The sequence below is a fragment of the Ruegeria sp. BB10 genome, from assembly GCF_056535725.1.
Genome location: NZ_JBQFIW010000004.1, coordinates 1 through 97412, shown reverse-complemented (window position 1 = coordinate 97412; position 97412 = coordinate 1). Strand labels below are relative to the sequence as shown.

The 97412-nt window shown below is 56.8% G+C and carries 83 protein-coding genes and 1 pseudogene; 36 read left to right on the top strand and 48 right to left on the bottom strand.

Annotated elements, in window-relative coordinates; translation table 11 throughout:
* Positions 1–253 precede the first annotated feature (253 nt).
* From ACR3EP_RS21770 to ACR3EP_RS21745, 6 genes are all read right to left on the bottom strand, one after another.
* Entirely contained in the window at positions 254–1780 is a 1527-nt protein-coding gene (locus ACR3EP_RS21770) for a PepSY-associated TM helix domain-containing protein (protein ID WP_480639438.1), read from the bottom strand.
* Positions 1777–3258 (bottom strand): polysaccharide pyruvyl transferase family protein, encoded by a 1482-nt coding sequence (locus ACR3EP_RS21765; RefSeq protein ID WP_480639437.1) that lies wholly within the window; start codon positions 3256–3258, stop codon positions 1777–1779. Before ACR3EP_RS21765 ends, ACR3EP_RS21770 begins: the two co-directional genes overlap by 4 nt.
* Positions 3218–3751, bottom strand: a complete 534-nt coding sequence (locus ACR3EP_RS21760; protein WP_480639436.1) for a hypothetical protein — start codon at positions 3749–3751, stop codon at positions 3218–3220. The genes ACR3EP_RS21765 and ACR3EP_RS21760 overlap by 41 nt, the downstream gene beginning before the upstream one ends.
* Before the next feature lie 59 nt (positions 3752–3810).
* Entirely contained in the window at positions 3811–4602 is a 792-nt protein-coding gene (locus tag ACR3EP_RS21755) for a hypothetical protein (RefSeq protein ID WP_480639435.1), read from the bottom strand.
* 133 nt (positions 4603–4735) lie between these two features.
* A complete protein-coding gene (locus tag ACR3EP_RS21750; protein ID WP_480639434.1) occupies positions 4736–5170 on the bottom strand; it encodes a glycosyltransferase family 2 protein in 435 nt (144 codons plus the stop codon).
* Positions 5171–5310: 140 nt separating this feature from the next.
* A complete protein-coding gene (locus ACR3EP_RS21745; RefSeq protein WP_480639433.1) occupies positions 5311–5625 on the bottom strand; it encodes a glycosyltransferase family 2 protein in 315 nt (104 codons plus the stop codon).
* 196 nt (positions 5626–5821) lie between these two features.
* On the opposite strand from ACR3EP_RS21745, the gene ACR3EP_RS21740 reads away from it, so the two are divergent.
* The gene (locus tag ACR3EP_RS21740; RefSeq protein ID WP_425082456.1) at positions 5822–6751 is read left to right on the top strand and encodes an NAD-dependent epimerase/dehydratase family protein; all 930 of its coding nucleotides are present in this window, start codon (positions 5822–5824) and stop codon (positions 6749–6751) included.
* Positions 6752–6808: 57 nt separating this feature from the next.
* Here ACR3EP_RS21740 and ACR3EP_RS21735 read toward each other — a convergent pair whose 3' ends face one another.
* The gene (locus ACR3EP_RS21735; protein ID WP_480639432.1) at positions 6809–8275 is read right to left on the bottom strand and encodes an oligosaccharide flippase family protein; all 1467 of its coding nucleotides are present in this window, start codon (positions 8273–8275) and stop codon (positions 6809–6811) included.
* 200 nt (positions 8276–8475) lie between these two features.
* Between ACR3EP_RS21735 and ACR3EP_RS21730 the strand changes: the two genes are divergently transcribed.
* Positions 8476–9684: a glycosyltransferase family 4 protein gene (locus ACR3EP_RS21730; protein WP_480639431.1), complete on the top strand. Its 1209-nt coding sequence runs from the start codon at positions 8476–8478 to the stop codon at positions 9682–9684.
* On the opposite strand, the gene ACR3EP_RS21725 is transcribed toward ACR3EP_RS21730, so the two are convergent.
* The 4 genes from ACR3EP_RS21725 to ACR3EP_RS21710 form a co-directional block, all read right to left on the bottom strand.
* Positions 9654–10607 (bottom strand): MBL fold metallo-hydrolase, encoded by a 954-nt coding sequence (locus ACR3EP_RS21725; RefSeq protein WP_480639430.1) that lies wholly within the window; start codon positions 10605–10607, stop codon positions 9654–9656. The two genes, ACR3EP_RS21730 and ACR3EP_RS21725, sit on opposite strands and share 31 nt — an antisense overlap.
* A 23-nt stretch (positions 10608–10630) precedes the next feature.
* A complete protein-coding gene (locus ACR3EP_RS21720; RefSeq protein ID WP_480639429.1) occupies positions 10631–11695 on the bottom strand; it encodes a Gfo/Idh/MocA family protein in 1065 nt (354 codons plus the stop codon).
* A gap of 42 nt (positions 11696–11737) precedes the next feature.
* On the bottom strand, positions 11738–13612 hold the full coding sequence (locus ACR3EP_RS21715) for a DUF6798 domain-containing protein (RefSeq protein ID WP_480639428.1): 1875 nt from the start codon (positions 13610–13612) through the stop codon (positions 11738–11740).
* A gap of 108 nt (positions 13613–13720) precedes the next feature.
* Positions 13721–15004: a glycosyltransferase family 4 protein gene (locus ACR3EP_RS21710; protein ID WP_480639427.1), complete on the bottom strand. Its 1284-nt coding sequence runs from the start codon at positions 15002–15004 to the stop codon at positions 13721–13723.
* 396 nt (positions 15005–15400) lie between these two features.
* Between ACR3EP_RS21710 and ACR3EP_RS21705 the strand changes: the two genes are divergently transcribed.
* The gene (locus tag ACR3EP_RS21705) at positions 15401–16732 is read left to right on the top strand and encodes a Rieske 2Fe-2S domain-containing protein (RefSeq protein WP_480639426.1); all 1332 of its coding nucleotides are present in this window, start codon (positions 15401–15403) and stop codon (positions 16730–16732) included.
* A 66-nt stretch (positions 16733–16798) separates the two neighbouring features.
* On the top strand, positions 16799–17782 hold the full coding sequence (locus ACR3EP_RS21700; RefSeq protein WP_480639425.1) for a glycosyltransferase family 2 protein: 984 nt from the start codon (positions 16799–16801) through the stop codon (positions 17780–17782).
* An 11-nt stretch (positions 17783–17793) separates the two neighbouring features.
* Here the strand turns inward: ACR3EP_RS21700 and ACR3EP_RS21695 are convergent, their stop codons facing one another.
* Genes ACR3EP_RS21695 through rfbF form a run of 5 tightly spaced genes read right to left on the bottom strand, consistent with a single transcriptional unit; the run spans position 17794 to position 22133 of the window.
* Positions 17794–18153 (bottom strand): GtrA family protein, encoded by a 360-nt coding sequence (locus ACR3EP_RS21695; RefSeq protein ID WP_480639440.1) that lies wholly within the window; start codon positions 18151–18153, stop codon positions 17794–17796.
* Between the two features lie 35 nt (positions 18154–18188).
* Positions 18189–19064: an NAD-dependent epimerase/dehydratase family protein gene (locus ACR3EP_RS21690; protein ID WP_480639424.1), complete on the bottom strand. Its 876-nt coding sequence runs from the start codon at positions 19062–19064 to the stop codon at positions 18189–18191.
* Positions 19064–20296: a methyltransferase domain-containing protein gene (locus ACR3EP_RS21685; RefSeq protein ID WP_480639423.1), complete on the bottom strand. Its 1233-nt coding sequence runs from the start codon at positions 20294–20296 to the stop codon at positions 19064–19066. The genes ACR3EP_RS21690 and ACR3EP_RS21685 overlap by 1 nt, the downstream gene beginning before the upstream one ends.
* Complete coding sequence (locus ACR3EP_RS21680; protein WP_480639422.1) at positions 20293–21378, bottom strand: NAD-dependent epimerase/dehydratase family protein; 1086 nt, start codon at positions 21376–21378, stop codon at positions 20293–20295. The genes ACR3EP_RS21685 and ACR3EP_RS21680 overlap by 4 nt, the downstream gene beginning before the upstream one ends.
* Positions 21360–22133 (bottom strand): glucose-1-phosphate cytidylyltransferase, encoded by a 774-nt coding sequence (gene rfbF, locus ACR3EP_RS21675; protein WP_480639421.1) that lies wholly within the window; start codon positions 22131–22133, stop codon positions 21360–21362. The genes ACR3EP_RS21680 and rfbF overlap by 19 nt, the downstream gene beginning before the upstream one ends.
* Positions 22134–22797: 664 nt before the next feature.
* Here rfbF and ACR3EP_RS21670 point away from each other — a divergent pair.
* The gene (locus ACR3EP_RS21670) at positions 22798–23775 is read left to right on the top strand and encodes an NAD(P)-binding protein (protein ID WP_480639420.1); all 978 of its coding nucleotides are present in this window, start codon (positions 22798–22800) and stop codon (positions 23773–23775) included.
* Positions 23729–24286: a hypothetical protein gene (locus ACR3EP_RS21665; protein ID WP_480639419.1), complete on the top strand. Its 558-nt coding sequence runs from the start codon at positions 23729–23731 to the stop codon at positions 24284–24286. Before ACR3EP_RS21670 ends, ACR3EP_RS21665 begins: the two co-directional genes overlap by 47 nt.
* Here ACR3EP_RS21665 and ACR3EP_RS21660 read toward each other — a convergent pair.
* The 3 genes from ACR3EP_RS21660 to ACR3EP_RS21650 are packed head-to-tail and all read right to left on the bottom strand — an operon-like array spanning position 24211 to position 27859.
* On the bottom strand, positions 24211–25359 hold the full coding sequence (locus ACR3EP_RS21660; protein WP_480639418.1) for a glycosyltransferase family 2 protein: 1149 nt from the start codon (positions 25357–25359) through the stop codon (positions 24211–24213). The genes ACR3EP_RS21665 and ACR3EP_RS21660 overlap by 76 nt on opposite strands.
* On the bottom strand, positions 25356–26840 hold the full coding sequence (locus ACR3EP_RS21655; protein WP_480639417.1) for a hypothetical protein: 1485 nt from the start codon (positions 26838–26840) through the stop codon (positions 25356–25358). Before ACR3EP_RS21655 ends, ACR3EP_RS21660 begins: the two co-directional genes overlap by 4 nt.
* Entirely contained in the window at positions 26837–27859 is a 1023-nt protein-coding gene (locus tag ACR3EP_RS21650; protein ID WP_480639416.1) for a UDP-glucuronic acid decarboxylase family protein, read from the bottom strand. The genes ACR3EP_RS21655 and ACR3EP_RS21650 overlap by 4 nt, the downstream gene beginning before the upstream one ends.
* A 669-nt stretch (positions 27860–28528) precedes the next feature.
* Between ACR3EP_RS21650 and ACR3EP_RS21645 the strand changes: the two genes are divergently transcribed.
* Positions 28529–29056 (top strand): VPLPA-CTERM sorting domain-containing protein, encoded by a 528-nt coding sequence (locus ACR3EP_RS21645; RefSeq protein ID WP_480639415.1) that lies wholly within the window; start codon positions 28529–28531, stop codon positions 29054–29056.
* 69 nt (positions 29057–29125) lie between these two features.
* On the opposite strand, the gene ACR3EP_RS21640 is transcribed toward ACR3EP_RS21645, so the two are convergent.
* From ACR3EP_RS21640 to ACR3EP_RS21625, 4 genes are read right to left on the bottom strand one after another with little or no spacing between them, the layout of a single operon-like run.
* On the bottom strand, positions 29126–30010 hold the full coding sequence (locus ACR3EP_RS21640; RefSeq protein WP_480639414.1) for a glycosyltransferase family 2 protein: 885 nt from the start codon (positions 30008–30010) through the stop codon (positions 29126–29128).
* Complete coding sequence (locus ACR3EP_RS21635; RefSeq protein WP_480639413.1) at positions 29994–30815, bottom strand: CpsD/CapB family tyrosine-protein kinase; 822 nt, start codon at positions 30813–30815, stop codon at positions 29994–29996. Before ACR3EP_RS21635 ends, ACR3EP_RS21640 begins: the two co-directional genes overlap by 17 nt.
* A gap of 40 nt (positions 30816–30855) precedes the next feature.
* Positions 30856–32397 carry a GumC family protein gene (locus ACR3EP_RS21630; RefSeq protein WP_480639412.1) on the bottom strand — a complete coding sequence of 514 codons (1542 nt, stop codon included), beginning with the start codon at positions 32395–32397 and terminating at the stop codon, positions 30856–30858.
* 1 nt (position 32398) lies between these two features.
* Positions 32399–33334, bottom strand: coding sequence for an ExeA family protein (locus ACR3EP_RS21625; protein ID WP_480639411.1), 936 nt, complete (start codon positions 33332–33334; stop codon positions 32399–32401).
* Between the two features lie 518 nt (positions 33335–33852).
* Here ACR3EP_RS21625 and ACR3EP_RS21620 point away from each other — a divergent pair.
* The 6 genes from ACR3EP_RS21620 (at position 33853) to ACR3EP_RS21595 (ending at position 42539) form a co-directional block, all read left to right on the top strand.
* On the top strand, positions 33853–34542 hold the full coding sequence (locus tag ACR3EP_RS21620; protein ID WP_480639410.1) for a sugar transferase: 690 nt from the start codon (positions 33853–33855) through the stop codon (positions 34540–34542).
* Positions 34543–34611: 69 nt separating this feature from the next.
* Positions 34612–37074: a tetratricopeptide repeat protein gene (locus tag ACR3EP_RS21615; protein WP_480639409.1), complete on the top strand. Its 2463-nt coding sequence runs from the start codon at positions 34612–34614 to the stop codon at positions 37072–37074.
* A 118-nt stretch (positions 37075–37192) separates the two neighbouring features.
* Entirely contained in the window at positions 37193–37801 is a 609-nt protein-coding gene (locus ACR3EP_RS21610; RefSeq protein ID WP_480639408.1) for a polysaccharide biosynthesis/export family protein, read from the top strand.
* Between the two features lie 10 nt (positions 37802–37811).
* Positions 37812–39458, top strand: coding sequence for a hypothetical protein (locus ACR3EP_RS21605; protein WP_480639407.1), 1647 nt, complete (start codon positions 37812–37814; stop codon positions 39456–39458).
* 149 nt (positions 39459–39607) lie between these two features.
* A complete protein-coding gene (gene xrtD / locus ACR3EP_RS21600) occupies positions 39608–41209 on the top strand; it encodes a VPLPA-CTERM-specific exosortase XrtD (protein ID WP_480639406.1) in 1602 nt (533 codons plus the stop codon).
* Between the two features lie 229 nt (positions 41210–41438).
* Positions 41439–42539 carry an acyltransferase family protein gene (locus ACR3EP_RS21595; RefSeq protein WP_480639405.1) on the top strand — a complete coding sequence of 367 codons (1101 nt, stop codon included), beginning with the start codon at positions 41439–41441 and terminating at the stop codon, positions 42537–42539.
* A 13-nt stretch (positions 42540–42552) separates the two neighbouring features.
* Here ACR3EP_RS21595 and ACR3EP_RS21590 read toward each other — a convergent pair whose 3' ends face one another.
* Positions 42553–43809, bottom strand: a complete 1257-nt coding sequence (locus tag ACR3EP_RS21590) for a glycosyltransferase family 4 protein (protein WP_480639404.1) — start codon at positions 43807–43809, stop codon at positions 42553–42555.
* Positions 43796–45058, bottom strand: a complete 1263-nt coding sequence (locus ACR3EP_RS21585) for a nucleotide sugar dehydrogenase (protein ID WP_480639403.1) — start codon at positions 45056–45058, stop codon at positions 43796–43798. The genes ACR3EP_RS21590 and ACR3EP_RS21585 overlap by 14 nt, the downstream gene beginning before the upstream one ends.
* A 319-nt stretch (positions 45059–45377) precedes the next feature.
* Here ACR3EP_RS21585 and ACR3EP_RS21580 point away from each other — a divergent pair, with 319 nt between their 5' ends.
* Entirely contained in the window at positions 45378–46940 is a 1563-nt protein-coding gene (locus ACR3EP_RS21580) for an oligosaccharide flippase family protein (RefSeq protein WP_480639402.1), read from the top strand.
* A 10-nt stretch (positions 46941–46950) separates the two neighbouring features.
* On the opposite strand, the gene ACR3EP_RS21575 is transcribed toward ACR3EP_RS21580, so the two are convergent.
* Together ACR3EP_RS21575 and ACR3EP_RS21570 are read right to left on the bottom strand one after the other, a co-directional pair.
* Complete coding sequence (locus ACR3EP_RS21575; RefSeq protein WP_480639401.1) at positions 46951–48180, bottom strand: DegT/DnrJ/EryC1/StrS family aminotransferase; 1230 nt, start codon at positions 48178–48180, stop codon at positions 46951–46953.
* A gap of 109 nt (positions 48181–48289) precedes the next feature.
* Positions 48290–49381 carry a GNAT family N-acetyltransferase gene (locus ACR3EP_RS21570; RefSeq protein WP_480639400.1) on the bottom strand — a complete coding sequence of 364 codons (1092 nt, stop codon included), beginning with the start codon at positions 49379–49381 and terminating at the stop codon, positions 48290–48292.
* 220 nt (positions 49382–49601) lie between these two features.
* Between ACR3EP_RS21570 and ACR3EP_RS21565 the strand changes: the two genes are divergently transcribed.
* Genes ACR3EP_RS21565 through ACR3EP_RS21550 form a run of 4 tightly spaced genes read left to right on the top strand, consistent with a single transcriptional unit; the run spans position 49602 to position 53513 of the window.
* Positions 49602–50573: a glycosyltransferase family 2 protein gene (locus ACR3EP_RS21565; RefSeq protein WP_480639399.1), complete on the top strand. Its 972-nt coding sequence runs from the start codon at positions 49602–49604 to the stop codon at positions 50571–50573.
* A complete protein-coding gene (locus ACR3EP_RS21560) occupies positions 50570–51793 on the top strand; it encodes a GNAT family N-acetyltransferase (RefSeq protein ID WP_480639398.1) in 1224 nt (407 codons plus the stop codon). The genes ACR3EP_RS21565 and ACR3EP_RS21560 overlap by 4 nt, the downstream gene beginning before the upstream one ends.
* Positions 51790–52833, top strand: a complete 1044-nt coding sequence (locus tag ACR3EP_RS21555; RefSeq protein WP_480639397.1) for a lipid II:glycine glycyltransferase FemX — start codon at positions 51790–51792, stop codon at positions 52831–52833. Before ACR3EP_RS21560 ends, ACR3EP_RS21555 begins: the two co-directional genes overlap by 4 nt.
* Positions 52833–53513: a polysaccharide deacetylase family protein gene (locus ACR3EP_RS21550; RefSeq protein WP_425082419.1), complete on the top strand. Its 681-nt coding sequence runs from the start codon at positions 52833–52835 to the stop codon at positions 53511–53513. The genes ACR3EP_RS21555 and ACR3EP_RS21550 overlap by 1 nt, the downstream gene beginning before the upstream one ends.
* Here the strand turns inward: ACR3EP_RS21550 and ACR3EP_RS21545 are convergent.
* Entirely contained in the window at positions 53448–54776 is a 1329-nt protein-coding gene (locus ACR3EP_RS21545) for an O-antigen ligase family protein (protein WP_480639396.1), read from the bottom strand. The genes ACR3EP_RS21550 and ACR3EP_RS21545 overlap by 66 nt on opposite strands.
* A gap of 188 nt (positions 54777–54964) precedes the next feature.
* On the bottom strand, positions 54965–56569 hold the full coding sequence (locus tag ACR3EP_RS21540) for a right-handed parallel beta-helix repeat-containing protein (protein ID WP_480639395.1): 1605 nt from the start codon (positions 56567–56569) through the stop codon (positions 54965–54967).
* Between the two features lie 102 nt (positions 56570–56671).
* Between ACR3EP_RS21540 and ACR3EP_RS21535 the strand changes: the two genes are divergently transcribed.
* The 3 genes from ACR3EP_RS21535 to ACR3EP_RS21525 all read left to right on the top strand — a co-directional run bounded on the left by ACR3EP_RS21535 (position 56672) and on the right by ACR3EP_RS21525 (position 61754).
* Entirely contained in the window at positions 56672–58795 is a 2124-nt protein-coding gene (locus ACR3EP_RS21535; protein WP_480639394.1) for a right-handed parallel beta-helix repeat-containing protein, read from the top strand.
* A gap of 304 nt (positions 58796–59099) precedes the next feature.
* Positions 59100–59813, top strand: a complete 714-nt coding sequence (locus ACR3EP_RS21530; protein ID WP_480639393.1) for a class I SAM-dependent methyltransferase — start codon at positions 59100–59102, stop codon at positions 59811–59813.
* 291 nt (positions 59814–60104) lie between these two features.
* Entirely contained in the window at positions 60105–61754 is a 1650-nt protein-coding gene (locus tag ACR3EP_RS21525; protein ID WP_480639392.1) for a hypothetical protein, read from the top strand.
* A 27-nt stretch (positions 61755–61781) separates the two neighbouring features.
* Here the strand turns inward: ACR3EP_RS21525 and ACR3EP_RS21520 are convergent, their stop codons facing one another.
* On the bottom strand, positions 61782–63698 hold the full coding sequence (locus ACR3EP_RS21520) for a hypothetical protein (RefSeq protein WP_480639391.1): 1917 nt from the start codon (positions 63696–63698) through the stop codon (positions 61782–61784).
* Between the two features lie 377 nt (positions 63699–64075).
* Here ACR3EP_RS21520 and ACR3EP_RS21515 point away from each other — a divergent pair, with 377 nt between their 5' ends.
* From ACR3EP_RS21515 to ACR3EP_RS21505, 3 genes are read left to right on the top strand one after another with little or no spacing between them, the layout of a single operon-like run.
* Complete coding sequence (locus ACR3EP_RS21515) at positions 64076–65119, top strand: glycosyltransferase family 2 protein (RefSeq protein WP_480639390.1); 1044 nt, start codon at positions 64076–64078, stop codon at positions 65117–65119.
* Complete coding sequence (locus ACR3EP_RS21510; protein ID WP_480639389.1) at positions 65116–65553, top strand: GtrA family protein; 438 nt, start codon at positions 65116–65118, stop codon at positions 65551–65553. The genes ACR3EP_RS21515 and ACR3EP_RS21510 overlap by 4 nt, the downstream gene beginning before the upstream one ends.
* Positions 65531–66871 (top strand): NAD(P)/FAD-dependent oxidoreductase, encoded by a 1341-nt coding sequence (locus tag ACR3EP_RS21505; RefSeq protein ID WP_480639388.1) that lies wholly within the window; start codon positions 65531–65533, stop codon positions 66869–66871. Before ACR3EP_RS21510 ends, ACR3EP_RS21505 begins: the two co-directional genes overlap by 23 nt.
* On the opposite strand, the gene ACR3EP_RS21500 is transcribed toward ACR3EP_RS21505, so the two are convergent.
* Both ACR3EP_RS21500 and ACR3EP_RS21495 read right to left on the bottom strand, forming a co-directional pair.
* A complete protein-coding gene (locus ACR3EP_RS21500; protein WP_480639387.1) occupies positions 66872–68344 on the bottom strand; it encodes a hypothetical protein in 1473 nt (490 codons plus the stop codon).
* A 320-nt stretch (positions 68345–68664) separates the two neighbouring features.
* Positions 68665–68967 (bottom strand): hypothetical protein, encoded by a 303-nt coding sequence (locus ACR3EP_RS21495; RefSeq protein WP_480639386.1) that lies wholly within the window; start codon positions 68965–68967, stop codon positions 68665–68667.
* A 182-nt stretch (positions 68968–69149) separates the two neighbouring features.
* Between ACR3EP_RS21495 and ACR3EP_RS21490 the strand changes: the two genes are divergently transcribed.
* The gene (locus tag ACR3EP_RS21490) at positions 69150–69785 is read left to right on the top strand and encodes a hypothetical protein (protein ID WP_480639385.1); all 636 of its coding nucleotides are present in this window, start codon (positions 69150–69152) and stop codon (positions 69783–69785) included.
* Positions 69786–70000: 215 nt separating this feature from the next.
* Here the strand turns inward: ACR3EP_RS21490 and ACR3EP_RS21485 are convergent, their stop codons facing one another.
* Positions 70001–70423 (bottom strand): carbamoyltransferase C-terminal domain-containing protein, encoded by a 423-nt coding sequence (locus ACR3EP_RS21485; RefSeq protein WP_480639384.1) that lies wholly within the window; start codon positions 70421–70423, stop codon positions 70001–70003.
* A 484-nt stretch (positions 70424–70907) separates the two neighbouring features.
* Between ACR3EP_RS21485 and ACR3EP_RS21480 the strand changes: the two genes are divergently transcribed.
* Positions 70908–71963 carry a tyrosine-type recombinase/integrase gene (locus tag ACR3EP_RS21480; protein WP_480639383.1) on the top strand — a complete coding sequence of 352 codons (1056 nt, stop codon included), beginning with the start codon at positions 70908–70910 and terminating at the stop codon, positions 71961–71963.
* 208 nt (positions 71964–72171) lie between these two features.
* Here the strand turns inward: ACR3EP_RS21480 and ACR3EP_RS21475 are convergent, their stop codons facing one another.
* Positions 72172–73503 (bottom strand): nucleotide sugar dehydrogenase, encoded by a 1332-nt coding sequence (locus ACR3EP_RS21475; protein ID WP_480639382.1) that lies wholly within the window; start codon positions 73501–73503, stop codon positions 72172–72174.
* 343 nt (positions 73504–73846) lie between these two features.
* Here ACR3EP_RS21475 and rfbC point away from each other — a divergent pair, with 343 nt between their 5' ends.
* From rfbC to rfbA, 4 genes are read left to right on the top strand one after another with little or no spacing between them, the layout of a single operon-like run.
* Positions 73847–74404 carry a dTDP-4-dehydrorhamnose 3,5-epimerase gene (rfbC, locus tag ACR3EP_RS21470; protein WP_480639439.1) on the top strand — a complete coding sequence of 186 codons (558 nt, stop codon included), beginning with the start codon at positions 73847–73849 and terminating at the stop codon, positions 74402–74404.
* Positions 74404–75441: a dTDP-glucose 4,6-dehydratase gene (gene rfbB / locus ACR3EP_RS21465; protein WP_480639381.1), complete on the top strand. Its 1038-nt coding sequence runs from the start codon at positions 74404–74406 to the stop codon at positions 75439–75441. The genes rfbC and rfbB overlap by 1 nt, the downstream gene beginning before the upstream one ends.
* On the top strand, positions 75438–76295 hold the full coding sequence (rfbD, locus tag ACR3EP_RS21460; RefSeq protein WP_480639380.1) for a dTDP-4-dehydrorhamnose reductase: 858 nt from the start codon (positions 75438–75440) through the stop codon (positions 76293–76295). Before rfbB ends, rfbD begins: the two co-directional genes overlap by 4 nt.
* Entirely contained in the window at positions 76292–77182 is an 891-nt protein-coding gene (gene rfbA / locus ACR3EP_RS21455; RefSeq protein ID WP_480639379.1) for a glucose-1-phosphate thymidylyltransferase RfbA, read from the top strand. Before rfbD ends, rfbA begins: the two co-directional genes overlap by 4 nt.
* 40 nt (positions 77183–77222) lie before the next feature.
* On the opposite strand, the gene ACR3EP_RS21450 is transcribed toward rfbA, so the two are convergent.
* Positions 77223–78227 carry a ParB/RepB/Spo0J family partition protein gene (locus tag ACR3EP_RS21450; RefSeq protein ID WP_480639378.1) on the bottom strand — a complete coding sequence of 335 codons (1005 nt, stop codon included), beginning with the start codon at positions 78225–78227 and terminating at the stop codon, positions 77223–77225.
* A gap of 72 nt (positions 78228–78299) precedes the next feature.
* On the bottom strand, positions 78300–79712 hold the full coding sequence (locus tag ACR3EP_RS21445; protein ID WP_480639377.1) for an AAA family ATPase: 1413 nt from the start codon (positions 79710–79712) through the stop codon (positions 78300–78302).
* 399 nt (positions 79713–80111) lie between these two features.
* On the opposite strand from ACR3EP_RS21445, the gene ACR3EP_RS21440 reads away from it, so the two are divergent.
* The gene (locus ACR3EP_RS21440; protein WP_480639376.1) at positions 80112–81113 is read left to right on the top strand and encodes a replication initiator protein A; all 1002 of its coding nucleotides are present in this window, start codon (positions 80112–80114) and stop codon (positions 81111–81113) included.
* A gap of 28 nt (positions 81114–81141) precedes the next feature.
* Here the strand turns inward: ACR3EP_RS21440 and ACR3EP_RS21435 are convergent, their stop codons facing one another.
* On the bottom strand, positions 81142–81348 hold the full coding sequence (locus ACR3EP_RS21435; RefSeq protein ID WP_480639375.1) for a hypothetical protein: 207 nt from the start codon (positions 81346–81348) through the stop codon (positions 81142–81144).
* 384 nt (positions 81349–81732) lie between these two features.
* Between ACR3EP_RS21435 and ACR3EP_RS21430 the strand changes: the two genes are divergently transcribed.
* From ACR3EP_RS21430 to asnB, 4 genes are all read left to right on the top strand, one after another.
* Positions 81733–82752: a glycosyltransferase gene (locus ACR3EP_RS21430; RefSeq protein WP_480639374.1), complete on the top strand. Its 1020-nt coding sequence runs from the start codon at positions 81733–81735 to the stop codon at positions 82750–82752.
* Entirely contained in the window at positions 82749–83690 is a 942-nt protein-coding gene (locus tag ACR3EP_RS21425; protein WP_480639373.1) for an NAD-dependent epimerase/dehydratase family protein, read from the top strand. The genes ACR3EP_RS21430 and ACR3EP_RS21425 overlap by 4 nt, the downstream gene beginning before the upstream one ends.
* A 286-nt stretch (positions 83691–83976) precedes the next feature.
* The gene (locus ACR3EP_RS21420) at positions 83977–85647 is read left to right on the top strand and encodes a glycosyltransferase family 39 protein (RefSeq protein ID WP_480639372.1); all 1671 of its coding nucleotides are present in this window, start codon (positions 83977–83979) and stop codon (positions 85645–85647) included.
* Between the two features lie 41 nt (positions 85648–85688).
* A complete protein-coding gene (gene asnB / locus ACR3EP_RS21415) occupies positions 85689–87593 on the top strand; it encodes an asparagine synthase (glutamine-hydrolyzing) (protein WP_480639371.1) in 1905 nt (634 codons plus the stop codon).
* Here the strand turns inward: asnB and ACR3EP_RS21410 are convergent.
* From ACR3EP_RS21410 to ACR3EP_RS21360, 11 genes are all read right to left on the bottom strand, one after another.
* Positions 87590–87994, bottom strand: coding sequence for a GtrA family protein (locus ACR3EP_RS21410; protein ID WP_425082464.1), 405 nt, complete (start codon positions 87992–87994; stop codon positions 87590–87592). The genes asnB and ACR3EP_RS21410 overlap by 4 nt on opposite strands.
* A 1-nt stretch (position 87995) precedes the next feature.
* Complete coding sequence (locus ACR3EP_RS21405; protein ID WP_480639370.1) at positions 87996–88742, bottom strand: polysaccharide deacetylase family protein; 747 nt, start codon at positions 88740–88742, stop codon at positions 87996–87998.
* Positions 88743–88745: 3 nt separating this feature from the next.
* The gene (locus tag ACR3EP_RS21400; RefSeq protein ID WP_480639369.1) at positions 88746–90194 is read right to left on the bottom strand and encodes a protoporphyrinogen/coproporphyrinogen oxidase; all 1449 of its coding nucleotides are present in this window, start codon (positions 90192–90194) and stop codon (positions 88746–88748) included.
* A 51-nt stretch (positions 90195–90245) separates the two neighbouring features.
* Positions 90246–91217, bottom strand: coding sequence for a glycosyltransferase family 2 protein (locus tag ACR3EP_RS21395; protein WP_480639368.1), 972 nt, complete (start codon positions 91215–91217; stop codon positions 90246–90248).
* A gap of 98 nt (positions 91218–91315) precedes the next feature.
* On the bottom strand, positions 91316–91825 hold the full coding sequence (locus ACR3EP_RS21390) for a hypothetical protein (protein ID WP_480639367.1): 510 nt from the start codon (positions 91823–91825) through the stop codon (positions 91316–91318).
* A gap of 413 nt (positions 91826–92238) precedes the next feature.
* The gene (locus ACR3EP_RS21385; protein ID WP_480639366.1) at positions 92239–92523 is read right to left on the bottom strand and encodes a PepSY-associated TM helix domain-containing protein; all 285 of its coding nucleotides are present in this window, start codon (positions 92521–92523) and stop codon (positions 92239–92241) included.
* Positions 92524–92605: 82 nt separating this feature from the next.
* Positions 92606–92833, bottom strand: coding sequence for a PepSY domain-containing protein (locus ACR3EP_RS21380; protein WP_480639365.1), 228 nt, complete (start codon positions 92831–92833; stop codon positions 92606–92608).
* 72 nt (positions 92834–92905) lie between these two features.
* Entirely contained in the window at positions 92906–93058 is a 153-nt protein-coding gene (locus tag ACR3EP_RS21375; protein ID WP_480639364.1) for a hypothetical protein, read from the bottom strand.
* On the bottom strand, positions 93046–94848 hold the full coding sequence (locus ACR3EP_RS21370) for a polysaccharide pyruvyl transferase family protein (RefSeq protein ID WP_480639363.1): 1803 nt from the start codon (positions 94846–94848) through the stop codon (positions 93046–93048). Before ACR3EP_RS21370 ends, ACR3EP_RS21375 begins: the two co-directional genes overlap by 13 nt.
* A gap of 21 nt (positions 94849–94869) precedes the next feature.
* The gene (locus ACR3EP_RS21365) at positions 94870–95799 is read right to left on the bottom strand and encodes a glycosyltransferase family 2 protein (protein WP_480639362.1); all 930 of its coding nucleotides are present in this window, start codon (positions 95797–95799) and stop codon (positions 94870–94872) included.
* Positions 95800–95824: 25 nt separating this feature from the next.
* A complete protein-coding gene (locus ACR3EP_RS21360; RefSeq protein ID WP_480639361.1) occupies positions 95825–96700 on the bottom strand; it encodes a glycosyltransferase family 2 protein in 876 nt (291 codons plus the stop codon).
* 195 nt (positions 96701–96895) lie between these two features.
* On the opposite strand from ACR3EP_RS21360, the pseudogene ACR3EP_RS21355 reads away from it, so the two are divergent.
* Positions 96896–97412 (top strand): annotated as a pseudogene (locus ACR3EP_RS21355) (NAD-dependent epimerase/dehydratase family protein); the annotation flags it as partial.

Genomic DNA, 97412 nt, shown 5'->3' with positions numbered 1-97412 from the left:
TTTCCTCGTTATAGGCGGGGATGACGACGCCAGCCCATACCGGCGGTGTCCTGGTGTTGGTTCACTGGCCGTTGGCTGGTCCGTTCAATCACTTTATTCATCGAGGTGAATTCCCCTTGCTTACCTAATTCCCCTGCGCCGATGTGGCTTTCCATTCGAGTTCACCCAAAAGCGTATGCTGAAGCTTAGTCGGTGATTTTGGCTCAATTCGACTCTTACAGCGTCAGGTTTCGTATCAATTCCCAATTTGTTGCTATAATACCGGTCGGCCCAGACGCCAGATCAGCCGGGTTCCTTCGGTTCCAAGGCCGGGGAGCGTCAGGATCACCCGATTTTCGGTATCATCGGCCCGCAGCTTTGCTGTTGTAACCAGCACGTCACCATCTGGCTCGAACCAGACAGTTTCGGCGGTGCTGTCACCAAGTTGAACGGTGGCCTGATGTGCTGTCGTCTGCTTTGAACTGAAAACGCATTTCGATTTCTTCCCCGGCCGCAATTTTCCGCGCGTCCAGAGCTGCGCTTCGTGGGGCTGAACCGGGACCCATTGGCGAACCCATTTCTCGTTTATCGGCCCAAAGCGATATACCCCGAGCGTCGCTGTGCCGATTATGAGCAGAACCATAAGCCATTTTACCGGCGACATACCTGTCCAGATCCGGCGGGTAACACCGGGTGACGGTGCTGCGCCTGACGGCGCAGGTGGCAGGACGCGGGATGCGTAAACGAGCGCGCCAAACAGGGCGGCACCAGTCGACAGCACACCGAAAATCAGCCACAGAACCCGGGATGTAAACCCGCCCCATTGGCCGAAATGCAGTGGGTGGATCATTGCAGTCACTCTGGGCCAGATACCGAGCTCCCCGGCTGAAAAGGCGCCAAGTACTTGAAACGTCATGGGGTCGACGGTCACCGAGTTTGCTTTTGCCTCTGCCACAAGCGCATCGGTTTGCCCCTGAAACTTAATGCCGTCGGTTGTCCGGTTCGGTAGTACTATCAGGGTAGCTTCTAGCTCGGGCACAGCAGCGGTTGCCGCGGCGGCGGCGCGATCCAGATCGGCCCCGCTGAACCCAGGAGGCAGCCGTCCGGCCCGTTCACTTGCTTCGGCCGCTTTGGGGTAGGCGCCTGCCGGTACCCCGACTGTGGTGATGAAATAGAAAAGCCCGGTCAGGGTAATGACGATCAGGAATGGCAGGGCCCAGAGAACCGTCAGCCGGTGCAGACCGCCCCACCAGCCTCGTGTGCCCATATGGCGCGGAGGGACCCGGAAATACCCGCGCCAGAAACGGCGATAGCTGATCAGCCCGGTGATGATCGAGATCAGCAAAAACACGGATGCGCTGCTGACAATTAGAACACCCAACCGATGCCCGGTCAGCAGGCTGTCGTGAATGCCGCGGATGATCGGGTTCAGCCCCGAAAGCCGGGGGGTAGAACCCAGTACTTCGGCCGTGACCGGATCTGTCCACACAAAGGCTTCTTCACCCCAGCGCGTGAAAACAACCGTGGCATCCCCAATCCATGAGGCCTTGTCCCGCTCGATCCAGCCGGTACTCACATCCGGATAAGCGGCCCGGACGCTGTCATAGATTTCACCGGGTGTCGCGCTGCGCTGTGTGACGGCAGAGGTGGCACGCATGCCTTTGTGCAGGAAGGCTTCAATCTCGGTGATGAATACCAGTGTCGTCCCCGTAGCCAGCATCAGCAACAACAGGATCGACAGGTTCAGTCCAATCCAAGCATGGAGCCGGAACAGAAAACTGCGCACCTTCCGCGATGTCATGTGACATTCTCCACGGTTCTGGCGGGGCAGATGGCCTGTAACCGCTCGGACAGCCAGTCGGCGCGCAGTTCATCAATCCTGCGGCAATTTTCTTCGATCCCGGCATCGGCGAGTACGGCGGCCACCTTGTCCCGCTTGCCGATCCGGTAGTCGATGCCGATCACCGGGCATCCCTGGCTGAGCGCGAAAATGGCTGCGTGGAACCGCATCGCGATCACCGTATCCATCCGGCGCAGAAGGGCGACAACCCCGTCAAGCGACGCGTCTGCCTGCCAGATCCGGAAGTCGGTTCCGGGTTCAAGATGTTGCATGATCCGCCAGGCGCTGCGCAGATCCGACATGCCGAACTGAACCGCATTCATTGGAAAGAACACGAAACACGGGTCAGTGCCGGTCTGACGGGCGTAGTCCATCAGCCCCTGCGCCAGTTCGCGTTCGCAGCGGTTTTCGACGGCGCGGGTGTGCGCGGCCGGGTCCCGACCCGGCTCGGCGGGTGTGAACAGGTGTCCGATGGGACGGATGTTGATGCCGATCACCGGTCGGCCTGCGGTGCCGTCCAGCAAGGTCGCAATCTGTGCTGGTTCATGGACCGGCAGACGTGTCAGTGTCTCACCCCGGGTTTCCAGGTAATCGAACGCCGGGTCACGGCCGATTTCAATGTCACATCCTTGGATGATCTCGCGGCGGGCGTCATCGCGCACCCGTATCGTGATCCTGTCGGCCAGTTTCACCAGTCGTCGGGCTGTGACTTCTGATGGTTTGCGGACAAAGGTGCCGGGCCCGATACCTTCCATAACAAACGGCAGACCCGCCGTTTGGCGGGTAGCGGTTTCCAGATGGCGTACCAGTTGCTTGGGCAGATCGGTCAGCGGACCGCCGGCAAATACGACGCCATCAACCGAAGACAGCGCAGCACGGATATTGGCGGGCGTATACCCTGAACTCGACATCGACCGGCACATCCAGCATGGGGATGAGATGACGGGGTGATACGGGCGCTGGGTCATCAAAATCGCCCGCGCAGTGCCATGGCGCTTGTGAATCCGGTACAGGACCCCGCCCAGAATGGCCGAATCACCGATATGTTCGCCCCCATATGCACCGATCAGCAACACATATGGCATTCTGGGGTCTTCCCTGCCGGGGCGGGCCTCGGGCGCAACACGCGCGCGCAAATGCGCGGGGACGCCGCAGCCCAGAACATCGGCTACGTCTGCAATCTTTGTCTTCAGCCCCTGCGCCGCAGCCGGGCCACGATGTTTGTCGAAGCTGGGCCGCAGCAAGGTCGCGCCAAGATTGCCCCGTGTGCGTAACTCTTCTGAATATCCGGCCTTGCTGTCTAGGATGCCCCAGGGTGCGTCGGCCTCGGGGGCGGGCATGTCCGACAACACGCTGCAGAGCCGCCGGAGCGCCGGAATGCGGTTGCGCGCAATCTGGTCAATTTCTTCGTCCAGCAGGCGATATGAAACGAAATCCACGCAAATAGCCGGTCATCGCCTTCCAGATCTGCCCCGTCACCGCCAAGCGCTGAAGCAGCAACACCGTGGTCACGCCGTTGATTGCTGCCAGAGAGCCCAGAAATTCAAGGTGATAGACTATGCCCGGCGTCAGCGGGACCAGCCAACGCACCGTGTGGCCAGCAGCGTGCAGGGCCGCTGCGGTCGTGGTGATCTGCCTGAGCCGTCCGGCCTCGCCCAGAACATGTCCCGGCACATCATCGGTGTCCTTCAGTATAAAATCTGTCGTGAAACAGATGCCCTGCGTCTGCGCGAAAAAAGCCAGCCCCGTGATGTCTTCGGCCGTCATCATGTGGTGGTCCAGGCGCAGCGTAATGCTGTCCAGATCGCGCTGGTCTGCCAGAACGGATATCAGCGCCTTGCTGTCGAAATTTGCATTGGGCAGGATATTCAGAGCCAGCGTGTCACCGGGGCGGACTGCCTGCAGCTGCGCTGCCGTGTCCTGGCTGTCCATCCGTCGTGAAGGATGAGGTCAATGGGAAACGGGGTCATCATGATCCTTCTAACACGGCTTCAACTAGCTTTCGGCCTAGTTTCAACATAGCCGATGAATTCACCAACCGACCAGCAAACCAACAGGAACAGCGTGAGGGGGCCGCCGATATACCTACCTACATGGCTGCCTTTCGCCACCTGACGCCGAAAGTGCCGGAGAAACAGGACAAAGGGCAAAAGTGGCATGGCCAGGCAGAGTTTAAGCCGCTGCCCGCGGGTGATTTCGCGCGCCCGCACCTGACCGAACATGCGCGCCCAGTGCAGCCGCTCGGCGGCCAGGCTGCCAATGCTGACCTTCGGTCGGAGCTGCTCGGTGATGGCTGCATCCGTCAGCATCAGACCAACCCCCGCGTCACGCAGCGCCCAATTGACCTGCGCTTCCTGATATTTGACCTCCCACAGAGTCCGGACCGACATTATCGCGTCTCTTTTGTAGACGATGTTCGTATCGGTCACGTATTCCGTTTTCTTCGGAAAGTGGCGGCTGGTATCGGCCAGTCGCAGAAGAAACGCCCAGTTCCAGAGCCGGTTCACACCATTGGTCACAGCACCGCCGATGACACCGTGCGGGTGTTCAACATGCAACCGGATCATCGTTTCGGCCCAGTGCGGGTCAGGGACGCCACGATCTTCGATAATGCCAATCAGCCGGCCGCGGGCCCGTTTCATGGCTTCGGCCCGCCGGGTGTCGTAGAATGCATGCATTTCCAGAGGATTCTTCGGCACGGTGCCATCCAGAATTTTACCCAGATCAATAAAGTCGAACTGTGGTAGCGCGGCCAGCTCTGGCCTCCTGCGACATGTGGTCATAAGGGATCAGGACTTCGAACTGGCATCACCTGTTGTGTGGACAGGCATCCAGACAGCGTGTCAGTACCGCTCCGCCATCGACAATCGTCATCACAATACTCAGATCGGGGGGCTGTGACATGCGTGACCCGTCCTATCTGACTTTGCTAAGCGCGTTGCCCGGGCCGAACCAGTATCCGGCAACTTCTCCGGCGCCCCACGACAGGCAAAATGGGACAAGCAGAGGCAGCGATTTGACGAGATGCCCCACATAGGTGCCTTTCGACAAGATGCGCTGAACTGTCCGATAGAACATCAGCGGGGGCAGGGCAAAAGCGGCCGTGCCCATAGCAAGGCGGCGTGGCAAAGGTGCGTCGCTTACCCGTGCACCCGCATAGGAGCGTGAATAGAGAAAGCGCTGTGAAAAATAGAGCCAGAACGTATAGTGCATCTTGTGGCCGACCACGATGTCGGGCCGCATGATCAGCGTGATCCCATCTGCCTTCATCGCATCATGCAGATGATTTTCCCATTTGTGCTGCGCGAGAATATCACCATAGCGGTCCAGTACTTCCTTGCGGTAAATCACATTGTTTCGGGCACCCGCCCGAAGGTCCTGCTGGCAGCGGTGGCAGCGAGGCGCTGTATTCGCAGAGGAATGCGGCCCAGTTCATCCGTGTTTCGGTCGCCGCGTTTTCGATGGCGCCGCCAACGACATCATGCCCTCCGCTAGGGCGTCCAGCATCCGGCGGCCCAGTCAGGCGGAACGATCACGTGATCTTCGATTACGGCAACAGCTGGTGCAGTCGCATTGGCGATACCGATCGCGCGCATCGCGGGGATCGTCGTGTCTGCAGCCACGGGCAGAATACGGGTATCGGGAAAATCGCGCTGCACCGCTTTGCGCACGGTCTCGCCCAGCCGATCCACAACAATCACTTCCGGAACCGCCGATTGTTGTGCAGAAAGCGCGGTCAGACAGTTTCTCAGATCGTCATAACTGTTCACCGATGGGATGATGACCGAGAGGTCTGGTGCTGGCATGCTGTACTCCTGCACTGGTAAAAATAGACACTAAAACAAACTGCTTCGGACATGGTCCGACCTTACCACCTTTATCTGTGTGCAGGCCGCACCATGAGCTGTCAAGGATGCTGTACCGGTCGATTTGGCCCCTTGGGTATGGCGCAGTTCCGCATTGTTGTTAGGGTATCGGTCAGGCGGGAAAGGACCTGAGCATATGGCGCGATATCTGGTCACTGGCGGTGCGGGCTTTATCGGCTCACACTTGGCCGATCATCTGGTCGAAGCGGGGCACGACGTCGTTGTGCTGGACAATCTGTCCACAGGCGCACGGTTTAACCTGCCGCCACAAGTTGATCTGATTCAGGGCGATATTGCTGACTTCGAAAACCTTCCGGCGCTGATCGCGCGGGTCGATGGATGTTTTCATCTGGCTGCCATCGCGTCGGTGCAGCAGTATCAGGACGGCTGGGCAAAGGCCGCCAAGGTGAATTTCTACGGTTCGGTTAGGGTGCTTGAAGCGGCGGCGCGGGCCAATGTACCCGTGGTCTATGCCTCTTCGGCTGCCATTTACGGAGACAATCCCCACCGGCCGCTGATCGAAACTGCAACGTCACACCCCATATCCGGCTATGGGGCTGACAAGCTGGCGATGGAACATCATGCAGAGGCTCTGAAAGCGGCAATTGGCCTCAGGGCCACAGGGCTTCGGTTCTTCAATGTCTATGGCCCGCGCCAGGTACCCGGCAGCCCGTATTCAGGCGTAATCAGTATTTTTCTCAACCGTCTGGCTTCTGGACAGCCGATAACTGTTTTCGGAGACGGGGAGCAGGCGCGTGACTTTGTCTATGTCTCTGATGTGGCCGGGGCGTTGATGCGGGCCATGTCCTGGACGGCCGCAGGGAATTGCGGCGTGTTCAATATTTGCCGTGGTGAGGCAACCACGCTCAATGATCTGATCCGCGTACTTGCCGGGGTGTTACAGTGCGCGCCGCAAATCCGATATGAAGAGCCCCGCACCGGAGATATCCGTATTTCGCTCGGTTCGTCTGTGGCCGCAGCAGAGATGCTGGGTTTCAGGGGAAATGTCGCTCTGGAAGAGGGGTTGAGGCATACAGCTGATTGGGTCAGAAAATCATCCCAATGAAGGGCCCATGGTGGGATTGTTTCCATCTTTTCCAGATGCCCGTCAGGCGGACTCGAATCAGCCTGGTATTTCCTTGGCATAGGCGATCCGTCGTAAATCGTTATAAAGCGGTGCGATCTGTGTCAGGCCAACGCCGACATAGATACTGCTGCAGATGAGGAGCTGCAGTGTCGGATCGGTGGTTACCCATTGTGACAGGACCAGCCCAGCCGAAGCTGCCGCCAGTGGCGGTGCCACGGATTTGATCAGTGCCATGGAACCAATCAATCGGCCCGCTGCGATCTGGGTCACTATTCCGCTTGCCAGCAAGCCAACGCATAACGCCAGTGCTGCGCCCGTGGCGCCCAATACCGGAATTGTGGCCACGCCTGCGCACACCAATACAACGGCGCCTGCGATTTCTGCCCACAACAGGTATTGCTGCCGGTTGCAGCCGATCAGGGACCATCGCGCATGGCCGGACAACATGCGGATTGGCACGGCCCAGGCCAGTACGGCCAGCACCGGCCCTGCGGCACGGAAATCCGCGCCGAATACCGATCCCATTATCGGTTTGCTCAAAAGGGTCAGCAGCAGGGCCAGCGCGATCCCGGCCCAGGCAACCAGATGAACCGAAGACCGCATTACACTGCTCCAGGTTTTGCGGTCGTGCTGCACGGTGCGGGTGATCACCGGGTACAAATTAAAGTGATAGACAAAACTCAGCGTCATCAGCGAGATGATGATCCGCTGTGCCGCGCCCAGCCAGGCCGGGCCGACGCCATCCGCCAGGCTGACAAGCAGGAATATCGGCGCATAGAGCATGAAGGCCCATAACATGTTGGCCAGGCCGACCGAAAAACCCTCTTTCAGGAAATACAGGGCAGCGCGCGGCGGCCAGCCGAAGCGATACGGTACTGTCCAGATGTATTGTGCAATAAGGTAGTAGACGGACACGATGGCGACAGCGGTCAGTTCGATCCAGCCAACCGTCAGTATGCTGCTGCCGGGGGCCATGAACAGAAAGACCCCACCTGCGAATACCGCGGTTCGGATCGGCTGCGCCAGGGCGGCAACGGTCATTTTCTCATACCCCTGCAATAGCCATTCCTGCTTGAGCGGAACCGCCAGCAGAGACAGGGCATAGATCCAGATAAGCAGCGTAACTTCGGGGTCCTGATTGGTGAAATATCCGGCAATCCCCACAACGGGGATCACGATCAGCGCCAGCATCAGCCGCGCCGCAGGCACCTGCGCGGCCAGATCCGGAGCGCGATCAGGGCTGCGGGCAAGCTCGCGCACGCCGATGGTTCCGGCGCCGCACTCGATGACGATAGCCGAGAATGCCGCGATCGAGATCGCCAATTCGACCGCCCCGTACTGCGTGGTATCCAGAACCCGCGCCAGATAGGCAAACGCGAGAAACCCGATCACCATACTGACCGACTGGCCGCTGACCAACGACACGAAATCCCGGAAGAGCTTGGGCCCCCGGTCAGACATGATATGCGCCAGCCGCTCACGTGCGGTGTCGATGATCGACATGTTTCAGCCTCTCTGTCGCGGAAGAGCGGGTCCCGCTGATCCAACTATATTTCTCTCAGTCCCTGAGGATGGCAAGGACGGATGACTTTGGGCGCATGCTGACGGCCAAGAGGTCGACAAGTGGCTATACATGCGTGGTCAGTTCGATAAAGTCCGATCAATTGCCGTTATCCAATCAGAAATTTCCAACAGGACATTAAATGCCAGGCCCGCCCCTCCACATCGGAATCGATGCCACAACTTGGTCGAATGATCGGGGCTTTGGCCGCTTTACCCGTGAATTTGTTACTGCCCTGGCCGCCCGGGAAAGCGGGCTTCGCTACACGCTGGTTTTCGATCAGCCGCCGACTGCGGACTGGCCGGTGCCGGACGGGGTCGACATTGTCACCGCCGCGACCGGAAAAGGGTTGAACGAGGCAGCGGTCGGCGACAATTCACGTTCGGCTGGGTATCTCTGGACGATGGGGAGGCTGGTCCGGCGCATGCAGTTCGATGTGTTCTATTTCCCGGCCGTTTATTCCTATTTTCCGCTGTTGTCGCGGGTGCCCTGCGTGACCTGTTTTCACGATACGACGGCCGAGCGGATTCCGCATCTGCTGTTTCCGACCAGAACCAATCACAGGCTGTGGCAACTCAAAACCTGGCTGGCCAAGCGGCAGATGACACGAGCGATGACCGTTTCCGAAACGTCGGCTAATGACATGGTGTCTTATCTCAACATTCCCCGTGAAAAGATCGACGTGGTCACCGAGGCTGCCGACCCGGTCTTCCGGCCCATCGAAGACAGGCACATAGCGCTGGCCGCCCGTGCAAAATACGGGATTCCTGAACAATCGGACCTGCTGGTTTACGTGGGTGGCATGAACGCACACAAGAACATTCTGGGCCTGCTCAGGGCGATGCCGCATATCGTACAAGAGCGCCCGGATGTGCACCTGGCCATTGTCGGCTCCACCTCGGGCAAGGGCTTTTGGGACAATGTCCCCGAGTTGATGGCCTTTGTCCGGGACAACCCGCCGCTCGAACAGCACGTAACCTTTACGGGATATGTCCCGGACGCAGAACTGGTCGAACTTTTTGCGTCTGCTGCCGCACTGGTTTTTCCCTCTTTGTGGGAAGGGTTCGGCCTACCTGCGGTCGAGGCGATGTCCTGTGGTATTCCGGTATTGTCATCCGACCGTGGCAGCCTGCCCGAAGTGGTGGGGGATGCAGGGCTTTATTTCGATCCCGAAGATCTGGGGGCGATCCGCGATACAATTCTGCGGTTTTTCAGCGATTCCGGGTTGCGCCGGACCGTGACAGCCGCCGCTCTGCCGCGCGCTTCCAAATTCAGCTGGGACCATGCCGCCAAGCTGGGTGAAGACAGCTTCCGGCGTTGTTATGGCGATGTGTCGGGCAGCGTGGCATAGATCATCCGGACCCAGAATTTCTCCCACCCCTGTCCTTTGCGTTTTTCGGCAGGCCAGGCGTAGAGCGGATGGAACAGCGGGACATACCGCGTCGATATATTGCGGGATTTCAGCCAGATCAGATAGTTGCGAATGTCCTGCAGCTTGTCATGTGTTTCCTTTAATTCGGTTGGTCCGACATTTACCTCTCCATTCCCCGGGATGAGTGTCGTCGCATCGTTCACATGGTGCATAAGTGTCCTTAACCCGGCCAGATGACTGTTCAGGCTTGCGCCGCCGCCGATACTGATGAAGGGCAGGCCGTTTGTTATCAGAACGTCACCTGCAGCGATGATATCCGCCTGTCTGAAATGCGCGATGATGTCACCGTTCGTGTGCGCCAATGGGATATGGGTCAGGGTGATGTCCTGTCCATTGAAAGTAAGGCTGTGATCTGTGTCGAATACAAAGTTTGGCAGGCTTTCAAATTCGAACGTGGTATAGGTGTCGGTCTTGATGTTTTCGTATGTCGCACGATGCGCAATAATCTCGGCCCCCATACGGCTGAATGTGGAGTTGCCGCCACGATGATCGCCATGAGAATGGGTATTGATGACTATGTCGACATTAGCAGCGTTAATGGTTTCAAGGGCTGCTAAAACGCTGGCGGTCATGTTCACATCTCCGGAATCGACCAATAGAGTCCCGTCATGTCCGGTTGAAACTAGGATATTCCCTCCAGCCCCTCTCAATACGAAGAAACCATCATGCAGCGCGATGACTTGCAGTTCGGGTGTATATTTATAGGTCTCTTTTGTTGGGGCTTCTGCAGGGTCACTGCCCCTTAGATAGACATGCCAAACCAGCCCCGCATAGCCTGCGATTACCAGGCACAAAGCCAAGGTGGCGAGAACTGCGAACTTCCGAATTGAAATGATTGCCATCCCCCCCTGAATGTCATGTCCGATTACCGGTTCTGTTCCTGCATATTACCAATATTTTCCAGCGCCACGACCTGTCCGCTGACAGTGCTTTCGCGAACCGCGGCAGCCACCTGCAACGCCCGCAGGCCCGCATGGCCATCGGCCAGTGGCACGTCAAAATGCCCTGCAACCATTCTTTGAAAATCGCGCAATTCGTCCTGAAATGAAAGCAGGCAGGTGGATTGCCAGGTTTTCAGTTTTTCGCGGATCATGATTTCGGGATAGAATTTGCGTTGCCTGGTTTCCGGCCCGTTCGTCGCCGGCTTGGAGATCAACAGATTTTGCATTGGCGCATACGCGCCCCGTACCATGCCTTTGTCTCCGTAAATCTCGACAAAAGATTTATAGCCTTTCCACTCGGCCCAGGTCGCGTGATAGGTGGCGGTGATCCCGTCGGGATTTCTGAAAACCGCCATGGCGTTGTCTTCTGACCCGTTCACGTGCCAGATGTTTTCAGTCATGACCCCGTAGACCGAGGTGATTTCACCTAGGAAATAGCGGGCCAGATCGGTCATATGGATGCCGATATCCATCATGGCGCCGCCGCCTGATTCCGGCATTTTGTATTCCCAGTCATGACCAAAGTTATGGAGCCCGTTATGGCCCCCATAGATGCGCACATGATCGATTTTGCCAATCTTTCCCATATCCACCGCTTCGCGCGCGAAGCGCACGAAGGGGTAGTAGCGCAGGTTGAATCCCACGGCGAGGATGCGATCCGCGTTCTTGGCGGCATCGACAATCCGTTGCCCGCCCGCAACCGTATTTGACAGCGGTTTTTCGCATAACACATGTAAACCACGGGCAAAGGCGGCCACACATGCGTCCTCATGCAGATGCGGAGGGATTGAAACGATCACGGCATCCATCCCGGCATCAAAAAACGCATTAAGATCCGAATATGCCGTGGCGGATGTGCCTTCGACGACCGCCTCTGCTGCCTGCAGGTTCACGTCAACAACAGCAGCCAGTTCAGCAGTAGGGTCCGCGATGATCGACTGCACCCGCAATTTGCCGATCTTGCCAGCACCTACAACGCCAATACGCATTCCGTTTCTCCTTGAACTCTAATCAAAAATTTATTGTCAGCCCTATTGCTCCGAACTGTCCAGCCTTATGGCCTTGAAGCTGTCATTTTCGAACAGAATGGGGCCGGGCCAGGGCGTCTCGGCATGAAGGACCGCATAGTCGGCGCCGTAACGCCGTGCGACCGCGCTCCAGTCGATTCCGTCCCGATAGACTTGTTTCATTGCACGCAGGGCGGTGAAGCCACCACCGTCCACCGGGCCATGAATGGCCTCCATGCGGGTTCGCCATTCACGCATTGCTGCGTCGTCGAATGGGATCGATGTGTGATCGACAACGATGGCCCGGCCCGAAATTATGCGGAAGGATTCGAAATCGGGCGGCACAAGCCAGATCGCATCGGGCGGGCTCAGATCAGATGCGGCGCGAGAGATTTCGAAATTGTCACCCTTCAGATCAGCCCAGATCAACTGGGTCCGCAGCGCGTCCAGACCTAAAAGCCCCCTGTCACGCGTCAACGCCGTTGCGGTCAGTGTCACCGCAACCAGAAGGGTTGCCAGAATGGTTCCTGCCGGTTTGCCCGGACGCGGTGCGACGATCAGAGCCAGTGCAGTCAGTGCCAGCAGGGCCCGCAAGCTTTGCTGTGTCAGACCATACCGGTATTGGGCGGCAAGGCTCAGCAGGATCAACACCGCAAGACCTGCCCAGCGTATCACGGCCCAGACAGACCCGCTGGTCCAGCGCGGCCCCATCACCAGCGCCCCTGCGGCAATCAGCACGAATAAGATCGCATAGGGCTGTGCGTCTGCTGTGGCCAGTGCCAGACAGCCTGCCATGATGACCCCCGCAAGGCGATCCCGACTAATCCAGTCTGCGACCAGCCAGCCAAAGGCAAGCAAACCAACCCACTTAACCACCATCAACATTCGGAAAACCTGCGCAGTGACCCAGAGCCGGCTTTGCATCATGTCGACAAACCAAAGGCTGGCAGCGCAAAGCACCAATACGATCAGAGCCGCCAGAGACAGGGCGAGAACCTCGCGACTGAGGCCGTGACGGAACTGGTGAAAGGCGAGAACGATCCCGGCGCAACCGACAAACGCCAGCGCCTGCATCCAGGACAGTTGCGGGAAGCTCAGCCCCAGATAATGATGCGGCGACCGGAACTGCGCCAGTGTTTCAAAAAACTCGGCATCGCTCATCCGAATGGTATTCGTGTCGGACATGGGCAAAATCCACGCCAGATACATGGCGATCGCGAAAAGAAGACCAGACGCGACAGCGGGCGCCAGGCTGCGCAGAATGCCTGCCTCGGGCGGGCGCAACAATATGGCAAGCCCGGTTGCGCAATAGGCGATCAACGCAATTTCCATGCCGATCAGCGGGTGGGCCAGAGCCGACAGGATCAGGGGTCCCAGGGCCCGAAACGGCCGCAATTTGACCAGCAGCACCATACCGATCAACGCCAGCGGAATAGCCGGGTTCGCGGGCTGGAAGCTTTCGAACCTCAGATAACCGGCCAGACCGAGGGAAAAGCTGCCATTGGTCACGACAAAAACCGCAGCCAGCAGACCACCCAGAGCATTGGTGTGCAGCAGGCGCGTCGCTGCGTAATAGGTCACCGAAGCCAGGGCAAAATTGCAAAGAACCGCAAGACCATGCGTGATCAGCGGCAAAGGAAGAATGTCCTGCATCCAGGCCAGGACATGTGCGTAATAAACCCGCGGGCCGAACTGGGCAGCACTGTTCACGTAGAAATCGCCCGCCAGAAAATCCGGATTGCGCAAGCGTTCGACGATCGGAAATTGTTCGGCCTGACTGCCGTAGCCGAACAGGGTGCCCATCAACGGCATCAGGGCAAGAAGCGCCAGAAAGAGGACGATGTCCGCAGGCGCAAGAGGGTCGGTTTGCCGGATATCTGTTGTCGCGGCGGCTCCCATCACGACCTTTCCGAAGTGCGCCCGGGCCTGACAGGCAGAACACCGGACGCGATGCTGGCTGGCCCGGTCAGGCCCGCGCAGCCCAGAGCTCTGGCGGGAGAGGACAGTTCAACCATTGACCAACTCATCGTTTGTGTCTGTGGCGAATTTGGCAGCACGCCGTGCGACGTCGTCAAGGCCCCGGTCGCGTGCCGCCGCTGCGATTTCGTGAAAATATTGCCCAATCACCACGTCTTCGCTCCAGAGTCTGTCAAAGGCTTTGCGACCGCGTTGCCCATCCGCCGCCGCAGCCGCCGGGTTTGTGATATAGTGCGTCAGCGCGCTCCGCAGATCCTCGGCCGTGGTAAACAACTGCCCGCCGCCGCTGGCCTCGATAATCTCGGGGTAGGGGCCCAATGCCCGGGCCACGATGGGGGTCGCCTCCTGAAAAGCTTCGAGGACCACCATGGGGAAGACTTCATAGCAACGTGACGGCGTGACTACTGCGACCGCGTCCCGATAAAGCTGCCGCAGTTCGTGCATGGGTTTGCGCCCCAGAAACCGCACCCTGGGATTGTCTTTTCCCAAGGCCCGTAACGTGCTTTCGTAATTTCCGCTGCCGGCAATCCACAGCTCTGCCGGCAGGTCGTTGAAGGCAGGGATGACGTCCTGAAGCCCCTTGATAATCTCAAGCCGCCCAACGAACAGAATGTAAGGGGGCGATTGGTCCGGCTCAGTGGTGTTTGCCGCGCTGCCCTCGGATTTGGGCAGAAAGGACGGAAAGACTGTCATCGGCGCTGCAAAGCCGAAACGGCGATGATTGTCCGCCGAGGATTGGCTGAGCATCAGGAACCGGTCGACGTGGCGCGCCTCGCGCGAAATGAGATTGGTGGCCCGCCACAATTGCGGGGGACGTCGGTGGCGCAGGATGCAACGCAGACAGCGCCGTTTGTCGCAAATCTCGCGATTGTCGCGCCACAGAATATGCGTGGGGCAGACCATCCAGTGTTCATGCGCGGTATGCAGTTTGACCCCGGTGCCATATTTCCAGATACCCGGCCCGCCGATGAGCGAGACATTGTGAAAGTGAATGACGTCGAAACGATCTGTCAGCAGGTCCCGCAACGCAGCCCGGTGCCGGGCCGGATGACCCAGTTGCTGTACGGCGAGGCTTGAGAGGACAGGTTGATTGCTGGCCAGCCGGTGGACCGGGATGCCGTTATCCGAAGCGGACGCTTCGGGGGTCGTTCCCGACAAGGCGCGGTATCCGTCGGTGTCATGGATAACCTCGACGTGGTGGCCGCGCGCCGCCAAAGCCCGGGCCAACCGCTGAACATAAACCCCGTCCCCGCCGAAATTGAACGGCGGGTAGAAGGTTGTCACCATGGCTATGCGCAGCCCAGATTCCGTCATGTGCCCCTCTTGCCAACCCGGCGGTGTGGCCAGGTTTGGTATGTGTTTCGGGTCCACTTCTGTTGAGAAGACTATGACCCCATCAAAGGCGTGCAACGCTTTTTAAGGCCCAGTGCCGCCAATCCTTGATTCGATAGCCTCGGAGCGGCATTCCGGCTGGAAACATTGTTTACAAAAAAACGAATAAAGTGCGGTTTTGGTCCTCTTTGTTTTTCTGTTTGCCGCAAGAACATGATTCTGTGCAGAATTGCGGCTACTATGTTCCGTGTCATGGTAAGGATCGTACCATGTGTGACATTGGCCTATGTCTTTTGAGCCACTTGATCTGTTCGGTTGCGGTGCGTTTTTTAAAGGCATGTGACGTTTGTTTAAGAGTGTGATTGTGTGGAGGAAACCATGTCTTACCACGATTTGAGATTTGACCAGGGCGAAGGCGCAGACCGAAACGGGCTGGCCGACCGGATACTCAGGGGCGAGGTTTTTGTTTTCCGCGAAGCACTGCAGGCCTTCGGTCTGCACGAGATGTGGCGTCAGGCAAGTTTGCGCGGCATTGAGAAAAGTGTAGACAAAGATGCGGCTGAGCGTGCGGACCGAGACGGGTTCCACCGCATTCACGAATGGGTTGCGGCTAAAGACATTCCGGCGATGACGGATGCTGTTTATGCTGAAATCGAACCCTCGGCGCATGAATTCTTAAATCGTTTCATGCATGGGGCCTTCCCTGGCATTTCCAGTTTCTATTTTGAACGGACACCCAATGTGCGTTTCCATATTCCCTATGATCTGACCCAGGAACACAAAAAGGCCTACAACGAATTTGCCAAGGATCACGGGCAAGGCAAGATTGCCGCGCATGGGCCGCATCGCGACAGCTGGCTTGATTGCCCGTCCAACGGCCTGAACCTGTGGTTTGCCATGGGCCGGATTCGACCGGGCAATGGTATGACGATCTATCCCGAGGATTATGAGGGCGAATATGTATTCCAGCGTTCAGGCAATCTGGCGGATGGGCAGAAACTGCACCAGAACTGGACCTTTGATCTTTATCCAGGTGACGTTTTGATGTTTCACACCGATCATGTGCATGGATCGGTCCTAAACCGTACCAACGAGACACGCTTTGCCATCTCGTGCCGTTTGTCGATCGACAAGCCGGTTTTCCCGCAACTGCACCACCATACCTACGTTCACTCAGGGTGGAACAACTCTTCGGTGTTGAAGCCGTTGTCCGAACTGCCCGCGATGATGCAACCCGGTTACGTTTCAAGCTTTGCCAAACGGGTCCGCGACAAGCTGGTGCCCGCACTTGCTCCGGGTGAACCCGATCCCTTGCCGCCAGAGATTATCGGAACAAAGGTGGGGGATACCTACCAAGTGCCATTGTCAGCGCTGGAGGTGGGCGGTGTTCACGGGGTTTCGGCGGCGCTTTGCGTCGCACGGCTTACCGAAGATACGGTGATCGCAATGACCCGACGCTGCCCGCATCAGGGGGGCGATTTGGCCAATGGCTGGATTGAGGATGGCAAGGTGGTTTGCCCCTGGCACAGCCTGCCCTTCGATCCGCATTCGGGGAAATCGGCCTGTAAGACGTTGCCCAGCCTCAAGCGGGTCGCCTGCGAGATTAAGGGCGATAAAGTGATCATCGACCCTAAAACAGTACTCAATGCGGAGGATGGCAGTGTCGGGGCGGCAGTCGCATCGGCAGCAAGCCGCCCCACTGCCCAATGATCTATCCGAGGGTTGGAAACGGTATCACTTCGTCCCAGCCTTACAGCCTCTATTCATGAGCAGCCCATGAAAACGATTTCCGTCGTATCGCCATGCTATAATGAAGAAGACAACGTCGCCATCTGCTATGAGACGGTCAAGGCGATGTTTGCCGAACAATTACCCGGATACAGGTGCGAACACATTTTTGTGGACAACGCATCAGAGGATGGGACGGTCAATGTTCTGCGTGAAATCGCTGCGAAAGACGCCAATGTAAAAGTCATCGTCAACGCCCGGAATTTCGGTGTTTTCCGGTCTACATTCAATGGGTTGCGCTATGTCAGCGGCGATGCGGTCGTGGTGATGCTACCGGTGGATTTACAGGACCCGCCCCGAATGATCCCCGAATTCGTTTCGCTTTGGGAAAGCGGTTATGACGTCGTAGCCGGAGCCCGGGACACCCGCGAGGAAGGCCTTATCCTGCGGACCGCCCGCAGCATCTTCTATGGTACGATCAACCGGCTTTCCGAAGTGGAACTCAGACCCAATGTCGGAGAGTTCCAGCTGATCGACCGGCGCGTGCTGGAGGCGGTGCTGGAGCATAACGACCATTACCCCTACATCCGGGGGATCATTGCCGCCTGCGGGTTCCGCCGGATCATCGTGCCTTATACATGGGAGGCCCGGGCCCGGGGCCTGTCCAAACACAGCCTGCTGGCAATGACAGATCAGGCGCTCAACGCCATTTTTGCCTTCAGCCGGGCGCCGATGCGTTTTTGCACACTCAGCGGCCTGGTCATCGCCACCATCTGTGTTCTGTTTTCGCTGATCTCGGTTGTCTTATACTTTCTTGAACCCAATCTGGCCCCGCGCGGGACAACAACGATCATCGTTTCGCTTTTCTTCCTGTCAGGGGTGCAACTTCTGTTCATTGGAATGCTCGGGGAATACATAACCGCGATTCACAATCAGGTCCGGGGCGGGCCGGTTGTGATCGAGCAGGAGCGGATTAATATCGAACCCGCTTCGGACAGTTCAAGTGTCACAGATCGCACTTCATCCGCGTAAAGGATGCGGGGTCATCCGGCTTTTCGCGACCACGGAAAATGCCCGGTCAGAACCCGGCCAATCAGAATATAAGCCAGGACAGCTGCGGGCAGCACCAGTATTCCCTGTGCAATAAAGGGTGACAGCCCGGCGCTCAGCAACGCCTGCAACCCAAGCGCATTCACCCCATAAAGCGACAGGTAGGCCAGGACATAGGTGGGTAATTGCGAAATACCGCGGGTACCAAAGACCAGCCGGGCATGAGTCATGTAGTTCCAGATCACACCCCCGAAATAGGCAATCGCCAGTGCCGGTTGCGGAGCCAGACCAAAGGTCAGAAGCAACGCGTAAAGCGCATAGCCGAAGATGGTATTCAGAACCCCGACCGCCAGAAAGCGGATGAATTCCCATATCTTTCTAGAATCGATTATGGCCGTTCCTCCGCTGCCAGAGTTGCTGCTATAGCAGAGATCAGATCATGGTGGGGCTGAAATCCCGCCTCGTCCCGCAATCGGGTCACGTCTGCCGCTAGCCGGTCAGGGTCGTCCGGCGCGCGCGCAATCGTACCCAGTCGGATCAGATCGGGGTGATGCATCTGGTTTGCGACCTCTTCAATCAGGGCCCGCACCGGGATTGCGGTGCCGCTGGCGACATTGACCGCGCCGGTGACGTCGGTTTCCAGCAGTCGTAACAGTGCGCGGGCCAGATCGTCCACATGCAGGAAGTCCCGCTCTTGCAGTCCATCGGTACAGTCTACCGACCGACCCGCCCAGAGGTTTGAAATCAGGTCGCCAAACAGCCGTCCCGGAGGCTCACCCGGCCCGTAAACAAAGAAGATACGCGCCCAGGCAAACGAAAGGTTCAGCGCATCCTGGCCCTTGCACAGTGCCATCCCGGTTCCGGCCTTGGCCGCCCCATACAAAGTGCGAGGGCGTAAGGGGCTAGTTTCGGTCAGTTCCGGTATCGACCAGTCATATTCGGCACAGCTGCCTGCGCAGACCGCGCGCTGGCCACCCGAGCGCGCGAATTCCCGAACCAGATGCAGCGTGGCCGCTATCCAGTCCAGATTGGCCTCAGAGGTCCAGCGGTCACGCGGTTCGTCATGCCAGGCTAGGTGAACCAGATGGCTGGCCCGGGCTGCTTCGAGGGCTTTGGTCGTCGCGTCGGGGTCCAGCAGATCGCAGGTTATGTCGCTGGCCGGATTCCGGCCCAGCCTGATCACCTCATGACCCGCGTTTGTCAGAGCCGGGGCCGTTGCCCGACCGATCAGGCCGGTGGCGCCGGTCAGCAGAACCCGGGCCATCAGCTGATCCGGACCTCGGGCACGGCGGTTGCGAACCGGGTGCCGCGGGCTTTGAGATCGGCCAGCTGATCAATGACTTCGTCGCGGATGTTCCAGGGCAGGATCAGAACGTAGTCGGGGGGTGTGTCGCGCAGCGCCTCGACCCCGTGCACGGGAATGTGGCTGCCGGGTAGCAGTGTGTTCTGCTTGGCCGGATTGCGATCGACGCAATATGAGATCAGCTCGGGACCGATCCCGGCATAGTTCAGCAATGTGTTGCCCTTGGCGGCCGCGCCATAGGCGGCGATGGTGTCACCGCGGGCTGTAGCCTCGCGCAGGAAGGCAAGCAGCCCGTCGCGCAGTGCCTCGACCTGAGTGGTGAAATTCATATAGCCCTCGGGGCGGTCGAACTGCGCCGCTGTCTCATCGGCGCGAACCTTGGCCAAACCGGCCCCTTCAGGGTGGCTGGCCCCTTCAAGACAGGCAAAAACCCGCAACGAACCGCCATGGGTGGGCAGTTCCTCAACATCAAAGACACGTAGGTCTGCTTTGGCGAAGATCTTTTCGACCGCGAACAGCGACAAATAGGAGTAATGTTCGTGATAGATCGTGTCGAACTGCACTTCGTTGATCAGGTTCAGCAGATGCGGAAACTCGACCGTATAGACCGCATCGCCTGACAAAAGGGTGGCGATCCCGGCGACGAAATCATTGATATCGGGCACATGCGCCAGAACATTGGCCGAGGCGATCAGCGCCGGAGGTTTCTCGGCCTCGGCAACCTTCTGGGCCAGTGTTTCACCGAAATAATCGACCAGCGTGCGTACACCTTTTTCTTCGGCAGCAGCGGCCACGCTGCCCGATGGCTCGATGCCCAGCACCGGGATGCCCTTTGCGACGAAATACTGCAGCAGATATCCGTCATTCGAGGCGATCTCGATCACCAGATCATCCGGACCCAGATCAAGGCGGTCGACCATCTTTTCAACATACGCTTTGGCATGGGCCAGCCAGCTGTCCGAATAGCTGGAGAAATAGGCGTAATCGGCATTGAAAATCTCATCCGCAGGCACCGCATCCTCGACCTGAACCAGATAGCAATCATTGCAGACCCAGGCATGCAGCGGATAGCGCGGGCAGGCTGTGTTCGCGCGTTCGGGCGGCACATAGGAATTGGCCAGTGGTGACAGCCCGAGATCGACCAGTGTCTGGCTCAGCGGCGCACCGCAGTGCCGGCAGGCAGGTTGTGTCATTGCGGCATCCTCCAGCGCAGGTCCTCGCTCAGCGTGCCATTGTGGATATGTTCTTCCAACGCTTTCAGCCGCATCAGCGGTGAGGATCGGAAATCGGGGTCTTTGAAATGGATTTCATTCAGCAAGTGCAGCAGATCAGTGATCGTACCCGCAAGCGTCTGAACGGGCTGATGGTCGGGCGCCAGTTGCTTATACAGCGAAAAGTCGACCTTGTACGAACGGCTGTCGGGCGAGGCATCGGGATTGATCGAATAACTGGCCCCCGGCACCGCTTCGGCCACGGCCTGCGCCAGATCGCGGATCTGGTAATTCCACACATCCGACCCGGCATTGACCGCCAGCCATTGGCCACCGGCGTCCTCGGTCCGGGTGATCGCCCAGTCGATGGCCCGCGCCATGTCGCGCACGTCAATCAGCGGTCGCCACGGGCTGCCGTCGCTCAGCACGGTGATCTTACCGGCGGTGACGGCGCAGGCTGCAAAATCGTTCAGCACCAGATCAAGCCGCAACCGGGGCGATGGCCCGCAGGCGGTGGCAAAGCGCAGGGCAGTGCGCAGCATTCCCGGCGTGTTCATGGCCTCCAGCGCCCGCTCGGTTCCGATCTTGCTGCGGGCATAGGCGGTCAATGGATTCAGAGGCGCATTCTCGGACCGCGCATCGCCCTCGGCAAATCCGTAGACGGAACAGCTGGAGGCAAAGACAAACCGCGATACCCCGGCTTCGGCGGCAAGGTGAGCCGCCTGAACAATGGCGTCCTGATTGATTTCCGTGGTGACGGTTTCAAACCGCGCGCCCATCGGATCGTTCGAAACCGCTGCCAGCGCAACAACCGCATCGGCCCCCTGAAACAGCGAGGCGTCGACGTCGCGGATGTCAGCAATGATCTGCTGGTTCAGAAACCGCTCGGGCCAGGCATCATGCGTGGTCAACCGATCCGAGAAAAAACCGGGATCAAGGCCGATCAGGTTGGCGTTGGGCCAGGATTTCCGCAAAGTGGCGGCGACCACCGGGCCGATATAGCCCAGATTGCCCAGCAGGATGATTTTCGGAGCGGCACCCAGTGTCATTCCCAAACCTTCCATGGGGCATTGTCTTCCTGCCAGCGTTCCTCAAGCTGGCGGCGGTCGCGGAGCGTATCCATCGGCTGCCAAAACCCCTTATGACGAAACGCCATCAGGTCGCCATCTGCAGCCAGTGTCTCAAGCGGAGCGCGCTCCCAGATCTCGTCATCGCCATGCAGCAGTTCAGCAACCGACGGATGCAAGACGAAGAACCCGCCATTGATAAACCCACCATCGCCCCCAGGCTTTTCAGCGAAACGGTCGATCCGGTCGCCGTCCAATTCCAGCGCGCCAAAGCGTCCGGGCGGCACCACCGCCGTCAACGTTGCGCGTTTGCCGTGGTTTTTGTGAAATGCGATCAGGGCGCTGATATCGACATTTCCGACCCCGTCCCCGTAGGTCATGCAAAAGGCTTCTTCATCCTTGAGCAGATGCATGACCCGGCGAAGCCGCCCTCCGGTCTGGCTGTCCTGACCGGTATTGACCAACGTCACGCGCCACGGTTCCGATTTGCTGCTTGCAACTTCAAAGCCCCCATTGGCCAGATCAATGGTGACGTCCGAACTGTGCAGAAAGAAGTTCGCAAAGTATTCCTTGATCACATACCCCTTGTAGCCAAGGCAGACGATGAAATCCGTGACCCCATGAGCGGCGTAGATTTTCATGATATGCCAGATGATCGGTTTGTCTCCGATCTCGACCATGGGTTTTGGTATCCTGACGGTTTCTTCGCTGAGCCGGGTTCCCAGACCACCGGCCAGAATAACGCATTTCATAAAATTGCTCCCTCGTTAACAACGAAGTCAGCCACTAATTAGTCGGCTTTAACCCGCCGCGGCACTGTCGTTCCAAAAACTCGTCAACAGTAGGACGGGAGGGTTGAGTCCTGTCAAGGTTCACAAGGGTACGAGTCGTGTCACCCCAAATTTCCTTACGCTCTGGTGTTGGTGAATACACAATACGTTCAGGTGAATAAGATTGTTGATTTGCCCGCGCGTATTGCAAGTGAGCCCGGTTCGCATCGAAAGCCGCATTCTGGACCGCGATAACAAAAGATCAAACACAAGGCATCAATCTCAAAGCCGCCTGAGGTTTGACAGCACCCTCCAGAAACCGCCGGAGCAATTCCGGGACTTTGAACTGTCATTACTATTCAACATGTTGAGGAGGAATTCCCACCCTCTGCCGGGGATTGCAGCTGCTTGGCTTGCAGGAAGTATCGGCCAGTTCCTGAAAGTGAACACCTCAATCTGCACACATCTTTATGCGCCCGGTTGCGCTGTAGACCTGACATAATGGCCATATGTTTTTTCACCGATCAGGTGGGTCTGGTTATGGCAAGCAAGGGTTCATTTCGGGGGCGTTAACATGATTTTGTTGTGAAAATGAGGTATCCTCCTGTAGCGTTACGGCAGTGGTATTAGTGCGGATGTTGGTGATTTGAAAAAAGATATTGTTCCCGTTGTTGTCATTGGTGGGGGTCCTGCGGGACTGACCGCAGCCTATGAACTTCAAAAGCTGAGCGACACGCATGTGCCCCAGGTCTTTGAGGCGTCGGACATGGTTGGCGGCATCTCACGAACCGAAACGCATAAAGGGTATCGCTTTGACATAGGAGGCCACCGGTTCTTCACCAAAGTCGGCGAAGTCGAAGACATGTGGCATGAGGTGATGGGCGATGATTTCATCACCGTGCAGCGCATGAGCCGCATCTTCTATCGCGGTGATTTCTACGATTATCCCCTGCGTATCTTCAACGCGCTGGGAAATATCGGCCCTTATGAAACCTACAAGATTATCGGCAGCTTCATCAAATGGAAGCTGCGCCCACGCCAGCAGGAAGAAACGTTCGAAGACTGGGTCGTGAACCGTTTCGGCGGCCGACTTTATATGCACTTTTTCTACAGCTACACGAAAAAGGTCTGGGGGATTTCGCCGTCTGAAATTCGGGCTGACTGGGCAGCGCAGAGGATCAAAAATCTGTCCCTGCCCAAAGCCGTCTGGAATGCCATCTCAGGTGCCAATGATACCGCCAGTCTGATCGAAGAGTTCCAATATCCGCGCCTCGGGCCGGGCATGATGTGGGAAAAGACCCGCGATCTGATCACAGAAAAGGGCGGCGCCGTTCAGATGCAGTCCGAGGTCGTGAAGGTCAATCGGGATGGCAACCGCGTCACGTCTATCGATGTGCGCCAGTGGGATAAGGAAAACGGTGCAAGCGAGAGAACCGAACGGGTCGAAGGCGAACATTTCATCAATTCAATGGCTGTCCGTGATCTGATCCATGCGTTCGATCCACCTCCGCCGCCCGAAGTTGTTGCGGCTGCTGACCGGCTGAAATACCGTGACTTCCTGATTGTCACTTCTGGTGTTGGACCACCCCGATCCCTTCCCGGACAATTGGATCTACATTCATAGTCCGACGGTGAAAGTCGGGCGTATTCAAAACTTCCGGGCCTGGTCCAAGGAAATGTTGCCCAATCAGGACACGGCATCGATCGGGATGGAATATTTCTGTCAAAAGGGCGACGGGTTGTGGTCCTCTTCGGATGAAGACCTGCGCAAGCTGGCCAGCGAAGAGCTTGAAAAGCTGAGCCTGGCCAAAGCCAAAGACGTGATCGACTATGCGATTATCCGTCAGCCCAAGGCCTATCCGGTTTACGACAGCGAATACAAAGAAGCGCTCGATACGATCAGCGACTGGCTCAAGACGCTTGAGAACTTCCAGACCGTCGGGCGCAACGGCCTGCACCGCTACAACAACCAGGATCACTCAATGCTGTCTGCGATGTATGCCGCACGCAATATCATGGGTGCTGATCTGGATGTGTGGGACGTCAATGTCGACCGCTCCTACCATGAGGAATTCGAAGCGGAGCCGAAAAAGAAACTCTTCAAGAGTGATCTCGGCAATCGAGCTGCGCTCTGATTAACCTGCGCTTTTGACGCCGGGCAGAATGACACGAAACACGTGCTAGTTCCGACGCACGTGCAACTTCTGTCTCTCTGACCCAACACATGGTACTCGAACAGGCACCAAGCATAGATGCTGGCCGAATAGATGTAATAGAACTGGTGATATAGCAGGCATTTGACCGCGAACCAAACGCCGCCATGGGCGGCCATTTCCCGAAGCAAGTCACGGTTGGCCCAAAACGCCAGCCCCAGCAGCAGCAGCGGCACAGGCCACCAGCCGGGCTGGATCAACAGCGCCAGTATCGACAAGAGCAACAACCCCGCCAACCCGGCCCGCACCCGCTCGGCACCAGAGGTATTCAGATCGTCGGTCAGCCCCTCGCGTGAGATCATCAGACGGGCCCAGGGCAGCGCGCGGCAAAAGATATCGGTACTCAGGCTGTTGCGCATCGTCCAGACTTTCAGGTGTTTTCCTTGAAGCCGGGGTTCCACGACGATCCGACGTCCCGTTTCGGCGATGCGGTAGCCCAGTTCGATGTCCTCGATTGACGGCACCTCATAGGTTTTGATGTCAAACCCGCCCACCTCGCGGAATACGTCAGCACGAATTGCGCCACAGCCGGCCCAGAAGGTGCACGCATCACGCTTGGCACGTTGATGGTGATAACGGTGCAGCAAGTTTTTATAGCGGGAAAACCATGCCTGCCCGTCCGGGGCATCATCATAGGACCCAAAGACTGCGGCTACGTTATCTTCGGACATCGCACTGCGGATATGTTCCGGCCCGTCAGGCCATGCAATCACATCCGAGTCGACAAACCACAAAACCTCTCCGACGGCATGTTCGGCTGCCAGATTGCGTGCCGCACCGGGGCCCCCGTTCACGGGTGTTGTCAGGACCTGGGCACCCATCTTCCTGGCCAAATCAGCGGTGCCATCGGGGGACTGGTCATCCACCACCAGAACCTCACTGACGTCCCCGGCCTCCAGCATCGCAATCAACGGCGGCAACACACGCGGCAACAGATGCTCGGCGTTATATGCGGGCATAACCACACTGATCGAAAGTGTCTGGTCCTGAGTCATGACTCCCCTCCGGAAACGGATTGCATTCGCAGGTGCGGTAAAGAAAGAACAAGGAAGGTGGCTGCAAAGGGCAAAAGCCACATCACCCGCGCACCATAGCGATCGGCGGGTTGTGAAACACCGCCGCAGACCAGAGCGTTCACCGCAATCCCGATCAGCAGAAACAGAGCGAACAGCTTCAGCTCGCCGGGCAGGCTGCGTGGCCAACCCAAAAGCAGGACAATGATCCCAAAAGAAATCAGGTAGATAATCCCATGTACCGTGTCGATCCGCTCGATCCAGGCCCGGCTTGTGGCCAGTCGCCCACCCTGCAGATCGTGCCGACCCTCATTCAACCCAGAGAGCTGACGGGCGTTATCCATCATTTGTTCGGTCGGGATCGTCATCTGGATGCTATAGCGCATCACTTGGTGAAAAGCGTTCTCGGCAAAGGCGAAAGAGGTTCCAAACGGTCGGGACATAAGAACACGGACAAAGAAATCGCGCTGCGCCAGGGCGACAAGCCGCTGATCCTCGGGTGTCATCAGACGAAATGACCCAAGCTGCGGGGACCGCTCGAAAATAATATGGGACACTGTCATGCGATAGGGATCATCAGACCAGGACAAGGCTTCGTGCAACGCGCAAGTCGGTTCCTTTTGATCCGGGCAGGTTGCGTTCAGATAGTCCAGTCCGGGGCCGTCCACAATCAGCCGGGCCGTGATATGCGGCGTGTAGGTGACCTCTTTGTTCGCGACGCTTTCCGCAGCGAATTCGAAAACCCTGCGTTCGGCCAAAGCGACAACAACAACCACGATCAACAAGATTGATGCGCGCCACCGGGCCGGGGTCCGCTGAAACAAGGCCGCAAAAAAAACGACAGGAACCATCAGACCCGCAATAGCCATGTGCGACGGGTGCACAACCACAGCCAAAGCTGCCAGAGCAAAGGCAAGCGCAAGTTCCGGGGCTGTCATTTTCCGGCCGAAGGCGGCCAGGGCCGCAATCGCAATCAACAGAACCGGAGCAAAAATATCCGGCATCACATAGGCGATATAAAACGGCAGAGAGGTCGCCGCAGCAGCCAGCAGCGGTACAGCCAGCAGCGCAACTGTGTTTGGCGGTGGGTCCAGATACCGCCGGGCGGCGCTGACCGCCACCCCAGCGGCGAGAAGGGTCATCACCAGGTGCAACACCGCTATGCCCGGTATAAACCCTGCCCGGACAAACAGGGCGACGATCACCCCGTATATTAAAGATCGCGATCCGCTGGTTGTGTCATCGTCGTCGGCGCCACTGTGTTCTGCATCGCCCCCTTCCGTGTCGGCAGGCGCAGGCAAAATCATATCCAGTGCCACATTCCCCTGAAAAATGTAGCTGCCGGTGTCGTAATAATAGAGAGGCCCGCGGTTGATCATCAGCACTGCCAGGCAAAGCATCGCGGTCATAACCAGCAGCAGAACCGGCCAGAGCCGTCCGCGGCGCGCGCTTGGCATAGTCATCCTATTTCCGCAGCACCCTGCGTTGCTGCGATGATCTTTCTGAAATAGGAGATCGTGGTTTCCAGCCCTTGTTCCAGCGGAACTTGCGGCGCCCAGCCCAGCAACTGTCCTGCCCGTGTGATATCGGGCTGGCGCTGGATCGGGTCGTCCTGCGGCAGGGGCTCAAACACCAGCTCCGAAGATGAGCCGGTCATTCGGATCACGGCCTCGGCCAGTTCGCGGATACGCAATTCAACCGGATTGCCCAGATTGATCGGGCCGGTCACATCTTCTGACGAACCCATGAGACGGATCAGGCCGTCGATCAGATCGGAAACGAAACAGAACGACCGGGTCTGGCTTCCGTCGCCATAGATTGTGATCGGCTTGCCGGCCAGCGCCTGCATGATGAAATTCGAAACCACGCGCCCGTCGTCGGGATGCATGTTCGGCCCATAGGTGTTGAAGATCCGCGCGACTTTGATCGGCAAATTGTGTTGCCGGTAATAGTCGAAGAACAACGTTTCGGCACAGCGCTTGCCTTCGTCATAGCAGGAACGGAAACCGATCGGATTGACATTCCCCCAGTAATCCTCGGTCTGAGGGTGCACGGTAGGATCACCGTAAACCTCGGATGTCGAAGCTTGTAAAATCTTCGCGTTGAGCCGCTTGGCCAGCCCCAGCATATTGATTGCACCATGCACCGAAGTCTTGGTGGTCTGCACCGGGTCGTGCTGATAGTGAAATGGTGAGGCCGGGCAAGCCAGATTGTAGATTTCGTCCACTTCGACGTAGAGCGGAAAAGTCACGTCATGCCGCAGGATTTCAAACCGCGGGTTGCTGAGCAAAGGGCGCAGGTTTGAGCGCCGTCCGGTAAAGAAATTGTCGACGCACAAAACCTCGTGGCCTTGCGCCAATAGGGCGGCACACAGATGCGAACCCAAAAAGCCGGCCCCACCTGTGACCAGAATGCGCTTTGCGCTCAGGTGCAACAGATCATCGGGATCATATCCATCTTGCGGAAAATCGGATGTGTTCATCGGTGCTCCCAGCGGGTTGTGGTCCGCCGGATATCCGGGGAAAACCGTTTCATAGTTCTAATTGCCCAAACATATCGTCAAAGTCGTCAATTGATGGCAGAATACCCCTCCACACCGGCACTCTAATCCACGTCATATTTCACTGGCTCAATCTACACAAAATTTCAGAAGCGACGAAGAACAATTGTGCCGGAATGTCCTGTGTCCCTTCATGCCGGGCCGTATATTCTGTGCGCTCAATACGATGTTGAACCGGATATATTCCGTCTTGCGGACATCTCTTTTCAGGCGATTCAATTTCGCATGACGCCTCCCTTCAATCCTATAGAAACAGTCAAAACATGTGCTGAGACGGGCCATCAGAACATGCAGTGATGGACCAGCCGGTGTTACCGCAAATGCCGCCATTCATGCAAAGCGGCTGCGCTCGGCTTTCGGCTTGTGCTGGATTTTATGCGCCTTTCCCATTGTTCGCAGTTCGGGCACAAAAGGGTGTTTTCATTCCCTTTGATCCAATTTGCCGCCTTGCGGCCCCAAATAGAGCACATTTCTGACAAAGTCTGCTTTGCACATTTTCCCGATTTCGGCTAACCTTATTGGATGTGTTCCAGGTCAGATTAGGGATCTGGTGTGGTGAAATGTGTATCTTGCCAGGTGGGTTGAGTTCGGATGATCAGGATTTTGAGAACAATTGTACCAGCGATTTTCGCTATGGTAATTATGACCGGTTCGGCCAGTGCGGTGACCTCTGTCGTCGCGGGTGGATCCTACGACATTACATCCGACACGCTGTTCACTGGGCAAGTCGATGCCACGGGTGGCCCTGGCTCTTATTTGGTGAATTTCACATCTCCGTCCAGCCCGGTCTTCAGTACGGCAAACGCAGCTATTACGGTCGGCATTTTGGGTACGTTTACCAACTTGACGGTCGCGTGGTACGATGCCGCAACAAACACTCTTTTGAATTCGACGCCTATGCTGGCGGGTATTACCACGCTGAATACCATCTTCCTGAGCAATCATGATCGTTTGGGTCAGGACCTGGTGTTTAATTGGGACAATTCGACTGCTTCAACGAATAACGGCCCGATCTCGTTCGTCTTTGATGTTGCACCGGTGCCGCTGCCTGCGGGCGGTTTTCTGTTGCTTACAGCGCTTGGTGGTTTGGTATTAGCGCGTCGGCGTAAGACCGCCTGATACAGATCCAACAAGGCGATCCCGATCATAGGAAAGAGGCCGATCACGGCCTCTTTTTTGTTGCGCGGGTCAGATTGACCTTCCCGACGCCTGACGCAACATCCAGGTCATCCGCAAACATCTGAGCCGGAACAGCGTCGCGATGGCCCGCATACGTTCGCCAGCCGAGGCCAGTTTGCCGCTTTTAAGGACCTTCGGAGTATGCACCACCGCGCTGGCCGGCATCGCCAATGCCCTGAGAGCCCATCTCAGGCGCCTGACCGGGCTGGTGCCGTTCAACTGAAAACCTTCGCGCGTGGTGCGGTGCCATTTTGCCCGCAAGGCGTTCCAATCCTGCCGCGACGGGTGGCTTACGCGCAGGCGATCCTCGTAGATCAGGTCGTACCCGTGCGCCACCGCACGCATCGTCCATTCCCGGTCTTCCGATACGCCATTGATGAAACCACCGATCTCTTCAAAAATATCACGCCGTGTCAGCAGATTACCCGAGCCGGAAAACCCCTGAACTTCGATATACTGGCGAAAATTGAAGGCAAAGACGGCTTCGAATGCTTCTGCACCGCTGCGCGGCGGGGGTGTTTCGTCAAAAACATCTACGCGGCCGCCAATCAAATCTGCCCTTGCGGCGATCTCGCGCCCGACAGTCAGCCAGTCCCGAGACGGAACACAATCGGCATCGATGAAAAACAGGCGCGGAGCCACCGTTTCAAACACCCCCCTGTTGCGCGCCGCCGCCGCGCCTTTCTCGTCTTCGACCACGAACCGGACGGTTGGAAACGCGTGGCGCAGCGCCTCAAGCGAAACCGGGGATTTGTTGTCGACGACGACGATCTCTGTATCCGTCAGATCATTCTGCATCAGTTCCCGCAGGCACCGCTCCAGACGCAGAAGGTCATTATAATGCGGGATAATAACGGCAATCGCGGGCGTCGGTTCCTTAATAGCCGTACTCATAACCAAAAACCCCGCTGGAATAGCGGCATTTATTCAGGACAATTCCCATCACGCTGGTCAATTCGGTCAGTTGCCGTTCCGCAAGATCGATACGATCAAGTGTGGTCTTCTCGGCTTCGACCAAAAGCAACGCGCAGTCGACGTTCTTCAAAAACCCGTGGCTGTCATCGCTGGACATCAACGGCGGTGTATCAAACAAGATGACATCCGGCTGATATACGGCTTCGATCTGTTCGAGCAGTTCGATAGCTTGGCTGCTTTGCAGAATTTCCGCCGGATTGCGTGTTGGGGCGTGGTTCAGCCCGAAAATCACATTCTCGCCATGCCGCACGGCGTGTTCGTGAAAAGGAACCGTGCCCTGGATCACATCCGCCATGTTGTATTGACCGGTCTGCTTCAGGATTTTTCCCAGCCCCATGCGGCGCAGATCAAAATCCAGCACGACTGTCCGCAGTTCTGATTGTCGACCCAGGCTGAACGCCAGATTGGCCGTCGATGTGCTCTTGCCGCTGTCGCTATAGGGCGAGGTCAACGCCACGCGCCGCCAGCCATTGGCCGTAACCTGCTGCAGAACCTTTGTGCGCAGCATGTCATAGGGCGCGGCGTCGACCCCGCCCGAATAGGACATCAGGCGCTGGCGCGCCACTGTCGTGCGGTCAAGTTTGATTTCGGGGAGCGAGGTCCAGACCTCATCGCTCGGGACCGGGACGGGCTGTGGGTCCGGGGCGGTATGATCAGGGATCTCTTGCTGGCGGCTGGCCCGCTCGACCCGCGCCTTTTTAATCGCCTGCTGAAGTCGGTCCATTACACACACTCCGAAACAAAACCGATGCAGATGGCCCGCATCACCAATACACCTCCAACTTGTCCATCACCCGCCCAACAAGCAGATCAAGCGGCTGATAATACGTATGGATCGCCCAGACCCCGGCGGGCACACCGACAAGGATTGCCAGCACCACAATGACCCAGATGGTCCGCCGTGTGATCACTTCGCCTTTCGACGGCACATAGGGGATGGTTGCGATCGGCCAGACCTCAAGCTTTTTGACCAGGTCTTCGGGACGGCGGGGGGCCCGGTTCAGCATCTCGAGCAAGAGAACCAGCCCAAGCCCCGCAGCGATGCCAAACAGAGTCCCGCCGCCTGCGATCATGACCCGGTCGGGCTTGGCCGGAGAGGGCGGAACGGTTGGCTGTTCAAGCACGGAAATACGCTGCCCCTGCGACGTTACCTCAATGCGCTCGCCGGTCGAAGCTGTCGCCAAACGGCCCACGGCTGAATTGTACTGCATCTGGATGTTGTCGTGGTCACGCTGCAACTCGGCCAGTGTGATGGCATTGGCGGGGGTCTGTTCGATCGTGAGGGTCAGTTTGGCCAACCGATCCTCAAGCCCGGCTTTCTGATCCTCCAGGGCTTCGATCTGACTGTCTATCTGCGCCAGTTGCAGATCCAGAGTAGAATTGCCCGTCTGGTTGGCCGCCTGACTTGCACTTGCGGCCTGCTCGGCCGAGACCACCTGTTCCAGCTTTTCGATCCGCGCGCGCAGCAACCGAATTCTCGGGTTGTTCTCGGAATAGATCACAGACTCGTTGTTAAGCTGCGTCTGCAGCTGATCCAACTGCCGCTGTGCCGGTGTCAGATTCTGTTGTGCAATCCCGACCACCTGTCCGGTCGAGCTGTAGATTGAAATCAGGTTTTCGCGTTGATTCCGAAGGGAAAAAATCTGCCGATCCGTTTGTTCCAGATTGGCTTGCAATGCCCCCTGCTGTGCCTGCCGGAATTGCAGACTGCCTGGCAGAGCATCTGCATTTTTCTCCTGAAACGCTAAGATACGGGTTGCGCGTGTATCCAGCTCATTGCTCAGACGATCGACTTCCTGTTCAAAGAACGCCAGTGTGTCGGTCGCTCGCCCTTTGCGGTAATCCACATCCAGTTTTAAAATTTCCGTCAGGTATTCATTCAATACACCCGCCGCAATCTGTCCGGTCCGGGCCTGAAAATTAACCGTCATCAGGCTGGCCTGATTGCGCCCGGCGCTGATCCAGATCCGCGTCTGATTGCGCAAGGCATTCACGATCTGATCGGGGCTTGCTTCGGATTGATCCGGCAGCACCTCGAATTTGCTGGCAATGTCCAGCAGCACGGGGCGCGTCAACAGGCGCTGTTCAACGATCTGAAGTTGTTCCTGTGCTGGCGTCGTCACCGTGCTTGAGGCCAGATTGGTCGGAATCTGGGGGGATTCCATGATCAGCCGCATCTGCGCCTCATATGTGGGGGGCAATGTCAGGGCGACGATGATCGACACGGCTGAAATGGCAGTGGCAACGATCAGGAAATAAGGCAGCCGTCTCAGGAAAATGGAAATGTAGAAACGCACTTCTCCCATGTCAGATTTTCATCCTCTTTTCCAGAGAATTGCCGCCAAAGAACACCCCGTCGTCAATCACCTGCTCAACAACCGCCTTTCCCACTTCATGCACATCATTTGTCCATGCATACAGCAGTGCAAAGTCACAGAACTGGTTCACCAGGCGCGGTACCCCTCGGGTCTGCTCATAAACCATCTGGCATGCAGCATCAGAAAATTCACTGCCTTTCCCACCGGCAGTCTTGAGCCTGTGAGAAATGTATTTCCTCACCATATCTTCATCCATGCGCTCAAGATGAAAACTCGCGGCGACCCGCTGGGTCAACTGCCGCATCTTGGGATCCAGGATCAAATCGCGCAGTTCGGGCTGTCCCACCAGGACCAACTGGATCAGCTCGTCGGTGTTGGCGTTGATGTTGGTCAGCATCCGCACCTCTTCGAGCCCTTCAAACGTCAGGTTCTGAGCCTCGTCGAAGATCAGGATCACACGGCGGCCCTGGGCGTATTCAGCCACCAGAAGATCTTGTAGCAGCCGGAACATTTTTACGTGGCTTGAGCCATCCTCGACTGCGACCCCCAAGGCATTCAGAACCCATTGCAGAAGTTCCCCGCGCCCACCTTGAGCATTCGAAATCAGGCCAACCGTAATGGTTTCTTCCAGCTCACTCAGAAGATGCTGAACAAGGGTTGTCTTGCCGGCTCCGATTTCACCAGTCAGAAGAGTGATCGGGGCGCAGGTCATGACACCAAACTGCAAAACCGAATAACCGCGCTTGTGCAAAGGCGACCAATACATAAAACCTGGATCCGGAAGAAGGGTGAATGGCCGCCGGTCAAACCCGAAAAAATCCAGGTAAAAGGAATCATTGGAGGCTATAGTGCCGTGGGAATCTTCCACCTTCTCAAATCCAGACTCGACTTGGCGGGGGTCGATGAAACTAGAACCCTGAACCACCGGTAAATCCTTACACTATGTAACTGACTTTGCAACGCAGGGATAATATCACAATTCTTTCCGACAACACGTCAACTCAAGCAGCACGATTGTCATTGTACGTGAAACTATTGTCACTTTTTCCAGCTTCAATGAAGTCCGTTACAGTTTTTTGTTTCGACCCACATCACAATGTAGCAATTGAGGGCCAACCGAACATAGTCCCCCCGCCCACGTAAAGAGTCGGCTTTCAACGCTGTGCTCAAACGATAGTCAAAAATACGGCGGGCTTAGAATTGTGCCCAAAATAGACACAAAAAGCAAGCGATTGAGCGGGAGAAACTGCAACCAAGGATAGAATGTCTCGCTTTAATAGCGACTTATACGGCCTCAGGGCAAACGGTCATATCATTATCATTTTGCGTTTCGAAAAGAGTTTGTTAACAATTAGGCGCTTTCCGGGCATTGCCGCATGGTTAGCCGCAAGATTGTTCTGAATTACCAAAAAGTAAATTTGTGTATGAGTGTGGGAGTTAACAGTGACAGTTCATTCGAAGGAGGTCGTCAACGCTAACGTTGGCTACTCTTCAAAGTCTGCAGTACCGGTGGTTTCCAGTTTTCCGACAGCATACAGGAGTTTTGGCAAACGGCTTGGCGACATTATTTTCGTTTTGCTGGCCGCCCCCATCGTCGTGCCGCTGACACTGATATTTGCGGTAATGCTGAAGTGCCAAGGCGTAACGCCTTTTTATCGCCAACCCCGCGTGGGCCAGGACGGTAAAATCTTTTATCTGCTCAAGTTGCGCACGATGGTCCACGATGCGGAGACGGTACTTGAACGCTATCTGTCGGACCATCCCGAAGCCCGCGAAGAATGGGAGCACAACCAGAAGCTCCGCCATGATCCCCGCATCATCAAAGGGGGGCAGTTTCTGCGCAAGTCTTCGATGGATGAGTTGCCACAATTCTGGAATGTCCTGATGGGCGACATGTCCCTGATCGGTCCTCGACCGATGATGATCGCCCAGCAAAAGCTCTATCCCAGCAACACCTACTACCGGATGCGCCCAGGTATTTCGGGCCTGTGGCAGGTTTCCAAGCGAAACAGCTCCACCTTTGCTGAACGGGCAATGCATGACAACGACTACTGGCGCAGCATGTCTTTCACCACAGATGTTATCATTCTGGTGCGCACCATATTCGTCGTCTTGCGCGGCACTGGTTGTTGACACACGCCGTTCAGCATCCTCTGATTGCATGAAAGACCTGAACGACCGTTCATCACGGAAGGGGTAGCATTGAGCCGGACCCGTTTTCTTCATCTCGTGCGGTGTATCGCATTTTCCCTGACGATCGCCGCCTTGGTGGCTGCCTGCGATTCAGCCGAGGAACGGGCCGAGGCGCATTTCCAAGCCGGTATGGCCCTGCTGAGCGAGGGCGATGTCGAACGGGCGATGATCGAGTTTCGCAATGTCTTCAAGTTGAATGGCAGCCACAAGCAAGCACGCCTGACTTACGCCAGACTGGAGCGGGAACGGGGCAATGTCTCGGCTTCTTATGGTCAGTATCTCCGCCTCATTGAACAATATCCGGACAATCTTGAAGGTCGGCGGGCGCTGGCCGAAATGGCTCTTGAAACCGGGAACTGGGAAGAGCTGCAGCGCCACGGAGATTTCGCCGCGAGTCTGGCACCGGAAGATTTGAGCATTCAGTCGCTCAACAATGCGCTGATCTATGCAAACTCGATCAGGTCTGCCGATCAGGTCGCCACGACAGCAGCCGTTCATGCCGCGCGCGATCTGATCGCCTCGGACCCGGAACTGATGACGGCCAGACAGGTGTTGGTTGACCATCTGGTCCGCAATGAAGAATGGGAAGACGCACTTGGCGCAGTCGACGCAGCACTGGCGGTCGATCCGGGTCAGACCCAGCTTTATGTCGTTCGCCTGGGCGTCCTGAACGAGCTGGACTGGCCAGCCGAAAAGGAAGCCCAGCTCAGGCAGATGGTCGATCTCTTCCCCGAAGATGAAGGCGTGCAGCAAATGCTGCTGCAACACTACATCGAGTATCGGGATTTGCAGGCCGCGGAAGAATTCCTGCGCGCAGCCCTGGCGCCCGATTCCGAAGACCCCATGCCGGTACAGCGGCTTGCCGCATTCCTGAACGACTATCGCGGCCCAGCCGCCTCGATTTCCGAAATGGACAGGATCATAGCCCAGGGCGGCCCGAATATGACCCGGTTCAGGGCAATACGTGCCGTCTTGAAGTTTCAGGCCGGAGAGACCGAAACAGCAATCGCTGAGATGCAGGCTCTGCTCGAAAGCTCGGAACGCAATGCAGATACCCGTGCAATTGAGGTGGAATTCGCCCGGATTCTGGTTCAGGCCGGAAATCCGGCGACCGCGCGTGCCCTGATCGAAACCATTCTGGCCGAGGACCCCACCCAGGTCGAAGCTCTGAAATTTAAAGGCGCATGGCTTATTGACGAAGATGAGATCGGCGAGGCCATCATCCAGCTGCGCGAGGCACTTGGGCAGGCCCCGCGCGATCCGCAATTGATGACTCTGATGGCCCGGGCGCACGAGCGCAACGGTGATCAGGAGCTGATGGGTGAGATGCTCGCACTGGCGGTTGAGGTCTCGCTCAAGGCGCCGGACGAAACCCTGCGTTACGTCCAGTATCTGGTCTCAAAAGGGGATCTGACGATTGCCGAAAGCGTTCTGGAAGAAGCCCGGCGCCTGGCACCCGGCAATCTGGAATTGCTGACGGCAATGGGGCAGCTCTATCTGCAAACGGAAAACTGGAGCGGGCTCGAAACGATCATCCGCATGGTCAGCGATTTCGAGGACCTGACCGCCCAGGGTACGGCCCACCAGTTACGGGCGGCAATGCTGAGCGCACAGCAACGTACAGACGACCTGACCGCCTTTCTGGCACAGCTGACGCGTGCCCCCGATTTCAGCCTGCCTGCCGAAATCGCACTGGTCCGCACAATGCTGAGCCGCAATGACATCGCCGGCGCAAACGCCCGCATTGACCAACTGCTTGCCGAGACACCCGGGTCGCTCCCCCTGCAGTTTGTCAAAGCCCACCTGCTGACCAGCAGCCAAAACTACGACGAAGCCGAAGTGCTCTATCGTTCAATATTGGAAAAACGCCCGGATCTGGCGACGGTCTGGATGGCCTTGCACAGCCTTCAGCTTAACCGTGGCACGCCTGAGGCGGCACAGGCCGTTTTGCAGGACGCCCTGATCGCTGTGCCGACCGACGGCAATCTGCTGATGCTACAGGCGGCAAGCTATGAACGCGCCGGGGATCTGGATGCAGCCATCGGCGTGTACGAAACGCTCTATGACGGCATCAGTCGCGCGCAGGTCGTGGCCAATAATCTGGCCAGCCTGCTGAGCACCCACCGCACCGATGACGAGAGCTTGCAGCGCGCTGTTGTTCTGGCCCGGCGTCTGCGCGGCACACGCGTGCCTGCCTTTCAGGATACCTATGGCTGGATTGCCTATCGGACCGGGAACTACAAAGAAGCCCTGCAATATCTAGAGTCAGCAGCGTCAGAAATGCCCAATCAACCGCTGGTACTGTATCATCTGGGTAAAACTTATGTCGCACTCGATCGTAAGCACGACGCCATGCGCGCTTATAAAGCCGCCCATGAGAACACCAAAAGCACCGCCATATCCCCGGAATTCGTCGCGGTCCTTTTGTCAGAAATCGAACAACTGGAGATGGCGCAGAATACAGGACAGTGACCTAATGAAAAACGCAAAACGCCCGCTGCAAAAGTGCCGCAGGTTATAAAAATCGGAAAAGCTGTGGATTGTTTTGCATATTTAAAGGCAACATAAATAAACGAAAGACGAGTTGGACATGCATACAGTGATCAAATCATTTCTTATTTTTGTGGCCGCTGTGGTCGCGGCAACAGGCGCTTTTGCGCAAAGCTCCTATAGAATTCAGCCAGGAGATGCGCTGCAGGTTGAAGTTCTGGAAGATGCCAGTCTCAACCGAACTGTCCTGGTATTGCCAGACGGTTCGTTCAGCTTCCCGCTTATAGGTTCGGTGCAGGCTTCGGGACGCACGACAAATACAGTGCAATCTGCTCTGTCCTCTTCTCTGGCCCCGAACTTCAACACACCACCGACCGTTTTTGTGTCGATTGCTTCGCTGTCACAGGGAACCGGGACAGGAACCTCAAGCCAACAGACAGTAGATGTCTTTGTCATGGGCGAGGTCGCCGCACCCGGTAAGATCGCGACAGAGCCAGGGACAACCATTCTTCAAATTCTGGCCGAGGCCGGCGGCTTCACCAGGTTCGCAGCTCAAAAACGCGTCGAGTTGCGCCGCACAGACAAGAAATCAGGCGCAGTAAACAAGTTTCTCTATAACTATAAAGGCACGGGCGGTGGCATAAATGGCAGTACAGTTCTCAAATCCGGGGACGTTATCATCGTACCAGCCCGCCGTTTGTTCGAATAGGAGCTAATCGGTGGGGAAAATCAGGGACAGGTTGGCCATCACTCTGGCAACCGGAACGGCGTTTGCCGTCTCACTTTCTGCGGCAACCGGACAAACAACGGCAACGCCGCAAACACCTGCCACACAAGCAGACGACGCGACAACCCCGACCCTGCAGGCACCGGCAGCGGACATTCCCGGATTGCCATCCCCGCAGACCCCTGCACAGCCCGCAACAACACAAGCTCCGTCGCAACCGGCACCGCAAACCACAGCTCAGCAACCGCCAAGTCAGCAGTTGATCACACAGCAAGCACAGCGGAACCCGGCAAGACGGATTGGGGTTCTGGGCCGCCGACAGACAGGGACGGGCCAAGGGCTGAGTGTCACGCTCGACTATCTGTCATCGCTCCGGCATGACGACAACCTCAGACTGACGGACCCATCTTTCGGCTCGACCACCTGGTGGGAAAACACCCTTGCACTTGGGATCGTGAACCAAACCGCTGACGCGACGCTGACCTTCGACCTTTCGGGGCTGTATCGGATTGCAAACGAACCGATCATCGGCACCGAGTCAGAATTCACCGACCCTTTCTCGCTGCTGACTTACCAACGCGTCCGCGCCAACAGTTCGCTAGACGGTTTGTTCGAGTATCGCGAACGGGACCTGGCTTTCAACCGCTCGCTTACAGATGTTAACCTGGACGGCGTCATCGACGCGGCAGACGTTACGGGCACAATCGGTGACCAGATCGACACCCGCGCCAATCTGGACTGGCGCGTGGGCATAAATGACCCCATAGGTTTCCGCTTTGTCTACAATCGCTGGGAACGAAGATACGAAGACACTCTTGACCCTGACCTGTTCGACAACACGTCTGACGATTTCGCGTTAACCACGTTCTTCCGCATCAACCCGGTGTTACAGACGAACCTGCGCCTTGCCTATATCGACTTCATTGCTGAGGATGCACCCCGGACCGACAGAAGAACAACGGTCGCAACCGCCGGAGCCACGTATAACGTGTCTCCAACAACGACCGTGAGCGGAAATTTCGGATACTCACAAGTCGATGAAAAGCAGCGCGCGTTTGGAACGGATACTCTGACCGAAGACTTTGTTGCCTCTCTCTCCTGGAACAAAGCGCTTAGTGACGGGTCGGCAGACATCTTTCTTGACCGAACTTTCGGGGTCAACGGGTCCCGGACAAATGCCACTTTTGGACGCAACTTCCAGCGGCCCAACGGTTCATTTATTTTCAATGTCGGGGTCACGCATGGTCCGTTCGGAGAAACCACGCCCATCGGCCAGATCGACTATGCCCACAGGCTCGGAAACTCTCGAATTGGCGCCAGAATTCAGCGCCGGGTTGGCACCAGTACTCAAAGTGTGGAAACCCGCGAAAACATCGGGTTCCTGACATATGATTATTTCATCAACCCGCTGTCTGCCTTGTCATTCACATATAACTTCATCGATCAGGAAGACGAAGGGCCGGGCCCTGCCAATTCCCGCACCCGTTCCGATTTCACCGTCGCATATTCCCGCGCAATTACAAATGATTGGGCTGTTACCATGGGATACCAATACGAGACGGATGAGCAGAACGCATTTGATGCGGATTCCAATTCCATCTATCTAACGCTTGGGCGCAGGTTCCTGCTTAAACCCTGACAGGGTCGGATTTGTGATCTGGTCTGAACAATCCCCATGTCGGGCCGATATATTGCAGCCCGGGCTCCGAAAGGCCCTGGCATATTTCTGTCTTTGGAAAGACACGGCTATCATGCCGGATAGTAAATGGTGTTCGGGGTCGATTCGACATGTACAGCGAAGGCAAGGCGCTTGAAGCCGCACGGAATACCCTGCCGGCCGTAAACGCCTCGGGGTTGTTCTGGTTCGTCCTGTTGCTGGCCGGGTCCGTTCCGATCTTCTGGATCGGCATTGTCTCATTGGGTGCCGCCTGGAGCACCCCGGAATACAGCCATGGGCCTCTCATTCCGGTTATCTCACTGTTTCTTTTCCTGCGAGAGCTGCGCTACTACCCTCCTCCAAAGCCTGTTGTGCATGACCGTTGGCCGGGCCTGATCGTGATCGCGCTGGCGCTTGTGGTCGCTGTTCTGGGCAATCTGACGCGGATCCCGGACATCGTCACCTATGCCATGATCATCTGGACAAGCGGCGTGATGCTGACCGTGTTTGGCTGGAAACGGGGCAAGCTTCATCAGTTGCCCGTGTTCCATCTGGTCTTTATGTTGCCGCTCCCGCAGTTCCTTTATTGGAAGCTCACGATCCTGCTGCAGGGGATATCCTCGGTGATAGGTGTCTGGTTTGTTCAGCAAGCGGGCGTCGCCGTTTTTCTTGAGGGCAATATCATTGATCTCGGCGTCTACAAGCTACAGGTGGCCGAAGCGTGTTCAGGTCTCAGATATCTGTTCCCGATCCTGAGCTTTTCCTATCTCTTTGCCATTCTTTATCGCGGACCTCTCTGGCACAAACTGTTCTTGCTGCTGCTGGCCGCGCCCTTGACGGTCCTGATGAACTCGATCCGCATTGGGGTGATCGGCGTTCTTGTCGACCGCCACGGGATCGCCCAGGCCGAGGGCTTTCTGCATTTCTTCGAAGGCTGGGTGATCTTTCTGGTCTGTGTGGCGATCCTGTTTCTGGTGGCCATCGCATTGCAGCGGCTCACGCGCGACCCAAAACCTTTTGCCGACACCATCGATCTGGATGTCGAAGGGTTTGGCCCGATCTTTGCCCGCATTCTCGGCATTCGTCCATCCCGGGCGCTGGCTGCGGCGGCTTTGCTGACACTGGCCGTTTCAACCGCCTGGCTGCTGAAATTCTCGCCCACAAACACCCCCATCGATCGCGATCCCTTCGCGCTCTTCCCGCGCCAGATCGAAGAATGGTCCGGCGCAACCACCCGCCTGGATCCGCAGGTCGAAATCACACTTGGTGCGAGTGACTATCTCAACGCCAGCTATATCCATACCGAAACGGGCGACTTCGTGAACATCTTCGTGGCGTTCTACGAAAAACAGACAGATGGCGACGGCATTCATTCACCCGAGGTCTGCCTGCCTGTCGGCGGCTGGGAAATCTTCAGCCTCGATCCTTTCGATCTCTCTCTGGAGGACACGCCCTATGGCCACTTTACGGTCAACCGCGCCGTCATTCAGAAGGAGCTGTCGCAACAACTGGTCTACTACTGGTTCGAGCAACGCGGCAAACGTATGGTCAATGATTTTCAGGCCAAGATGAGCGTGATCATGGACGGCTTTACCATGGGGCGCACCGACGGGGCGCTGGTGCGCTTCGTCACCCCCATCCTGCCCGACGAAACAGCAGCCGACGCCGACGCCCGGATGCAGAAATTCATGGAGGCAAGCCTTGGTCATCTGCCCCGCTTTGTGCCCGAGTGAGCAGTTCTCACAGGTGTCATCCCACGGCGTTTCGGATAAACCTGTATCAGCTCTTTCCCGAAGCACCTTTTCAAACCAGACACAATCACTTCCTGCTCACATGATTGTCGACACTCCGGACGTGAATAGGCAAGATACTTGCCGCAGCGCCCTCTGGAAGGTGTATCAACATATGACAGCACAATAACGACGTTTGCAGCGATCTATGACCACTGCCGGAGATCAACGGATGAAAGGGAAAATAATAGACACATTCCGTATCCAAACCGCACCGCGTATCGGCGCGCGGTCAGCTGGCAGAGACAACAACTTCAACCTGATCCGCATGCTGGCCGCCGGAGGTGTTTTGGTCTCGCACGCCTTTCCCCTGAGCTGGGGCGAAGCTGCGGGGCAGCCGTTTGAATCCACGCTGCACGGCCTGTCCCTTGGGATGATTTGTGTCTGGTTGTTCTTTGCAATTTCCGGGTTCTTCATCACGCGGAGTTTCGACCGCAAACAATCGGCCAGCGCCTTTGTCACCGCGCGGATGCTGCGCCTTCTACCCGCCCTAACGGTCGTCACGATTGTCACCATCCTTGTCGCCGGGACTTTGCTGACCACCGCCCCACCGCACGTGTTCTGGGCCTCTGCGCCGGATTTTTTTGTGCGCAATATGCTACTGTTCAAGCTGCAATATACCTTGCCCGGTGTTTTTGAAGGGAACCCCTATGGGCCAGCCATCAATGGCTCGCTCTGGTCCCTGTCTTACGAAGTCACCTGGTATACGGCTGTTCTGTTATGCGGCATCCTTGGAATTCTTGGCCGCAAAAAACTGTTTGCGGGAATTTCCATTCTGTTCCTCGTCCTTTACGCGGCCGAAATGGTGACCGACCTGCACCCGCGCATGACACAGATCACGCGGCTGGGACTGCCGTTCATGACCGGGATGGCCTTTTATATCTGGCGCCAACATATCCCCTTGTCTTTGAGCATCCTCGCCGCGTTGACGGGCCTGACAGTCATCGCGTGGTTTACTCCGCTTTTCCTGCCGGTCTTTGCCGTTGCGCTGTCTTATGCGGTGTTTGTCGTGGGATATGCCAACTGGCCGGTTCTTAAGCACTACAACCGCCTCGGAGATTACTCCTACGGAGTCTATATCTACGCCTTTCCGATCCAGCAGCTGGTGGCGCAATCGGGTGTGACGACCCCTGCCATCAACATGGCCATCTCGCTGCCCTTCACTTTGATATGCGCCGTTCTGTCCTGGCATCTGGTTGAAGCCCCGGCCATGAAACTGCGGCATCGGATCAAGCCTCCGGAACGTATCAAAGCCAAGCAAACCGCCAAATAATCCGGGCGGGCCCCTACCCTTTCCAGATCCGCTGATACGCCGCAATCAGGGCGGGCACCTGATGGGGCCAGGCCATTTCCGCCTCAACCCGCGCGCGACCATAACGGCCCATGGTGGCGCGGCGGTCTTCATCCGCCAACAGCTCGGTGATCTTGTTTGCCATGTCCACCGGATCATTGGCGCGCGCGTACAGAGACGCCTCTTGCGCTGAATACCGGCCTTCGGTCACGTCGAACTGAACGATCGGTTTTTCAAACGCCATATATTCGAGGATCTTGTTCATGGTGGATTTGTCGTTCATCTCGTTCACCCGGTCCGGGTTCACGCAGACATCGGCGGTCGACAGCACTTCGAACAGGTCATGATCCGGTGCGCGGCCAGTGAAGGTGACATAATCCGACAGCCCCATATCCACCGATTGCTGGCGCAGTTTGTCCAGACTGGGACCACCGCCCACAAGGCAGAACTGGATATCGTCACGCCCCTGGACCTGCACCAGATGCGCCACCGACTCCAGCAGCAGATCGATCCCCTCCTGATCGCCCATCACGCCGACATAACCCACCATATACTTGCGCCCGTTGCGCCAATCGGGGTTCGGGGGCAGGTGCTGTAGGCGGCTGAGGTCTGGGCCTGAGCGGACAACAAAGACATCTTCGGGCGCCATGCCACCGCGCTCGATGGCGATCTTACGATAGCTTTCGTTGGTCGCGATCGACACCCGCGCCGAAGCAAAGGTCAGCCGTTCAAACGTCTTCATCAGCTTCCAGAAAAAGCCGCGCTTGTTGAATTTGGCCTCGTACAGCTCGGGGTTGATATCGTGGTGATCGAACAGATAGCGCACGCCGAACAGCTTGAAGGGCAGCGCCACCAGAAAGATCAGATCGGGCGGGTTGCAGCCATGGATGACATGGAAACCGCGCGTCAGCTTGATCCGCAACGCCAGCCAGCTTTCCCAGAACAGCGCCGCGCCGTATTCCAGCAGGTAGCCCAGTGCCCCGCTGGCATCCAAAGGCAGAGGGTGGCGATAGACCTTGATCCCCTCGTCTTCCCACACGCGTTCCTCATGGCCTTTGCCGGTGGGGCAGATGACCGACACCAGCGCGCCGGCGGCAGCCAGCGTGCGCGCCTCCATCCAGACCCGGCGGTCGAAAGGCACGGGCAGGTTTTCGACCACGATCAGAACTTTCAACCCCTTCAGGGGTTGGGTCTGGCGCAGTTCTTCAAATGAGATCGGCTGAACCGCAGGTGGCGGGCTAGTCATATTCATAGGTCCGCACCACCTGCGTATCACCGAGGCTCAGATCGTTGATAATCCGGTTGGAACCGATCACCAGATCCCAGGGGCCGGCCTCGGCCGTGGCCCGGCTCACCAGCAGGCTGCCTACATTGGGCAAATGGGTGAAGGCATAGCCCAGGTTCTGTCCCCGCAGATCAGCAGGTTCGATGGCCGGATCATAGATCGACAGTTGATAGCCTGCGTCCAGCAGCCGCCGGGCGATATCGACATTGGGACTTTCGCGCAAATCATCGGTTCCGGCCTTGAAGGCCAGCCCCGCCATCAGCACCCTGCCCCCTTCGGGCAACCGGGCCATGATGTCCTGCGCCTGATAGGTCTTGTGTGCCTGATTGGTCTGCAACAGGCTATCGATCAGATGCGTATGCGCACCGACCTCACTGGCGATATGTTGCAGCGCGCGGACATCCTTGGGCAGGCAAGACCCCCCGAACGCACCCCCGGGGCGCGTGTAATAAGCCGAGATGTTGAGCTTGATGTCCGAGACAAAAATCTCATGCATGGTTTTTGCCGACACGCCCATCCGGTGACAGATGCGACCGATCTCATTGGCGAATGCCACCTTGGTCGCGTGCCAAGTATTGTCGACGAATTTGGTAATCTCGGCCTCTTCAAAGGCGGTGTAGAACACCGGGGCATCCAGGTTTTCGTGCAGGGCATCCATCACCGCCGAGCGGTTCCCGTCCGCAGTCCCCACCACGATCTTGGGCGGGTTGAAATAATCGTCCACCGCCGAAACTTCGCGCAGAAATTCCGGGTTGTAGATGATCTCGACTGCCTGCCCTGTCCGGTCCCCCAGACAGCTGTGAAAGATCGGTTCGATCAATTGGCGCACCGTGCCTGGTCGGAAAGTCGACCGATACGCAACCGTCAGCGGTCGCACCCGGTCAGGCGACACGGTCTCGGCAATCTGGCGCGTCACCTCGGCCACAAAATCCATGTTATGCGACCCGTCGGTCGAGCTGGGCGTGCCGACACAAACAATGGCCAGATCCACATCGGACAGGTCCGGTATCTCTACCACAGCATGGATCAGGTTCTGGCCCAACGCCTCGGTCAGCAGATCGGCCACTTTCGGTTCCTTGATCGGGGGCAGACCGGCATTGATTTCGGCGACTTTATCGGCGTTCACGTCGATGCCGATCACCTCGTGCCTTTCGCGGGTCAGACAGCACGCCGCCGTGAAACCCACATATCCCAGCCCGAAAATCGCAATCTTCATACTATTACACCATTTTACAATCCGCAGGCCGAAGCGTCCGGGCCTCTGCGACGCACACATCGTTTCGGATCAACACGAACGCGGTATATGCAGAGACCAATTTATACGTTGAATTGTTATCCGACATTCTGAAACTGAAAGGGGTTTATGTGATCCTGACGCGAAAAAGGTGATTATGCCTTTATTTTGACTGTCAACGGCCCATGCAGATAGCCAGAACGCCGGTTCGCATCCCACTTGAAGCAAGGTCATGAGACCGCAGAAAACGAGACACTGAAAGAATAAATGGCTCATTGTTCTCAATACAGAAAGAAAGCGATTGAAGCAGATCGACCCCGCCAAACCCAAGCGTAGCCGAAGCACGGCCCTTGCGCTGGGGGCTGGGGCGCTTTTCGTCTCGTCTTTGTTCAGTCAGATGCTGGGCCTGATGACGCTTGTTGTTACGGCCCGCCTTCTGACCCCGGCCGATTTCGGCGTGATTGCATATTTCATGATCACCGTTGCGCTTCTCGAAATTCTGCAACGCTCGGTGATGGTCATTCTGATACGGCAGGATGAAATATCCGATGATCTGCTCAACACCGTCTTCACCATACAGATACTGCTCGGCGTCATAAGTGCCGGGTTGATCTGGCTGTCTTCCCTGCTGCTCGAACTGCTTAACGTGCCCGAGTTGATCGAACTGATCCCCTCGCTGTGCCTGCTTGCACTCATGAGCGCGCTCAGAAGCCCGCGTTTTCCTCTGCTCGAGCGCAACTTCCGCTTTGGATTCGCGGCAGGTGAGGAAACCATAAGCCGGGTGACATACACGTTGTTCGCAATCCTGCTTGCCTGGTTCTGGCGGGATTTCTGGGCGATTGTCGTCGCAGTCGTGCTGACTCAGCTGGCTCGCGTTATCTGGTCCTTCTCGGTCGCCCCCATGCTGCCCAGGCTGACTCTCAGATGCTGGCGCGACTGCTTCGGGTTTTCGTTGTGGTCCGTGGGAGTCCAGATCATACAATTCCTGACCACCAACATGCCCCAGATCGTGATCGGCGCGACTCTGGGGTTGGTGGATGCCGGAATATTCAGAATAGGCTATCGCTTTGTGCTGCTGTTCACCGTTCAGGTTTTTGCACCTCTTGAGCGTGTGATTTATCCCGGGCTTGCGGATGCCTCCAGAACCGAAGGCACCAGCCAGAAGACTTTCGAGCAGGCCAATGCCATTCTGTTGGGGATCATCGTTCCGATCAGTGTCGGGATGGCCCTTGTTTCCAAATACATGATTATCGTCGTCGCCGGGTATCAATGGGTTGCCGCTGCTCAGGTCATTTGGATACTCGCCCCGCTGAAAGCGGTGGAAACACTGCAGGCCAATGTCAAATCCGCAAGCTATGTCGAAGGCAACACGCGGCTGCTGTTTCTGCGCAATGGCATGTTGCTGATCATCACAATCGTATTCATGCTTTTTGGGACGCGTTTCGGATTTACAGGTGCCCTGATCGGGGCTGGTGCATCCAGCCTGGCCGCGATTTTCATTACCTTGATCATGGCGCGCAATTTCGGAGTTGGCGGCTTTTTCAAACCGGTCCTTGCGGCCTGGCGCTCATTTGTGGCGACTGGCGTGATGACTGTTGCCGTGCTTATCCTCATCAGCGCCTATGGCAACGAGGACGTCGCGGGCTGGGCCTATAGCTCGGTTGATGACCTGCCCTTGCTGCGCATCAGATTTTCCGCGCAGGTTCTGACGGGTATCGTCACATATATCGGCACCCATTTGCTGCTGTGGCACATGGTCGGGCGTCCGCAGGGATTTGAAAGCATGGCGCTGGATCTGCTGTCCAAAATCAAAAATCACTTTATCGGGTCACCCGAAAACCGAAAGCCCGGCACAGGTACCTGATGCGGTTATCCTACCTGTCGCGGATCAGCCCCTGAAGGACGGACATGATATAATCGACATGTTCATCGCCAAGAAACTGATGAAGAGGCAAGGACAGAACCGTATCCTTGAGCGCCATCGCCCCATCCTGCCCTGTCCAATCCAGATTGCGGCTGAAACCAGCCCACCACGGGGTGGCACCTATCCCGCAGGACTGTAACTCCCGCGCCACGCGATCGCGTTCCTCCACCACAACGGGCATGACCAACGGACAAGAGTGAGGATCAAGCTCGGGCAACAGCATCCGAACACCCTGCATCCCGTTCAGGTGCTGCTGATAGCGGCGCCAGTTACGCTGTCGGGCCGCTATCATGCCCGAGACCGAAAAGGCCCGCAGAGACCGGGCCGCAAACGCACTGATCCCCCGGCCGCAGAGACCGGGGTCGAAATAGTAATGGCCAGGCATGTCTTCCAACGCGCCGGACGGCTCTTCACGGGGCATCTCTGGATGGAGCGGTCCACGCAACCGATGCAGCATCCGCTGCGACCGGGATGGACCCAGAACATGCGCCAATCCAGCCCGCGCCAGCGTTTTGGCAACTGTTTTGCCAGGGGCAGAGCGGGGAAACGGATTTACCGCCTTCAGATCAGGCGCGTTGATCACAAGCGCGCCCCCCTGCAGCACGGGTGCAAATTTGTGAAAACAGAAAACGGAAACATCACCAGTCTGCCCTTCAGCCGGTGTCTTCCCGCTCAACAGGCTGAGCGCACAATCCTCGATCATGCGCAGGCCGTGCCGATCGCACAACGCCCGCACCCCGGCCAGATCGGGCTGGAGCACTCCGAAGTAATGGATCACATAGACGGCCTTCGTTCGGCTTGTGATCAGCGGCTCGATCCGCGCCGGAGCCGCGCGCAGATCCGCGTGCACCGGATACAGCCGCACCTTCAGCCCGGCATGTACAAGCGGGTCGAGTTCCGAACCGCAGTTATACGCCGGAGCCAGAACTTCGTCCCCGGCCTGCAACCCCAATACATCGCAGGCGGCGCGGATCGCGACACGTGTCTGAAACGCGTAATGCACCTGCCGATCCGCGAATAATGCCGGAATCCCCCCCTGCGCGTCCCGCGCCCAAAGGCTGCCCGCTGTCATGGGCATGGTCACGACGGCATCCGCGATCCGGGTCGGCACCTGCATCAGCTTGTTTTCGGTCGCCAGTTTCGGCGGCCTGTAGCGACCTGCAGGCTGGGCCCATGGCATTCAGGCAGGACACCCCTCAAGATTATCCCGGCATCAGATCGCACAGAGCTTACCCTTTTTCTCTGACTTAAGCCGGACATTCTCCTCACCTCTCGGGTAACTGCGGGATTTACCCCGTTCTTGTGATGGACTGCGCTGCACCCAAACCACGCCGAACGGCCCTTTTCAGCTGCGTCGGTGCCACGTTCGCCTGATGAAACAGCCGATGGTTCACCAGAGTGTGTTCGGCCGCACGCCGGACATGGCGCGGCCTGAAATAGGTCTTGTATTCAAGAACGCTGAAATTGGGATGGCTCCGGTCAATGTCGGGCAGATACCCCTCGACATCCAGCTTGGTGCAGCCCTGCTCTATCGCCCACTTCATCCCTCTGAGCCAGAGCAGCGGTGCAATGCGCAGGTTGCCGATCTTACGGGCGGCCTGAGGGTCCGCGACAAAGCGGCGGGCATGCGCGGTGATCTGGCTGCGATACATCAGGAAACCGCCCAGAAAACTGTCTTTGTGATAGGCGGTGAACAGAACCCCAGCCTCTGGGTCGTTATAGACGTTTCGAAACCCGGCTTCGTATTCCGGGCGCGTCACCGGCGTCAGATTGTTGGGTTCAAGAACAAGCGCATTCAAATGGTCAAAGAAAACCACGATCTCATCCGGTGAGGTTATGTGGCGGATTTCGACATCCGCCGCCTCGATGTTGCGCAGATTGCGCCGGGCACTTCTGGAAAAAGAGCTGCGCAATTCGTCCACCGAACGGTTGAGATCAATCAGCCCGGTGTCACGGTACGGTGTCGGGTCCGATATCTCCAATCCGGCCCGGATAAATTGCTGGTGCAATCGGTCAGCGTCCGCATCCAGCCAATAGGGCGTGACCTTGATCGCATCAACCTTTGCAAACCGGGGGTGATCCGAAACCGCAACCACGAACGCGACCAGCGTTTCCGCATCGTCGCAAACCGGCCCGCTCAGCGCCAACGCCACGGAATATCTGCCGGTCATAATTCGGCTGCGGTACAGGGAAAACAAACCAACGGCACAAATCTGCCCCTGTTGACGCGCAATCACGAAAACAACGGTGCCGCCAGTTGCCCGCTCCACATCAGCAAACCGCGGGTCTTGCCTGGGGTGCGGATGCTGGCAACCGGCCATAAATTCGCGCCATTCGTGTATTTGTTCACCGGTCAGGTCATCGTAGCATTCGATATCCATCAACCACTCACTTTCCCGACACGACTTCGGAATGCTCTCCAGAATGTCTTAGCTATTAAATTCGCCATCTTTTTGAAAAATATAGAAGGTATATGCAGTAAAATGAAAAAAATAATTCACCATCCCGCTGTGTCCGCCCGCTGAATTGTGGATCATCGGCAGATGAACCAATGAATTAAGCGTTTGTTGTGATGTAGGTTTCTCCGGGGTCGATCATGCCATGAGCCATTCATCTGAATCAGCACATACGGAATGTGCCGTATCGATTGTTGTCGTAAACTGGAATACGCGGGATATTCTGTTCGATTGTCTCCAATCCATTGAAAATCAAACAACCCTGCCACATGAGGTCATCGTGGTGGATAATGCGTCCAGCGATGGCTCTGCCGATATGGTGCGCCAGAACTTTTCCAAGGTGAAACTGATCGCGAATTCCGCCAACCGGGGCTTTGCAGCCGCCAACAATCAGGGGCTTGAGATCGCGGTGGGCGAGAAGCTTTTGTTGCTCAACCCCGATACGATCATTCTGGATCACGCGATTGACGACATGTGCGCCTGGCTTGATGCCCATGCAGATGTCGGTTGCGTCGGCTGTCAGGTCTTTGAGGATGCCGACACCATTCAACGCACCTGTTTTGCCGATCCCGGCCCGCTGAACCTGGCACTGATCGAATTCGGGCTGTATCGGCTGGCCCCCCGACACCCCCTGCTGGGCCGCCCCGAATATGGCGACTGGAACCGTGACAGCGAACGCGACGTGGATGTGGTGTCGGGCATGTTCATGCTGGTGCCACGACATGTATTCGAAACCGTTGGGCTTCTTGATGAAGCGTTTTTTGTCTACTCCGAAGAAGCGGACTGGTGCCGGCGCATCCGCGACGCAGGCTGGCGCTGTGTTTTTGCCCCCGAGGCGCGTATCCTGCACCTTGAAGGTGGCTCAAAAAGCACCGTGCAAATCAAATCGCGCATGTATGTACAAAAACAGAAAAGCAAGATGATCTATACACGCAAGCACTATGGATGGTTTGGTGCTTTGTGCGCCAAAAGCGTCTTTCTGTGCAGTGCGATCCTACGCGGTGCCGCTTTTGGCCTGGCCAACCTGGCCCGATCGACGCCGGATCACAAAGCCCGGGTACGTCTGGCCCGGGACGTCATCCGGTTTCATCTGTTCGGGCGGGAACCGGCAGCATGAAACAAATACGGCGGGATGATCATCTGCTTTCTCTGGAATGCCTTGAGACGCCTGCCCATCAGCTGTCTGCCCCGGAAGAATGGGATGCCCTTGTCCGGCAAACCGGAGCCGAAATCTATTTCCTGTCCGACTGGCAGAAGGTCTGGTGGCACCACTATGGCGCTGATTTCTCCTCAGGCCGGAAAGCCGCCTGCTTCATCCTGAGGAAAGGCGGGCAGGTTGTCGGGGTCCTGCCCTTCTGTCTCGAAACGATCTGGGCGGGGCCGGTGCCCGTGCGGGTTGCGCGTCTGGCCGGGGTGGATGCAAACTTTGCCGTCATGACCCTGCCGATTGCTGCGGGGATGGAGACCGAGGCGCTGACCGCCGTCTTCAGCTTTCTGGTGCATGATCTGCGCTGCACGACCATCAGCTTGTCCCCTCTGTCGCAACAATCGCAACAGTTAGAGCCTGTCCGCGCCGCCTGCTCTGGTTGCGACGCGATCACCGAAGTGCGATACCGAAGTGATCGCGGCCATACGCTGATGCATCTTCCCGACAACCCGGATGCATTCATGACCGCGCTGTCCAAAAGCCGGCGCCGCGAAGTCCGCCGCGACCTGAAGCGCCTGACCCGAGACGAACCGTTACGCAACACCTGTTCAACACCGGATACCCAGGACGACATGATGGACCGCTTCATTGACCTGCATACACGGCAATGGGAAGCAGCCGGAAAAGGGGGACACTTTTCGGACTGGCGCGTTGCCGCAGCCTTTTATCGCGCTTTGCTGCATCAGTTGGCCCCGAACGGCCAAGCGGCAATAGACGAACAGTGGCTGGGCGATACGCTGCTGTCGAGCCAGCTGCGCTTTATGCTGGGCGCCAAGACCTATTGGTGGCTGAATGCCCGCTCTGTCGACCCCCGGTTCAGCAAGGTCGGCCTTGGTCGTGTCGGGCTGGTCGAACGCGCAGAGGATCTGATCAATGCCGGCACCCGCCTGGTCGAAGCCGGCGCGGGAAAGTATGAATACAAGCTCAGCTACGGCGGAGAGCTGGTTCCCCTTCACAGCCTGGTGCTGGCCTCCACACGCCCGGTCGCGCGCCTGCAGGCGCAGGCCCTGCTTCTGTGGGCGGATACGCTTCATCTGCTCTACTATCGTCTCTGGTTCCTGAAAATCAGACCGCGGCTGAACACCAGACCACGACCGCTTTGGACAGCCTGGATACGGACACGGTTATGACCATGACGGCCCCTCCGGTTTCCCTGCACACTGTTCAGCCTGCGGATTGGCCACAGCTCAGCGCAGCATTCCACGACCTGACCTATGAACAGAGCCTGACCTATACCCGCGCCGCTGCGGCGCGGATCGGGGCCGAGGCGCGCTTCGTCGCTGTGTCAGATGCTTCAGGGCAGCCGGTTGCTGCGGCATGTCTGCGTATTAAACGTGTTCCGGGGCTGGGACGCGGGATCATCTGGATCGCAGCTGGCCCCTTGATACAGCACCGGACCTGCCCCAACCCAAATGCCAACCGGATACGCGCCATCCTTGCCGCCTTTCGCACCCACGCGCAGAAGACAGGACACATTTTGCGGCTGCGGTTGCCTGCCCCGTCCCTGCAGGACCTTCCAGCACTGGACCGTCTGGCGGAACAGGAAGGTTTTATGCCTTCGGACCGGTCTCCACCCTATCGGACAGTGATCGTCGACTGCGATCAGGACGAAGACATACTGATGCGTGCATTGCATGGAAAATGGCGAAACCCCCTGCGCAATGCGCTGAAAGCAAATCTCACGCTGGAATGTATGCCAATCGCCGACGGCCGCAGACGGTTTCATGCGCTTTATGATGAAGTACAGACCGCCAAGGGGTTCAGCCCGGATATTCCGCCGGAGTTTTATTATCCTCTGCAGGGGCCGGATTTCATACACGACCTGCTGGTCGCCAGAAAGGATGGGAGCGATATCGCCTGCATGACAATCGGACGATCGGGGGCCAGATCTGTTTACCTGTTCGGCGCCACCCCCGAGATCGGGCGGCGCCTGAACGCCGGGCACTATCTGATGTGGCAAGCTATTCTGCACAGCAAGAAACTGGGCATCAAACATTTCGATCTGGGCGGCATAGATCCACAGACCAACCCCAGCGTCACCCGTTTCAAACAGCGGACCGGCGGTATCGATGTCACCGCACCCGGCCCCTATGAGTTCCGGCCTGCAAACATCTCATCCCGCTTGATCAGGGCGGCTGAGGCGTTGCATACCCATCTGAAGGCCCGGTAATGACCCCCACAATCGGCATCAATTTCCACGGCATCGGCGACCCAAAACGCAATCTCGAACCCGGCGAAGCTCCTTATTGGATAACCCATGCGCAGTTTGAGAATGTTCTGGACCGTATTGCGGCCAGCCCGGATCCGACAGCGTATGTGATCACCTTTGATGACGGCAATCAGTCAGATCATGATATCGCGCTGCCCGCGCTTGTCGCACGCGGGCTGACGGCGCGCTACTTTGTGCTGACCGGACGGATTGGCCATCCCGGCTCCCTGAACACCAAGCACATACGGGCGCTGCAGGAGGCAGGCATGACCATCGGCAGTCACGGTATCGCCCATGTCGCTTGGCCAACGCTGGCAGACGACGCACTGACGCGCGAATTATGTGACTCGCGCAGCCAGCTCGAAGATATCTGCAATCAGCCGGTGACCGAGGCCGGCATTCCCTTTGGGCGCTATGACGCGCGCGTTATGCGGGCGTTGCGTGCGGCGCACTATACTGCTGTTTGGTCAAGCGATGGCGGCAGGATGAAGCAGGACGCCTTTCTCAGACCACGCACGTCCCTGCGCGGGGACATGTCCGAGGCCATGATAGACTCTGTCCTTGCAGGGCAAATGTCACTTAGGCGCAGGCTGCGCCGGACGCTGGGCATGATGCGGCGACGGTGGGTTACGACCGGCTGAAACCCGAGGAGCAGCCGGCATTTCAGACGGGAACCGCGTATAGCGGATTGTGCGTTTGCCCTGCTTTTGCTGTGCTTCCGGAGTGTCCCCCTGATCCCCTTCTGCATCCAGCAACCAGACGCCCGCGCCAAAAAGAAACATGAAAAAGCAGAAGGTCGCGTCCCAGAGATGCACCGTCACCGCAGACACGCAAAAGGCACAAAGGGCGAAGAGATACCCCAATCTGGCATCAGCGACAGCACCAGTCAGCGACCTGCGGCCAATCTGGATGAACATTGTCAGCACGGTCCCCAGCAGCAAAAACAATCCGGGAAACCCGTGCCGCAACGTCATCAGCAGCCAAAAATTGTCGACGCTGCTGAGGGTCATCCAATGCGGGCGGGTCCAGTCATTCATGCCAATTCCAAAAATCGGATTTCGCATTATGTCATCTCTGGCAAATTCAAAGGTCAGGATACGCCACCACGCCGTCCCCGGCGTAAGCGTCATATGCGTTGCGATAATCTGAAACACGTTACGGTTGGAACCGACCTCAATAACAACATAAAAAATTGCAAAGCAGATCAGCAAAACCTTCCACTTATTCTTGAGAAAGGAACAGACCTTGTTCCATGCCATCAGCGCCATCTGAATGATGACATTAAGGAAGGCCCCCGAAGACAACGATGTAAAGACCACGATCCCCGCGAGGGAACTAAGACCGACCTTCGTGAACAGCGTTTTGTTCCATCCCAACACATACCAGAACAAGGCAAACGAAGGTGTCATGAACACACCGAACAGGATCGGATGCGGCATGGTCGCCTGAGCACGGAACAATCCCAGCCGCTGTTCATAAATCCATTTCTGATACACATTCGCGAACCCGCCGAAGAAATCGAGCAATGGCGACTGCTCGGTGACCATCTCGTACACAGAAAAGGGCAAAAGGACGACAATGATGATCAGAAACCAGCGCACGAAATACCGGAAAGACTCCAGATCGCGGATATAGGCCCGGGCAATGAAATAAGGGGCGAGTATCTCGATCACCAGCATACCGGTAAACTGCCACTTGGATACCAGCCCGTGATTGACGGCAAGGGTCAGCGCAGACCAGAAGGCAAATCCGATAATCAGCCAGTCCACTCCACGGATTTTGCCGGCGCTTCCATTCAGCCAACGGATCATCGCCGGCAGCAGGAAAATGATCAGAACCACGCGATAGCCGGTCAGCTTCAGACCGCCCAGAGAAAAGAAAAACGGCATGGTGAAAGAGATCATCAACAAGGCCACGGCGACTGGTCGCGCAACTCTTTCATCAATCCGATCTGCCGTAACCACCGCTATACCAATACCCGTAAAACTTGTGCTCTAACCACTGACGTAAGTGATACCAGATTAGAACATACCCGGCGGTTCACCGTCGATAAAATTCTCGCATGCCGCAATCGCCGGGCTTTTCTCTTGCCCTACCGGGTCGGATAATGATCCGCTAAAGAAGAGCCTGCATTCAGCTGATCAACAGTGCTGCCTGCACGTACGCCATATTCATTATATCCATTTTTCTCTCCACGCGCGTGATACACGAATTCACGATCATAAAAGCCGCTCTTTGAAGAGTTTTCGTTTTGAATAATAGCGTTGTTCAGCACCACCCAGTCGCGTTGGTTCTTATGTCCGATGATGGTGGCCACAGCGTTTTGTTCAATGACAACTGAGGTTGAATCCGCCGAGATGTTGATGGCCGGGGTAGAATGCCCTCCGGGCACCCGGATCACAGAATTTTTTCTGACAGAGATATTATCAGATCCGTGGATAGAAATGCCGTGAACGTGGGCATTGTAGATCATATTATTCTCGATCAGCACATTTCGGTGGCGCATATTGCGGTTGCCAAGGTCCTTTCCATCACCGCCCGCCCAGATGGTTTGAGTGAAATCACCCCGCCCCATGTCAAACAGGTTATCGCGAATGACGATGTCGGTACTGCCACTCGGGGTCACCCGCATGATCTGAATCATGTCACGGTGGTCCATTGACCCGGCGGCTCCCCCAAAATCATAGAGGTGGTTCTTTTCAATCGTTAGCCCCGTTATCGCGTCCAGATTGATCCCGTCAGATCGGATGGTGTGAATTGTATTCCCGATATACGCGATCCGGGCCGATTGACCTGCAAGCGTCCCTGACCACCATTTCCGAAATACACTGCCAGATACGCGGATGTCGCTACTGCGCCAGATACGCAGGCCTACCCCGAAGCCATACCCGTCCGCCTCAGAGTTTGTGCCACGCGCAAAATCCCCGTCAAAGACGGAATTGGAAATCTGGATCTGCCTGCTTTCGCCAATGCTGAACGGAAAGGAGAAATGTGGATCGTCCTTTTTGAAGACATAGTCGAAATAGAGGCTGTCCAGCACCAGGTTGGCCGCGCCCCCCAGAAAAAACCCGGTGAAGCAGGCAGGGGACGCCGGATTGGCAGACCGGATTGTCACGTTGGACTGATACGTTTTATTCACGCGCAGCATACCGTAATTTCCCGGTTCAAGGGCGAACACCTCTCCTCCGCGCGCCGACTGAAGAGCGTTCGACAGGTCTGACGCATTGCGAATGACCTGACTTTCCCCTGCCGGGGCCGCCCTCACCGGAAGCTCGGCGCCCGAGCATGCCGGGGCGGCAGACACCGCAGGTGAAAACAGGGCCAGCACAACGCCCCCCAAAACCACGGCTGCCTTAAATACGCGCATGGAATTCCCCTCTCCCAAAAATAAAGGAAGTTTATGACCCGTATCTGGTGTTGTCCATGACAGCCTCGGCGATCCTGTGGGCATGGAAAGCGTCAGTTGACGTCGGGGCAGCGGGCAACTCTTTGCCGACGTGATTTCAATATGCGCAAGGCTATGCCTGCAAAACACGCGCTCAGTGCCACATTGTTGCGCCCAGCCCAACGAACGTGAAATTGTCGAATCATCAGTAATGGGAAGGAAACAATTCCCAGCAGTATTGTTACGAGTTTTCTCGGAAATGACACGCAATCGGGGCAGATTGTCTCGAAACAGGCACAAATTTCCAATCATAGCCTCATTCTGGCCACTGAATCGCCGCTCGGCGATTGTTTCCTGTGGCCTGAGGGGTGGACCATACGCGCGCCGATGGCGTGCCGGAAAATAGGGTGTGCGATGACAGCGCAAACGACCACGGTAACCAACTCAGCCGAGCTGAAACAGGCCCTCGCAAGCGCCACAGGAGGAGAAACCATTCTTCTTGCGGCCGGCGACTATGGCAGGTTGGATCTCAGAGACGCAAAATACGGATCGAATGTAACAATAAAATCTGCCGATCCCAACGACATGGCTAGCTTTAGCCAAATGTCTCTCATCAACTCGTCGAACGTAACCTTCGATACGATCATGTTCGACTATACCTACAAACCCGGCGACTATAACTTCCAAAGCCCGTTCGGGGTGAGTGGCAGTTCTAACGTCACCTTCAAGGACTCGATCTTTGACGGCGACGTTGCGCAGGGGACCGGCACTTCGATTGACGGAACCGGCTACGGCACCGGCTTGAACATTCTGAACTCCACAAATATCGACGTCGTCGGGACCGAATTTAAGGAATGGTGGAAAGGCCTCATCGCCGCGAAATCGAATGATGTCAGCGTTACCGGAAGCGACATCCATACAATTCGATCCGATGGCTTGGTGTTCGACGGTGTCGATAACATCTTGGTCGAAAACAACTATATCCATGATTTCGGCGGCGCAGCCGGATCCGGGGATCACCGCGACATGATCCAGATCCAACGCGCCTATGGCAGCGGCAGTGACAACATCACCATCCGTAACAACGTGTTCGACATGGGTAATGGTGATTATGCGCAGACCATCTGGATGGGCGGTGACGGAAAAAGCTTCAGCGACCCGAATGTCATTCACCACAACGTCGTGATCGAAGGCAACATGATCTACAATGGTCACGTCAACGGTATCGCCATTCATGCCGTAGACGGCTTGGTCATATCCAAGAACACGATCCTGCATGTGGATGAAAAGACTCTGACCGGCGGCGTCGAGATTCCGGCGATCAATGTTTTGTCCGGGAAGAACGTCACGATCGAACAAAACATCACATCGCAAATCATCGGCTATAACGGACAAAGCGGCTGGACCATAAACGACAATGTCCTGCTCCAGCCAGGCGAATACGATCAGGCATTCGACTATTTTGCGACGGCACAATCTGATGGGTACAACCAATACGGCGTCAAGGCCGGTAGCCTGGCAGATACACTGAATGCCGGCTCAGATCTCGCCGACCAATTCCCGTTCTCTTACAATTCCTGGGTTGGCACAGCAACGCCCTCCAGCGGCGGGACCAACCCTCCGACCGATACCGGCACGACTCCTCCGGTCGATACCGGCACGACTCCTCCGGTCGACACCGGCACGACTCCTCCGGTCGACACCGGCACGACTCCTCCGGTCGACACCGGCACGACTCCTCCGGTCGACACCGGCACGGATACTCCAACCGACACCGACACGGATACTCCGACCGACACCGACACGGATACTCCGACCGACACCGACACGGATACTCCGACCGATACCGACACGGATGTTCCGACCGACACCGACACGGATACTCCGACCGACACCGACACGGATACTCCGACCGACACCGACACGGATACTCCGACCGATACCGACACGGATGTTCCGACCGATACCGACACGGATGTTCCGACCGATACCGACACGGATACTCCGACCGATACCGACACGGATGTTCCGACCTATACCGGTAAGAATCCTCCGACCTATACCGACGCGGATACTCCGACCGATACCGACACGGATACTCCGACCGATACCGACACGGATGTTCCGACCGATACCGACACGGATACTCCGACCGATACCGACACGGATGTTCCGACCTATACCGGTAAGAATCCTCCGACCTATACCGACGCGGATGACGGAAATCTGGCCGCCTGTTTTGGCTCTGCAACCCCACACTCATGGTCGTTTAGAGACTGGTTTTCGGAAAGATCCAATCGCAAGGACAAGTCTCAAGACACTGAGCAGTTCGATTTCGCTGCAAGTGATACCGATGACTATTCTGCGTCGAGCGATACCGAATTCGATTTCGGCTTCAACAGCAATCGCAAAAAGTACTGGTCGCTCGACAACAACTGGAGATCTGCCCGGGATGAAGAGAATACCCGGCATGCAAACGACAACGATGCAGAAGACCTCGGTCTCCAGACGTATTACCATGAGGATTTGTTTGGCTGACGGAAAAAGTCGCTGAATAAATCAAGAATTGATCATGAACTTGTGGGCGGTATGCGGCTTTCGTATTCCGCCCATAGCTTTTCTGGACAAACACATTGCCAAACACGCCAAACTCGGAGGATAACTTCGTTACGTGTTGTTTTAATATCTGAAAGGCCAATCAAATAGTTTGGGCGGTTTGTACTCTTCTGACTCAGCCACATTTTTCACAATGTCTCTTTCCAATCCGTCGGTAATTTCCTGATCGCGATGTGGCCCCCCATGACCGATGAACCAAACGGAAAGCCGGATTGCGGAGGTACGCGTGGTACAATCTGAAATGCGCTGGCACCTGGATTGCAGGCAGGATTATCTGGATACGGTCTGGGCAGCCATTCAGGATGTAAAGACCCATCGCATCATGGAGATCGGGGGTACGACCAGCCGCTCGACCAGCGACCGGGCCTTGCCGGATCACATCACGTCTTTCACCATCAGTGATATAAGTGCCGAAGAACTGGAACATGTGTCTGATGAGTTCGATACTCTGCAGATCGACGCCTGTGGGGATATCGCTCATGTGACTCAGACGTTCGACCTGATCATGTCGAAATTCTGCGGCGAACACATGCCGGATGGAAAACAGTTCCACAAAAACATGCACCAGCTTCTGAATGACGGAGGTATCGCCATTCACTTGGTCCCGACGCTTTTTGCCTCTCCGTTTCTGATCAATTGGCTGCTGCCCGAAGGGCTGACACGCAAGGCGGTTCAACTGCTGCAACCACAGCGGTTCGACAAGCAGAACACCGGAAAATTTCCCGCCTATTATTCCTTGTGCCGTGGCTCAACGCGTTACATGCGCAACGCCCTGGCCGACATCGGATTTTCCGATGTCGAAGTCTATGAATACTATGGCCATCACTATTACGATAAACTTTTTGGCTTACGGCAGCTCGACAACTGGCTCTCGCGTCTTTGCGCCCGCAGAAGTTGGTCTTTTTATTCGTCCTACGCCATTATCGTGACGCGCCGATAATGAGAGTGTTGCCAGTATTCCGAATGTGGGAGCGTAAAATGTATTTGATATTTTCGAAAAACTCTCAGGCAGAGCGTTGGAAACAGCCGAGCTCTTGCCGTCCTCGGGTCCACTCCAGACGCATACTTATTGGCCAAACTGGTGCGGCAGTAATCATGACGCTGCCCACAAATATCTAACAAACGCGCTGAACGCGTATCTTTGACCAGCCCGCACCCACTACCCGAAACTGGTCTGTGCGTTTGGGCGGCATCTTACCGCAATCTGATATAAACCCTTACCATGTCTTCTGTGCATATATCCCGTTATGAGCGATGTCTCCCGGTTATCGTCTTTGCACTGATTGTTATCAGCCGGATCATCGCCATCGTTGACGGTCGGGACCCTGGGTTCGATCAGGCGATGCTGATGGCCAATTTTCCATTGGGTTCCCTACACAACTATTTCCAGCCACTGCCCCTGTTTGAACAAGCAACAGCCCTGGGGTCAGTGGTATTGCTTGATCTGGCCTCAAACGTTTTCGGGACTGAAGGTCTTGCCCGGATTCACGCCATCCGCATCTGGGCCGCGCTTGCTGCATGTCTGGGATACTTCATTTTATACCATATGCTCCGCCAGTCATTTTCGATATGGGAGGCGACCCTTGCACTGGCCCTTATAGCCGCTCCAAACGAGGTTCTGCTGTTCACGACCAACCCCAAAAACTATGTCAATGCTTTCCTGACCTCGTGTCTGCTCATGTGGGTCGGGCAGGCCTACCTGAAAAACCCGGATGAACGTCGAGCTGCGGCCTTTCTGGGCGTTACGCTGCTCACCTGCATCTTTGCCTTTACCGCCCCTTTTATCGTGGCGGCCACCGGCGGCGGCATGCTGGTTGCGACCCTCTCGCGCTACCCGAGAAAGGAATGGACCAGTCCACCAGCACGGCGGGACCTTCTGCGGCTGACGGTCTTGGGGTTGGCAGCTGTAATATGCTGTCTGCTGTTTTTTCTGTATTTCACGAAACCCGTCACGATCCTTGATCAGACAGCCTATGCAAGCAGGTATGACGCGGTCTTTCTGACCATCGCGTCCCCGTTTTCCGACCACAACCTGTATGCGGGGAAAAACATCCTCGGGGTCTTCTATCTGATGATTGCCCCCGCCTATTTTAACGAACTGATTTTTTGGCTTGGCCTCCTTCAGTATGTGACCGTTATTCATCTGATTTGCCTGCTCATCAGCCTGATTGGGTTTCTGACCCTCTGGCGGCGATCCAAATTTCTGGCCGGTGGGTTAAGCACAGGTATCCTGGCGATCCTGATCGCCAATATCGCCCATGTCTTACCGATCGCATCGGTCCGGCATTTCCTGTTTCTGACCCCATTTGTCGTTCCGTGTTTTGCCCTTGGGTTGGTCAGGGTCATTGAATTCGTCCTGACCCGGCTAAAGGCGCAAGCCTTTGTTCCGGTTGTGCTGAGTGTGATCATGCTTGCGATATGCGGCGCGGCGGTCTTGCGATCCGGCGACCTCAAAAACACCGAGGTCTCCGAACATCTTGCCCGCATCGGCGAATTTCCCGCACCGCTTTGGATCTACTACGGCGCGCAGCCAAGTGTACGCACTCTGCGCCCGGCTCTTATTCTGGATCCGAATGCAAAGGTGCTTGGGCTTCTTCCTCATGACAGCACGACATCATCATGGATGCTGGCCGCCCGCGAGAGTCAAAACCGCCTGACAAGCGAGGAATATTTCAAGCAAACGGCCAGTACCCTTGCGGGGCAGGACCCGGTCTGGCTGCTGTTCGCCCATTACCTGTCCGAAACACGTGTCCCTGACGGGCTTGGTCGGTTCATGAGAATTGCCGAGGCCGACGGACGGGTCTGCCAAACACAGAGCGCACCCGGCAGCGTGCTGGCGCTTTGCGCAATGCCGGATGATTTACCCGACAACTGGCCATAGATACGGGCGCCTTCTACCGCCGAAGCCTCAACTCTCGTGCGCGGCCGAATTCCCAGACACAACAGGAGCAAGCACCACATATACACCGAACTCAGTCAGAAACTGATAGTGGTCGCGAATATAGCTGCCGGTCACGCTGTCTCTGGCCTGATTTAGAAGCCTGCCTTCGATGACACGCTGCTGACGGTGAACTGTCGTTGTCCAGCGCGCCAGCTTTTCCACCCGCCGCCAGGGCCAGTCCGTGATGGAACTGTCAGGGTCGGTAAAGCCATAGATGCGTTCATAGTCGCTTTTGAACATCACCACGAGCGCATCCGGATTTTGCTTGAGATAATCACGTTCCGGTCGCTCAATCTCGGAATACATAATGTCGTCATGTTTGTAGTCCTGCCGACAAATGCCGGCATGGGTCGACAGGAACCAGGTTTTACCATGAAACAGGACAGGCTTGGGCGCCTGCGCGGGAGCTGCCAGGAAACCTCCGAGTGCAACGATATCGGGATCGGCCGTCGTGCGTTCGAACTGAACGCTCTGGGCCCGGAAATTGCTCTGATCAACATCGGTGGTGGGCACTGCAGACAAAACGTCCTGGGCTCCGCGGAGATATACTTTCATATAGTGATCCGCCGTTGGGTAGATGCCAATGAGATACGTAAAAGAGGCAATCCCGATCAGTACAACAGCGCCACGCCGCGCGGCGGCGCTCAGACGGGTCGCAAGCGTTGGAAGGTTCAGCAGGAACGCGAAATACAGGACCAGAAAGGGTGCTGAAAAATGCCAGTGGTCGGCCCGCGCCAAACCGCTTTTCAGAATAACCAGCGCATAGACAAGCCCACCGACCAGATACAGATCGCCAGCCCGCAGCTCACCCCGAGCCCGCACGATGGTCACCCCTACAAGCATGCAAACCATGGTCAGAAGGGCGATCTGTACGACTGAGTTGACCGTCCAGTAGAATTCAAAGGCGGCATGGCCCTGCGACATGACACCCGTGACTTGCCTCGCGGTATCAATATAGAACCGCCAGTTTTCGCCGAGCATGAAGCTGATCGATACAGCCCAAATCAGAACAGCCCCGACCGCGATGATAAGCCCGGACTGCAAGGCATTGCGCTGTTTCGGTCCGAACAAAAGCATCCCATAGATGGTGCCGATGCCCAGCAAAGTGGCCGCCGCATATTCATGCGAATACGCCAGGTGCAAACCGGTTATGACCGCAACGGCCAGATTTGTACGTATGTCAAATGGGCGGTACGCCACCAGCAAAAGCGCAAATACGGGTACCAGGCGCCGCAAGGCGCTCCAGTTCGGGCCAAGCAGAGTATTAACGAGAAACGGCAGGAGCAGCAGGAAAATGCAATATCGCCACCATCTGTCCTTTACCGTCAGTTGCAACACCGCCATCAGCAAAGCAAACTGAAGCCCCTCCTGAAGGGCCATGAAACCAAAATAGGATTCCATGGAGACGCCGAATATCTTCGTCCAGCCCCACATCGGGTACAGCATGAGCGGCCCATACAGGAATTCGAAATCCTGGAACGGCACCTGACCACAGGCCATCCGAAACAACACCAGTATAAAGCCTTCGTCCTCGTTGAAAGGCCCATAGCGCGCCAGAAAAGCCGGAAAATAGGCAAGTACAAAGATGCCAAAAACGATGAGCAATTCGAGTGGAAGCAGCCGCCCTCGGGTAGGGGGCGTGAAGGGATCAGGCGCTGCTGCCTGCGCATTGCGGGCCCACATTGCAGATCCCGCGATAATAACCACCGACCAGATCAACGCGACCCAATATGCCACTGGCGCGTTATATCCCTGCGCGGCTGCTGCACTAACAATAGTGGCGTCACTCTCGGTTGGTATGACGCGCGGGACGAAGTGAACCAGAATTATGTAGCCCGACAACCACCCTAAAAACACAAACGCCGTCTGTGGAAATTTGTTCATAACGGCTCCTAAAAACCCAAACAGCCTAGGTCACAATCAACAGAATTTCTGCAAACCCCACGCCACGCGTCAGTGACATAAATTACAGCGCTGCGCGCGTGCAGACGCTGATCTCAGGCGTACAAAAAGCTCTTAAACCACCCTGCTGCTTTCAAATGATCACTCCGAAAAATGTACCGGAAAGAACAACGTTCCCAAAGCAGAGCCTGCCACAACCCACACCAGATTGCATAAAATTGGAAACACTGAGCTAAATATATCGGGATTGAACACGCCATTCCCCTCCCATGCACCCTGCTGTGTGGCAAACAACATGGAAATGTCAAAGCTAAGCGCCTAAGCTTTTATCCAGTTATTTTGCTCATAAGGATTACAGGATGATGGATACGGCCATTTCGGGCCTGAATGATCGCCGGGGCACACTGAGCCCTAGCCGTCCGAAATCTCCGGTCATTTCGGTTGTCGTTCCATGCTTTAACGAAGAAGAAGTCATTCTTCACACGCACAAACGCCTTGTAGACGTTCTCGGAGATGCCGACCTTGACTTCGAAATCATCTATGTAGACGACGGAAGCTCGGATCAGACCGCGCTGTGCCTGCGCGACATTCAGGCGCAATCAAAAAATGTAGGCATCATTCGGTTGTCCCGGAATTTCGGCCACCAGGTCGCCGCGACCGCAGGTCTCGATTATGCGGGTGGGGATGCCGTCGTCCTGATCGATGCTGACCTGCAGGACCCCCCGGAAATGATCCCCAAGATGGTCGAGAAATGGGAAGACGGGTATGATGTCGTCTACGGCGTCCGCACCTCCAGAGAAGGGGAATCCTCCTTCAAGCTCTGGACCGCCAGCGCCTTCTATCGCCTCATCAACGCGTTGTCCGAAGTCCCTCTCCCTCTTGACGCCGGAGACTTCAGATTGATCGACCGTCGCGCGGTTGATGCGCTCAGGCAAATGCGCGAACGGCACCGATTGCTTCGCGCCATGACAACATGGGTCGGCTATCACCAAACCGCCCTCCCCTATGAACGCTCAAAGCGGTTTGCAGGCACGTCCAAATATCCGCTGCGCAAAATGATCGCGCTTGCCCTGGACGGGATCGTTTCGTTTTCAGTCATCCCGCTCCGGCTGATCTCTTTTGTCGGGTTGATGCTGTCGCTGCTGGCCCTCGTCGGTATCATCTACGCGGTTACGGCGCGGCTTATGACTGACAGCTGGGTTCCAGGCTGGACCCTTCTGTTCATTTCGTCCCTTATGATTGGGGGCCTGCAGTTCATTTTCCTTGGGATCATGGGCGAGTACATAGGCCGCATCTACGGGGAGGCGAAGCAACGCCCGCTCTTTCTGGTCCTGGAGGTTCTGGGGCCTCAGCAGTTCCGTGACCGACAGCAAAGCACCATCCCAAAAGAGGTTTCGCTTTGAAAAGCTGGGAAATGTTGCCACCGAAGCTCCGACAATTTGTCCTCTACGTCCTGTGCGGCGGTGGCGGTGCAGCCTTGGATTTCGTCCTGTACGCGTTGCTCGTGACTGCCGGCGTCTGGCACCATGCCGCAAATGTCGCCGGATATGCATCCGGCACGTTGCTGAGCTTCGTTCTGAACCGTGTCATCACGTTCCGCGTGCTTGACGCCCCGATACGCCGACTGGCCACGTTTGTGGTGTTTGCCGGTATCGGCTATCTGTGTTCCATGACGGTCCTGATTGTTCTAGTGGATACTCTGAGCGTGGACCCGGTTATGGCCAAGGCCGCCTCGGTCGTGATTGTGGTCGCTGTGCAATACACGCTGAATTCTCGCATTACGTTCCAGCCAACGGGTTCGCAAAGGAAGCCTCATGACAAAATCAAAGACGTTTGATTGCGCTATTATCGGGGGTGGCTTCACAGGGCTGGCAGCGGCGGCGGAACTGACCCGGACGGGACATTCCGTCATTATTCTTGAAAAAGAGACCGAGCTGGGCGGGCTGGCTGCGGGCTTTGATGTCGGCGGCTACGAGCTTGAGCGGTTCTACCACCACTGGTTCACCAGCGATACGCACGTCAACGCGCTGGCAAAACAGGTCGGCGTTGAAGATCAGATCATTCTCCGAGAGTCGAACACCGGCATGTATTATTCTGGTCAGCGCTTCCGGCTGTCGACGCCGGGGGACTTGCTGCGGTTTGGTGCGATACAGGTTCACGACAGAATCCGCACCGGCTTTGCCACGCTTTTTGTAAGACGGATCAAAAACTGGCGCGCCCTCGAAAACCTGACCGCCAAAGAGTGGCTGACGCGCCTGTTCGGGAAAAAGGTCTATGCAGTCATCTGGGAACCCCTTCTGATCGGAAAATTCGGAAAATATGCCGATGAAATCTCGGCCGTCTGGTTCTGGAACAAACTGGCTCTGCGCGGAAGCAGCCGTGGTGCTGGCGGTTCCGAACAACTGGCCTATTTTCGCGGCGGGTTCGCGAAGCTTGCCCGCGAGGTCGCGGCTTATGTGCAAGGGCATGGTGGAACAATCGCGACAGGCGTCGAAGTCACCCGCATCACGCCCGACGAACAGGGTGTGGTTGTGGAAACAGCAGATGGGCCGGTTTCGGCAAGAACCGCATTGCTGACAGTGCCTCTACCGATCGCCGGGCGGTTGCTGGAACATGACACACCGCCCTCTTACCAGGAAAAGCTCAACAAAATAAAATATCTGGGGAATGTCTGCCTGATCCTCGAAATGACCCGCAGCCTGTCAGGCCTGTACTGGACGAACGTCAATGATCCGTCCTTTCCGTTCGTCGGAATTATCGAACATACAAATTTTGAACCGACAGAGTCCTATGGCGGCCGACATATCGTTTACCTGTCGAAATACCTGCCGGTGGACGATCCTTTGTACGCCATGAACGCGGATGAAGCTTTCGAATTCGCACTCCCGCATCTGCAGCGCATGTTTCCCGACTTTGATGAAAACTGGGTAACGCAGCGGCATGTATGGACGGCAGAATACGCGCAACCGATTGTGGTCCGGCATTATTCGTCGCTGATCCCGGCTTTTGAGACGCCAATGCCCCATACATATCTTGCGTCCATGGCCCAAGTATATCCCGAGGACCGCGGCACCAACTATGCCATCCGGGAAGGCAGGCGTGCGGCTGAGAAAATCCGAAGCCAGTTGGAAATGGCACACACAGATGCTGCGTAGTCAGTTGCGTGTAATCTGCCGAAAGAAGAAAGAGTCTGGATCCCCTTTGCGCTGCGCAACGTGGTTGACAGGCAATTCAAGAAAGCTCTGCACCGATTGGCTGTCCGGGGGTGGAAACGTATAGTTTTGGACCGAACGCGCCAATTCCGAACCACCGGTCAGCGCCCCCACGCAAACCACGGCCAGCAATACCGGCTTCATGATCGGATGGGCCTTGAAGGATGTCCCAAACAGCCCGTAAGCGATAAAGACAATCAGGACGAAGAGTGCGGGGATCGACCCTCGCATCACAAAGTCATTGGCAAACCCCATCCGAAAGAACGGCAGCACGATCAGCACGGCCAACGACGTCCACAGCCAGGGGGTATAGGCGTGAGCAGCCCCTCGGTCTTTCGTCAGCCAATAGAGCGGTACAAAGAACACCGCCACCTCAAGCCCCACGAACACCAGATAAAAGAGCCAGAAATCCGGCCTGCCCGTCCACCCCAAAGAGACCGGAAAGCTGAATGTGTTTGACGCAAGAAACAGAGCGCTTGTCAGTCCGACGACCGGAGCCAGAACAAGATTTGAAACCGAGAAAATATCCTGGACCCCATTTTCCCGGACCCACAAAACGATGGCCAGCACCACAAATGGAAGGACTCCGATAATTGCGAACGGGGTCCAGAGCAGACTAAAGGCTACAAACAGCCCGAAACTGCGCGGCGGAACTCTGAAAATCGAATAGAACATTGTCACGCCGGTGAGAATCCAAGCGGCAATGGTGTGCTGCGGCACCCAGACAAGTAGCGTGGTATTGGCAGAGTACTGGAAATGTTTGGCCCACCACTCGAGGTGTTCCCCCATGCTGGGCAGATTTTCGTGTCTCAGATACCAGCCAATAATATCCAGCCCACCAAACACGGTAAAAACAAGGACAGCCAGCAACGACCTGAAAGGGGTCAAGGGAAGATCGAGAACCTTTAAGAACCAGGATATTGCAACCACGATCCCGGTCACGCTCCACAGGAAAAGGAGAAGGTTTGCCATCCCCCAACCAAACAGTTTCCCCACCAGAGCCGCTGGCAGGTAAAAAGCCACGTAGTACACATAGAAGAAAGCTTCGTGGTTTGGGTCGTCAGCCCCCAGCACAAGCGGCCAGTCTTCTTCGATCAGATGTTTGAAAAGGCTATTATGAGCGTTCCAGTCCGTGTTCTGGAAACCAACGCCGCCAATTCCCGAAAAGCCGACCCAGATCACAAGCGCACCGCAGAGGGGAACGATATACCTCAGGGTCCTGCCAACTTCTAAATCTGGCGTAAAATTCCTGCGGATATCGGAGACCAGAAACACCAGCCCGGTGAGACAGGCGATTGTGTAACCAACCGCATAAAACGGTTTGAGCCAACCGAAAGCAAACAGCACATTCGGCAAACCCAGATAGACAAAAGTCGCCAATAACAGACCACCGCCCTGCCGGATATCGGTCTTCATGACCCGCTGGTCCTGTTGTGCATGAAAAACATCTTCACCCAAAACACTCGCTCAACCATATCGAATTTGTACAAATCTATATTCGCTCAGTTAACGGCCCCTGTCCTGTTACCGTCAAGAGCGCGATTGCCCAGCCCCGCACAGGTTTCTTTCAAGCCGCAGCCAGACATCAAACTGCGACCCGCGCAAAACTATAGCCTCAGCCGTGATCGGTTGGTGCGATTGGAACCCACAGAGTTCCCTGATTTTTGCAAGACAGAAACCCCGACGGGCAGGATCGTCGATCCTCTTAATCTATTATCTTGAAAACAAACATATTTTCACGAAACCGGCTGGACAGCGCCCCGCGGTCTCAGCTTAAACAGCATATCGAGTTTGCCCGGAAAACCATCAATCGGTTGACCGCAACACCCATGACCCAGACAGAGATTGGACAGGGCAGCCGGATCATAAGCCCAATAGCCACGAAGATAGACCCGTACATCCCCTGAATGGTTTTCCAATACGGCCTCAATTGTTTCCAGAGCCTGATCATTCATCGCCGTGAGCCCCAACCAACGCCATAGCCACGCACGTGTGTGAAACTCAGATGAGCCATCTGCTGCAACATACTCCAAGTACATGGAAACATTTGACAAGACTGGCCCGAAACTCCAAATTTACGAATGTAAGTCCAACCGGGGGTCAGGCCCGTTTTCAGATCAGCGAGCACATTCTGGTGCTGTATGATAGCTTTTAACGATTGAACGCCCTGCCCTACAGGGTCTGCGACTTGATCACACATTTGGTCGGGAGAATTTGAGCAATGCGCAAAATGATGCAGATGAAAAAAGTCATCCTGTTGCGCAGTGCCTATCGGCGAGGTCTCGGAACCTTCTTTTCCCAGCTCTGGATGACAATTGCCGATGTTCTTCTGCGCCGGAAATTCCTCATTTTCCGTATCGATGCGCGCGATGTGACGAAGTTTGACACCAGCGGCCTGCCCGTCCTCAATTGTCGTGAGATCACCCAATGGGAGGACATGCCGAACCATTTACGCGCCCGTCTCGAAGATCCGGCTGAAGGGCTGGAATGGGGGCAAAAATCCTGGTTCGGGCAAAACCGCAGATGCTGGCTTGGCGAACTCGACGGACAGCCCGCATGTCTGATGTGGTGGCTGGATCACACAGAATCCGAACATTTCTTCTATGATGTACCTGAGGACGCCGAAATCCTTTTTCAGACGGTGATTTTTCCAGAATTTCGCGGTCGTCGCCTCTATTATTCGCTGCTCTCCGATTTGATGCGGGCGCGTATGTCCAATGGTATCAAGGCGTTTTTTGGCAGTTGCCATGAATATAATACAACCCCGGCCCGAAATATGAGCCGACTGGGTTTCAAATACATCGGGGCTGTTCGCGAGTCACGTCTGACGGGACGCCGTCGCTGGATTCCGACGTGATCCCCGCTGGCGTTTGCCACTTGCCGAACCGTGTGGGGGCGATGCAGGCTGAGGCCGGAATAGGACGTTTAGGAGTTTTCCCAATAGGTTGAATACTAATTATTTGCTGCGCAACTTGGCTTTCAGGTACAAACCCAGAAACAAATTGAAATCCATACCTTTCCGAAAGTTTACCGCACAACCTAGATTCCCGTGCAAAGTCTATCTCATGGCTTCTATTTGCGGAATTGGTATACAGACAGGCCGGCCACAACACCGTCAAGACCGGCGGACTGGGCATATTGGTAAAGATCGGTGGTGTTATTGATGAATCCGGCATCTTGAAAATTCAACGACGTATTGCATAAAACTCCAACTCCAGACATCTCCCTAAATTCCCTAAGCAAATTATATAGCATTGCGTTCTGATCTTGCCGGACTGTTTGTAGGCGCGCGGATCCATCCAAGTGGGTCACAGCCTTGAGGTTCGGGTTTGTCACTTTGGCGAAATGGAGCATATAAGGCGACGATCCGCACCATTCGAAATGCTTGGACACATCCTCTTCAAGACAAACTGGCGCGATCGGCGCATCAAGGGCCCGACCCTTTATGTTGTTCAGCCGGTCGCGTGTCTTGGTGCTAAAGGGGGCAGTCGGCATTTCTCGAGTTCCGACGTGGGAATAAAATAAGCGCAACTACTCAACGCCTCACATCGCACTCGGACAAAATCTTCAGACACCTGATGCAATACTCGCCAACTGTTTAACACCATCAAGCCGTTCGGTTGAGCAACCCTATAACAACCGAGGCAGCCTCCCAACATCGTTTAAGTTAATACCCTGCTCGCGCTTATTGCCAGAAAATTCTAAGTTTGTTTGCTTTTTGGGCTGACCTGCCCCCCTTTGCGCCCGTTTTGCAAAGTTTAGCTTTGTTTAGATCTTGGGGTTGTTTCGCCACCCGATCCTATAACCGGGGGCACAACCTCGAAAAGCTTTCATAACAACCTGCAACACTCCATAGTGGTCTTTATTTACATGTTTTGCTCTCTACGCTCACAACTTTATATCTTATTTATTACTCATGATAAGTACCGCTTATCAGGTACAATTGATTTTGCCGAGAAATGGGCGCAGAATGGGCCGCATGAAGCCGCCAGCCGCATATCTCCCCGCCGCCTCCCCTGCCCTCTCCCAAGCGGATCAGGACGCGCTGACCGATCTTTACATCCGCGGCACGCCACCCAACACATTGCGCGCCTATGAGCGCGATCTGCTCTACATCACCGCCTGGGCGCAGGCCCGCTTTGACCGGGCGCTGGACTGGCCCGAAAGCGAGGGGACGGCGCTGGCCTTCATCCTCGATCATGCCCGCGATCTCGGAGATGCCCCGAACACAGACATCGCGCGTCAAACGGCAGAGACACTCGTCGAGAAAGAGCTGCGCAAGTCGTTGGCCTGCCCGGCCCCGTCCACTTTGGACCGGCGCATCGCCTCCTGGTTGGCCTTCCACCGGATGAAGAACCTCGCCTCGCCCTTTGACGCGCCACAGGTGAAACAGGCCCGGGCCAAGGCCCGCCGTGCCGCCGCCCGGCCCCCTGCCCCTAAATCCGCGCACCCGATCACCCGCGATGTGCTCGAGACCTTGCTGACCACATGCCGCGGTTCCCGTCGGGATTGCCGCGACCGGGCGATCCTGATGCTGGGCTGGGCTTCTGGTGGTCGGCGCCGGTCCGAAATCACCGGGCTGATGCGCGAGGATGTCTCGCTGAAGGAGTTCGACAAGAGAGGTGTGGTCTGGCTGACGCTGCTGGAGACCAAGACCACAGCCAAGGACGAAACCCCGCGACTGGTACTGAAGGGCCGCGCTGCACAGGCGCTGGTGCATTGGATCGAGGTTGGAGAGATCAGTAATGGCCCCCTCTTCCGCCCCGTCTCCAAAGCCGACCGGGTGCTGAAACGCGGCCTGACCCCGGATGCGATCGCACAGATCGTCAAGCACCGGCTGAAACTGGCTGGGTTACCCGAAGATTTTGCCTCGCCACACGGGTTGCGCTCCGGCTTCCTGACCCAGGCCGCGCTGGACGGCGCCCCCATTCAGGCCGCCATGCGCCTGTCCCTGCACCGCTCCCTCGCACAGGCGCAAAAATACTATGACGACGTCGATATCGCAGAAAACCCGGCAGCGGATTTGCTGGGGTGAAGCTGCATTTTGCAACCCTGCCATTCGGGCAAACGTGGGTGCCTATTTTGGTTACCAGATTGATATTCTTGCTACCTACCCCTCAGCAATCTGGTTACGCATCTCATGATTTTGTTTTCTTTTGGATGAAGTAATGGGGAGAACACAGCGAAATTGATATTGGCCAACACGACCACGACTGCCCCTCTCTAATAACAAAAGAACAAGGCTAAGCGCGTACGATATGATTGTTTAAGGCCCGGTAAACACCACGCGTATCAATAATGAGTTTCGCATGACGAGCTATCATATCGTAGTCAAACGCATCGTGATTGGTTGCCAAAATAACGGCGTCCTGTTCAGCCAAAATCTCTGCGGTCAATTCTTCTGAAGACAATTCAAACGTGTGATTGCGCATTCTTGGGAATTCCGGAACATGCGGATCCGAGTAGCTCAGCACACCGCCGCTATCCCGCACCATTTCCATAAGAACAATCGACGGGCTTTCGCGCATGTCATCAATGTTCTTTTTGTAAGCGATACCCAACACCATGATTTTGCTGCCACGCACCGGTTTGCAACGCTCGTTCAAAGCTCCAACAAGCTTACCGAATACATAGCTTGGCATAGCCGCGTTGACCTCGCCCGCCAATTCGATGAAGCGGGTGTTGATGCTGTACTCCCGGGCTTTCCATGTCAGATAAAAGGGGTCGATCGGAATGCAATGCCCCCCAAGGCCGGGGCCCGGATAGTAGGGCGTAAAGCCAAAGGGTTTAGTTGCGGCCGCTTCGATCACTTCGAAAATGTCGATCCCCATCCGGTCGGCAACAATCTTCATCTCATTCACAAGACCGATATTGACCGCCCGATGAATGTTTTCCAGCAGTTTGGTCATCTCTGCTGTTTCGGTGGAACTGACGGGCACCAGCGTATCAATGGCCTGATCATAAAGCGCCAGACCGGCCTTCAGGCACGCCTGGGTATGGCCGCCGACAATCTTGGGAATGGTATTGGTCGTGAACTCAGGGTTGGCGGGGTCTTCACGCTCGGGCGAATAGACCGCGAACACGTTTTCGCCGACCTTGAGACCGCCCATTTCCAGCCGGGGCAGAATTTCTTCTTTGGTCGTCCCCGGGTACGTGGTGCTTTCCAGGGCAATCACCTGCCCTTCGCGCAGATAGGGGGCGATCTGGTCACACGTGCTGGTGACGAAACTCAGATCCGGTTCGCGATACTTGTTCAAAGGCGTTGGGACACACAGCATGATCCCGTCCGCTTCGGCAATGCGCGAAAAATCTGTCGTAGCTTCGAACCCGTTCTGCCCGGCGGCCTCAATGCGGCTGTTTTCGATATGCTCAATCGAGCTGTAGCCGCCGTTCAACTGATCAACCCGCTGCTGATTCAGGTCGAACCCCAAAACACGATACCCAATCTCGGAATAGCGCAGCATCAGAGGCTGCCCAACGTATCCCAACCCAACTATGCCAATCACAGCGGATTTATCCCTGAGCTTAGAGCACAGTGAGTCCAGACAGGCTGTTTGCGAGGAGAAATCGTTCATTGAAGCGCACCGGGTTGCATATCTGAGTTTCGACGAGTCTGGAGCGGGCCCTAAAGCTTTCTCCAAAGACCGTAATAGACGTCTGTTCGCAGATGACAATTAAAGCTTCTGCTGCAAGCCTCAGCTCCATGCGGCAGGTCAGACGAAAACAGGCAGCAGCGCTGTCAGGTATGCTGGGCAACACGACCCGGCAATAGAAATCCGGGTCGGATTGGCGGCCCGAATGGTCACGCTTTGCCGCCACGCCGGGCAGATTTCGACGCTTGAAATGAGAAACGTTTCAGGCAAGGCTGACAATGGGTGCGGGTGTTTTTGCAGGTAAGGTATTGTTGAGTATATGGATCTGTTGATCGAAAAGACCGAATTAGACGGGGTCATCTGCATCACACCACCCAGGTTCGGCGATGATCGCGGTTATTTCAGTGAAACTTGGAACCAGGAACGCTTTGCCCAAGCTGGTCTGCCACGGGAATTTGCCCAGGATAATCATTCGTTCTCGGGCCACCGAAACACGCTGCGAGGTCTGCATTATCAGGCGCCGCCCCATGCCCAGGGTAAACTGGTTCGGTGCGGGCATGGACGGATCTGGGATGTGGCCGTCGATATTCGTAAGAGCAGCGAAACCTATGGCGCATGGACGGCTACCGAACTGTCGTTTGAAAACGGGAAACAAATCTGGATACCGGCCGGGTTTTTACACGGATTTCTGACACTCGAAGACGAAACGGAAGTTCTCTACAAATGCACTCACCCTTACGTGCCGACGGCAGACGGGGTCATTGCATGGAACAGCTGCGGGATCGAGTGGCCGCTTGAGGGTGCGCCCATCGTGTCCGACAAAGACAACTCCGCAGCGGGGTTTTCCGATTTCATCTCACCTTTTGAACCGGGACTGTTCTGATGCGGCTGCTTGTCACCGGCGGAGCGGGCTTTATCGGGTCAGCCGTTGTGCGAAAGGCGGTTCAGGAGGGGCACACTGTCCTGAACGTCGATAAACTGACCTATGCCGCCTGTCTGGACAGCGTTGCGCCGGTTGCGCATCTGCCTGGCTATCGCTTTGTCCAGGCTGATATTTGTGACCCGTCCGCAATGGCCGATGCCATTGCCCGGCACGCCCCGGATGTGATCCTGAATCTGGCGGCCGAAAGCCATGTCGATCGTTCCATTGATGCCCCCGATCAGTTCATTCAAACCAATCTTGTTGGCACCTACACACTTCTGGAAGCCGCCCGAAAATGGTGGGTCAGTCAGGGCCGCCCTGAAACCTTCCGTTTCCACCACGTTTCCACAGACGAAGTCTTTGGAACGCTTGGCCCCACAGGACATTTCACCGAAGACACAGCTTATGATCCCCGTTCGCCCTATAGTGCCTCAAAGGCTGGTAGCGATCATCTTGTGCGGGCCTGGCATGAAACCTATGGCCTGCCTGTCCTTCTGACGAATTGCTCCAACAATTACGGCCCCTATCATTTCCCGGAAAAACTCATCCCCGTCATCATCCTGCGCGCGCTGGCCCAGGAACCGATCCCGATCTATGGCGACGGGTCGAACATACGCGACTGGCTGTATGTCGAAGATCACGCCGAAGCCCTTCTGACCGTCGCCACAAAAGGAAGAGTCGGGCGCAGCTATGCCGTCGGGGGCAACAACGAAGCGACGAACCTCAAACTTGCCCAGCAAATCTGCGCGCTTCTGGATCAGACGAGGCCCGGACCGCGGCCATATGCCGACCTCATTACGTTTGTCCGGGACCGGCCCGGTCATGATGCGCGGTATGCAATTGATCCTTCTCGTATCCGGCAAGAGCTGGGCTGGCGCCCCTCTGTCACGCTTGAACAAGGTCTGAGCCGTACAGTGAACTGGTTTCTCGACAATGAAGACTGGTGGCGCGCCCTTTTGTCCCGAGACGGCGTTGGGAAAAGATTGGGGTCTGCGTGACTGGCGTTCTGATCTTTGGCGCGACGGGTCAACTCGGCCAAGCGCTGGTTCGTCAGTCACCGCAGGCGCAGCCGCTCAGCCGCGCGGATGCAGACCTGACAAAACCGGAAGACTGTGCCAACGCAATCCTTGTTCATCGCCCGACGGCAATCATCAACGCGGCGGCTTACACAGCCGTTGACCAGGCCGAGGAAGATGAGACAACGGCCCATCTGATCAATGCCACAGCGCCCGGTGTGATGGCCCGTGCTGCGGCAGATCTTGGTATCCCCTTTGTGCATGTCTCAACCGATTATGTTTTTAACGGATCAGGCCAATCCCCCTGGACGCCCGAAGATCAGCCCGATCCGCTGGGGGCCTATGGCCGGACCAAGCGGGCAGGCGAGATCGCTGTATTAGAGGCTGGTGGGTGCCCTGTGATCCTCAGGACATCCTGGGTGTTTTCCGCCGATGGAATGAACTTCGTCCAGACAATACTGCGCCTTTCGGCCGAGCGTGATCTGCTTTCAATTGTTGCGGATCAAATCGGCGGCCCAACCCCCGCATCGGCTTTGGCAACCGCATGCCTGACGATCGCCGAGACCCTCAGAACCGCTCCGGAAAAAGCCGGAATTTATCACTACTCTGGCGCTCCGGATGTTTCCTGGGCCGAGTATGCACGCGCGATTGTTTCGCGTGCGAAACGCCAGACCCGCATCCAGGGCATCACGACCACGCAATATCCAACCCCGGCCAAACGTCCGCTCAACAGCCGACTGTCCTGTGACAGCACCACTGCCGCTTTCGGATTGGATCGCCCCAACTGGTGCAAAATTCTGGACGAAATAATCCCCGCAAAGGAGGTACAGAGATGAATGCACTGTCGCGCAAAGGCATCGTTTTGGCGGGCGGGTCAGGTACGCGTCTGCACCCGATCACACTCGGCGTATCCAAACAGCTGATGCCAATCTATGACAAGCCGATGGTGTATTATCCGCTGTCGGTCCTGATGCTGGCCGGTATCCGGGATATAGCGATTATCACAACACCCCAGGATCAGGGCCAGTTTCAGCGGGCGCTTGGCGATGGGTCGCAATGGGGCGTATCACTGAGTTATCTGGTGCAACCATCACCGGACGGGTTGGCACAGGCCTATCTGCTGGCCGAGGAGTTTCTGGCGGGTGCGCCCTCGGCGATGGTGCTGGGGGACAATATTTTCTTCGGGCATGGCTTACCAAAACTTCTGGCCTCGGCCGATCAGCAACCCTCGGGCGCTACGGTCTTCGGGTATCATGTTGCCGACCCCGGACGATACGGAGTCGTCGGCTTTGCCCCCGACGGAACCGTGAACGAGATTGTTGAAAAGCCGGAGAAGCCACCATCGGATTATGCTGTGACCGGCCTCTATTTCCTGGATGGCACGGCGTGCGACCGGACGCGCGACATCACACCATCGGCCAGGGGCGAATTGGAAATCACGTCTCTGCTCGAACTGTATCTCGCAGACCGGCAATTGACGGTAGAGCGCATCGGCCGGGGGTATGCCTGGCTGGACACCGGGACATACGACTCGCTGCTCGAGGCCGGAAATTTCGTGCGGACCTTGCAAAACCGGCAAGGGCTACAGGCGGGCTGCCTTGAGGAAATCGCCTTTTCCCAAGGTTGGATCACGGCTGAAGACATCGAAAACGCGGCGGCCCGATTAGGCAAGACGTCCTACGGCAGCTATCTCAGAGGGCTTATCGAGGACGTGTCGACCTAGATCTGCAGGCTGAACATCATGTTTCGCGTGCGAAACATGTTCAGGTTTGGGCACGCAGCCAGGCGCGCAGCTTTTCTGCAAAGTTGTCCGAAACACCACCCCCTGAAAGCACCAGCCGATCCCCGTTCCGGCTGATATCCAGCCGGATATCCCCGATATTTTCAGACACCGGTTTCTGGGCTTTTTTCTGCGGTTTAGTGCCTGTCTCAAGCGCCTGCTTCAAAAGCGCGGCCTCTTCCGCGGCTGTTTGGGGTGTCTGGCTCCGCAAGGCCTCCGTCAGCCGCCGAGTCATCTGGGGATCTTCCTTCAGCGCCTTGACCAGAGCCAAGCCCAGCCGCTCGGGAATGGTCGAAGCAAAGCTCAGGCAGTCGTCCAACTCATGATACAGGACCATGAATGAGCCTATCTTGGATCGCTTTGCCCGGCTTGCCGAGGCGAAAAGCCCGCGCAACGCAGATGCTTCATCCTGGTAAACGCCCTGCTCTGCGGCCCGTGCCGCGATCCGGGCGCGCTCATAATAGCTCAACCCTACCCGAATTTCGTTTTCCTCAACCATGGCCAGATAGGCATCCGCTGCGGAATCCGGCCGTCTCAGCAAGGCCTGAACCGTGGCAAAGCGCGTTTCCCCGGTTTCCGCAAACAGCGCCCTGAGGGCGCTCAAACGGCGCCAGCCCGAGATCAACCCAAATCGACCCTGTTCCAGCTCTACAACCTCAATCGGTGTTTGCTGGCCACGCATCCGCAGGCTTTCGGTCAGGGCCATCATCTCGGCGTCGTCCACCGCCATACGGTCCCGCACCAGATGCGCCTCATCCACCATTCCAAGCGGCAGAGACTGCACCATACGGCCACCAGCCCGCGCTGTACGGAGTTCTTCGGTCAACTCTTCCAACGCCGCCTGAGCGGCTGTATCTCCGGCAACCTGCGCGATTGGCGGAGAGTTGCGCCCAACGCCTGCGGGAGACAGGCCCTTGGTTTCAAGCGCGGGCGCCGCCTCGCCCAAATAGTCGGGCCGGGCAGGGGTCAGTCGTTTGCGCTTTGCCATGTTATTTCTCCTTGTCCGGCCGGTTTCGACTCTGATTTCCGCGCCGCTGTTTCGCGTGCGAAACATTTCACCCTACAAACTGGCTTGGGGCTCTGCAGGCTCATCCGCTTGTTGTTCAAGTTCTTCGCGTCGCCATATCCCCACCAAAAGGCGCTTAAATGCGGCATAGGTTGCATCAAAGGTTTCGCGCCCGCGGACATAGGTTTCCCGGTTGAAATCGCGGTAATCGGCTTCGTAAATGCCGCTGACCTGTTCACCGGCCTGACCGATCAACGCGGTGAATCCTTGCCAATGCGGCGAAAGCGTCGGCCCCAGATAAGCCTGCATCAGGCCTGCCAACTCAGCCTGCTGACTGCCGTCATAGCGCGTAATCAATGTGCGCACGGCATCCCATTCAAAGGCCATTTCCTCGCGGCCAAGCGCGCGGGCGGCCATGTTCTCACCCTCTTCGATCGACTGAAAAGTGGAATGCAGCATGTCGAAAAACCGACCGGTTGAATCAAACTCTAAAAACGATGCACCCATTGGAACCAGCAGGATGTCCGAGGCCGACAACCCGTTGATTGTCAGATACCCCAAAGCAGGAGGGGTATCGAGAAAGACGATGTCATAATCATCCAGCACCCCATCTTCGGCCAGCGTATCTGACAGGGCATCCCATAACTTCCAGCTGCGGCCCTGCATGCGCCAGACCGGGATCTGGAACTCGGCCCAGTAGAGATTCAGCTGGGCACCAATCAAATCGATATTGGGCCAGTGCGTCGACTGGATCAGGTCCCGGCTGCTTGTTTTCAGCGCTTCGGCCAGCGTGTCGTCGATGGGATGAGGGGCCTCACCCCGGTCAATCCGCCCCTGATTTTCCCGCCGCAGATGAGAGGCATAGTGCCGGGCCAGAAGCGGAAAGACCGTTTGCCATTCGTCGGTGACTTTGCCGCCAAAGATCGACGTCATCGAACCCTGACTGTCCAGATCGATCACCAGAACCTTGTACCCGTCCAAAGCGGCGGACATGGCCAGATGGGCGCAGGTTGATGTTTTTCCGACCCCGCCTTTAAAGTTGGCAACGGCAACCATTTTCGCGGGAATGGTTGCGGGGCGATAAGGGCGATACTCTTTGGCTTTGGAACCTTCAGAAGCAAAATACACTCTGAGTCTCAGCACCTCATCCAACGTAAACCATTTGGCGCCGCCCTCTGTTTCCGAGGATCCCTGGGGAAGATCAGGATTGCTTTTGAGCACGCGCCGGAAATGGGCAGGGGCCACGGGGATCAGATATTTGGTGATTTCCCAGGTCGAGAACAGTCTTAGTGTTTTTTGTCCGCCTTCCTGCAATCCGCGGCTGGCAAGGTCGGCCCGTCCCCGGGCGCAGGCTTCTGCGATATTGGCAAAGTCATGGGTTGTCGTCGGATCTCCAAGCTCGGTCAGGGCTGTATCAGGTGAGATGCTGAGATAGGGCGGGAGCCCTTCACGTGTGACTGCGCGCATTGAGATTTCGCCTATGTATCATCTTTTTCGCAATATACCACGAAACACATCACATGGAAGGCTTTTGACGATAAGGATAGCGTTTTTCTAAGCAAATTCACTGAATGTGCCTTGGTGAACGGCTTTTTTTGATGAGGAGCGAAATTTTTTCAGTTAAAAAACAGTTAGTTTATAGTTATAGAGACAAAGCACTCCTCGTAAGATCATTATTTTAAATGATTTTTTCGCATTTAATTTGAACGAGATGAATCTGATCCCACGATAAGCCGACTCTGATCCCACGATAGGGTGACTCTGGTCCCACGATCTGATGGGTTTACGGGTTCTGTGGATAACTTTAGGTTGAGCGTCAATAAAACCACGAAAGAAGAATCGAGCAAAACCTATGTGTGAGAGGATATGAGCAGGGCAGGTGCGCTGTTGCCTGACAGGCATCCAACGGCGGATTTTTTTGTTTGCGATATTTTTGATGCGTTGCCAAAGACCGATCTGGGCTCAATGGAGCATCCGATGTTTTCGTTGTCCACACGTCCGGACCGGCGAATTCTGCAATACAGTCACAACGGGGTTGAGATCACGGTCACGCCAAGTGTGCGCGGGCTGGCGACGATCCATGACAAGGACATTCTGATTTTCTGTATCTCGCAATTGATGGCTGCGCTGAATGCGGGGCGGGCGGTCAGTCAGGTTCTGCACCTCAAGGCTCATGATCTTCTGGTCGCGAGCAATCGGGAAACTTCCGGTGACGGGTACAAGCGGCTGAGAGAAGCGTTCGAGCGGCTGGCAGGGACCCGGATTACCACCAATATAGCGACCGGTGAGACCGAAACGACCAGCGGTTTTGGCCTGATTGAAAACTGGGAGATCGTACGCCGCAGCCGGGGCGGGCGGATGATCAGCGTCAGCGTGAAACTGTCGGACTGGTTGTATAGGGCTGTGTTGGCGAAATCGGTTCTGACATTGAACCGGGATTATTTCCGGTTGCGCAAGCCACTTGAGCGGCGCGTGTATGAACTGGCCCGCAAGCATTGCGGCCGACAACCGGAGTGGCGTATTTCGGTCGAGACGCTGTTGAAGAAATCAGGCTCGGCCTCGCCGCGCCGCGTGTTCCGCAAGATGATCCGGGACATGATCGCAGCGGATCACTTGCCCGATTATGAGATGACCGAAGAGCCCGGCGATATCATCTGTTTTTCCCGCCGCGGGCAGGTGATCGAGTCCACGGACCGTCCAATACTGTCCCCGGAAATCCTGGAACAGGCCCGGGATCTGGCGCCGGGCTGGGATGTCTATGCCCTCGAGGCGGACTGGCTGGCCTATTGGGCCGCAAGCGGACGACCGGTTTTCAAAAACGCCGGAAAGGCTTTCCTTGGCTATGTCACAAGACGGATAGCAGGATAGGGGGGTATCCGGTCTGAGACCGAACTACTCAGCCGGGATAAGCGTGCCTGCGGCGCATCCAGTACCGGTGTGCAGTCCGGACGGCACAGACCAGAACGATACTGGTCGCCGCGATGACGCTGCCGGACAGGGCATAAATTCCCAGGGCGGTCAGAAAGGAATAACCGAAAATCAGGGCTGCGGCACCAGCAATCATACCGGTCAGGATACCCAGCCCGATAACAGCTACTACCATCATACCCTCCACTTGTGGTTCAGATTCTGGACGAACCTCTGGATCAGTTTTAAACGGAGACACTGCCCCTGCTCTGCACACACTCTGTCCCGGTTTTATGACCAAATTTGGGCGTTCCGGGTTAACCTGCGATTAACAATGCAGGTATGGACTTTGATTTAGCAAGAACTTGAAGTTTACAAGTGCAAAAGCAGCCAGTTTTTGCTGAAACCCTAGGTCAGAGCAGGCAATCCGGGAGTTAAGATGATCTTGAAACAAGGCTGCGCCAGCCGTCGCGATACGGGTTGGCGAAATCCGGTTGGGCGATACACTTTCCGAAGGAGCTTTCATTTTATCACTCTTGCCAGTAACAATTTTTAATGTTTCGGATAATGTGGTTGCGTGATGACAAAGACTGATTTCGAAGAGGTGACAGTCAGCCTTGTCGTTCCCGTTTTCGCCGGTGAGAAATATCTGGAAGAGCTTGCGGATGCGGTTCAGGCGTTGCGCAATAAGTGGCAGGAAGAAAAGGCGCCGCTGGTTCTGGCCGAGTTGATCTTTGTTGATGATGCGGCAATTGACACATCGCCGGAGGTGATTGACCGTCTCGCCAAGGAGCATTTCTGGATCGTTCCGCTGCATCTGTCCCGCAATTATGGGCAACATGCGGCGACGGTTGCAGGTATTCTGCACAGTTGTGGTGACTGGGTTGTCACTCTGGACGAAGACCTGCAACACCCTCCCGCCCAGATACCTAGCCTGCTCGCGCAGGCGGTCGGTGTTGGTGCGGATGTTGTGTATGCTCAGGCGGCCACCGACGTTCATGAATCTGTCTGGCGAGACAGCACATCGCGGGTTTTCAAACGTCTGATGCAATGGCTGACAGGCAACCCGAACCTGTCTCATTTCAACAGTTTCCGCCTGATCCGTGGCTCGATTGCGCGTGCAGTGGCCAGCGTCTGCGCGCATGACACGTATTTCGACATCAACCTTTCCTGGTTCACGCAGCGCGTCGAGGCCTTGGAAATGGAGCTGAAGGATGAACGTTTCATTCGTGAGGGGCGCAGTGGATACAGTTTCAAATCCCTGCTGGGGCACGCGTCCCGAATGCTTTTTTCAAGTCAGATCAGATTTCTGAATTTGGGGGTCTGGTTGGGGGTCGCGCTGTTGCTGAGCTCATTCGTGGGTGGCGTTTATTTCCTGATCCTCAAGCTTTTCTCACCCGACGCAATTACGGTTCCGGGCTGGACCTCGTTGTTTCTGGCGATTTGTCTTGCGAGCGGGCTGTTGGCGTTCATGCTGGGTGTCGTGCTGAAATACCTTTCGACCCTTGTTCTCAAGGCGCACGGCAAGCCGACATTCTTTACCATAGACCGGTCACAGGATGCGCTGCTTACGGATTGGTTCGCGCAGCAAAAGCCATGAAGCTGCTGCATTGGCATGAAGTTGACCAATATCCGAACGGTATCGCCGTGCTGTTTGGGACAGGGCTGGTCGGAGGGGCCGTTGAACGGGCCATTCGGCAGGCTGTAAATCCCGTGGTTCAGAAAAGATCCTATGACTGGGGCAATGCCGAGACCCGGCGACAGCAATCGCAGCGTATTGAACAGGCCGTTATTGCACAGGCCGCAGGCATGCAGCATCTGCGCAACGTTTCCGTTATCTGGGCCGCAGGGCAAAGCGGCTTCGGCTCAACCCGGGAAGATATGCAGCACGAGTTGAAGGCTCTGCAGGATGTGCTTGGACTGGCCGCGCGCCTTGCCGCTGCCCTGCCGCAAGCCGCGCATTGCTTGCATCATGTCAGCTCGTCCGGTGGCCTGTTCGAGGGGCAGTTGGCCTGCGAACCGCACGGGACGCCCAGACCGCTCAGACCATATGGATCCGGAAAGATACGGCAGGAACAGTCGGTTATGTCCGCACGAGGGGTTGCCCACCGTCACATATACCGACTGACAAGCGTGTATGGCTACAATCCCGGCGGGCGGGCCGGTCTGATCCCCACTCTGATTACCAATGCCCTGAAACGGCGCCCCTCTTATATTCAGGGATCGCTGTCCACGCTCAGGGATTACGTGCTGGCCGAGGATGTGGGCCGCTTCATGGCCAGAAACATTCTTTTGCCCGGAGATGAGGCAACGTGTACGCATCTCATTGCACAGGGCCGCCCTGCGTCAATCTTCGAAATCGTTCAGATGGTGAGGAAAGCGGTCAATATGCCGTTGCTCCTGCAGATCGATCCGCATCCCTCTAACGCCCGCAACATGAGCTTTCTACCCTCTGCAACGCCGGAAGGCTGGCGACCGACACCACTGTCGACCGGGATCGCGCAGGTGGCGCAGGACGTTCGGCTGTCTCTGCTCTGACGTGGCCGGCAGACCTGCAACCGGGTTGTCAGCTTTGTATCTGAAATTGAAACTATTGCATTAAAATGAGGCAATTGATGTGCTTGCTGTCAGCGAACCGGCGCGCGCGCGCCTCGATCCCGTTGCTGCATTGAAAAGCACCCCTGCTGGGGTATGCTCATCCAGGCGGATTTAGGGACTTTGTTTCCAGAGGGTGGTTTCCGACAGGTGCCCCGGTTCCGTAGACTGATTTTAGGGCATTACGCCAGTTTCAAAATTCGCAAAACAGCCTTGTGGCACCATGCAAATGAACCAGACCTATGCCGGCAAAATCATCGCAACGCTTCTTATTGTTGCGGGCCTGCTCCTGCCGACGGTGTGGTGGATCAGGATAGTGCAGGGGGCGGATGCCCCGGATGATCCGCAACTTGTTCTGGGGGCGCAACTGTTCCGGGCGGGGCTGGTCGTGCTTGGGACGTACATCCTGGCGTTGGGCTTTGCATCAAAGACCTTCGAACCTGATGGCCCGAAACCCGAGATATCCGCAGTGCGCCCAATCGAAACGGCTGTATTTCTGGGCCTGATCCTCTGCGCCACTTTTCTGCGCCTTTATCATTTGAATACAGGCATCTGGTTTGACGAGATGCTGACCTCGGTCAACTACATGCCTCTAACGGTGGGACAGATTGTCAGCACATACCACGACGCCAACAACCATGTGTTGTTCAGTGTGCTGGCGCGGGTATCGTTGAACACCTTTGGAGACAGTGTCTGGGCCCTTAGGTTGCCAGCCGTTTGTTTTGGTCTGGGCAGTATTGTAGCCCTTTACTATTTTGCCCGCAGGGTCGTCAGTACCCGCGAAAGCCTGTTCGCGGTCGCGTTGATGACATTTTCCTATCATCACATCTGGTTCAGTCAGAATGCCCGGGGTTATACAGCGTTGTTGTTCTTTGCGATCCTGTCCAGCGCCTGGCTGCTGGATGCGCTCCGGCAGGGCAGTACGCGCAAATGGATTGCCTATGCCATTGCGGTGGGGCTGGGGGGCTATACGCATCTGACGATGGCCCTGGTGGTTATCGCGCATCTTGCAATCTGGGCTGTGACCCTGTTTCGTGCTCAGCCGCACCGGTGGCAGGGCTTGTTCTATGGCTTTATTCCGGCTGGTCTGCTGACCTTTCAGGCCTATGCGATGGTCATACCAAGTATGGTGTCGGGGGCCTTGCTGAATTCGGGCCTGCAGGGACCAGATACGGAATGGACCAACCCGCTATGGGCTTTGATGGAGATCGTGAATGGCCTGCAGGTGGGGTTTGCAGGTGCCGGGGTAGGGCTTGTTGCGGTGGCGGTTTTTGCGGTCGGGCTTTGGGGCTTTGTGCGTCACCGGCCCGAAGTGGCGGCGCTGTTTCTTATCCCCGTCGTGTTCGGGTTTCTTGCCATGACCAGTATCGGATACACCCTGTTCCCGCGGTTCTTCTTCTTTGCCATGGGGTTCGGCGTCATTATCGTGATCCATGGCGCGATGCTGAGCGGACAGTATCTCAGCCGTCTGTTCCGTCTGTCTGAACCGTGGCCGCAACGGGCGGGTGTGCTGTTTTGTGCGGCAATCGTGATCGTGATGTTGCCGTCGCTGCGCCATGTCCACTTGCCAAAACAGAACTTCGCCGGGGCGATCAATTTGATTGAACGGGAACGTCAGGAAGGGGACAGGATCGTCACGATCGGCATCGCGGGCTTTCCGTTCAACGCCTATTACGGCAAGGACTGGCCGAATGTGACATCCATCGCCGAACTGGAGGGGCTTAAAGCGGCCTCCGGCCGGACCTGGTTGGTTTATACCATGCCGGTCCATGCACGTACGGCCTATCCCGGCATCATGGCGCGGATTGCCCGGGATTTTACCGAAGTCAGAAGTTTTGGCGGTACGCTCAATGGTGGGGCCGTGGTGATTAATCTTGAAAAACCGGCTCCAGCCTCATGACACTGGCAGGGGGTCGGAGCGTATGAAGGAAAGCGGATAACATGTGCGGGATTTGTGGGATCATGCGACTGGACCCGGCAGCGACGGCAGCCGATGAAGGGCTTATCGCGCAAATGGCCCGGACGTTGGCGCATCGTGGTCCGAGCGATGACGGCACCTGGCTGGACGCGCGTGTCGCCCTTGGCTTCAGACGCCTGTCGGTGATTGACCTGTCCTATGCCGGGCATCAGCCGATGACCAACGAAGATGGCAGTGTCGTAATCGTCTTCAACGGCGAGATCTACAATTTCCAGGAACTGAAAGAGAAGTACCGCTTGGAAGAGCGCGGGCACGTTTTCAAATCGCGCACCGATACCGAAGTCCTCCTTCATCTTTATGAGGAAATCGGCCTGGACATGATCCCCGAGCTCAACGGCATGTATGCTTTTGCGATCTGGGATACCCGCAGCAGCGCCTTGCATCTGGTTCGTGATCGTTATGGGATCAAACCGTTTTTTTACCAGCAGGATGATGCGTATTTCCGGTTTGGTTCCGAGATCAAGGCCATCATTGCCGATGACCGGGTTGTACGAAAACCGTCGATGCAGGCCCTGCATGATTTTCTGACGTTCAACTACATTCCCGGCACTCAAACAGCTTTCGAGAACATTCACGAAGTCCCCCCCGGGCATTACATGACCATTTCCGGAGACGGTGAGATCACGACAAAGCGCTATTGGGATCTGGATTTCAGCGTCGATGACAGCATCACCGAAGAAGAGGCGGTTGAACGCTCTTACGCGTTGATGGACAAAGCCCTGCAGCGCCGGCTGATCGCTGATGTTCCGATTGGCGTGTTCCTGTCCGGGGGGCTGGATTCCAGTACCTTGGTGGCGCTCATGCACAAACATGTGGACGAGCCTATTCACACATATTCCGTAGGTTTCGAGGATCAGAGCTTCAATGAACTGCCCTATGCAAGGATCGTCGCGGAAACATTCGGCACGATACATCGCGAGGTAACAGTTACTGCCGATATGGTGCGGGACATGCTGCCCGAATACCTGAGTTTCATTGACGAGCCCTATGGCGACGGGTCGGCCATTCCGACGTATTTTGTCAGCGAACTGGCCAAGGATGAGGTCGTTGTCGTTCTGTCCGGCGAGGGCGGGGACGAAGCCTTTGCCGGGTATGACACCCATGCCGCCTATAACGTCTACAAGCAGGCCCGGCGTATCCCTGGTTTCATTCGCAATGGCATCATGAAACCGCTGGTAAATTGCCTGCCGGTATCAGACCGGAAGCTGAGCTTTGAGTTCAAGGCGAAACGGTTTCTGGGGGGGCTGGACCTGCCGCCGCACGAGGCGCATCTGTGGTGGCGGATCGTACTGGGCGAGGCAGAGAAAACCAACCTTTATGCGGCCGGTGCCGTGAACGGAACGCCGCTCCAGCCGTCTGTCCGGCATTTCACCTCGGCTTATGATCATTGTGGGGCGGATGAAACCCTTTCGCGGCTGATGTATATCGATTCAACCATCTTTTTACCCGATGATCTGATGATCAAGAATGACCGGATGACCATGGCGCATTCGCTTGAGGCGCGGGTGCCCTTTACGGATCCGGAACTGACCCGCTATCTGGCTTCGGTTCCGGCGGGCCTGAAGATGAAGAACAGGCGGAAAAAGCACCTGATGCGCCGGGCGATGGCACGGGACCTGCCGGATGAAATCCTGAACAAGAAGAAGGTCGGCCTTGAAATGCCCTATTCACGCTGGCTCAAGCATGAGCTTCGCGATCTGATGCTGCAATATCTGGGGCCCGAGAATATCGAACGGACCGGGCTCTTCAGGCCTCAGGCCATTGCGACGCTGGTTGACGATCACATTGCCGGTCGGCGCGATAACGGCCGACCGCTTTGGGGGCTGCTGAATTACATGATGTGGCACGAGCTTTACATTCAGGCCTAGCCTGGTTTCCGGAACACCCAGAGGGTCGAGATTACATAGCTGACCACAAAAGAGACGCCAATCGCCACCAGCAGGATCAGCCAGAATGGCAGTACTGACAGGTAGTCCAGCGCTGCGACCGTGATAAGCCGCACCACAAGGGAAAAAAGAACCGCCAGAAGGTACTTCCCGAACCCCACAGCCGAGATGGTTTCCCGGCTGGTATGCTCATAGCTGAAAATATTGTGGCCGCAGTAGTTGACGAATGACCCCAGGACAAAGCCGCAGGTCACGGCAAGCACATAGGGTGTACCAAAGACCGACGCCAATAGAACGGCCAGAAGATAATCTGCGATCATCCCCAGGATGTTGACGCCGAAAAAGCGGAAGAACTGGCGCTTGTCCCTGAGATCCGATGCCATGTCAGCCGACCCCAAAATGCGTGCGCGCCATTTGCCGTGCGCGACGCAATGTGCGGCGGATTGCCAGATACGGACCGCCCCGGCCCGCCAGATGCGCCTGCCAGCGGGATATGTCGGTGAAATAGAACATCTCGAGCCGCGGCAGATCGTGCAGGTCCTCTCCGGGCCGGGCTACACCCAGCCTGGTCCCCACAGAGGTGGTGTAGTGCCGGGCAATGCAGCGCCGAACGTCCGGTGACGAAGCGCCATAGGGGGGCGCGAAATGGCGGATGGGTTGGCCAAGCCGGGCGGCGATATCCTGGCCCGAAAGGGCGACCTCGTGCTCCAGCGTGTCGGCGGGCAGCGTGGTCAGATCGGGATGCGTGATGCTGTGGCCTCCGAAAAACACGCCTTCGGCGGCCAGGTGCCGGACCCGATCCCAACTCATCAACGGGCGGGGCGGTGTATTGCAGCCGGCCCAGTCTTCCGGTCCGCCCATGCGCCCTGAAGGCAGATATACGATCGGGCAAAACCCATGGGTACGCAGGATCGGCCAGGCGACGGTGTCGAAATCGGCAAACCCGTCATCAAAGGTGATCACGACCGAACGTGCCCGGGGGGGCGCGGCCATTGCGTCAGGCGAGACAACCGGCAGACCGGAGTCGGCCAATGCCTGCATTTGAGCTGCAAATATCTGCGGTGAAATGGATGTCGGTCCCGGCGTGTCGGAAATCGAATGATACATCAGGATTTCAAGCCGGGGCGTCACCGCTTAATCCTCGACGATATGGGTGGCAAAGATTTCGCGATAGTCATTCCACTTTGCGCGGTCGATCTGCCCATCGGGGCCGATACACTCGGCAGCGGCATAGGCCATGGCAAATGCGTGATGGGTGTTGTCATGGGCAAACAGGCCCTGCCGCCCAAACACCAGCAGCCCTTCAAGCCCCAGCAACCACTGATCCACGGTGTCGAACCGGGTCTGATAGTCGACATCATAGACCGGGTACGCATGACCTAGCCTGCGGGTCTCGCAACGGCGCACCGGGACCGTGACGGGCAGGCCCAACTGCCCCAGCCAGCCGGTGAATTCGCGGCCCAGATCCTCATCCGACATGTCCCACCATTTTTCGCCCGGATCGCAGGGCAGTTCCGCGCACAATACAGTGACACCTTTGGGCTCGGAACTGGCGGAATAGTTCTTGGGTTCCGACATGCGGCTGATCGGAATCGAAGTTTCGGGAAAATAATGTGCGTCAAATTCCGTGAACTGGTCGGTTTCGAGAATGAGGTAGAGCAGGATCATGCCTCGGAACCGGATCGTGCGGGCAGCCTCGACCACTGGGGCGGGCGGGTCATCAATCAGACGTGTCAGACCGGTCAGGGGAATGGTCGACAGGATCAGGTCACCCTCTAGCCGGGTTTCGCCCGCACCGTCCCGGATAGTCAGGCCGGTGATCCGGTCGCCGCTGCGTTCGATCTGGGTGATCTCGGTTCCGAACATGAATTCGGCCCCGTTTTCACGGGCGCTTTGCAGCATCGCCTCTGAAATCTGGCCAAAGCCGCGGCGCGGATAGTAGAATCGTCCGGCGGTTTCGCTGCGCAGGCCCGGCATCAGCCGCAGCATCTTCATCAGGATCTTGCCGACTGAACCACTGCCGACCCGGCGCTCCGCCAGGGTGACGGCAAGCTTGTCCGGATCCAGCCCCCAGAGTTTGCGCACATACGGGAAATAGAAATGCTCGGAAATCGTAGGCCCCAACCCGTCATAGAGAACAGTGGAAAAGGTCGCGGGGTCGGTGCTCTTTTTACGAAAGGGTTTCAGAGCCATGTCTCCGATCAGCGACAAGGCAAAGGGTTTGGGCAGCCGCACCAGGGCATCGGTAAGTTTCAGGGGGAAATGTATCCACTTCCCGCCCAACCGGATGCGCCCATGGCGGGGGCGCAAAAGCAGATCGTCGCCCAGCAATGCCTTCACGTCGGACAGCACCTCGGGTTCTGCGGCCGGATGAAAACGGTGCGAGCCATAATCGCAGTTCACCCCTTCGATCGGGAACGAGGCCGAGTTCCCGCCGGCCTGATTGGCGCGTTCGATCACGGTGACCTGCGCCTGGCTGTTGCGGGTCAGCGTATGAGCTGCCGCCAGCCCTGCCGGTCCGGCACCCAGGATGATGATGCGGGGTTTATCCGTGTCGTTACTGGTTCGGGAAACATCCGTCACTTGTACTTTCCTTTTTTGCGGCAAGCCCTGGAACGTAAAGCTACCTGTGGGTCAGGGCCTGAGATGCAATCGCGAGATCATGTCGGCGATCAATCCCAGCGACCAGATCATGATTGCTGCAAGGAATGAAAACACCGTGGTTCCGCTGATGTTCAGATATGTGAGGTCGATGCAAAGCTTTACTGCGCCCAGTGCAAAGAACATCAGCCCCAGAGGAATGAAAACCCTGAGCGGATTGAACAATGTGCTGATGCGCAGGATCAGGATGATGAAGTTCAGAAAATCGATCGGCCGGATTTTCGATTTACCCACCCGCTTACCGTATTCGATCGGCGTATAGATCATCCGCTTGCCATTCGAGGTCATGCACAGTGTGATCGTGGTGGTGAACGAGAAATTCTGTGGCAGCAGTGGCAGGAACGGGATCAGCTCGGATTTGCGGAACACACGCAGCCCGGAATTGAGGTCGTTGATCTTGCGCTCGGCCAGGAATGAGGCAAAGGCGAACAGGAACTTCTTGGCCGGCCGCCGCAGCAGCGGCACGTTCTTCATTGCGGCGCCCCGATCGCCCACCACCATGTCCTGATCGCGGCACATGGCCAGCATGCCCGGCAGGTAACGTGCCGGATAGGTGCTGTCGGCATCAAGGATGGCCAAGTATTCGTATTGCGCCATCCGCACCCCGCGCTTGAGGCTGGCGCCGTATCCGGAATTGACGTCGTTGAAGGTGACGGTGGCACCGCTGGCCTCGGCTTCGGCGCGGGTGTTGTCCTGGCTGGCATCGTCGACCACGATGATCTCGTACGGAATACCCAGCGGTTCGAGATGGGCCCGCACATCTTCAACAGTGCCACGGACGGCGTTTTCCTCGTTATAGGCGGGGATGACGACGCTCAGTTCCATACCGGCGGTGTCCTGGTGCGCTGGTTCACTGGCCGTTGGCTGGTCCCGTTCAATCACTTTATTCATCGAGGTGAATTCCCCTTGCTTACCTAATTCCCCTGCGCCGATGTGGCTTTCCATTCGAGTTCACCCAAAAGCGTATGCTGAAGCTTAGTCGGTGATTTTGGCTCAATTCGACTCTTACAGCGTCAGGTTTCGTATCAATTCCCAATTTGTTGCTATAATACCGGTCGGCCCAGACGCCAGATCAGCCGGGTTCCTTCGGTTCCAAGGCCGGGGAGCGTCAGGATCACCCGATTTTCGGTATCATCGGCCCGCAGCTTTGCTGTTGTAACCAGCACGTCACCATCTGGCTCGAACCAGACAGTTTCGGCGGTGCTGTCACCAAGTTGAACGGTGGCCTGATGTGTGCTGTCGTCTGCTTTGAACTGAAAACGCATTTCGATTTCTTCCCCCGGCCGCAATTTTCCGCGCGTCCAGAGCTGCGCTTCGTGGGGCTGAACCGGGACCCATTGGCGAACCCATTTCTCGTTTATCGGCCCAAAGCGATATACCCCGAGCGTCGCTGTGCCGATTATGAGCAGAACCATAAGCCATTTTACCGGCGACATACCTGTCCAGATCCGGCGGGTAACACCGGGTGACGGTGCTGCGCCTGACGGCGCAGGTGGCAGGACGCGGGATGCGTAAACGAGCGCGCCAAACAGGGCGGCACCAGTCGACAGCACACCGAAAATCAGCCACAGAACGGGATGTAAACCCGCCCCATTGGCCGAAATGCAGTGGGTGGATCATTGCAGTCACTCTGGGCCAGATACCGAGCTCCCCGGCTGAAAAGGCGCCAAGTACTTGAAACGTCATGGGGTCGACGGTCACCGAGTTTGCTTTTGCCTCTGCCACAAGCGCATCGGTTTGCCCCTGAAACTTAATGCCGTCGGTTGTCCGGTTCGGTAGTACTATCAGGGTAGCTTCTAGCTCGGGCACAGCAGCGGTTGCCGCGGCGGCGGCGCGATCCAGATCGGCCCGCTGAACCCGGAGGCAGCCGTCCGGCCCGTTCACTTGCTTCGGCCGCTGGGGTAGGCGCCTGCCGGTACCCCGACTGTGGTGATGAAATAGAAAAGCCCGGTCAGGGTAATGACGATCAGGAATGGCAGGGCCAGAGAACCGTCAGCCGGTGCAGACCGCCCCACCAGCCTCGTGTGCCCATATGGCGCGGAGGGACCCGGAAATACCCGCGCCAGAAACGGCGATAGCTGATCAGCCCGGTGATGATCGAGATCAGCAAAAACACGGATGCGCTGCTGACAATTAGAACACCCAACCGATGCCCGGTCAGCAGGCTGTCGTGAATGCCGCGGATGATCGGGTTCAGCCCCGAAAGCCGGGGGGAACCCAGTACTTCGGCCGTGACCGGATCTGTCCACACAAGGCTTCTTCACCCCAGCGCGTGAAAACAACCGTGGCATCCCCAATCCATGAGGCCTTGTCCCGCTCGATCCAGCCGGTACTCACATCCGGATAAGCGGCCCGGACGCTGTCATAGATTTCACCGGGTGTCGCGCTGCGCTGTGTGACGGCAGAGGTGGCACGCATGCCTTTGTGCGGAAGGCTTCAATCTCGGTGATGAATACCAGTGTCGTCCCCGTAGCCAGCATCAGCAACAACAGGATCGACAGGTTCAGTCCAATCCAAGCATGGAGCCGGAACAGAAAACTGCGCACCTTCCGCGATGTCATGTGACATTCTCCACGGTTCTGGCGGGGCAGATGGCCTGTAACCGCTCGGACAGCCAGTCGGCGCGCAGTTCATCAATCCTGCGGCAATTTTCTTCGATCCCGGCATCGGCGAGTACGGCGGCCACCTTGTCCCGCTTGCCGATCCGGTAGTCGATGCCGATCACCGGCATCCTGGCTGAGCGCGAAAATGGCTGCGTGGAACCGCATCGCGATCACCGTATCCATCCGGCGCAGAAGGGCGACAACCCCGTCAAGCGACGCGTCTGCCTGCCAGATCCGGAAGTCGGTTCCGGGTTCAAGATGTTGCATGATCCGCCGGCGCTGCGCAGATCCGACATGCCGAACTGAACCGCATTCATTGGAAAGAACACGAAACACGGGTCAGTGCCGGTCTGACGGGCGTAGTCCATCAGCCTGCGCCAGTTCGCGTTCGCAGCGGTTTTCGACGGCGCGGTGTGCGCGGCCGGGTCCCGACCCGGCTCGGCGGGTGTGAACAGGTGTCCGATGGGACGGATGTTGATGCCGATCACCGGTCGGCCTGCGGTGCCGTCCAGCAAGGTCGCAATCTGTGCTGGTTCATGGACCGGCAGACGTGTCAGTGTCTCACCCCGGGTTTCCAGGTAATCGAACGCCGGGTCACGGCCGATTTCAATGTCACATCCTTGGATGATCTCGCGGCGGGCGTCATCGCGCACCCGTATCGTGATCCTGTCGGCCAGTTTCACCAGTCGTCGGGCTGTGACTTCTGATGGTTTGCGGACAAAGGTGCCGGGCCCGATACCTTCCATAACAAACGGCAGACCCCGCCGTTTGGCGCGGGTAGCGGTTTCCAGATGGCGTACCAGTTGCTTGGGCAGATCGGTCAGCGGACCGCCGGCAAATACGACGCCATCAACCGAAGACAGCGCAGCACGGATATTGGCGGGCGTATACTCCTGAACTTCGACATCGACCGGCACATCCAGCATGGGGATGAGATGACGGGTGTGATACGGGCGCTGGGTCATCAAAATCGCCCGCGCAGTGCCATGGCGCTTGTGAATCCGGTACAGGACCCCGCCCAGAATGGCCGAATCACCGATATGTTCGCCCCCATATGCACCGATCAGCAACACATATGGCATTCTGGGGTCTTCCCTGCCGGGGCGGGCCTCGGGCGCAACACGCGCGCGCAAATGCGCGGGGACGCCGCAGCCCAGAACATCGGCTACGTCTGCAATCTTTGTCTTCAGCCCCTGCGCCGCAGCCGGGCCACGATGTTTGTCGAAGCTGGGCCGCAGCAAGGTCGCGCCAAGATTGCCCCGTGTGCGTAACTCTTCTGAATATCCGGCCTTGCTGTCTAGGATGCCCCAGGGTGCGTCGGCCTCGGGGGCGGGCATGTCCGACAACACGCTGCAGAGCCGCCGGAGCGCCGGAATGCGGTTGCGCGCAATCTGGTCAATTTCTTCGTCCAGCAGGCGATATGAAACGAAATCCCACGCAAATAGCCGGTCATCGCCTTCCAGATCTGCCCCGTCACCGCCAAGCGCCGAAGTTGGCAGCAACACCAGGGTCACGCCGTTGATTGCTGCCAGAGAGCCCAGAAATTCAAGGTGATAGACTATGCCCGGCGTCAGCGGGACCAGCCAACGCACCGTGTGGCCAGCAGCGTGCAGGGCCGCTGCGGTCGTGGTGATCTGCCTGAGCCGTCCGGCCTCGCCCAGAACATGTCCCGGCACATCATCGGTGTCCTTCAGTATAAAATCTGTCGTGAAACAGATGCCCTGCGTCTGCGCGAAAAAAGCCAGCCCCGTGATGTCTTCGGCCGTCATCATGTGGTGGTCCAGGCGCAGCGTAATGCTGTCCAGATCGCGCTGGTCTGCCAGAACGGATATCAGCGCCTTGCTGTCGAAATTTGCATTGGGCAGGATATTCAGAGCCAGCGTGTCACCGGGGCGGACTGCCTGCAGCTGCGCTGCCAGGTCCTGGGCTGTCCATCCGTCGTGAAGGATGAGGTCAATGGGAAACGGGGTCATCATGATCCTTCTAACACGGCTTCAACTAGCTTTCGGCCTAGTTTCAACATAGCCGATGAATTCACCAACCGACCAGCAAACCAACAGGAACAGCGTGAGGGGGGCCGCCGCGATATACCTACCTACATGGCTGCCTTTCGCCACCTGACGCCGAAAGTGCCGGAGAAACAGGACAAAGGGCAAAAGTGGCATGGCCAGGCAGAGTTTAAGCCGCTGCCCGCGGGTGATTTCGCGCGCCCGCACCTGACCGAACATGCGCGCCCAGTGCAGCCGCTCGGCGGCCAGGCTGCCAATGCTGACCTTCGGTCGGAGCTGCTCGGTGATGGCTGCATCCGTCAGCATCAGACCAACCCCCGCGTCACGCAGCGCCCAATTGACCTGCGCTTCCTGATATTTGACCTCCCACAGAGTCCGGACCGACATTATCGCGTCTCTTTTGTAGACGATGTTCGTATCGGTCACGTATTCCGGGTTTTCTTCGGAAAGTGGCGGCTGGTATCGGCCAAAGTCGCAGAAGAAAATCGCCCAGTTCCAGAGCCGGTTCACACCATTGGTCACAGCACCGCCGATGACACCGTGCGGGTGTTCAACATGCAACCGGATCATCGTTTCGGCCCAGTGCGGGTCAGGGACGCCACGATCTTCGATAATGCCAATCAGCCGGCCGCGGGCCCGTTTCATGGCTTCGGCCCGCCGGGTGTCGTAGAATGCATGCATTTCCAGAGGATTCTTCGGCACGGTGCCATCCAGAATTTTACCCAGATCAATAAAGTCGAACTGTGGGTAGCGTGCGGCCAGTTCTCTGGCCTCCTGCGACATGTGGTCATAAGGGATCAGGACTTCGAACCGGGCATCACCCTGTTGTGTGGACAGGGCATCCAGACAGCGTGTCAGTACCGCTCCGCCATCGACAATCGTCATCACAATACTCAGATCGGGGGGCTGTGACATGCGTGACCCGTCCTATCTGACTTTGCTAAGCGCGTTGCCCGGGCCGAACCAGTATCCGGCAACTTCTCCGGCGCCCCACGACAGGCAAAATGGGACAAGCAGAGGCAGCGATTTGACGAGATGCCCCACATAGGTGCCTTTCGACAAGATGCGCTGAACTGTCCGATAGAACATCAGCGGGGGCAGGGCAAAAGCGGCCGTGCCCATAGCAAGGCGGCGTGGCAAAGGTTCGCACCCGTGCACCCGCATAGGAGCGTGAATAGAGAAAGCGCTGTGAAAAATAGAGCCAGAACGTATAGTGCATCTTGTGGCCGACCACGATGTCGGGCCGCATGATCAGCGTGATCCCATCTGCCTTCATCGCATCATGCAGATGATTTTCCCATTTGTGCTGCGCGAGAATATCACCATAGCGGTCCAGTACTTCCTTGCGGTAAATCACATTGTTTCCGGGCACTCCGCCCGAAGGTCCTGCTGGCAGCGGTGGCAGCGAGGCGCTGTATTCGCAGAGGAATGCGGCCCAGTCTATCCAGGTTTCGGTCGCCGCGTTTTCGATGGCGCCGCCAACGACATCATGCCCCTCCGCTAGGGCGTCCAGCATCCGGCGGGCCCAGTCAGGCGGAACGATCACGTGATCTTCGATTACGGCAACAGCTGGTGCAGTCGCATTGGCGATACCGATCGCGCGCATCGCGGGGATCGTCGTGTCTGCAGCCACGGGCAGAATACGGGTATCGGGAAAATCGCGCTGCACCGCTTTGCGCACGGTCTCGCCCAGCCGATCCACAACAATCACTTCCGGAACCGCCGATTGTTGTGCAGAAAGCGCGGTCAGACAGTTTCTCAGATCGTCATAACTGTTCACCGATGGGATGATGACCGAGAGGTCTGGTGCTGGCATGCGCTGTACTCTGCACTGGTAAAAATAGACACTAAAACAAACTGCTTCGGACATGGTCCGACCTTACCACCTTTATCTGTGTGCAGGCCGCACCATGAGCTGTCAAGGATGCTGTACCGGTCGATTTGGCCCCTTGGGTATGGCGCAGTTCCGCATTGTTGTTAGGGTATCGGTCAGGCGGGAAAGGACCTGAGCATGGCGCGATATCTGGTCACTGGCGGTGCGGGCTTTATCGGCTCACACTTGGCCGATCATCTGGTCGAAGCGGGGCACGACGTCGTTGTGCTGGACAATCTGTCCACAGGCGCACGGTTTAACCTGCCGCCACAAGTTGATCTGATTCAGGGCGATATTGCTGACTTCGAAAACCTTCCGGCGCTGATCGCGCGGGTCGATGGATGTTTTCATCTGGCTGCCATCGCGTCGGTGCAGCAGTATCAGGACGGCTGGGCAAAGGCCGCCAAGGTGAATTCTACGGTTCGGTTAAGGTGCTTGAAGCGGCGGCGCGGGCCAATGTACCCGTGGTCTATGCCTCTTCGGCTGCCATTTACGGAGACAATCCCCACCGGCCGCTGATCGAAACTGCAACGTCACACCCATATCCGGCTATGGGGCTGACAAGCTGGCGATGGAACATCATGCAGAGGCTCTGAAAGCGGCAATTGGCCTCAGGGCCACAGGGCTTCAGTTCTTCAATGTCTATGGCCCGCGC

Bases quoted from the DNA above. Each gene is read 5' to 3' on its own strand.
- ACR3EP_RS21535 (WP_480639394.1), top strand. From the start codon at position 56,672: ATGACAGCGCAAACGACCACGGTAACCAACTCAGCCGAGCTGAAACAG.
- ACR3EP_RS21370 (WP_480639363.1), bottom strand. From the start codon at position 94,848: ATGACCCCGTTTCCCATTGACCTCATCCTTCACGACGGATGGACAGCC.
- ACR3EP_RS21565 (WP_480639399.1), top strand. From the start codon at position 49,602: ATGAGCCATTCATCTGAATCAGCACATACGGAATGTGCCGTATCGATT.
- ACR3EP_RS21735 (WP_480639432.1), bottom strand. From the start codon at position 8,275: ATGTCGATCATCGACACCGCACGTGAGCGGCTGGCGCATATCATGTCT.
- ACR3EP_RS21480 (WP_480639383.1), top strand. From the start codon at position 70,908: ATGAAGCCGCCAGCCGCATATCTCCCCGCCGCCTCCCCTGCCCTCTCC.
- ACR3EP_RS21575 (WP_480639401.1), bottom strand. From the start codon at position 48,180: ATGCCATGGGCCCAGCCTGCAGGTCGCTACAGGCCGCCGAAACTGGCG.
- ACR3EP_RS21490 (WP_480639385.1), top strand. From the start codon at position 69,150: ATGCGCAAAATGATGCAGATGAAAAAAGTCATCCTGTTGCGCAGTGCC.
- ACR3EP_RS21700 (WP_480639425.1), top strand. From the start codon at position 16,799: ATGAAAACGATTTCCGTCGTATCGCCATGCTATAATGAAGAAGACAAC.
- ACR3EP_RS21505 (WP_480639388.1), top strand. From the start codon at position 65,531: ATGACAAAATCAAAGACGTTTGATTGCGCTATTATCGGGGGTGGCTTC.
- ACR3EP_RS21540 (WP_480639395.1), bottom strand. From the start codon at position 56,569: ATGATTGGAAATTTGTGCCTGTTTCGAGACAATCTGCCCCGATTGCGT.
- ACR3EP_RS21585 (WP_480639403.1), bottom strand. From the start codon at position 45,058: ATGAAGATTGCGATTTTCGGGCTGGGATATGTGGGTTTCACGGCGGCG.
- ACR3EP_RS21745 (WP_480639433.1), bottom strand. From the start codon at position 5,625: ATGCCAGCACCAGACCTCTCGGTCATCATCCCATCGGTGAACAGTTAT.
- ACR3EP_RS21715 (WP_480639428.1), bottom strand. From the start codon at position 13,612: ATGGGAGCCGCCGCGACAACAGATATCCGGCAAACCGACCCTCTTGCG.
- ACR3EP_RS21640 (WP_480639414.1), bottom strand. From the start codon at position 30,010: ATGAGTACGGCTATTAAGGAACCGACGCCCGCGATTGCCGTTATTATC.
- ACR3EP_RS21680 (WP_480639422.1), bottom strand. From the start codon at position 21,378: ATGGAAGGTTTGGGAATGACACTGGGTGCCGCTCCGAAAATCATCCTG.
- asnB (WP_480639371.1), top strand. From the start codon at position 85,689: ATGTGCGGGATTTGTGGGATCATGCGACTGGACCCGGCAGCGACGGCA.
- ACR3EP_RS21610 (WP_480639408.1), top strand. From the start codon at position 37,193: ATGCATACAGTGATCAAATCATTTCTTATTTTTGTGGCCGCTGTGGTC.
- ACR3EP_RS21515 (WP_480639390.1), top strand. From the start codon at position 64,076: ATGATGGATACGGCCATTTCGGGCCTGAATGATCGCCGGGGCACACTG.
- ACR3EP_RS21380 (WP_480639365.1), bottom strand. From the start codon at position 92,833: ATGACATCGCGGAAGGTGCGCAGTTTTCTGTTCCGGCTCCATGCTTGG.
- ACR3EP_RS21500 (WP_480639387.1), bottom strand. From the start codon at position 68,344: ATGAAGACCGATATCCGGCAGGGCGGTGGTCTGTTATTGGCGACTTTT.
- ACR3EP_RS21650 (WP_480639416.1), bottom strand. From the start codon at position 27,859: ATGAACACATCCGATTTTCCGCAAGATGGATATGATCCCGATGATCTG.
- ACR3EP_RS21450 (WP_480639378.1), bottom strand. From the start codon at position 78,227: ATGGCAAAGCGCAAACGACTGACCCCTGCCCGGCCCGACTATTTGGGC.
- ACR3EP_RS21445 (WP_480639377.1), bottom strand. From the start codon at position 79,712: ATGCGCGCAGTCACACGTGAAGGGCTCCCGCCCTATCTCAGCATCTCA.
- ACR3EP_RS21690 (WP_480639424.1), bottom strand. From the start codon at position 19,064: ATGGCCCGGGTTCTGCTGACCGGCGCCACCGGCCTGATCGGTCGGGCA.
- ACR3EP_RS21495 (WP_480639386.1), bottom strand. From the start codon at position 68,967: ATGTACTTGGAGTATGTTGCAGCAGATGGCTCATCTGAGTTTCACACA.
- ACR3EP_RS21430 (WP_480639374.1), top strand. From the start codon at position 81,733: ATGACAAAGACTGATTTCGAAGAGGTGACAGTCAGCCTTGTCGTTCCC.
- ACR3EP_RS21560 (WP_480639398.1), top strand. From the start codon at position 50,570: ATGAAACAAATACGGCGGGATGATCATCTGCTTTCTCTGGAATGCCTT.
- ACR3EP_RS21720 (WP_480639429.1), bottom strand. From the start codon at position 11,695: ATGCGTATTGGCGTTGTAGGTGCTGGCAAGATCGGCAAATTGCGGGTG.
- ACR3EP_RS21570 (WP_480639400.1), bottom strand. From the start codon at position 49,381: ATGGATATCGAATGCTACGATGACCTGACCGGTGAACAAATACACGAA.
- ACR3EP_RS21365 (WP_480639362.1), bottom strand. From the start codon at position 95,799: ATGTCACAGCCCCCCGATCTGAGTATTGTGATGACGATTGTCGATGGC.
- ACR3EP_RS21420 (WP_480639372.1), top strand. From the start codon at position 83,977: ATGAACCAGACCTATGCCGGCAAAATCATCGCAACGCTTCTTATTGTT.
- ACR3EP_RS21740 (WP_425082456.1), top strand. From the start codon at position 5,822: ATGGCGCGATATCTGGTCACTGGCGGTGCGGGCTTTATCGGCTCACAC.
- rfbB (WP_480639381.1), top strand. From the start codon at position 74,404: ATGCGGCTGCTTGTCACCGGCGGAGCGGGCTTTATCGGGTCAGCCGTT.
- ACR3EP_RS21545 (WP_480639396.1), bottom strand. From the start codon at position 54,776: ATGATCTCTTTCACCATGCCGTTTTTCTTTTCTCTGGGCGGTCTGAAG.
- ACR3EP_RS21425 (WP_480639373.1), top strand. From the start codon at position 82,749: ATGAAGCTGCTGCATTGGCATGAAGTTGACCAATATCCGAACGGTATC.
- ACR3EP_RS21710 (WP_480639427.1), bottom strand. From the start codon at position 15,004: ATGACGGAATCTGGGCTGCGCATAGCCATGGTGACAACCTTCTACCCG.
- ACR3EP_RS21705 (WP_480639426.1), top strand. From the start codon at position 15,401: ATGTCTTACCACGATTTGAGATTTGACCAGGGCGAAGGCGCAGACCGA.
- ACR3EP_RS21755 (WP_480639435.1), bottom strand. From the start codon at position 4,602: ATGACCACATGTCGCAGGAGGCCAGAGCTGGCCGCGCTACCACAGTTC.
- ACR3EP_RS21770 (WP_480639438.1), bottom strand. From the start codon at position 1,780: ATGACATCGCGGAAGGTGCGCAGTTTTCTGTTCCGGCTCCATGCTTGG.
- ACR3EP_RS21435 (WP_480639375.1), bottom strand. From the start codon at position 81,348: ATGGTAGTAGCTGTTATCGGGCTGGGTATCCTGACCGGTATGATTGCT.
- ACR3EP_RS21375 (WP_480639364.1), bottom strand. From the start codon at position 93,058: ATGGATACGGTGATCGCGATGCGGTTCCACGCAGCCATTTTCGCGCTC.
- ACR3EP_RS21520 (WP_480639391.1), bottom strand. From the start codon at position 63,698: ATGAACAAATTTCCACAGACGGCGTTTGTGTTTTTAGGGTGGTTGTCG.
- ACR3EP_RS21685 (WP_480639423.1), bottom strand. From the start codon at position 20,296: ATGACACAACCTGCCTGCCGGCACTGCGGTGCGCCGCTGAGCCAGACA.
- xrtD (WP_480639406.1), top strand. From the start codon at position 39,608: ATGTACAGCGAAGGCAAGGCGCTTGAAGCCGCACGGAATACCCTGCCG.
- ACR3EP_RS21660 (WP_480639418.1), bottom strand. From the start codon at position 25,359: ATGACTCAGGACCAGACACTTTCGATCAGTGTGGTTATGCCCGCATAT.
- rfbF (WP_480639421.1), bottom strand. From the start codon at position 22,133: ATGAAATGCGTTATTCTGGCCGGTGGTCTGGGAACCCGGCTCAGCGAA.
- ACR3EP_RS21725 (WP_480639430.1), bottom strand. From the start codon at position 10,607: ATGGCAATCATTTCAATTCGGAAGTTCGCAGTTCTCGCCACCTTGGCT.
- ACR3EP_RS21595 (WP_480639405.1), top strand. From the start codon at position 41,439: ATGAAAGGGAAAATAATAGACACATTCCGTATCCAAACCGCACCGCGT.
- ACR3EP_RS21590 (WP_480639404.1), bottom strand. From the start codon at position 43,809: ATGAATATGACTAGCCCGCCACCTGCGGTTCAGCCGATCTCATTTGAA.
- ACR3EP_RS21645 (WP_480639415.1), top strand. From the start codon at position 28,529: ATGATCAGGATTTTGAGAACAATTGTACCAGCGATTTTCGCTATGGTA.
- ACR3EP_RS21635 (WP_480639413.1), bottom strand. From the start codon at position 30,815: ATGGACCGACTTCAGCAGGCGATTAAAAAGGCGCGGGTCGAGCGGGCC.
- ACR3EP_RS21760 (WP_480639436.1), bottom strand. From the start codon at position 3,751: ATGGACAGCCAGGACACGGCAGCGCAGCTGCAGGCAGTCCGCCCCGGT.
- ACR3EP_RS21550 (WP_425082419.1), top strand. From the start codon at position 52,833: ATGACCCCCACAATCGGCATCAATTTCCACGGCATCGGCGACCCAAAA.
- ACR3EP_RS21475 (WP_480639382.1), bottom strand. From the start codon at position 73,503: ATGAACGATTTCTCCTCGCAAACAGCCTGTCTGGACTCACTGTGCTCT.
- ACR3EP_RS21485 (WP_480639384.1), bottom strand. From the start codon at position 70,423: ATGCCGACTGCCCCCTTTAGCACCAAGACACGCGACCGGCTGAACAAC.
- rfbA (WP_480639379.1), top strand. From the start codon at position 76,292: ATGAATGCACTGTCGCGCAAAGGCATCGTTTTGGCGGGCGGGTCAGGT.
- ACR3EP_RS21630 (WP_480639412.1), bottom strand. From the start codon at position 32,397: ATGGGAGAAGTGCGTTTCTACATTTCCATTTTCCTGAGACGGCTGCCT.
- ACR3EP_RS21730 (WP_480639431.1), top strand. From the start codon at position 8,476: ATGCCAGGCCCGCCCCTCCACATCGGAATCGATGCCACAACTTGGTCG.
- ACR3EP_RS21410 (WP_425082464.1), bottom strand. From the start codon at position 87,994: ATGGCATCGGATCTCAGGGACAAGCGCCAGTTCTTCCGCTTTTTCGGC.
- ACR3EP_RS21360 (WP_480639361.1), bottom strand. From the start codon at position 96,700: ATGCCAGCACCAGACCTCTCGGTCATCATCCCATCGGTGAACAGTTAT.
- ACR3EP_RS21555 (WP_480639397.1), top strand. From the start codon at position 51,790: ATGACCATGACGGCCCCTCCGGTTTCCCTGCACACTGTTCAGCCTGCG.
- ACR3EP_RS21395 (WP_480639368.1), bottom strand. From the start codon at position 91,217: ATGGAAAGCCACATCGGCGCAGGGGAATTAGGTAAGCAAGGGGAATTC.
- ACR3EP_RS21655 (WP_480639417.1), bottom strand. From the start codon at position 26,840: ATGACTATGCCAAGCGCGCGCCGCGGACGGCTCTGGCCGGTTCTGCTG.
- ACR3EP_RS21440 (WP_480639376.1), top strand. From the start codon at position 80,112: ATGAGCAGGGCAGGTGCGCTGTTGCCTGACAGGCATCCAACGGCGGAT.